115 protein-coding genes and 1 pseudogene (1 of these 116 cut by a window edge) are annotated in these 108,862 nt (G+C 68.2%); 52 read left to right on the forward strand and 64 right to left on the reverse strand.

Annotated features, from left to right (window positions below):
• From EJI01_RS08020 to EJI01_RS08045, 6 genes are all read right to left on the reverse strand, one after another.
• The coding region (locus tag EJI01_RS08020; RefSeq protein WP_126836595.1) for a TolC family outer membrane protein at window positions 1–1,508 on the reverse strand (1,508 nt) is incomplete at its 3' end.
• A gap of 21 nt (window positions 1,509–1,529) precedes the next feature.
• The gene (locus EJI01_RS08025; RefSeq protein ID WP_126836596.1) at window positions 1,530–1,868 is read right to left on the reverse strand and encodes a rhodanese-like domain-containing protein; all 339 of its coding nucleotides are present in this window, start codon (window positions 1,866–1,868) and stop codon (window positions 1,530–1,532) included.
• A gap of 11 nt (window positions 1,869–1,879) precedes the next feature.
• A complete protein-coding gene (locus tag EJI01_RS08030; RefSeq protein WP_126836597.1) occupies window positions 1,880–2,563 on the reverse strand; it encodes a protein-L-isoaspartate O-methyltransferase family protein in 684 nt (227 codons plus the stop codon).
• A gap of 29 nt (window positions 2,564–2,592) precedes the next feature.
• Window positions 2,593–5,856 carry an efflux RND transporter permease subunit gene (locus tag EJI01_RS08035; RefSeq protein ID WP_126836598.1) on the reverse strand — a complete coding sequence of 1,088 codons (3,264 nt, stop codon included), beginning with the start codon at window positions 5,854–5,856 and terminating at the stop codon, window positions 2,593–2,595.
• Between the two features lie 13 nt (window positions 5,857–5,869).
• The gene (locus EJI01_RS08040) at window positions 5,870–7,030 is read right to left on the reverse strand and encodes an efflux RND transporter periplasmic adaptor subunit (protein WP_126836599.1); all 1,161 of its coding nucleotides are present in this window, start codon (window positions 7,028–7,030) and stop codon (window positions 5,870–5,872) included.
• Window positions 7,027–7,707 (reverse strand): TetR/AcrR family transcriptional regulator, encoded by a 681-nt coding sequence (locus tag EJI01_RS08045; protein WP_126836600.1) that lies wholly within the window; start codon window positions 7,705–7,707, stop codon window positions 7,027–7,029. Before EJI01_RS08045 ends, EJI01_RS08040 begins: the two co-directional genes overlap by 4 nt.
• Before the next feature lie 105 nt (window positions 7,708–7,812).
• Between EJI01_RS08045 and msrA the strand changes: the two genes are divergently transcribed.
• The 3 genes from msrA to EJI01_RS08060 all read left to right on the forward strand — a co-directional run bounded on the left by msrA (window position 7,813) and on the right by EJI01_RS08060 (window position 10,927).
• Complete coding sequence (msrA, locus tag EJI01_RS08050) at window positions 7,813–8,367, forward strand: peptide-methionine (S)-S-oxide reductase MsrA (RefSeq protein WP_126836601.1); 555 nt, start codon at window positions 7,813–7,815, stop codon at window positions 8,365–8,367.
• Window positions 8,368–8,381: 14 nt separating this feature from the next.
• Window positions 8,382–8,765: a hypothetical protein gene (locus tag EJI01_RS08055; protein ID WP_126836934.1), complete on the forward strand. Its 384-nt coding sequence runs from the start codon at window positions 8,382–8,384 to the stop codon at window positions 8,763–8,765.
• Window positions 8,766–8,845: 80 nt separating this feature from the next.
• Window positions 8,846–10,927, forward strand: coding sequence for a TonB-dependent receptor (locus tag EJI01_RS08060; protein WP_126836602.1), 2,082 nt, complete (start codon window positions 8,846–8,848; stop codon window positions 10,925–10,927).
• A gap of 90 nt (window positions 10,928–11,017) precedes the next feature.
• Here the strand turns inward: EJI01_RS08060 and EJI01_RS08065 are convergent, their stop codons facing one another.
• A complete protein-coding gene (locus EJI01_RS08065; protein WP_126836603.1) occupies window positions 11,018–11,476 on the reverse strand; it encodes a VOC family protein in 459 nt (152 codons plus the stop codon).
• A 72-nt stretch (window positions 11,477–11,548) separates the two neighbouring features.
• Here EJI01_RS08065 and EJI01_RS08070 point away from each other — a divergent pair, with 72 nt between their 5' ends.
• The gene (locus tag EJI01_RS08070) at window positions 11,549–12,496 is read left to right on the forward strand and encodes an AEC family transporter (protein ID WP_126836604.1); all 948 of its coding nucleotides are present in this window, start codon (window positions 11,549–11,551) and stop codon (window positions 12,494–12,496) included.
• 12 nt (window positions 12,497–12,508) lie between these two features.
• On the opposite strand, the gene pdxH is transcribed toward EJI01_RS08070, so the two are convergent.
• Window positions 12,509–13,216, reverse strand: a complete 708-nt coding sequence (gene pdxH / locus EJI01_RS08075; RefSeq protein WP_409513939.1) for a pyridoxamine 5'-phosphate oxidase — start codon at window positions 13,214–13,216, stop codon at window positions 12,509–12,511.
• Between pdxH and EJI01_RS08080 the strand changes: the two genes are divergently transcribed.
• Complete coding sequence (locus EJI01_RS08080) at window positions 13,197–13,760, forward strand: NTP transferase domain-containing protein (RefSeq protein WP_126836606.1); 564 nt, start codon at window positions 13,197–13,199, stop codon at window positions 13,758–13,760. The two genes, pdxH and EJI01_RS08080, sit on opposite strands and share 20 nt — an antisense overlap.
• Here EJI01_RS08080 and EJI01_RS08085 read toward each other — a convergent pair.
• Together EJI01_RS08085 and EJI01_RS08090 are read right to left on the reverse strand one after the other, a co-directional pair.
• Complete coding sequence (locus EJI01_RS08085; RefSeq protein WP_126836607.1) at window positions 13,747–14,286, reverse strand: superoxide dismutase family protein; 540 nt, start codon at window positions 14,284–14,286, stop codon at window positions 13,747–13,749. The genes EJI01_RS08080 and EJI01_RS08085 overlap by 14 nt on opposite strands.
• A gap of 3 nt (window positions 14,287–14,289) precedes the next feature.
• A complete protein-coding gene (locus EJI01_RS08090; RefSeq protein WP_185878864.1) occupies window positions 14,290–14,964 on the reverse strand; it encodes a gamma-glutamylcyclotransferase in 675 nt (224 codons plus the stop codon).
• A 108-nt stretch (window positions 14,965–15,072) separates the two neighbouring features.
• Here EJI01_RS08090 and EJI01_RS08095 point away from each other — a divergent pair, with 108 nt between their 5' ends.
• Window positions 15,073–15,582, forward strand: a complete 510-nt coding sequence (locus tag EJI01_RS08095) for an OmpA family protein (protein ID WP_126836935.1) — start codon at window positions 15,073–15,075, stop codon at window positions 15,580–15,582.
• Between the two features lie 3 nt (window positions 15,583–15,585).
• Here EJI01_RS08095 and EJI01_RS08100 read toward each other — a convergent pair whose 3' ends face one another.
• The gene (locus tag EJI01_RS08100) at window positions 15,586–15,972 is read right to left on the reverse strand and encodes a cupin domain-containing protein (protein ID WP_126836609.1); all 387 of its coding nucleotides are present in this window, start codon (window positions 15,970–15,972) and stop codon (window positions 15,586–15,588) included.
• Window positions 15,973–16,088: 116 nt separating this feature from the next.
• Between EJI01_RS08100 and EJI01_RS08105 the strand changes: the two genes are divergently transcribed.
• From EJI01_RS08105 to EJI01_RS08120, 4 genes are all read left to right on the forward strand, one after another.
• Window positions 16,089–16,970, forward strand: coding sequence for a LysR family transcriptional regulator (locus EJI01_RS08105; RefSeq protein WP_126836610.1), 882 nt, complete (start codon window positions 16,089–16,091; stop codon window positions 16,968–16,970).
• Window positions 16,971–17,056: 86 nt separating this feature from the next.
• The gene (gene edd, locus EJI01_RS08110; RefSeq protein ID WP_126836611.1) at window positions 17,057–18,895 is read left to right on the forward strand and encodes a phosphogluconate dehydratase; all 1,839 of its coding nucleotides are present in this window, start codon (window positions 17,057–17,059) and stop codon (window positions 18,893–18,895) included.
• Entirely contained in the window at window positions 18,886–19,527 is a 642-nt protein-coding gene (gene eda / locus EJI01_RS08115; RefSeq protein ID WP_126836612.1) for a bifunctional 4-hydroxy-2-oxoglutarate aldolase/2-dehydro-3-deoxy-phosphogluconate aldolase, read from the forward strand. Before edd ends, eda begins: the two co-directional genes overlap by 10 nt.
• Window positions 19,524–20,252: a haloacid dehalogenase type II gene (locus tag EJI01_RS08120; RefSeq protein WP_126836613.1), complete on the forward strand. Its 729-nt coding sequence runs from the start codon at window positions 19,524–19,526 to the stop codon at window positions 20,250–20,252. The genes eda and EJI01_RS08120 overlap by 4 nt, the downstream gene beginning before the upstream one ends.
• Window positions 20,253–20,627: 375 nt before the next feature.
• Here the strand turns inward: EJI01_RS08120 and EJI01_RS08125 are convergent, their stop codons facing one another.
• From EJI01_RS08125 to EJI01_RS08160, 8 genes are all read right to left on the reverse strand, one after another.
• Window positions 20,628–21,437 carry a GSU2403 family nucleotidyltransferase fold protein gene (locus tag EJI01_RS08125; protein ID WP_126836614.1) on the reverse strand — a complete coding sequence of 270 codons (810 nt, stop codon included), beginning with the start codon at window positions 21,435–21,437 and terminating at the stop codon, window positions 20,628–20,630.
• Between the two features lie 5 nt (window positions 21,438–21,442).
• Window positions 21,443–22,582: an RpiR family transcriptional regulator gene (locus EJI01_RS08130; RefSeq protein WP_126836615.1), complete on the reverse strand. Its 1,140-nt coding sequence runs from the start codon at window positions 22,580–22,582 to the stop codon at window positions 21,443–21,445.
• A gap of 266 nt (window positions 22,583–22,848) precedes the next feature.
• A complete protein-coding gene (gloA, locus tag EJI01_RS08135; protein WP_126836616.1) occupies window positions 22,849–23,295 on the reverse strand; it encodes a lactoylglutathione lyase in 447 nt (148 codons plus the stop codon).
• A 43-nt stretch (window positions 23,296–23,338) separates the two neighbouring features.
• Window positions 23,339–24,034, reverse strand: a complete 696-nt coding sequence (locus tag EJI01_RS08140) for a glutathione S-transferase family protein (RefSeq protein WP_126836617.1) — start codon at window positions 24,032–24,034, stop codon at window positions 23,339–23,341.
• 82 nt (window positions 24,035–24,116) lie between these two features.
• The gene (locus EJI01_RS08145) at window positions 24,117–24,803 is read right to left on the reverse strand and encodes an ABC transporter ATP-binding protein (RefSeq protein WP_126836618.1); all 687 of its coding nucleotides are present in this window, start codon (window positions 24,801–24,803) and stop codon (window positions 24,117–24,119) included.
• A 58-nt stretch (window positions 24,804–24,861) separates the two neighbouring features.
• Window positions 24,862–26,502, reverse strand: a complete 1,641-nt coding sequence (locus EJI01_RS08150; protein WP_126836619.1) for an ABC transporter permease — start codon at window positions 26,500–26,502, stop codon at window positions 24,862–24,864.
• Window positions 26,503–26,653: 151 nt separating this feature from the next.
• Entirely contained in the window at window positions 26,654–27,688 is a 1,035-nt protein-coding gene (locus EJI01_RS08155) for a Fe(3+) ABC transporter substrate-binding protein (RefSeq protein WP_126836620.1), read from the reverse strand.
• Between the two features lie 119 nt (window positions 27,689–27,807).
• The gene (locus EJI01_RS08160) at window positions 27,808–28,356 is read right to left on the reverse strand and encodes a PaaI family thioesterase (protein WP_185878865.1); all 549 of its coding nucleotides are present in this window, start codon (window positions 28,354–28,356) and stop codon (window positions 27,808–27,810) included.
• Between the two features lie 52 nt (window positions 28,357–28,408).
• Here EJI01_RS08160 and EJI01_RS08165 point away from each other — a divergent pair, with 52 nt between their 5' ends.
• The 4 genes from EJI01_RS08165 to EJI01_RS08180 are packed head-to-tail and all read left to right on the forward strand — an operon-like array spanning window position 28,409 to window position 32,265.
• The gene (locus tag EJI01_RS08165) at window positions 28,409–28,873 is read left to right on the forward strand and encodes a MarR family winged helix-turn-helix transcriptional regulator (RefSeq protein WP_126836622.1); all 465 of its coding nucleotides are present in this window, start codon (window positions 28,409–28,411) and stop codon (window positions 28,871–28,873) included.
• Window positions 28,866–30,134 (forward strand): MFS transporter, encoded by a 1,269-nt coding sequence (locus EJI01_RS08170; protein WP_126836623.1) that lies wholly within the window; start codon window positions 28,866–28,868, stop codon window positions 30,132–30,134. Before EJI01_RS08165 ends, EJI01_RS08170 begins: the two co-directional genes overlap by 8 nt.
• A complete protein-coding gene (locus EJI01_RS08175; protein WP_126836624.1) occupies window positions 30,131–31,534 on the forward strand; it encodes an MATE family efflux transporter in 1,404 nt (467 codons plus the stop codon). Before EJI01_RS08170 ends, EJI01_RS08175 begins: the two co-directional genes overlap by 4 nt.
• A gap of 29 nt (window positions 31,535–31,563) precedes the next feature.
• Entirely contained in the window at window positions 31,564–32,265 is a 702-nt protein-coding gene (locus EJI01_RS08180) for an SDR family oxidoreductase (RefSeq protein ID WP_126836625.1), read from the forward strand.
• On the opposite strand, the gene EJI01_RS08185 is transcribed toward EJI01_RS08180, so the two are convergent.
• The 3 genes from EJI01_RS08185 to EJI01_RS08195 are packed head-to-tail and all read right to left on the reverse strand — an operon-like array spanning window position 32,247 to window position 34,557.
• The gene (locus EJI01_RS08185) at window positions 32,247–33,011 is read right to left on the reverse strand and encodes an aldolase (protein ID WP_126836626.1); all 765 of its coding nucleotides are present in this window, start codon (window positions 33,009–33,011) and stop codon (window positions 32,247–32,249) included. The genes EJI01_RS08180 and EJI01_RS08185 overlap by 19 nt on opposite strands.
• Window positions 33,012–33,022: 11 nt before the next feature.
• Window positions 33,023–33,664 carry a 2-dehydro-3-deoxy-6-phosphogalactonate aldolase gene (locus EJI01_RS08190; protein ID WP_126836627.1) on the reverse strand — a complete coding sequence of 214 codons (642 nt, stop codon included), beginning with the start codon at window positions 33,662–33,664 and terminating at the stop codon, window positions 33,023–33,025.
• Entirely contained in the window at window positions 33,661–34,557 is an 897-nt protein-coding gene (locus tag EJI01_RS08195) for a 2-dehydro-3-deoxygalactonokinase (RefSeq protein ID WP_126836628.1), read from the reverse strand. Before EJI01_RS08195 ends, EJI01_RS08190 begins: the two co-directional genes overlap by 4 nt.
• Before the next feature lie 216 nt (window positions 34,558–34,773).
• Between EJI01_RS08195 and EJI01_RS08200 the strand changes: the two genes are divergently transcribed.
• From EJI01_RS08200 to EJI01_RS08240, 9 genes are all read left to right on the forward strand, one after another.
• The gene (locus EJI01_RS08200) at window positions 34,774–35,721 is read left to right on the forward strand and encodes a 2-hydroxyacid dehydrogenase (RefSeq protein WP_126836629.1); all 948 of its coding nucleotides are present in this window, start codon (window positions 34,774–34,776) and stop codon (window positions 35,719–35,721) included.
• Between the two features lie 20 nt (window positions 35,722–35,741).
• Window positions 35,742–36,485 (forward strand): FadR/GntR family transcriptional regulator, encoded by a 744-nt coding sequence (locus EJI01_RS08205; RefSeq protein WP_126836630.1) that lies wholly within the window; start codon window positions 35,742–35,744, stop codon window positions 36,483–36,485.
• 71 nt (window positions 36,486–36,556) lie between these two features.
• Window positions 36,557–37,933 carry an extracellular solute-binding protein gene (locus EJI01_RS08210; RefSeq protein ID WP_126836631.1) on the forward strand — a complete coding sequence of 459 codons (1,377 nt, stop codon included), beginning with the start codon at window positions 36,557–36,559 and terminating at the stop codon, window positions 37,931–37,933.
• Between the two features lie 91 nt (window positions 37,934–38,024).
• Window positions 38,025–38,894, forward strand: a complete 870-nt coding sequence (locus tag EJI01_RS08215; RefSeq protein WP_126836632.1) for a carbohydrate ABC transporter permease — start codon at window positions 38,025–38,027, stop codon at window positions 38,892–38,894.
• Complete coding sequence (locus tag EJI01_RS08220; RefSeq protein ID WP_126836633.1) at window positions 38,891–39,742, forward strand: carbohydrate ABC transporter permease; 852 nt, start codon at window positions 38,891–38,893, stop codon at window positions 39,740–39,742. The genes EJI01_RS08215 and EJI01_RS08220 overlap by 4 nt, the downstream gene beginning before the upstream one ends.
• Window positions 39,743–39,757: 15 nt before the next feature.
• Complete coding sequence (locus tag EJI01_RS08225; RefSeq protein ID WP_126836634.1) at window positions 39,758–40,828, forward strand: ABC transporter ATP-binding protein; 1,071 nt, start codon at window positions 39,758–39,760, stop codon at window positions 40,826–40,828.
• Between the two features lie 157 nt (window positions 40,829–40,985).
• Window positions 40,986–41,408 (forward strand): rubrerythrin family protein, encoded by a 423-nt coding sequence (locus tag EJI01_RS08230; protein ID WP_126836635.1) that lies wholly within the window; start codon window positions 40,986–40,988, stop codon window positions 41,406–41,408.
• Between the two features lie 27 nt (window positions 41,409–41,435).
• Window positions 41,436–42,788, forward strand: coding sequence for a (Fe-S)-binding protein (locus EJI01_RS08235; RefSeq protein WP_126836636.1), 1,353 nt, complete (start codon window positions 41,436–41,438; stop codon window positions 42,786–42,788).
• A 2-nt stretch (window positions 42,789–42,790) separates the two neighbouring features.
• Complete coding sequence (locus EJI01_RS08240) at window positions 42,791–43,369, forward strand: DUF3501 family protein (RefSeq protein ID WP_126836637.1); 579 nt, start codon at window positions 42,791–42,793, stop codon at window positions 43,367–43,369.
• On the opposite strand, the gene EJI01_RS08245 is transcribed toward EJI01_RS08240, so the two are convergent.
• The 3 genes from EJI01_RS08245 to EJI01_RS08255 form a co-directional block, all read right to left on the reverse strand.
• Window positions 43,366–45,186 carry a bifunctional metallophosphatase/5'-nucleotidase gene (locus tag EJI01_RS08245; RefSeq protein WP_126836638.1) on the reverse strand — a complete coding sequence of 607 codons (1,821 nt, stop codon included), beginning with the start codon at window positions 45,184–45,186 and terminating at the stop codon, window positions 43,366–43,368. The genes EJI01_RS08240 and EJI01_RS08245 overlap by 4 nt on opposite strands.
• Window positions 45,187–45,336: 150 nt before the next feature.
• Window positions 45,337–47,136: a DEAD/DEAH box helicase gene (locus EJI01_RS08250; RefSeq protein ID WP_126836639.1), complete on the reverse strand. Its 1,800-nt coding sequence runs from the start codon at window positions 47,134–47,136 to the stop codon at window positions 45,337–45,339.
• Between the two features lie 178 nt (window positions 47,137–47,314).
• Complete coding sequence (locus EJI01_RS08255; protein WP_185878866.1) at window positions 47,315–48,565, reverse strand: methyltransferase domain-containing protein; 1,251 nt, start codon at window positions 48,563–48,565, stop codon at window positions 47,315–47,317.
• A gap of 210 nt (window positions 48,566–48,775) precedes the next feature.
• Between EJI01_RS08255 and ettA the strand changes: the two genes are divergently transcribed.
• Both ettA and EJI01_RS08265 read left to right on the forward strand, forming a co-directional pair.
• Window positions 48,776–50,437 (forward strand): energy-dependent translational throttle protein EttA, encoded by a 1,662-nt coding sequence (ettA, locus tag EJI01_RS08260; RefSeq protein ID WP_126836641.1) that lies wholly within the window; start codon window positions 48,776–48,778, stop codon window positions 50,435–50,437.
• Between the two features lie 75 nt (window positions 50,438–50,512).
• Window positions 50,513–51,793, forward strand: coding sequence for a PQQ-dependent sugar dehydrogenase (locus tag EJI01_RS08265; protein WP_126836642.1), 1,281 nt, complete (start codon window positions 50,513–50,515; stop codon window positions 51,791–51,793).
• Here the strand turns inward: EJI01_RS08265 and EJI01_RS08270 are convergent.
• The 3 genes from EJI01_RS08270 to EJI01_RS08280 form a co-directional block, all read right to left on the reverse strand.
• Window positions 51,790–53,148 carry a TAXI family TRAP transporter solute-binding subunit gene (locus EJI01_RS08270; RefSeq protein ID WP_126836643.1) on the reverse strand — a complete coding sequence of 453 codons (1,359 nt, stop codon included), beginning with the start codon at window positions 53,146–53,148 and terminating at the stop codon, window positions 51,790–51,792. The two genes, EJI01_RS08265 and EJI01_RS08270, sit on opposite strands and share 4 nt — an antisense overlap.
• Before the next feature lie 104 nt (window positions 53,149–53,252).
• The gene (locus EJI01_RS08275) at window positions 53,253–54,272 is read right to left on the reverse strand and encodes a P1 family peptidase (RefSeq protein ID WP_126836644.1); all 1,020 of its coding nucleotides are present in this window, start codon (window positions 54,270–54,272) and stop codon (window positions 53,253–53,255) included.
• On the reverse strand, window positions 54,265–54,912 hold the full coding sequence (locus EJI01_RS08280; RefSeq protein WP_126836645.1) for a cation transporter: 648 nt from the start codon (window positions 54,910–54,912) through the stop codon (window positions 54,265–54,267). The genes EJI01_RS08275 and EJI01_RS08280 overlap by 8 nt, the downstream gene beginning before the upstream one ends.
• Window positions 54,913–54,967: 55 nt before the next feature.
• Between EJI01_RS08280 and EJI01_RS08285 the strand changes: the two genes are divergently transcribed.
• Window positions 54,968–55,441 (forward strand): Cd(II)/Pb(II)-responsive transcriptional regulator, encoded by a 474-nt coding sequence (locus EJI01_RS08285; RefSeq protein ID WP_126836646.1) that lies wholly within the window; start codon window positions 54,968–54,970, stop codon window positions 55,439–55,441.
• A 28-nt stretch (window positions 55,442–55,469) separates the two neighbouring features.
• Here EJI01_RS08285 and EJI01_RS08290 read toward each other — a convergent pair whose 3' ends face one another.
• The 8 genes from EJI01_RS08290 to EJI01_RS08325 all read right to left on the reverse strand — a co-directional run bounded on the left by EJI01_RS08290 (window position 55,470) and on the right by EJI01_RS08325 (window position 61,333).
• On the reverse strand, window positions 55,470–56,462 hold the full coding sequence (locus tag EJI01_RS08290; protein ID WP_126836647.1) for a glycerophosphodiester phosphodiesterase: 993 nt from the start codon (window positions 56,460–56,462) through the stop codon (window positions 55,470–55,472).
• Entirely contained in the window at window positions 56,459–57,037 is a 579-nt protein-coding gene (locus EJI01_RS08295) for a DUF1439 domain-containing protein (RefSeq protein WP_126836648.1), read from the reverse strand. The genes EJI01_RS08290 and EJI01_RS08295 overlap by 4 nt, the downstream gene beginning before the upstream one ends.
• Before the next feature lie 48 nt (window positions 57,038–57,085).
• Window positions 57,086–57,853 carry an amino acid ABC transporter ATP-binding protein gene (locus EJI01_RS08300; protein WP_126836649.1) on the reverse strand — a complete coding sequence of 256 codons (768 nt, stop codon included), beginning with the start codon at window positions 57,851–57,853 and terminating at the stop codon, window positions 57,086–57,088.
• Window positions 57,837–58,490, reverse strand: a complete 654-nt coding sequence (locus EJI01_RS08305) for an amino acid ABC transporter permease (protein WP_126836650.1) — start codon at window positions 58,488–58,490, stop codon at window positions 57,837–57,839. Before EJI01_RS08305 ends, EJI01_RS08300 begins: the two co-directional genes overlap by 17 nt.
• 10 nt (window positions 58,491–58,500) lie before the next feature.
• Window positions 58,501–59,157, reverse strand: a complete 657-nt coding sequence (locus EJI01_RS08310; RefSeq protein ID WP_126836651.1) for an amino acid ABC transporter permease — start codon at window positions 59,155–59,157, stop codon at window positions 58,501–58,503.
• Window positions 59,158–59,288: 131 nt separating this feature from the next.
• Window positions 59,289–60,080 carry a transporter substrate-binding domain-containing protein gene (locus tag EJI01_RS08315; RefSeq protein ID WP_126836652.1) on the reverse strand — a complete coding sequence of 264 codons (792 nt, stop codon included), beginning with the start codon at window positions 60,078–60,080 and terminating at the stop codon, window positions 59,289–59,291.
• Window positions 60,077–60,826: a GntR family transcriptional regulator gene (locus EJI01_RS08320; protein WP_126836653.1), complete on the reverse strand. Its 750-nt coding sequence runs from the start codon at window positions 60,824–60,826 to the stop codon at window positions 60,077–60,079. Before EJI01_RS08320 ends, EJI01_RS08315 begins: the two co-directional genes overlap by 4 nt.
• 66 nt (window positions 60,827–60,892) lie before the next feature.
• Window positions 60,893–61,333, reverse strand: coding sequence for an OsmC family protein (locus tag EJI01_RS08325; RefSeq protein WP_126836654.1), 441 nt, complete (start codon window positions 61,331–61,333; stop codon window positions 60,893–60,895).
• Between the two features lie 148 nt (window positions 61,334–61,481).
• Here EJI01_RS08325 and EJI01_RS08330 point away from each other — a divergent pair, with 148 nt between their 5' ends.
• Window positions 61,482–63,182 (forward strand): long-chain fatty acid--CoA ligase, encoded by a 1,701-nt coding sequence (locus EJI01_RS08330; RefSeq protein ID WP_126836655.1) that lies wholly within the window; start codon window positions 61,482–61,484, stop codon window positions 63,180–63,182.
• Here the strand turns inward: EJI01_RS08330 and EJI01_RS08335 are convergent.
• From EJI01_RS08335 to EJI01_RS08360, 6 genes are read right to left on the reverse strand one after another with little or no spacing between them, the layout of a single operon-like run.
• Window positions 63,179–63,664 (reverse strand): RidA family protein, encoded by a 486-nt coding sequence (locus EJI01_RS08335; protein ID WP_126836656.1) that lies wholly within the window; start codon window positions 63,662–63,664, stop codon window positions 63,179–63,181. The genes EJI01_RS08330 and EJI01_RS08335 overlap by 4 nt on opposite strands.
• Window positions 63,661–64,083, reverse strand: coding sequence for a GNAT family acetyltransferase (locus EJI01_RS08340; RefSeq protein ID WP_126836657.1), 423 nt, complete (start codon window positions 64,081–64,083; stop codon window positions 63,661–63,663). Before EJI01_RS08340 ends, EJI01_RS08335 begins: the two co-directional genes overlap by 4 nt.
• A gap of 34 nt (window positions 64,084–64,117) precedes the next feature.
• Window positions 64,118–64,534 carry a VOC family protein gene (locus EJI01_RS08345; protein ID WP_126836658.1) on the reverse strand — a complete coding sequence of 139 codons (417 nt, stop codon included), beginning with the start codon at window positions 64,532–64,534 and terminating at the stop codon, window positions 64,118–64,120.
• Window positions 64,531–65,085: a GNAT family N-acetyltransferase gene (locus tag EJI01_RS08350; protein WP_126836659.1), complete on the reverse strand. Its 555-nt coding sequence runs from the start codon at window positions 65,083–65,085 to the stop codon at window positions 64,531–64,533. The genes EJI01_RS08345 and EJI01_RS08350 overlap by 4 nt, the downstream gene beginning before the upstream one ends.
• A complete protein-coding gene (locus EJI01_RS08355; RefSeq protein WP_126836660.1) occupies window positions 65,066–65,548 on the reverse strand; it encodes an NUDIX hydrolase in 483 nt (160 codons plus the stop codon). Before EJI01_RS08355 ends, EJI01_RS08350 begins: the two co-directional genes overlap by 20 nt.
• Before the next feature lie 23 nt (window positions 65,549–65,571).
• A complete protein-coding gene (locus EJI01_RS08360; RefSeq protein ID WP_126836661.1) occupies window positions 65,572–66,918 on the reverse strand; it encodes an NAD(P)/FAD-dependent oxidoreductase in 1,347 nt (448 codons plus the stop codon).
• Between the two features lie 137 nt (window positions 66,919–67,055).
• Here EJI01_RS08360 and egtB point away from each other — a divergent pair, with 137 nt between their 5' ends.
• The 5 genes from egtB to EJI01_RS08385 all read left to right on the forward strand — a co-directional run bounded on the left by egtB (window position 67,056) and on the right by EJI01_RS08385 (window position 70,892).
• Complete coding sequence (egtB, locus tag EJI01_RS08365) at window positions 67,056–68,306, forward strand: ergothioneine biosynthesis protein EgtB (protein WP_126836662.1); 1,251 nt, start codon at window positions 67,056–67,058, stop codon at window positions 68,304–68,306.
• The gene (gene egtD, locus EJI01_RS08370) at window positions 68,306–69,292 is read left to right on the forward strand and encodes an L-histidine N(alpha)-methyltransferase (RefSeq protein ID WP_126836663.1); all 987 of its coding nucleotides are present in this window, start codon (window positions 68,306–68,308) and stop codon (window positions 69,290–69,292) included. Before egtB ends, egtD begins: the two co-directional genes overlap by 1 nt.
• 37 nt (window positions 69,293–69,329) lie before the next feature.
• Window positions 69,330–69,611, forward strand: a complete 282-nt coding sequence (locus EJI01_RS08375) for a DUF427 domain-containing protein (protein WP_126836664.1) — start codon at window positions 69,330–69,332, stop codon at window positions 69,609–69,611.
• Entirely contained in the window at window positions 69,608–70,351 is a 744-nt protein-coding gene (locus EJI01_RS08380) for a 2OG-Fe dioxygenase family protein (RefSeq protein ID WP_126836665.1), read from the forward strand. Before EJI01_RS08375 ends, EJI01_RS08380 begins: the two co-directional genes overlap by 4 nt.
• 103 nt (window positions 70,352–70,454) lie before the next feature.
• Window positions 70,455–70,892 carry a universal stress protein gene (locus EJI01_RS08385; RefSeq protein WP_126836666.1) on the forward strand — a complete coding sequence of 146 codons (438 nt, stop codon included), beginning with the start codon at window positions 70,455–70,457 and terminating at the stop codon, window positions 70,890–70,892.
• A 177-nt stretch (window positions 70,893–71,069) separates the two neighbouring features.
• Here EJI01_RS08385 and EJI01_RS08390 read toward each other — a convergent pair whose 3' ends face one another.
• Complete coding sequence (locus EJI01_RS08390) at window positions 71,070–71,714, reverse strand: RluA family pseudouridine synthase (RefSeq protein ID WP_126836667.1); 645 nt, start codon at window positions 71,712–71,714, stop codon at window positions 71,070–71,072.
• Window positions 71,715–71,815: 101 nt separating this feature from the next.
• Here EJI01_RS08390 and EJI01_RS08395 point away from each other — a divergent pair, with 101 nt between their 5' ends.
• Window positions 71,816–72,997 carry an MFS transporter gene (locus EJI01_RS08395; RefSeq protein ID WP_126836936.1) on the forward strand — a complete coding sequence of 394 codons (1,182 nt, stop codon included), beginning with the start codon at window positions 71,816–71,818 and terminating at the stop codon, window positions 72,995–72,997.
• Here the strand turns inward: EJI01_RS08395 and EJI01_RS08400 are convergent.
• From EJI01_RS08400 to EJI01_RS28715, 3 genes are read right to left on the reverse strand one after another with little or no spacing between them, the layout of a single operon-like run.
• Window positions 72,986–73,267 (reverse strand): 2Fe-2S iron-sulfur cluster-binding protein, encoded by a 282-nt coding sequence (locus EJI01_RS08400; RefSeq protein WP_126836668.1) that lies wholly within the window; start codon window positions 73,265–73,267, stop codon window positions 72,986–72,988. The two genes, EJI01_RS08395 and EJI01_RS08400, sit on opposite strands and share 12 nt — an antisense overlap.
• Entirely contained in the window at window positions 73,264–73,524 is a 261-nt protein-coding gene (locus tag EJI01_RS08405; RefSeq protein WP_093102286.1) for a VF530 family DNA-binding protein, read from the reverse strand. The genes EJI01_RS08400 and EJI01_RS08405 overlap by 4 nt, the downstream gene beginning before the upstream one ends.
• Window positions 73,521–73,667 carry a hypothetical protein gene (locus tag EJI01_RS28715; protein ID WP_170855465.1) on the reverse strand — a complete coding sequence of 49 codons (147 nt, stop codon included), beginning with the start codon at window positions 73,665–73,667 and terminating at the stop codon, window positions 73,521–73,523. Before EJI01_RS28715 ends, EJI01_RS08405 begins: the two co-directional genes overlap by 4 nt.
• A gap of 94 nt (window positions 73,668–73,761) precedes the next feature.
• On the opposite strand from EJI01_RS28715, the gene EJI01_RS08410 reads away from it, so the two are divergent.
• Both EJI01_RS08410 and EJI01_RS08415 read left to right on the forward strand, forming a co-directional pair.
• A complete protein-coding gene (locus EJI01_RS08410; protein ID WP_126836669.1) occupies window positions 73,762–74,277 on the forward strand; it encodes a GNAT family N-acetyltransferase in 516 nt (171 codons plus the stop codon).
• A gap of 12 nt (window positions 74,278–74,289) precedes the next feature.
• Complete coding sequence (locus EJI01_RS08415) at window positions 74,290–75,195, forward strand: DUF808 domain-containing protein (RefSeq protein WP_126836670.1); 906 nt, start codon at window positions 74,290–74,292, stop codon at window positions 75,193–75,195.
• Here EJI01_RS08415 and mnmH read toward each other — a convergent pair.
• Window positions 75,182–76,243 carry a tRNA 2-selenouridine(34) synthase MnmH gene (mnmH, locus tag EJI01_RS08420; RefSeq protein WP_126836671.1) on the reverse strand — a complete coding sequence of 354 codons (1,062 nt, stop codon included), beginning with the start codon at window positions 76,241–76,243 and terminating at the stop codon, window positions 75,182–75,184. The genes EJI01_RS08415 and mnmH overlap by 14 nt on opposite strands.
• The gene (locus tag EJI01_RS08425; protein WP_260602374.1) at window positions 76,243–76,416 is read right to left on the reverse strand and encodes a hypothetical protein; all 174 of its coding nucleotides are present in this window, start codon (window positions 76,414–76,416) and stop codon (window positions 76,243–76,245) included. The genes mnmH and EJI01_RS08425 overlap by 1 nt, the downstream gene beginning before the upstream one ends.
• Window positions 76,417–76,595: 179 nt before the next feature.
• Between EJI01_RS08425 and EJI01_RS08430 the strand changes: the two genes are divergently transcribed.
• The 3 genes from EJI01_RS08430 (at window position 76,596) to EJI01_RS08440 (ending at window position 81,088) form a co-directional block, all read left to right on the forward strand.
• A complete protein-coding gene (locus tag EJI01_RS08430) occupies window positions 76,596–79,760 on the forward strand; it encodes an autotransporter outer membrane beta-barrel domain-containing protein (protein WP_126836673.1) in 3,165 nt (1,054 codons plus the stop codon).
• A gap of 99 nt (window positions 79,761–79,859) precedes the next feature.
• Window positions 79,860–80,279, forward strand: coding sequence for a hypothetical protein (locus EJI01_RS08435; RefSeq protein ID WP_126836674.1), 420 nt, complete (start codon window positions 79,860–79,862; stop codon window positions 80,277–80,279).
• An 11-nt stretch (window positions 80,280–80,290) separates the two neighbouring features.
• Window positions 80,291–81,088 (forward strand): enoyl-CoA hydratase/isomerase family protein, encoded by a 798-nt coding sequence (locus tag EJI01_RS08440; protein WP_126836675.1) that lies wholly within the window; start codon window positions 80,291–80,293, stop codon window positions 81,086–81,088.
• Here EJI01_RS08440 and EJI01_RS08445 read toward each other — a convergent pair.
• Both EJI01_RS08445 and EJI01_RS08450 read right to left on the reverse strand, forming a co-directional pair.
• Entirely contained in the window at window positions 81,085–82,176 is a 1,092-nt protein-coding gene (locus EJI01_RS08445) for a M14 family metallopeptidase (protein ID WP_126836676.1), read from the reverse strand. The genes EJI01_RS08440 and EJI01_RS08445 overlap by 4 nt on opposite strands.
• Window positions 82,169–83,506, reverse strand: a complete 1,338-nt coding sequence (locus EJI01_RS08450) for an MFS transporter (protein WP_260602375.1) — start codon at window positions 83,504–83,506, stop codon at window positions 82,169–82,171. Before EJI01_RS08450 ends, EJI01_RS08445 begins: the two co-directional genes overlap by 8 nt.
• A gap of 109 nt (window positions 83,507–83,615) precedes the next feature.
• On the opposite strand from EJI01_RS08450, the gene EJI01_RS08455 reads away from it, so the two are divergent.
• Together EJI01_RS08455 and gshA are read left to right on the forward strand one after the other, a co-directional pair.
• Window positions 83,616–84,278, forward strand: a complete 663-nt coding sequence (locus EJI01_RS08455; RefSeq protein ID WP_126836678.1) for an alpha/beta hydrolase — start codon at window positions 83,616–83,618, stop codon at window positions 84,276–84,278.
• A gap of 125 nt (window positions 84,279–84,403) precedes the next feature.
• A complete protein-coding gene (gene gshA, locus EJI01_RS08460) occupies window positions 84,404–85,984 on the forward strand; it encodes a glutamate--cysteine ligase (protein WP_126836679.1) in 1,581 nt (526 codons plus the stop codon).
• Here the strand turns inward: gshA and EJI01_RS08465 are convergent.
• A complete protein-coding gene (locus EJI01_RS08465) occupies window positions 85,959–86,996 on the reverse strand; it encodes an ornithine cyclodeaminase (RefSeq protein ID WP_126836680.1) in 1,038 nt (345 codons plus the stop codon). The two genes, gshA and EJI01_RS08465, sit on opposite strands and share 26 nt — an antisense overlap.
• Before the next feature lie 148 nt (window positions 86,997–87,144).
• Between EJI01_RS08465 and EJI01_RS08470 the strand changes: the two genes are divergently transcribed.
• The 3 genes from EJI01_RS08470 to EJI01_RS08480 all read left to right on the forward strand — a co-directional run bounded on the left by EJI01_RS08470 (window position 87,145) and on the right by EJI01_RS08480 (window position 88,488).
• The gene (locus tag EJI01_RS08470) at window positions 87,145–87,525 is read left to right on the forward strand and encodes a response regulator transcription factor (protein ID WP_126836681.1); all 381 of its coding nucleotides are present in this window, start codon (window positions 87,145–87,147) and stop codon (window positions 87,523–87,525) included.
• Window positions 87,526–87,629: 104 nt separating this feature from the next.
• Complete coding sequence (locus EJI01_RS08475; protein WP_126836682.1) at window positions 87,630–88,043, forward strand: nuclear transport factor 2 family protein; 414 nt, start codon at window positions 87,630–87,632, stop codon at window positions 88,041–88,043.
• Entirely contained in the window at window positions 88,033–88,488 is a 456-nt protein-coding gene (locus EJI01_RS08480; protein ID WP_126836683.1) for a MerR family transcriptional regulator, read from the forward strand. The genes EJI01_RS08475 and EJI01_RS08480 overlap by 11 nt, the downstream gene beginning before the upstream one ends.
• Before the next feature lie 9 nt (window positions 88,489–88,497).
• Here EJI01_RS08480 and EJI01_RS08485 read toward each other — a convergent pair whose 3' ends face one another.
• Window positions 88,498–88,854: an HPF/RaiA family ribosome-associated protein gene (locus EJI01_RS08485; protein WP_126836684.1), complete on the reverse strand. Its 357-nt coding sequence runs from the start codon at window positions 88,852–88,854 to the stop codon at window positions 88,498–88,500.
• A gap of 108 nt (window positions 88,855–88,962) precedes the next feature.
• Here EJI01_RS08485 and EJI01_RS08490 point away from each other — a divergent pair, with 108 nt between their 5' ends.
• On the forward strand, window positions 88,963–89,871 hold the full coding sequence (locus EJI01_RS08490) for an aminotransferase class IV (protein WP_126836685.1): 909 nt from the start codon (window positions 88,963–88,965) through the stop codon (window positions 89,869–89,871).
• A gap of 1 nt (window position 89,872) precedes the next feature.
• On the opposite strand, the gene bamE is transcribed toward EJI01_RS08490, so the two are convergent.
• Window positions 89,873–90,463 carry an outer membrane protein assembly factor BamE gene (gene bamE, locus EJI01_RS08495; RefSeq protein WP_126836686.1) on the reverse strand — a complete coding sequence of 197 codons (591 nt, stop codon included), beginning with the start codon at window positions 90,461–90,463 and terminating at the stop codon, window positions 89,873–89,875.
• 33 nt (window positions 90,464–90,496) lie between these two features.
• On the reverse strand, window positions 90,497–91,669 hold the full coding sequence (locus EJI01_RS08500) for an acyltransferase family protein (RefSeq protein ID WP_126836687.1): 1,173 nt from the start codon (window positions 91,667–91,669) through the stop codon (window positions 90,497–90,499).
• 152 nt (window positions 91,670–91,821) lie between these two features.
• Here EJI01_RS08500 and EJI01_RS08505 point away from each other — a divergent pair, with 152 nt between their 5' ends.
• Window positions 91,822–92,691 carry a LytTR family DNA-binding domain-containing protein gene (locus EJI01_RS08505; RefSeq protein WP_126836688.1) on the forward strand — a complete coding sequence of 290 codons (870 nt, stop codon included), beginning with the start codon at window positions 91,822–91,824 and terminating at the stop codon, window positions 92,689–92,691.
• 47 nt (window positions 92,692–92,738) lie between these two features.
• The gene (gene ylqF, locus EJI01_RS08510) at window positions 92,739–93,686 is read left to right on the forward strand and encodes a ribosome biogenesis GTPase YlqF (RefSeq protein ID WP_126836689.1); all 948 of its coding nucleotides are present in this window, start codon (window positions 92,739–92,741) and stop codon (window positions 93,684–93,686) included.
• Window position 93,687: 1 nt separating this feature from the next.
• Here the strand turns inward: ylqF and EJI01_RS28720 are convergent, their stop codons facing one another.
• Window positions 93,688–93,825, reverse strand: a complete 138-nt coding sequence (locus tag EJI01_RS28720; RefSeq protein WP_185878867.1) for a hypothetical protein — start codon at window positions 93,823–93,825, stop codon at window positions 93,688–93,690.
• A 259-nt stretch (window positions 93,826–94,084) separates the two neighbouring features.
• Here EJI01_RS28720 and EJI01_RS08515 point away from each other — a divergent pair, with 259 nt between their 5' ends.
• Window positions 94,085–94,372 carry a putative quinol monooxygenase gene (locus tag EJI01_RS08515; protein WP_126836690.1) on the forward strand — a complete coding sequence of 96 codons (288 nt, stop codon included), beginning with the start codon at window positions 94,085–94,087 and terminating at the stop codon, window positions 94,370–94,372.
• Window positions 94,373–94,460: 88 nt separating this feature from the next.
• Complete coding sequence (locus EJI01_RS08520; RefSeq protein WP_185878868.1) at window positions 94,461–94,775, forward strand: hypothetical protein; 315 nt, start codon at window positions 94,461–94,463, stop codon at window positions 94,773–94,775.
• Window positions 94,776–94,802: 27 nt separating this feature from the next.
• Here EJI01_RS08520 and EJI01_RS08525 read toward each other — a convergent pair whose 3' ends face one another.
• The 4 genes and pseudogenes from EJI01_RS08525 to EJI01_RS08540 form a co-directional block, all read right to left on the reverse strand.
• Window positions 94,803–95,537 carry an SGNH/GDSL hydrolase family protein gene (locus EJI01_RS08525; RefSeq protein ID WP_260602376.1) on the reverse strand — a complete coding sequence of 245 codons (735 nt, stop codon included), beginning with the start codon at window positions 95,535–95,537 and terminating at the stop codon, window positions 94,803–94,805.
• Window positions 95,538–95,899: 362 nt separating this feature from the next.
• A pseudogene (locus EJI01_RS08530) lies at window positions 95,900–96,334 on the reverse strand (hypothetical protein); the annotation flags it as partial.
• A gap of 187 nt (window positions 96,335–96,521) precedes the next feature.
• Window positions 96,522–97,733, reverse strand: coding sequence for a restriction endonuclease subunit S (locus EJI01_RS08535; RefSeq protein ID WP_126836691.1), 1,212 nt, complete (start codon window positions 97,731–97,733; stop codon window positions 96,522–96,524).
• Entirely contained in the window at window positions 97,730–99,379 is a 1,650-nt protein-coding gene (locus EJI01_RS08540; RefSeq protein ID WP_221885655.1) for a class I SAM-dependent DNA methyltransferase, read from the reverse strand. Before EJI01_RS08540 ends, EJI01_RS08535 begins: the two co-directional genes overlap by 4 nt.
• A 147-nt stretch (window positions 99,380–99,526) precedes the next feature.
• On the opposite strand from EJI01_RS08540, the gene EJI01_RS08545 reads away from it, so the two are divergent.
• A complete protein-coding gene (locus tag EJI01_RS08545; protein ID WP_126836693.1) occupies window positions 99,527–100,465 on the forward strand; it encodes a succinylglutamate desuccinylase/aspartoacylase family protein in 939 nt (312 codons plus the stop codon).
• Between the two features lie 13 nt (window positions 100,466–100,478).
• Here EJI01_RS08545 and EJI01_RS08550 read toward each other — a convergent pair whose 3' ends face one another.
• Window positions 100,479–102,272, reverse strand: coding sequence for a glutamine--tRNA ligase/YqeY domain fusion protein (locus EJI01_RS08550; protein WP_126836694.1), 1,794 nt, complete (start codon window positions 102,270–102,272; stop codon window positions 100,479–100,481).
• A 136-nt stretch (window positions 102,273–102,408) separates the two neighbouring features.
• Between EJI01_RS08550 and EJI01_RS08555 the strand changes: the two genes are divergently transcribed.
• On the forward strand, window positions 102,409–102,759 hold the full coding sequence (locus EJI01_RS08555; protein WP_126836695.1) for a hypothetical protein: 351 nt from the start codon (window positions 102,409–102,411) through the stop codon (window positions 102,757–102,759).
• A gap of 79 nt (window positions 102,760–102,838) precedes the next feature.
• Here the strand turns inward: EJI01_RS08555 and EJI01_RS08560 are convergent, their stop codons facing one another.
• From EJI01_RS08560 to EJI01_RS08575, 4 genes are read right to left on the reverse strand one after another with little or no spacing between them, the layout of a single operon-like run.
• Entirely contained in the window at window positions 102,839–103,669 is an 831-nt protein-coding gene (locus EJI01_RS08560) for a LytR/AlgR family response regulator transcription factor (protein ID WP_126836696.1), read from the reverse strand.
• Entirely contained in the window at window positions 103,666–104,730 is a 1,065-nt protein-coding gene (locus EJI01_RS08565; RefSeq protein ID WP_260602377.1) for a sensor histidine kinase, read from the reverse strand. The genes EJI01_RS08560 and EJI01_RS08565 overlap by 4 nt, the downstream gene beginning before the upstream one ends.
• Entirely contained in the window at window positions 104,727–105,017 is a 291-nt protein-coding gene (locus EJI01_RS08570; RefSeq protein WP_126836697.1) for a 2TM domain-containing protein, read from the reverse strand. The genes EJI01_RS08565 and EJI01_RS08570 overlap by 4 nt, the downstream gene beginning before the upstream one ends.
• 54 nt (window positions 105,018–105,071) lie before the next feature.
• Window positions 105,072–105,599, reverse strand: a complete 528-nt coding sequence (locus EJI01_RS08575; RefSeq protein WP_126836939.1) for a DUF6622 family protein — start codon at window positions 105,597–105,599, stop codon at window positions 105,072–105,074.
• 242 nt (window positions 105,600–105,841) lie between these two features.
• Here EJI01_RS08575 and EJI01_RS08580 point away from each other — a divergent pair, with 242 nt between their 5' ends.
• Entirely contained in the window at window positions 105,842–107,125 is a 1,284-nt protein-coding gene (locus tag EJI01_RS08580) for an efflux RND transporter periplasmic adaptor subunit (protein ID WP_126836698.1), read from the forward strand.
• Between the two features lie 14 nt (window positions 107,126–107,139).
• On the forward strand, window positions 107,140–108,862 hold the 5' portion of the coding sequence (locus tag EJI01_RS08585) for an efflux RND transporter permease subunit (RefSeq protein WP_126836699.1). The gene runs 1,400 nt beyond the window's last position; 1,723 of the gene's 3,123 nt are visible here — the first part of the coding sequence; its start codon is at window positions 107,140–107,142; its stop codon lies beyond the right edge, outside the window.

The following is a 108,862-nucleotide window of genomic DNA, read 5'->3' on the forward strand; positions in this document are numbered from 1 at the left end:
CGCGTCGGCGGCAGGATCACCGGTGGCGGTGGCGGCGAAGGCATGACCGGCGGCGGTGGGCTGAAAGGCGGCACCGGCACCGGCGGCACGACCGGAATCGGCGTGGCCGGCCGTGTCGGCACCGGCTGCGAGGCCGGCGGCTGGGCCGGCGTGGCGGTGCTGTCGACGGCGGGGCGGCCGTCGGTGGCCAGCGTGCCGTTGATCGCACGCAGGTCGTCGGCCGTCAAGGTGCCGTTGGCTTGCCGCAGCTTGAGATTGCCCAGGAGTACGTTGTAGCGCGCAACCGCGAGGTCGCGCTTGGTCTGGAACAGCTGGCTCTGCGAATTGAGCACGTCGATGTTGATGCGCACGCCCACCTGGTAGCCGAGCCGGTTGGCATCGAGCGCGACCTGGCTGGAGGACTCGGCGGCTTCGAGCGCCTTCACCTGCCCGGCCCCCGAGACCAGCCCGAGGTAGGCCGCGCGGGTGGCCTGCGTCACGCTGCGGCGCGTCGATTCGAGCACCGAGCGCGACTGCTCTTCGAGTGCCAGCGTTTCCTTGACGCGGTTCTCGGTCGCGTAGCCGGCGAACAAGGGCAGGCTGAACACCACGCCCACGGTCGCCGCGTTGATGCGCGAGCGGCCCGTGGTGGTGCTGGTGCCCTGCGGATTGTTGGTGACGTTGTAGCCCAGGTTCGCGTCGAGGGTGGGCTTGTGGCCGGCCTCGGCCTTCTGCACTTCGAGCGTGGCCACGTCGAGGCCGAGCCGCGCTTGCCGGATCGAGGGATGCACGTCCTCGGCCTGCGCGACCCAGGCATTGATGTCGGCCGGCATCACCTCGGGCAGCACCACCGGTGCGGCCAGCGGCACCGGCGCGCTGCCGGGGCGGCCGACCAGCTGGTCGAGTGCGATCTTCTTGACCTGCAGGTCGTTCTCGGCCGCTATCTCCTGCGATATCACGAGGTCGTAGCGTGCCTGGGCTTCGCGCGTGTCGGTGATGGTCGAGGTGCCGACCTCGAAATTGCGCTTGGCCGATGCCAGCTGCTCGGCCACCGCGATCTTCTGCGCCCGCACCAGCGCCAGGCTGTCCTGGGCCGAGAGCACATCGAAGTAGGCCTGGCTCACGCGCACCACCAGGTCCTGGTCGGCGATCGTCAGCACCGCCTGCGCGATGTCGACCTGGCGCTTGCCCTGCTCGTAGGTGGCCCAGTTCGCCGGCCGGTAGAGGGGCTGGGTGGCGTTGACGCCGACGTTCTGCGTGTTGAAGCCGCGCGAGGTGCTGCCGACGGGCGTGTCGACGTCGAGCTCGGTGTGCGAGGCACCGGCCGACAGCCCGACCGCGGGCAGGATGCCGGCCTTGGCCTGGGCCGCGCGCGCGAGGCTGGCGTCGTACTGCGAACGCGCGGCCTGGTAGGTCGCGTCGTAGCTGCGCGCCGATTCGTAGAGATCGATCAGGCTCTGGCCGTGGGCCGGCAGTGCGAACGCGGCGGCGAGCGCCACCGAGAGGGGAAGAAGCCGGGGCACGGGCATTGAGCGTCCTTGGGTAAAAAATCAGTAGCGCGGAACGGAGGGGTCGTGCTGGGACGACCAGGCATCGATGCCGCCGGCGACGTTCGCCACCTCGGCAAAGCCGTTCTGGGCGAGGAAGGCGGCCACGCGCTGGCTGCGCGCGCCGTGATGGCAGAGGCAGGCGATGCGCTGCGCCGGGTCGAGCTCCGAGATGCGGGCCGGAATCTCGTTCATCGGGATGGCGACCAGCGTGAAGCCCTGCGGCACCACGCTCGCGGTTTGCACTTCCCACGGCTCGCGCACATCCAGCAGCACCGGCTGCGCACTCGCGTCGTGGGCGAACCAGTCGGCGAGTTCGCTCGGGCGGACCTGGTCGATCATGCGAGCTCCGTTCAGAAGTTGAAGCGCGAAGGCGCCGGGAAGTTCAAGAGGCGCGGCGCCACCGTGTCCCACGGCTGCACGATGTCCCACTTGCCTTCGCCGACGCGCGTGACGAAGTGGGCGCGCATCATCGGCTCGTCGCCCACGATCGCCGCCAGCCGGCCGCCCATCTTGAGCGAACCCATGAGGCCCTGCGGCAGGCGTGCGACCGAGCCGCTGAGCACGATCACGTCGAAGGTCGGGCCGCTCGGCAGCGGCACGGCGCCGTCGGCATTGCGCACTTCCACGTTGCTCACGCCGTTGCGGCGCAGGTTCTCGGCGGCGACGGCGGCGAGGCCGGGATCGATCTCGAGCGTCAGCACCTGCGCCGCGCGATGGGCCAGCAGGGCGGCCATGAAGCCCGAGCCGCTGCCGATCTCGAGCACCGATTCGTGCTTCTGCACACGAAGGTCCTGCAGCATGCGGGCCTCGACCTTGGGCGAGAGCATGCATTGGCCGGGCTCCTTCGTCTTGGCGCCCTCCAGCGGAATCTCCATGTCGAAGAAGGCCAGGCCGCGGTGGGCCCTGGGCACGTAGTCTTCGCGCCGGACGTGGGCCAGCAGGTCCAGGATCTCGAGATCGAGCACGTCCCAGGGACGGATCTGCTGCTCGATCATGTTGAAGCGCAGGCGCTCCAGGTCGGCTTGGGGGTTCATGTGTTTTTTCCTCGTACGGGTCGGGACAATCAGGACAAACCTTCAATTTTAGGCGCCGGCTCCACAGCGTCGGCCGTGTGCGTGCCCCGCCCGCTGCGGTGCCAGCGGCGCCGGGCCCAGTTCGCCAGGTCGTCCATGTAGCAATAGACCACCGGCACCACCACCAGCGTCAGCAGCGAGGAGGTGATGACGCCGCCGATCACGGCCTGGCCCATGGGCGCGCGCTGCTCCGATCCCTCGCTGATCGCGAAGGCGAGCGGCACCATGCCGAAGATCATCGCCAGCGTGGTCATCAGGATCGGGCGCAGCCGCACGCGCGCGGCCATCAGCAGGGCCTCGGCGCGCGGCAGGCCCGGCACCGGCGTGCCGTCGGCCGCGACGCCGGGCTCGCGCGCGCGGATCGCGAAGTCCACCAGCAGGATGGCGTTCTTGGTCACCAGGCCCATCAGCATCACGATGCCGATGATCGAGAACATCGACAGCGTGGAACCGAACATCATCAACGCCAGCACCACCCCGATCAGCGTGAGCGGCAGCGCTGTCATCAGCGCCAGCGGCTGCAGGAAGCTCTTGAACTGGCTGGCCAGGATCATGTAGATGAAGATGACCGCGAGCGCCAGCGCCGAGACCGCATAGCCGAAGGACTCCTGCATGTTCTTGGTCGAGCCGCTGAACTGCCAGCCGTAGCCCGGCGGGAAGGCGATGCCGGCCAGCGCCGTGCGGATGTCGGCCGACACCTCGCCGGCGGAGCGATTGGCCACGTTGGCATTGATGCTGACTTCGCGCGCCAAGGCGCGGCGGTTGATCTGGTTGGGCCCGGTGGCTTCGCGCACATCGGCTACCTGGTGCAGGCGAACGATGCGGCTGGAGCCGTCGGCATTGGCGCCCATCGCGGTACTGACGAAGGGCAGGCGCGCGAGGTCGGCCGGCGAGTCGCGCACTTCGGGCGCGAGCCGCACGTTGACGTCGTAGGTCTGGTCGTCGGGCGCGCGCCAGTTGCCTACCGTGGTGCCGGCCACCAGCGTGCGCAGCGCGTTCGCGACCGGCGCCACGCCGAGGCCGAGATCGGAGGCGGCGTCGCGGCGCATCACTACGCTCACGGTCGGCTTGTTGGGCTTCTGGCTCGAATCGAGATCGACCAGGCCGGGGATCGGACGGATCGCCTCCATCACGCGCTGCGTGAGGCGTTCCAACTCCTGCAGGTCGGGGCCTTGCAGCGAGAACTCGATGACCTTGTTGCCGCCTACCGAATCGCGCAAGCCCACATGCGTGACCGTGATGCCCGGGATCGCGCGCAGCTTTTCGCGCAGCACGCCCGACATCTGGTCGACGCTTCGCTCGCGCAGCTTGCGCTCGACCAGCCGCACATAGATGCTCGCGTAGATCTTGCCCTGCGCATCGCCGGTGTTGATGGTCGTGAGCGTGTAGCGCACCTCGGGCATCTCGCGCAGGATGCCTTCGACCTGGCGCGCCTTGGCCTCGGTCACTTCGAGCGAGGAGCCGACCGGCGTGTAGAAGTTGATCGCGGTTTCCGAATAGTCGGCCTTGGGCACGAACTCGGTGCCCAAGAGCGGCACCATCACCACGCTGGCGGCGAAGATGCCGAGCGCCGCGGCCAGCGTGGCGAGCTTGTGCGCCAGCGACCAGCGCAGGATGGCCTGGTAGCCGTCGGCCAGCCTGTCGGTCGCGCGGTCGAACCAGCCGGTGACGCGGCCGATGGTCTTGTCGTAGATGCCGACCGGCGGGCCGCGGCTGCCGCGCGTGTCGATCGCCGGGTCTCCAGACGATGCCCCGGCCTTGATGGCCGGGTCGTGCCAGATGCTCGACAGCATCGGGTCCAGCGTGAAGCTCACGAACATCGAGATCAGCACCGCGGCCACGATGGTGATGCCGAACTCGTGGAAGAACTTGCCGATGATGCCTTCCATGAAGCCGATCGGCAGGAACACCGCGACGATCGACAGCGTGGTCGCCAGCACCGCGAGTCCGATCTCCTGCGTGCCGTCGAGCGCCGCCTGGTACGGCGCCTTGCCCATCTGCACGTGGCGCACGATGTTCTCGCGCACCACGATCGCGTCGTCGATCAGGAGGCCCACGCACAGCGACAGCGCCATCAGCGTCACCATGTTGATGGTGAAGCCGAACATGGCCATGAACCAGAAGGTGCCGATCAGCGCGATCGGCAGCGTAAGCCCGGTGATCACGGTGGAACGCCAGGAGTTCAGGAACAGGAACACGATCAGCACCGTGAGCAGCGCGCCCTCGATCAGCGTCGTCCGAACGTTGTTGACCGCGACGCGGATCGGCCGCGCCGCATCGCCGATGGGTTCGAGCCTGACGCCGGGCGGCAGCTGGGGCCGGATGTCGGCGATGGCCTTCACCAGCCCGTCGACCACGGCTATGGTGTTTTCGTCCTGCGCCTTCTGCACCGACAGGAGCAGCGTGCGCTGGCCGTTGTAGAGCGCGAGGCTCTCGATCTCCTGCGCGCCGTCGCGCACCGTGGCCACCTGGTCGATGCGGATCGGCGCGCCGCCTCTTCGCATCAGGATGATCTTGCCGAAGTCCTCGGGCCGCTCCATGCGTGCGTCGACCTGCACCACGCGTTCCTGCTCGAGCGAGCGCACGGCCCCCACCGGCAGCGCCTGGTTCTCGTTGCGCACCGCCTCCACCACCTGCTGGGCGCTGACGCCGAAGGCTTCCATCGCCTCTGGGTTCAGGTAGATGTTGATCTCGCGCTTGGTGCCGCCCACCAGCGTGACCGAGCCGACGCCGCGCACGTTCTCCAGCCGCTTCTTCAGCACCTGGTCGGCCCAGTTCGTGAGCTCGACCGCGCTAGGCTCCTTGTCCTTTTCTTCATCGGGCAACACGGCCACCGACCACACCGGCCGCGAAGCCGGGTCGAAGCGCAGCACGCGCGGATCCTTCACCTCGTCGCGGAACAGCGGGCGCACCGCCGCGACCTTCTCGCGCACATCGTCGGCCGCCTTGCGTCCATCGACATAGAGCTGGAACTCGATGATGACGACCGACTGGCCCTCGTAGCTGCGCGAGGTGAGGGCGTTGATGCCGGCGATCGAGTTGACGCCTTCCTCGACCTTCTTGGTCACCTCGCTTTCGACGATCTCGGGCGAGGCGCCGGGGTACTCGGTGATCACCACCACCACCGGGAAGTCGATGTTCGGGAACTGGTCGACCTGCAGTCGCTGGTAGGAGAAGATGCCGAGCACCACCAGCGCGAGCATCAGCATGGTCGCGAAGACCGGATTCTTCAGGCTGACGCGCGTGAACCACATGGACGTAGCGCGCTCAGGGCGCGGCGACCGGCGCCATGCGCACCGCCGTGCCTTCGCGCAGCGGGCCGACGCTGCCGGCCACCACCACTGCGCCGTCCTCGACGCCGCGCACCGCGACCAGGGCCTGGCCATTGACCTGGCCGCGCTGGCCGGTCTGGACTGCGCGGTGCGCGATGCGGCCTTCGATCACCATCTGCACATAGGGCGCGGGCTTGTCGATGCGCACCGCGGACAAGGGCAGGGCGAGCCCTTCGACACGCCCCACGTCGATGCTGCCCTGCGCGAACAAGCCCTGGCGAAAGCCGGCGCTGCGGTCCAGCCGCAGGTACACCAGCACGCTGCGGCTGCCGGCCTGCGCGCTCGGGTTGATGCGCACCACGCTGGCGCCCACCCTGCGGTCGGCGCTTGCCGGCTCTGCAGCGCTGCTGCCCTCGATCTGCAGCGTCGCGCGCTGGCCCACGCGCACCGCGACCGAATCGGCCGCCGCGAGCGTGGCCTCGAGCTCGATGCGGCTCAGGTCGACCACCTCGATCACGCGTGCATCGACGGCGACGCGCTCTCCCGGCTGTGCGAGCCGCTGCGCGACCTGGCCGGTGAGCGGGCTCTTGAGCACGGTGTCGTTGAGCAGCTTGTGCGCCATCTCCACCGCTGCGAGCGCGGCCCGGTGGGTCGAGAGCGCGGCATTGAGGTTCGACTGCGAAGTGTCGAGCGCGGTGCGCGAGATGAAGCCCTGGTCGACCAGCGCCTTGTTGTTGTCGTAGGTGCGTTGCGCGACTTCGGCCTGGGCGCGGGCCGAGTCCGCCTGCTCCTGGGCCTGGCGCACGCGCGACTGGTATTCGACCGGGTCGATGCGCGCCACCACCTGGCCGGCCGTGACCGCATCGCCCTCGCGCACCGTGAGGCCGATCAGCTCGCCGGCCACGCGGGCCTTGACCAGCGCCGAATCGACCGCCTTCAGCGTGCCCGAGATCGCGAGCGTCTGCGCGAGCTCGCGCCGCGTGGCGCGCACCACGTCGGCCGGCGAGAGCTGGACCACCGCTTCGGCCGGCTTCGCGGCGGCGGCGACCGCGGCCTGCTGGGCGCGGCGCGCCTCGATGGCGCGCAGCACGCCGGCGGCCAGCAGCACGATGACCAGTGCCGCGACGGCCCACTTGATGACGAGCGACCGCTTCATACGCCTGCCTTCGGAGGCATGCTAAGCCCGTGGAGCACGGTCTCGGCCTGGGTCGCAAGGTATTTTTCGGGATCGAGATCCGAATCGGCGTCGACGCAGATGACGGCCGAATGCTTCCACAGCATCAGGAAGAGCATCGGCGCGATGATGGCGTAGATCGCGTGGTTCACATCGACCGGCGCGAACTCGCCGCTTGCGATGCCGCGCTGCACGATGCGCCGCATCAGCGCGTGCCCGGGCCGCACCACTTCCTGGCGATAGAACTCCGCCAGCTCCGGGAAATTCCGGCCCTCGCTCAGCATCAGCTTGGTGAGGCCAGAGGCCTTGGTCGAGCCCACGCGCTCCCACCAGATGCGCATGCAATAGCGCAGCATGTCTGCGGTGCTGCCCTCGAACTCCTCGAACTCCTTGTTCCATTCGGTGAAGCGGCCGGACAGGTTCTCGACCACCACCGCCTTGAACAGCTCTTCCTTGCTCGGAAAGTAGAGGAACAAGGTACCCTTCGACACCCCGGCGCGCGCCGCGACTTCCTCGGCGCGGGTCGCTGCGAATCCTTTGTCGACGAAGAGGTCCAGCGCCGCTTCGAGCAATTCCCCCGGACGCGCCTCTTTGCGGCGCTCGCGCTTGGCCCGCGCGGTGCTGCAGAACTTGTCGCCGAGGAAACGGGGAGCGGGCATCGCTTGCTTAATGACTGACGGGTTAGTAATGTAGTGAGCGAGACTGGACGCGTCAAGCCGCGACACAATGCGGGGTTCGCCAATTTCGATCCATCCGGAGCCTTCATGTCCACGCCATCACCGCAAACCGAAACCATCGTGCTGGGCGGCGGCTGCTTCTGGTGCACCGAGGCGGTGTTCGACCGCGTCCAGGGCGTGACGGATGTCGAGTCGGGCTACAGCAACGGCGAGACCGTCAATCCGAACTACGAACAGGTCTGCACCGGGCGCACCGGCCATGCCGAAGTGGTCAGGCTGGAATTCGATCCGCAGCAGATCACGCTGCGCGAGGTCCTCGAGATCTTCTTCGTCGTCCACGATCCGACGACGCTCAACCGGCAGGGCAACGACGTCGGCACGCAGTACCGCAGCGGCATCTACTACGAGAGCGAGGCCCAGAAGCAGGTGGCCGAAGAGGTGATCCGCGAAATCGAGGCCAGCAAAACCTACCGCTCGCCCATCGTGACCGAGGTGAAGCCGCTGGCCAACTACTCGACCGCCGAGGCCTACCACCAGGACTACTTCCTGAACAACCCGAACCAGGGCTATTGCGCTTTCGTGGTCGGCCCCAAGGTCGAGAAGTTCCAGAAGACTTTCGCCGCGCGGGTCAAGAAGGCTTGAGCTTCTTGTCCTTCATGCGCCTCGCACGCCATCCGATCCGGGCGCGCACCGTGCTGTGCGTGCTGGCGCTCGCCTTGTGGTTCGCGACGACGCTGGGGCTCGTGCACCGCACGATCCATAGCCCGATTGCGGCGCCTGCGCATATGCATTCGGTCGAGTCTGTCCATGCGGGCGAGGCGGATCATGGGTCTCATGGGCTGGCCGCGCTTTTCGACGATCACAGCGACGCCGACTGCCGGCTCTACGACCAGTTGTCGCACGGCCCGGCCGCGCTCTGCGTGCCGGCGCTCCTGCTGCCGGTCATGCTGCCGGCGGCCACCTTTGCCTTTCTCGAGGGCGAGGTACTCGCCCGCTGGGTCGCGCTGTTCGACGCGCGCGGCCCGCCTTCCGCTCGCTGAATCCGCCTTGCCGACCGACAGCTGCGCCCGCTCTTCGCGGGCTGCGGCCGGTCTTTCATCGATTCAACGAGTGTTCCAACATGTCCTCTCATTTCCGGCGCAACGCCATCGGCGTTGCCGTTCTTTCCCTTTCGTCCGTCGCCGTCTGGGCGCAAGCGTCATTGCCTGAAGTCACCGTCACCGGCAACCCGCTCGGCGCCACCGACCTGATCGCGCCCACCACGACGCTGTCCGGCGACAGGCTGCTCTTGCGTTCCCAGTCCACACTCGGCGAAACCCTCAACGGCCTGCCGGGCGTCAGCAGCAGCTACTTCGGACCTAACGCAAGCCGGCCTTCGATCCGCGGCCAGGACGGGGATCGCATCCGCATCCTGCAGAACGGCGGCGCGGCGCCCGACGCCTCGGCACTGAGCTACGACCACGCGGTGCCGGTCGATGCGCTCGTCACCGAACGCGTCGAGGTGCTGCGCGGCCCTTCGGCGCTGCAGTACGGCGGCAGCGCGGTCGGCGGCGTGGTCAACGTGATCGACAACCGCATCCCGAGCGAGCCGATCGATGGCTTCGGCGGCCGCGCCGACCTCGGCTACGCGACGGGCAACCGCGAGAAGAGCGGCGGCGTGGTGCTGGAGGGCGGCAACAACCGCTATGCGCTGCACGTGGATGCCTTCAACCGCGATGCCGAGGACACCTCGGTGCCGATCGAGCTCGGCTGCGAGAGCCCGCGCCGGCCCGGCCTGGCGCGCAAGATCTGCAACTCGGCCAACCAGGCGCACGGCGGTGCGATCGGTGGCAGCCTGTTCTTCGACAAGGGCTGGATCGGCGCTTCGGCCAGCACCTACCGCAGCGACTACGGCACGGTGGCGGAGGACGACGTCACCATCAAGATGAAATCCGACCGCTATGCGCTGGAGGGCGAATGGCGGCCGGGCGGCTTCTTCACCAGCATCCACGGCAAGCTCAGCCGCACCGACTATCGCCACACCGAGTTCGAGGGCTCGGAGACCGGCACGGTGTTCTCCAACAAGAGCGACGATCTGCGCATCGAGGCGCGCCACCAGAAGATCGGCGGCGTGGAGGGCTTGATCGGCTTCACCAACGAAAGCAGCGACTTCGCCGCCGTCGGCGAAGAGGCCTTCGCGCCGCACAGCCGCACGCGCTCGCGCGCCTTGTTCCTGCATGAAGAGCTCGGCACCTCGTGGGGCCGCCTGAGCTTCGGCGCGCGCACCGAGCAGGTGAGGGTGCGTTCGTTTGGCTATCCGGAAGATCCGGCGATCACGCGCTTCGCGGTCGGCGAGCGCAAGTTCAACCCGGGCAGCGCGGCCTTCGGCGCGCTGGTCAACCTGGCGCCGCAGTGGCAGCTGACCTCGAATCTCGCCTACACCGAGCGCGCGCCCAAGGACTACGAACTCTTCGCCAACGGCCCCCACGTCGCGACCGCGGCCTGGGAGGTCGGCGATCCGAATCTGCAGAAGGAGAAGTCGGTCGGCTTCGACCTCGGCGCCCAATGGAAGTCCGGCGCCAACAGCGCACGCGTGAATGCCTACGTCACGCGCTTCCGCAACTACATCGGGCTCACGGCCTCGGGCAACGTGCGCGGCGAGGAAGGCGAGATCAATCCGGCTCCGGTGGAGACCGACGAAGGCCTGGTGTTCCCCGACGTGATGGACGAGTTCGTCTACCGCGGCGTGCGCGCCCGCTTCACCGGCATCGAGGCCAACGGCAACCTGCGCCTCCTGGGCACCGACGGCTTCTCGCGTGCGGCCGACGGCTCCACGCTGGACCTCGAATGGCGTGCCGACCTGGTACGTGCGAAGAACACCGATACGGGCGAGCCGCTGCCGCGCATCTCGCCGGCGCGCGTGGGCACGACGCTGGCCTACGGCAACGGGCCGTGGACCGCGCGCCTGGGCTTCGACCACTACGCGGCCCAGCGCAGGGTGCCGAGCGTCGGCGCGCGCGAGACCGACGCCTTCACGCTGTGGAATGCGGCGCTCACCTACCGCATGAAGGTGCAGCGCACCAACCTCACCTGGTATGCGCGCGTCGACAACCTCACGAACAAGCTGGCGTACAGCGCCACCTCGATCCTGACCACGACGGCGTTCCCGGATGCGCCACTGCCCGGACGCACGTTGAAGGTGGGACTGCGGGCGACCTTCTAGGGGTCTGTCGGCGCTGGGGTGGATGGCTTGTCTTGGCCTGACCACTCCAGCGCGTGCAAGCGGTGCTTTGACACTGCGGCTCTGGTGCGATCAGCCGCCAGTGCGGGTCGATGGATCAGCGAAAGCGGATTGGTTCGTCCAACTCGCGTTCTGCAACACGATGCGGTATCCATCGCCATCTTCGAACGTTCGGCCGCAGATGTTCCAGTACGGGTTGAACGCGCTCACAGCAAGGAAACCGGCGCCGACCATCTTGTCGCAGGCGTCAAGCCAGGCTCGACTTTCTGGCAAGTACAAGACCAGCAAGTCTTCCTGAGTGGACGCCGGCAAAACAGGATGTGCTCGACAGTAGGTGAACTCAAGGTGATAACCCATGCCCGCTTTACCGAGCATGACGCCGTCGAATCCATCGTGGTCCTCAAAGCCCCCGATAACCTCCAGCCCGAGCCCCGCACAGTACATCGAGCGCGAACGAGCAAGGTCGCGTACGGGACGCGCGATGCGAAGCTGATACGAAGGCAGTCCGGGTGACAGGTGGCTCGGCGGCATTGTGGCCGCATCATAGGACTGCCATCCACAGCCATCGAGGCAGTGACGTGCCGCCCTGTATGCTCGCCGCCGATGAATTCATCGGTCCTCTCGTCGCTTCTGCCCGTGGTTCTGCTCATTGCCGCGGGATTCCTGGCAGGGCGGCGGGGCTGGGTCGGCGGCGGCGCGGTGCGGGACCTGTCGAACCTGATCTTCCTGTTGCTTGCGCCGGCGCTCCTGTTCCGCGCCATGAGCACGGTGCACGTGCAGCAGCTGAGCCTCAAACCGGTCGCGGCCTACTTTCTCGCGGCCGGCCTGATCTTCGCGGCCACCTTGCTGTGGCGCGGCTTCAACCGCACCGCGGCCGTGCTCGCGCTCGCCAACACCTTCAGCAACACCGTGATGATCGGCATCGCGCTGATCGGCCTGGCCTTCGGCCCCGAGGGCATGGTGGTGCTGCTGACGCTGATCTCGCTGCATTCGCTGGTGCTCTTGACCAGCGCCACGCTGGTGCTCGAACTCGCAGTCGTCCATGAGAACGCGAGCGCGAGCGGCGCCGAACGCCCGCCGATCCTGCACACGCTGGGCCGCGCGTTCTACAACGCCATCGTCCATCCCGTGCCGCTGCCGATCATCGCCGGCTTGCTGTTCGCGCAGACCGGCTGGGCGATGCCCGAGGTGATCGACAAGCCGATCGCGCTGCTCGGCCAGGCCTTTGGGCCGATCGCGCTGGTCATGGTCGGCATCACGCTCGCGTTCACGCCCATCGGCACCCACTGGCGCGGCGCGCTGGCGCAGGCGCTGGTCAAGAACGCGGCGCACCCGCTGCTGGTGGCGGCGCTCGGCTGGCTGCTGGGCCTGCGCGGGTTGCCGCTGCAGGTGATGGTGGTGGCTGCGGCGCTGCCGATCGGCGCCAACGTCTTTTTGTTTTCGCAGCGCTACAAGACGGCGGAAGACCTTGTGACTGCCAGCGTGGCGGTGTCCACCGCGCTGGCGCTGGTCACGCTGTCGATCGTGATGCCTCTCGCCGGCAGGCTCTGAGGGAGGATTGGCTCAGGGGGCCAAGCGCTCGCGCACCCAGGCGCCATCTTCTCGCCGGTAACGCAGCCGATCGTGCAACCGGCTCTTGCGGCCCTGCCAGAACTCCCAGCGGTCGGGCGCCAGCCGGTAGCCGCCCCAGTGCGGCGGGCGCGGCGGCGAGAGCAGGTGCCGGGCGGCCTCGATGGCGGCGTTCTTCACCAGCACCTCGCGGCCGCTGATCACCTCGCTCTGCGGGCTGGCCCAGGCGCCGATGCGCGAATCGAGCGGGCGGCTCGCGAAGTAGGCGTCGCTCTCGGCTGCGTCGACCTTTTCGACCCGGCCCTCGATGCGCACCACGCGCTCGAGCTCGACCCAGTGGAACTGCAGCGCGGCCCAGGGATTGCCGGCGAGCTCCTGGCCCTTGCGGCTCTTGTAGTTGGTGAACCAGACGATGCCGCGCGCGTCGTAGCCCTTGATCAGCACGATGCGCGTCGACGGCCGCAGGTCGCCGCCGACGGTGGCCAGCGTCATCGCGTTGGGCTCGGGCAGCTGCGCGTCGATCGCCTCGGCGAGCCAGCGCTCGAACTGGAGCAAGGGATCGGATGCGCTGCTGGCCTCGTCGAGTTCGGCGCGCTCGTAGCTCTTGCGCAGCGCGGCCAGCGCTTCTTTGGGGGAATTCATGGCCGCATTGTTGCCCATGCGAAGAGGAGATACTGGACGCATGAATCCTCGACCGCCCATCGTCATCGTGCTCGCCTCGGGCCGCGGCGAGCGCTTTCGCGCCGCCGGCGGCAGCGGCGCCAAGCTGCAGGCGCCGCTCGCGGGCCGGACGGTGCTGGAGCACACGCTGGCCGCCGTGCGCGGCAGCGGCCTGCCGTGGCACCTGGAGGATGCGGGCCATCCCGGCATGGGCGATTCGATCGCGGCCGCGGTGCGGGCCACGGCCGATGCCGGGGGCTGGCTGATCCTGCCCGGCGATCTGCCGCTGGTGCTGCCATCGACCTTGCAAGCGGTGGCGCGGGCGCTCGTCGATCCCGTGCAGGCGGCTCAGCCGCAGCGCCGCGGCGAGCGGGGGCATCCGGTTGGCTTTGCCGCCGCCTGCAAGCCGCAGCTCGCGGCGCTGACGGGCAACCTGGGCGCGGCGCCGGTGCTGCGCGCGCTGCGGGAAGCCCATGCGGTGGCGGAGATCGAAGTCGACGACATCGGCATCCTGACCGACATCGACACGCCCGCCGAACTCGCGCGCGCCGAGGCGCTGCTGATGGCGCGGCTCAGCGCCTCGTGATCAGCCCGCAGGCGATGCGCGGGCCGGAGTTGCCGGCGGGCTGCGAGGTGAAGTCGTCGCGGTCGCGGTGAACGACCAGCGCGCGGCCGACCACGTTGTTGGCCGCGCCCTCGGTGAGGGAGATGGAATGCACGTCGACACTGAAGCGCGCCACCCCGCTCGCGTCGGCCACCAGGCTCGGCAGCTCGCCTGCATGGCTGCCGGGCGCGCCGAACTTGCCGTGCGTGCCGCCGGCCGGATTGAAGTGGCCGCCCGAGGCGTTGCCGTTGTCGCCGCAGTCGCCCTTCTCGTGGATGTGGAAGCCGTGTTCCGTGCCCGGCACGAAGCCGCGCACCTGGCCGGCCACGCGCACGCCATGGTCGAGTGCGGTGAAGGTCACGTTGCCAGTGGTCGGATTCGGCGTGATCGCCGCGGTCGGCGCCAGCGCGGCGCTGGCGCTCGCCTTGGACCCCATCATGGTGCCGCAGCCGGCGAGCAGGCTCACCGCGGCGACGGCAAGGGTGGGGACGATCAGACGAGAGGACATTGGCTACTCCTTGGATGAAGAACGGGAAGAAGAATCGAGAGAAGAGGCCGCAGGGTATACCGGAGCGGGCGCTTCGCCGCAATCGGCCTGCGCCGACAGCTTGGCCTCGGCCAACCTGATCAAGCGCGTCAGCGCTGCATCGTGAATTGCATGGCGCTGCAGTTCGAGCAAAGTCTGCTGCGCATAGTCCAGCGAACTGCCATAGCGGCCGACCGCGCTGGCGAAGATGCTGCGGTAGCGCTCATCGTCGAGGTTGCCGGTGAAGTTGGGACTGCGCCGCGACAGGGTGAAGGCCAGCGCCCGCACCGATCCGTGCGGCGTCGTGCAATCGAGCCATCGGGGGTCGTAGACGCCGGTCGGCATCTCGCGCAGCCAGAGCCGGCCCAGCGTTTCGAGCCCATCGGCTGCGGCCACGCGGAACACCATGCCTCGGCAGCTGCCGCCCGAGAGCAGGCCGAACACCAGGCCAGGATTCTCGACCGTGCCGCGATTGATGCGGCTCCACATCTTCAGCGCCCGATGCCAGCCGTGCACCCGCGCGGGGTGCCGCTCGATGAAGCCGAACTCGGGACGCCAGATCAGCGAGCCGTAGCCGAACACCCAGAGATCCTGGTGGCCGCCCCATTCGGCGATCACGCGGTCGAGCATCGGTTTCGGGTCGCGCAGCGGTTTGAGCATGGGGTCCAAACCGGGCGGGCCGGGGTCGCCACCTACAATTTCACGGTCATGGTTCACCGCACCATTATTTACCGACCGCTTTCCTACGGAGATCGACCCATGGCAGGCATAGCCGACGACGACAGCCAGCAGAACTTCATCCTGGCCTTCGTGCTCGCGCTGATCGCGCTGGTGATCTTCTTCGTGATCGGGATCGTGCTCTACACACAGGGCCACAAGGCCGCTGCGATCGCCACCCCGGACCGCGTGGCGATCATCACCGAAACCGTGGCGGTGGTGATTCCCGACGGCGCGAGCATCCGCGTGCAGGGCGGGGTCGTGAACTTCTATTTCGCCACCGGCAGCGCCGATCTAGCCCCCGGCGCGGCAGGCGCCCTGGCCACGGTGATCAAGGGCGTCGAAGACGGGCGTAAGGCGGTGGTCTCGGGCTTCCATGACGCGACCGGTGACGGGGGCCGCAACGCGCAGCTGGCGCAGAAGCGCGCGGAGATGGTGCGCAACGTGCTGACCGGGCTGGGCGTGCCGGCCGACAAGGTCGAGCTCAAGACGCCCGCCGTCACCACCGGTTCGGGGAACAACGCCGAGGCGCGCCGCGTCGAGGTCCGGCTGGTCGACTAAGGCTCACCAAGGCAGCTGCATCGGCTTCGCTTCGAGGTCGAACACCCCGACCGGGGCCGCCGGAAACACGCCGGTGATCTCCATCGGCTCGTCGCCCACATTGAAGATCTGATGCGGCACGTCGCGCGGCAGCAGCACGCTGCTCGCGGCGGCGAAGCGGTGCACCTGTCCGTCGAGGTGCACCTCGCCACGGCCCGAGTGGCACAACACGACCTCCTCGGTGTCATGGCTGTGCGGCGGCGTGGCCGCGCCGGGCGCCAGCGTCTGCCGCCAGATCGACAACTGGGTCAATCCATGCTCGTGGCCCGCCAGGGTGCGGTGGGTGATTCCGGGCAGCTCTGCCACGGGCAGGGTGGCGTGGGAAAGGACGTTGCGGGCAATGGCGATCATGGGGCGGCTCCGTGCGATCGAGTGAAGGTGAAGGCAGTGTGCTGGGCCGCGAAGCGTGAGTGAAGACAGCGCAATGGCCTAACATTGAGGACATTCGTTCCTTAATCGGAGGCGCCATGCAGGGCCTGCAGCAGTTCCTCGCCTTCACCGAGACCGTCAAGCACGGCAGTTTCGCCGCCGCCGCGCGCGAAGCGGGCACCGTGCCTTCGACGCTGGCCAAGGCAGTGCTGAGGCTGGAGCATTCGCTCGGCGTCAAGCTGTTCCATCGCACCACGCGCCAGGTCACCCTGACGCCGGACGGCGAGCGCCTGTACCACCGCTGCCAGCGCGTCCTCGCCGAGATCGAGGACCTGCATGCCGACGCTGCCGGCACGCGGGCCACGGCAACGGGTCTGCTGCGCATCGACATGCCGATCGTCTTCGGCCGGCGCGTGATCCTGCCACTGCTCGCGCGGCTCCAGCAGCAGCACCCGCGGCTTGAAATGGACGTGCGCCTGCAGGACGGCTACGTCGATCTGGTCAAGGACGGCATCGACCTCGCCATCCGGGTCGGCGCACTTCAGGATTCGTCGCTGGTCGCACGCCGCTTCGCGAGCCAGACCTTGCTGCTGGTCGCCAGCCCCGCCTACCTCGAACAGCATGGTCATCCGGCCTCGCTGCGGGCGCTGGCACAGCATCGTGCGATCGTGTTCCGCATGCCGACGAGCGGCCGCGACCGCCCCTGGCAGTTCGTCCAGCGCGGCCACGCCGTCACCCTGCATCCGCAGAGCCAGATGCGACTGAACGACGGCGAAGCCATGGTGCAGGCAGCGATGCTCGGCCAGGGCCTGGCGCAGCTGCCCCACTACATGGTCGAAGACGAGCTCGGCGATGGGCGCCTGGTCGAGATCCTGCCTTCGCTGCGGCCGCCGGCCATGCCGATCAGCGCCGTGTACCCTTCCCAGCGCCTGTTGCCGCCGCGAGTGCGGGTCGTGCTCGATGCCTTGACGACACCCTAGGGTCTTGCGGGCTTGGTAGGATGCAGGGCCACGCAACCTGCGCGTGGCAGGGGCCGCGCGCAGCCCCACTGCACAGTGAAGCACTCATGACTACACATCCCACCGTACGCGATGTCACCGAGCGCATTCGTGCGCGCAGCCGGGACCTTCGAAGCGCCTATCTCCAGCGTCTGACCGAGACCCGCAACCGCGACCGCGGCTCCGACCGCATGGGCTGCGCCAACGTGGCGCATGCGGTAGCCGGCATCCCGGCCAGCGACAAGTTCAAGGTGGTGACGGAGCGCGCACCCAACATCGGCATCGTCAGCGCGTACAACGACATGCTCTCGGCCCATGCGCCGTACCAGGGCTATCCCGACATCGTCAAGCACGAGGCGCGCCGCCTCGGCGCCACCGCGCAGGTGGCGGGCGGCGTGCCGGCGATGTGCGACGGCGTCACGCAGGGCACGCCCGGCATGGAGCTGAGCCTGTTCAGCCGCGACGTGATCGCGATGGGCACGGCGGTGGCGCTCACGCACGACATGTTCGATGCCGCGCTGCTCCTGGGCGTGTGCGACAAGATCGTGCCGGGCCTCTTGATCGGCGCGCTGCACTTCGGCCACCTGCCCACCGTCTTCGTGCCCGCGGGGCCGATGCCCTCGGGCCTGTCGAACAACGCCAAGTCCAAGGTGCGCGAACAGGCGGCCCAGGGGCTGGTCGGCCGCCAGGGCCTGCTCGATGCCGAGATGGCCGCCTACCACGCGCCGGGCACCTGCACCTTCTACGGCACCGCCAACAGCAACCAGATGCTGCTGGAGGCGATGGGCCTGCACGTGCCGGGCACCGCCTTCATCCAACCCGGCGATGCAATGCGCGAGGCGCTCACGCGCGAGGCGGTGCGCACGGTGCTCGGGCTGGCCGCCGAGAAGCCTTACGCCACGCCCCCGATCGGCGAGATGGTCGACGAGCGAGCGATCGTCAACGCCATGGCCGCGCTGCTCGCCACCGGCGGCTCGACCAACCACCTGATCCACTGGGTCGCGGTCGCGCGCGCCGCCGGCATCCTGATCGACTGGAACGATTTCTCCGAGCTCTCGGAGGTGGTGCCGCTGCTCACGCGGGTCTATCCCAACGGCAGCGCCGACGTCAACGAATTCCAGGCTGCGGGCGGTCCCGGCTTCGTGATCGGCGAGCTGCTCGACGCCGGCCTGATGCATGCCGACGTGCTGACCGTGCGCGCCGGCGGCCTGCGCGAATACGCCGGCATCCCCACCCTGGCCGGCGCGCCCTCGGACGAGCACGTGCTGAACTGGCATGCTGCCGCACCCTCGAAGAACGAAGCCGTCGCGCGGCCGGTCTCGGCGCCGTTCAGCGCCACCGGCGGCCTGAAGTTGCTGAACGGCAATCTCGGCCGCAGCGTGATCAAGGTGTCCTCGGTGCCGGACGACCGGCACGTGATCGAGGCGCCGGCCCGCGTCTTCGATTCGCAATCCGCGCTGCAGCAGGCCTTCACTGCGGGCGAGCTCGAACGCGACGTGGTCTGCGTGGTGCGCTGGCAGGGCCCGCAGGCCAACGGCATGCCCGAGCTGCACAAACTCACGCCGCCGCTGTCGGTGCTGCAGGGCAAGGGCTTCCGCGTGGCGCTGGTGACCGACGGCCGCATGAGCGGCGCCTCGGGCAAGGTGCCGGCTGCGATCCATGTCTCGCCGGAGGCCGCGGCCGGCGGCCCGCTGGCCAAGGTGCGTGACGGCGACCTGATCCGGCTCGATGCGGTGGCCGGCACGCTGGCCGTGCTGCTGCCGGCCGACGAATGGGCCGAGAGAGAAACCGCGACCCTGCCCGACGAACTGCGCACCGCCAACGGCCACGGCCTCGGCCGCGACCTGTTTGCCGGCATGCGCCGCAATGCATTGACTGCCGAAGAAGGAGCCTGCACATGGCTGTGAACCCGATGCTGTCCGCCATCGACGTGATGCGCGACGCCCCCGTGATCCCGGTGATCGTGCTGCACGACGTCAAGGACGCGGTCCCGCTCGCGCGCGCGCTGGTCGCCGGCGGCATCCGCATGCTCGAAGTGACCCTGCGCACGCGCGAGGCGCTCGAATGCATCGAGATCATCGCCAAGGAAGTGCCCGAGGCCGTGCCCGGCGCCGGCACCATCCGCAGTGCGGCCGACGCGCAGGCTTCGGCGCTGGCCGGCGCCAGGTTCGGCGTCAGCCCGGGCTATACGCGTTCGGTCGGCAAGGCCTGCCACGACCTCGGCCTGCCGCTTTTGCCCGGCGTGGCGACCGGCAGCGAAATCATGCTGGCCCAGGAAGACGGTTTCACCGAGCTCAAGTTCTTCCCGGCGGTGCAGGCCGGCGGCCTCGCGATGCTCAAGGCCTGGCAAGGGCCCTTCGGCGAAGTGAAGTTCTGTCCCACGGGCGGGATCACCGCGGCCAACGCGCACGAGTTCCTCTCGCTGGCCAACGTGGCCTGCGTCGGCGGCTCGTGGATCGTGCCGACGGAAGCGATCGCGGCCGGCGACTGGGGGCGCATCGAGGCGCTGGCGCGCGAAGCCAGCCAGCTCCTCCGATGAGCGCGGAGAAATTCGATGCCGGCGAGCTGAAGGTCATCGCCTTCGATGTCTTCGGCACGGTCGTCGACTGGTACAGCGGCATTGCCGCCGAGGCCGAGCGCATCGTGCCGGGCGTGGACGGCGGCGCCTTCGCGCTGGCCTGGCGCGCCGGCTACCAGCCCGCAATGAAGAGCGTGATGGAGCGCCTCGCGGCCGGCGAGGGCGGCTTCACGCTGCTCGACGAGCTGCACATGGGCATTCTCGAAGTCGTGCTGCGCGACTTCGGCCTCGGCGGTCTGGAGCCGGAGCGCAAGCGCGAGCTGAACAAGGCCTGGCACCGTCTGCCGGCCTGGCCGGATGCGGTGGAAGGTCTCGCACGGCTCAAGCGCAAGTACATCGTCTGCACGCTGTCCAACGGCAACATCGGCCTGCTGACCGAGATGGCCAAGAACGCCGGGCTGCCCTGGGACTGCGTGCTGTCGGCCGAGGTCTTCAAGGCCTACAAGCCCGATCCGCGCACCTATCTCGGCGTCGCTGCGGTGTTCGACGTCACGCCCAGCCAGGTCATGCTCGCGGCCGCGCATCACGACGACCTGGCCGCCGCGCGCACCTGCGGCCTGCGTACCGGCTACATCGAGCGGCCGGAGGAGTTCGGGCCGGGCAGGCCCAAGGACGTGTCGCCGCGCGCGGACAACACGCTGCATGCGCGCGACATCGGCGCGCTGGCGGACTTGCTGGGCTGTTAGTGCAGCCCAGCGCCGGCCGCGTCTTCGGAACGCTGGATCAGCTCGATCTTGCAGGAGGTGGATGGACGGTGTGCTTCAAGCACCCATGTATGTTTGTAGCGCTCATCCCGCACATGTTGGCGGCGTTCATCTGGCGTGGTCGAGCGTGTAGACAGTCACGGTGACGCCAACCATCCGCGCAGGTTCTCGCCCTCTGCTTCGGACACGATGGAAAACCGCACCGCGTGCTCCTCGGGCGAGCAGAGCCATGCGACGCCGATCCCAGCGAAGAGGCGGCCCGGCGATACTTGAGGGACTTGGTCATATATTGCGTGCCTGCATCAGTGACGCACAACGACGCGATCTTGTGGGTTTGGGCAAACATAAGGTCTATGGTTAGCGCAGGACCTGCTCAAAGGCGTACCGGCACGTTGCCTGGATCTGTTCCGGGGAGAGGTTGCGATCCGCTGGGATGCGCGCGGCGTCGCGAACCATGTCGTTGACTTCAGCGAATGTCTGCGCACTGAGCTTTCGCACTTCGTCGGCCAAGTCTCCAAGCGCGGGCGCGACACGCGCACGCCAGTGCTCATTGAATTCATCCAGCAGGGCGCCGAAGAGTTCGATCGTGTCGTAGATGTACAGCACGTCCTGGGCTCTTTTGTTGGCGGGTCGATATTGCTGGATCAGGAACTTCTGGACCATAAAGCACAGCGGGTTGGCCACCTGCACATCCATGCGCGCCGGCAGGGGAATGCCTTCTTGTGGTCCCAGGCTGGTCACCCAGGGATCGACGAGTAGGACGTCCAAGTGTCGGATCTTCTGCGCTGAAATGCCTGCCTTCGCCATGGTCGCGTCGGCTTCGCCACTTCGTTTGCGGCCGCTTCCCGCCAGGGGTGTGAGGAACTCGGCATAGAAGCCGCCGGCGTCGTCGCCAAGCGTGTAGTGCGCCGCCGGTGGTCGATGGTCGCCGCTCAACTCCTCCTGGAAGCCATGCTGCATCAGCGCCCGCTTGATGTCGCCTTCTATGGGCTCCTTGCTGGCAAAGGCGAGGTCTGTGTCGCGGGTGAACACCGGCTGATAGTCCGGGCGATTTGCCCTCGGGTCCAGCCGGTGCAGGCGATGGCCCCACCCGCCGATGAATATCAGTTGTTGGCGCCAAGGAGCCAGTGCCTGCACAAGTTTCGCAAAGGCCTCTAGGTCGTTCATATGTGTCAGCTTTCGACAATCGGCGAAAGAACTTTCTCGTAGATTAGGTGGGCTTGCTCAGCGCCCCGCGTCGGATGGTGCATGGTGTCCAGCCATGTCTGGATGACGTCGGTCACCTTGAGCCCGTTTCGATCGACGGCCCCTCTGAACGTCGATTGCGGAAAAGGCGCTTGCCGCAGGATCAGGTCCGGCCGTTCGACCGGATGGGCCATCAGCCCAGACCAGTCCGACGCACCCACCTGAGGCAGCTTGCGGACGTAGACGTACGGGGGCACGCCGCTCACGTGCCCGAAATGCAGTTCATCGGCAGCGGCAAAAAGCCCTAGACAGGCGTCTTCCGGATGCTTTCCCAGCAACCCTCGGATTTGCGGGGGGACCGGGGCTCTGAGAAGAAAGCGGCATGGCATCTCCGGACAGGAACGCATCGCGGCGGCGCCCCAGCGGCGAAACAGTTCTTTGCGGCGGACGAGCTTCAGATAGGGGGATGAATCGCTCAGGTATCCCTCGCTGCGCAATTGCTGCAGGAATCGGGATGCGCTCATGGCGGAGACCTGCGCAGCTTCGGCCAGATCGGAGCCGCTCCGAAACTTCTTTCCCGGGGCGTTCAGCAGGTCCTCGGGCAGCTCCCGTGCCAGGAGGAGCTTCAGCATCCACTGGTTGAGATCCGAGAACAGATTGATGGCCTGCGGCGGGTGAATAGCGGCAGAGCGTCTGTGTGCTTCCGGTAAACGATTCAGTTCTTGGAGCGCCGCGCCACTGAAATATTGTTCGCCGCGTCCGGAAATGAGGCCGACAGGCACATCCTTCGCGAATCTCTGGGCAAACGAATCCACGTGCTTTGCCAAAGACGGGGATGCCTCTGGCACATGGACGATCGCGAGGGGGAGGGCGTTGTTGAAGTATTTGGCCGCGGCCTGGGCTTGAAGAATCGCCATCGAGAGCACCGGTAGCACGCGGTCTGGGCGGCTTTCGGAGACCGCCTTGATCTCGACAATGAACCGTTGCTTCCCGCGCCGGATGATCAAGTCTGCGCCGTCTGGGACGTGAGGCGGCACTTCCACGGACCAGTCGTGGGACCGGAAGAAGTCGGCAACGTACTTCTCGGCAGGCGCTATGCGCCTGTTTGGCGACAGAGGGGCTGGCATGTGAGGGGCTCATCTAACACGGCCATTTTATTTAACATGGCCGTGTTGTCAACCATGGCCATGTTATCGGCTCAGCCGCGAGTCGTCAAAGCCCAGTATGCACAGGACAGCGCGCGAGCAGACGCGTTCGGTAGAAGTCAGAAAGCGCGAGCGGCAAGTGTGGGTTGTCCTCTGCCATGTAGCGCAACCATGCCATGCCATGCGATTCGTGACGCCACCGAGCAACAAAAAAGCACTGCTTGCGCGGCCCCTTTCATTCTAAAGTGCTATGCGCTGCGCAGCGGATCGGCGTTCTTGGCGGCTGAATGGCGGCTGTCGTCGTAAGTTGTTGATTCTCTTTGTATAAGTTCGATCTTGTAGCCGTCCGGATCGGTCACGAAGGCGATCACGGTGGTGCCGCCCTTGACCGGGCCGGCCTCGCGCGTGACGTTGCCGCCCGCGGCCTTGATCTTTTCGCAGGCCGCGTAGGCATCGGGCACGCCGAGCGCAATGTGGCCGTAGGCCGTGCCGAGCTCGTAGCTTTCGGTGCCCCAGTTGTAGGTCAGCTCGATCTCGGCCTGCGCCGGATTGCCCTCGTAGCCGACGAAGGCCAGGCTGTACTTGTATTCGGGATTCTCCGAAGTGCGCAGCAGTTGCATGCCGAGCACCTGGGTGTAGAAGTCGATCGAGCGCTGGAGATTGCCAACGCGCAGCATGGTGTGGAGAAGTCGCATCTCGTGGGGTGGTGCAGAGTGGTTGTCGCCGGCGATTGTCGGTTCAGGCGCGGCCGGCGAGTGTCAGCAAATGCGCTTCGTGCTTCTGCAGGAAGGCACGCAGGTGCTGCGGATACTCGGGCACCACGGCATGGCGCACGCTGGGGCGCTCCGACAGCGCCCGGCGCCAGGCGCGCACCTTCGGGGTCTTGTCGAAGATGTGCGAATCGCTGATCTGGTCGAACACATCGAAGTAGCGAAAGATCGGCGCGAAGACCGCATCGACCAGGCTGAAGCGCGCGCCGGCGAAGTAGGGCCCATTGGGCAGTGCAGTCAGCGCGGTCTCGACGCGTTGGAACTTGGCGACGAGCGCCTGCCGCTTCTGCTCGAACACATCGGCATCCCGCGTGGTCTCGTAGCCCCACAGGTCCGCGAGGATCGCGGAGCCGAATTCCATCCACGCCCGGTGCTCGGCGCGCGCGAGCGGGTCTTCCGGGTGCAGCCGCGGGCCGGGCTGGGTTTCCTCGAGGTACTCGCAGATCACGTTGCTCTCGAAGAGCACGGCATCCTTGCCGTTCGGCTGCGGCACGCGCAGCAGCGGCACCTTGCCGAGCGGCGAGATCTCGAGGAACCAGTCCGGCTTCTGCGCGAGATCGATCACCACGCGTTCAAAGGGCACGTCCTTCTCAAGCAGCGCGATCGCGGCGCGCTGGACGTAGGGGCACAGCAGGTGGCTGACGAGGGTGAGTTGGGCGGTCATTCGTGCTTTCGTGTTGTTCAAGTGAATCGAAAGCGCGATTCTTGCGGGGCTCAAAAACCTTTTCTGAAAAAGCCCATGCGCGTCATTCCGCAGCGCTGCCGGTCCAACGCGTCAGCCGTCCGTTGTGCATGACGCCGACGTGGTCGGCCATCGCCTGCGCCTCGGCCTCGTTGTGCGTGACCAGCATGGCGGTCTGGCCAGCGGCCTTGAGGATCTCGCGCACCTCGGCCGTCAAGCGCTCGCGCGTGCCGGCGTCGAGGTTGGAAAAGGGCTCGTCGAGCAGCAGCAGGGCTGGCGCCGGCGCAAGCGCGCGCGCCAGTGCGATGCGCTGCTGCTGGCCGCCGGAGAGCTCGTGCGGATAGCGTTCGCCGGCCTCGGCCAGGCCGACCAGCGCGAGCATTGCCGCCACGCGTGCTTCGCGCTCCGCGCGCGCCAGCCGCCGCAGGCCGAAGCCCACGTTCTGCGCCGCCGTCAGATGCGGGAACAGCGCGTACTCCTGGAACATCATGCCGACGCGGCGCTGTTCGGGCGGCAGGTGGATGGTGGGCGACGACAACAGCTTGTCGCCGAGCCGGATCTGCCCCGCGCGCACCGGTTCGAAGCCCGCGATCGCGCGCAGCACCGTGGTCTTGCCGCAGCCCGAGGGACCGAGCAGGCAGCCGATGCGGCCGGCCTCGAGCGCGAGCGAGAAGCCGTCGACCACCGTGTGCAGCCCGCGCGCGCCTTCGTAGGCGATGCGTACGCTGTCGAGTTGCAAGCTTGCGCTCATTGATTAACCTCCGCGCTTTGCGCTGCGGTGCTATTCGACTTGGGAGCGGCCCGGCGTCTCATGCGTAGACCCCTTCGGGCGCAGCGCCGAGGCGGTTGCGAGCCAGCAGGATCACCGGCAGGAGCCCGGCGAGCACGATCGCCAGCGCGGCGATGGCGCCTTCCTCGTAGGTGCCGCGCGCGGCCTCCGCGTAGAGCCAAGTCGCCAGCGTGTCGAAGTTGGCGGGCCGCAGCAGCAGGGTGGCCGGCAGCTCCTTCATGGCATCGACGAACACCAGCAGCGCGCCGGCGGCGATGGCCGGCTGCAGGAGCGGCAGGTGCACGCGGCGCAGCGTGCCGCCGGCCGTCTCGCCGAGCAGGCGCGAGGCCTGTTCGAGCGCCGGCGGGATGCGCGCCAGCCCGGCTTCGATGCCGCCGACCGGCATCGCGAGAAAGCGGATTGCGCAGGCCATGACGAGCACGATGCCCGCGCCCATCAGCGGCAGTCCCTCACTGCCCAGCAGCGCCCCGAGCGCGGCATCGAAAGCCAGCGCCGGCGTGAGCAGGCCGATGGCCAGCACCGTCCCCGGCAGCGCGTAGCCGAGCGTGGCGACCCGTGCCTGCCACCGGGCGCGGTTGACCGTCGAGCCTTGGCTGCGCACCGCCCAGGCCACCACGAGCCCGGCGGCGACGGCGGCCAGCGTCACGCCGGCGGCCAGTGCGAGGGTGTTGCCCAGGCTCGCGAGCAGCCCGTCGGAGATGCCGCCGCCCTGGCGCAGCCGCTTGGCCGTTTCCCAGACCAGGTAGAGCGCCGGCGCGACGAAGCCGATCGCGACCGGCAGCGCCGCCGCGATGCTGGCCGCCCAGGCCGCTGCGCCGTGCAGGCGGCGCGGCTGGATCGCGCGCATGCGCTGCGCCGAGCCGAAGCGCTGGTGGCGCCGCCCGTTGCGTTCGAGCAGCACCAGCGCCACGACAACGATCAGCATGGCGCAGGCGATCTGCGCCGCTCCTGCCAGGTCGGAGCGCGTGATCCAGGTCGTGTAGACCGCGACCGTGAGCGTCTGGATGCCGAGGAATTCCGAAGCGCCGATGTCGTTGAGCGCCTCCAGCAGCGCCAGGCTCAGGCCCACGGCGAGCGCGGGCCGGGCGAGCGGCAGCGCGACGCGGAAGAAGGCGCCGCCGCGGCTTTCGCCCAGCGTGCGGGCCGCTTCCATCAGGTGGGCAGGCTGGGTCATGAACATGGCGCGCGCGGTCATGTAGACATAGGGGTAGAGCACGAAGCCGAGCACGAAGATCGCACCGGGCATCGAGCGCAGGTCGGGCAGGCGGAACTGGCGCGGGCTGTCGAAGCCCAGCGCCCAGCGGATCGCCCCTTGCACCGGGCCGATCGGGTGCAGCAGGTCGAGGTAGGCGAAGGCGACGATGTAGGTCGGCATGGCCAGCGGCAGCAGCAGGGCCCAGTGCAGCACGCGTCGCCCCGGAAAGTCGCAGGCCGTCACCAGCCAGGCGCAGCCAGTGCCGATCACCAGCACCAGCACGCCCACGCCGGCCAGCAGCACCGCGGTGTTGATCGCGGCCTGCGGCAGCACGTGTTCCGCGAGGTGTGCCCAATGCTGCAGACCCGAACCCAGCGCGAGCCAGGCCAGGCTCAGCACCGGCGCGAGCACGCCGAGGGCGATAAGAATCGACGCGGCCCGCCAGACGGGCCCAACCGCTTTCATACCCCCACGCTCGGCACTTCGTGTCCTCGCTGGACGGGGCGCCGCGAGACGCGTCGCCTCTTCGGTCCGTCCAAGCCTGCGCAGGCAGGCTTGGAGCCGCGGGCCTCAGCCCCGCAGGGCCTGACGCGCCTTGGGGCGGCCCGGCGACGCGTCACTGGTCGAAACCGACCCTGTCCACCAGCGCGCTGGCCTGCTTGCGGTACTTGGCGATTTCGGTGATGGGAAGCGGGTCGACCTTCAGCTCGCCGATGCTGGAGGCGATGATCGAATCGAGCGCCACGCCCTTGCGCACCGGGTACTCGTAGTTGGTTTCGGCATAGAAGGCCTGGGCCGGCTCCGACACCAGGAACTCGAGCAGCTTGACCGCGTTCGCGCGGTTCGGCGCGTTCTTCGCGACCGCCGCGCCGCTGATGTTGACGTGCGTGCCGCCGCTCTTGGCATTGGCGAAGGTCGGGCGGATCACCTTGATGGCGTCGCCCCACTTGCGCGCATCGCTGCCTTCCTTCGAAGCCTTCATCTGGCCCACGTAGTAGGAATTGGCCAGCCCGATGTCGCAGATGCCGCCGAGAATGTCGCGCGCCACGTCGCGGTCGCCGCCGGTGGCCTTGCGCGCCAGGTTGGCCTTGACGCCGCGCAGCCACTGCTCGGCCTTGGCTTCGCCGTCGTGCGCGATCATCGAGGCCACGAGCGCCGTGTTGTACGGATGCTGGCCGGAGCGGATGCAGACCTTGCCCTTGTACTTGGGATTCGCGAGATCCTCGTAGCGGAAGGAAGTGAGCGGCAGGCTCTTGTCGGCGTACAGCACGCGCGCGCGCATCGACAGCGAGAACCACTGGCCGTCGGCGCCGCGCAGGTTGGCCGGGACGGCCGATTCCAGCGCCGCCGATTTCACCGGCTGGGTGACGCCGCCGTCGACCAGGTCCATCAGGTTGCCGATGTCCACCGTCATGAGCACGTCGGCCGGCGAACGGGTGCCTTCGGCCTTGACGCGCTCGAGCAGGCCGTCCTTCACGAACACCATATTGACCTTGACGCCGCTTTGCGTGCTGAAGGCGGTGATCAGGGGCTGGACAAGGCCGGGCTCGCGCGTGGTGTAGAGCGTGAGTTCCTCGGCCGCGTGGGCGGGCAGGGCGCCGGCCAGGCAGGCGGCGGCGATGCAGGTCAGCGCGCAAAGGCGAGCGGTCATGGGCTTCTCCAGAGTCGTTTGTAAAAAGCACCGGCGCTCATTCGTTTGCGAACGCCGATACGAATCATTATCACTCTTGGAGGACCGGATTTCGGCCTTTGTGCTTACCGGCGCAGGGCCTACTCGCGTTGCGGCGGGACTTCGAACACCAGGCAGGTGGTGGTGGCGTGCGCATAGAGCGTGCCGTCGGGGCCGACCAGCCGCGCCTCGGCGGTGGCGAGCTGCCGCCCGCAGTGGATCACCTTGCCCTCGGCGCGCACGCGCGGGACCTTGGGCGTCAGGGCCTTGACGAGGTTCACGCCCAGCTCGGCCGTGGTGTAGGCGCGGCCGGCCGGCATCATGGTGTGGACCGCGCAGCCCAGGGCCGAGTCGAGCAGGGTGGCGAACCAGCCGCCATGGATGGTGCCCAGCGGATTCAGGTGCCGCGCGAGCGGCGTGCCCTGGAACACGGCCTGGCCTGGGGCGACGGAAATGAGCGAGAAATCCAGCGTCTTGGCGATGGCGGCGTAGGGGATTTCGGCGCGCAGCATGGCTTCCATCATCTCCAGCCCGGTCTTGCCTGCGAGCTGTTCGGGCCGCGCCAGGCCGGGGCCGGGGCCCGCATTCAACCGCTCCGCAATCGTTTCTTCCTCGGCGATCCAGGCCGCCAGTTGCTCCGTCGCGTTCATTCGAATTCCTTTAAAGATTGCATATGCAATCATTGTAGCTACAATAAATCACATGGATGCTATCGCAAAGCCGCAAGGCTGTACCAATTCCCGGCTCCGGCGTCTCCTGCGCCAGGTGGCCCGCCACTACGACACCGAGGTCACCAAAAGCGGCCTCAAGACCACGCAGTACTCGCTGCTGTCGCACGTGGTGCACCTCGGTCCGCTGCGCCCGAGCGATCTCGCGCATGCGATGAACATCGACGCCTCGACGCTGACGCGCAACCTCAAGCCGCTGATCGCGGCAGGCTGGCTGACCCAGGGCGAGGGCCCCGATGCACGCAGCCGGCTGATCGCGGTCACGGAGGCCGGCCGCAAGAAGCGAACCGAAGCGCAGCGCCACTGGCGCGCGGCACAGGAAAAACTCAACGCCCTGCTCGGCATCGAGCGGGTCATCGCGCTGCACGCGCTGATCGACGAGAGCATCGCGCTGCTGCAACCCGCGGACGCTGCCGAAGAGGGAGATGCGGATGAATGACAAGACGACCGCCGCGCCTGCCATGCCCGTGGCGCGCTACGCCCTCTGGCTGGTGCTGCTGGCCGCCGCCGGCACCTTCGCGCTCACCATGGGCGTGCGGCAGACGATGGGACTCTTCCTCTCTTCCCTCAACACCGCAACCGGCCTGGGCATCGGCAGCATCAGCCTGGCCTTCGCCTTCGGCCAGCTCTGGTGGGGACTCACGCAGCCCTTCGCGGGCGCTGTCGCCGACCGCATCGGCACCGGCCGCGTGATCTTCATCGGCGTGCTGCTGGTGGCGCTGGGCACCATCATCACGCCGCTGATGACGACGACAGCCGGGCTGATCTTCGCGATCGGCGTGCTGGCCGCGGGCGGCGCCGGCATGGCGGGGCCTTCGGTGCTGATGGCCGCCGTCACGCGCATGGTGCCGCCGGCCAAGCGCGGCGTCGCCACCGGCGTGGTGAACGCCGGCGGTTCCTTCGGCCAGTTCGCGATGGCGCCGATCGCGATCGCGCTGATGGCCGGCGTCGGCTGGGCCAGCGCGATGCAATGGCTCGGCGTGCTGATCCTGCTGGCCTTGCCTGCGGTGCTCGTGCTGAAGGGCAATTCGAATCTGCTCGCGGCCCAGTCGGCCGCGGCGAGCGGCACCAAGCCGCTGACGGCGCGCCAGGCGATCGGCCAGGCGCTCGCCACGCCGAGCTACCGCTACCTGAGCCTCGGCTTTCTGGTCTGCGGCTTCCACGTCGCCTTCCTGGCCACCCACCTGCCGGGCGTGGTGGCGGCCTGCGGCCTGCCGCCGGAGATCGGCGGCTGGGCGCTGGGCGTGATCGGCCTCTTCAACATCGTCGGCAGCCTGGCCATGGGCTGGGCCGTCGGGCGCTGGCGCATGAAGTCGCTGCTGGCGCTGCTCTACGCGACGCGCGGCATCGCGGTGCTGATCTTCCTGCTGGCGCCCAAGACGCCGGCCGTGATGATGGTGTTCGCCGCCGTCATGGGCATCACCTTCCTCTCGACCGTGCCGCCGACCGCGGGCCTGGTCGCCAAGATGTTCGGCCCGGCCAACATGGCGATGCTGTTCGGCGTCGTGATGCTGGCGCACCAGGTCGGCGGCTTCATGGGCGCCTTCCTCGGCGGCTACGTGTTCCAGGTGACGGGCAGCTACGACATCGTCTGGTACATCGACATCGCGCTGGCCGCCGGCGCAGCGCTCGTCAACCTGCCGATCCGCGAGTCGCGGCCGGTGCTGGTGGCGAAGGCCGCGGTGAAGGCCGCGGTATGAGCGCCGTCGACCCGCGCACGCGCCTTCTGCTCGAGGCGCCGATCGTGCCGACGCTGTTGCGCCTGGCCGCGCCCAACGTCTTGGTGATGGTCGCCCAAGCCGCTGTCGGCCTGATCGAGACCTACTTCGTCGGCAAGCTCGGCACCGATGCGCTGGCCGGCATGGCGCTGGTGTTCCCGATCGTGATGCTGATGCAGATGACCTCGGCCGGCGCGATGGGCGGCGGCATCGCCTCGGCGATCGCACGCGCGCTCGGCGCCCGGCGCCGCGACGATGCCGATTCGCTGGTGCTGCATGCGATCCTGATCGCGCTCGGCTTCGGCCTGGTGTTCACGCTGGCGCTCCTCTTCGGCGGGCGCTGGCTCTATGCGCTCATGGGCGGCACCGGCGCTTCGCTCGATGCGGCCCTGACTTATTCGAACTGGGTGTTCGCGGGCGCGGTGCTGGTCTGGCTCTTCAATTCGCTGGCGGCGGTGATCCGCGGCACCGGCAACATGTCGGTGCCGGCCAACGTGACAGTCGCCGGCGTGGTGGTGCTGGTGCCGCTGTCGCCCTTGCTGATCTTCGGCTGGGGTCCGATCCCCGGCATGGGCATCGCCGGCGGTGCGATCGCACTCTTGCTCTACTACCTGGCCGGAACGCTCGCGCTGTGGGCCTACCTGCGCGGGAGCCGCAGCCTGCTCAAGCCTTCGTGGGCGAAGGCGCGCTTCCAGTGGCCGCTGTTCGCCGACATCCTGCGCGTCGGCCTCGTGGGCGCGGTCTCGACCGTGGCCACCAACCTGTCGATCGGCATCGCGACGGCGCTGGCAGGCCAGTTCGGGCCCGGCGCGATCGCCGGCTACGGTACCGCCTCGCGGCTCGAGTACCTGCTCGTGCCGCTGGTATTCGGCCTCGGCGCGCCGCTGGTCGCGATGGTCGGCACCGCCATCGGCGCGGGACAGCGCGAACGCGCCCTGCGCGCCACCTGGGCCGGCGCGGCGATGGCCTTCGTGCTCACCGAAGCCATCGGCCTCGCGGCCGCGCTGTTCCCGCGGCCCTGGCTGATGCTCTTCGGCAGCGATCCGGCGATGCTCGAAGCGGGCTCGCAGTACCTGCGCGCGGTCGGGCCCTTCTACGGCTTCTTCGGCGTCGGGCTGGTCCTGTACTTCGCTTCGCAGGGCGCGGGCCGGCTGCTCTGGCCGGTGCTCGGCAACATCGCGCGCCTGGCGGTTGCCGGAATCGGCGGCTGGCTCGCATTGCGCTGGGGCGGCCAGCTGAGTCACGTATTCGTCGCCCAGGGCGTGGCGCTCGTGGTGTATGGCACCGTCATCGCCTCGTCGATCGCCGGCGGCGCCTGGTTCGGCCGTGTCGGCTGGCCGCGCACCACGGCCGGGCTGCTGCGGCGCGTTCAGCAAACCTGATTCCTCCCCCTCACTACCGAAAGCTCTCCATGAAGATCAAGGACTCCGTCGTTTTCATCACCGGCGCCAATCGCGGCCTCGGGCTCGCGTATGCACGTGCCGCGCTCGCGGCCGGTGCGAAGAAGGTCTATGCAGCCGCGCGCGACCCGAAATCGATCACGCTCGAAGGCGTGCACGCCGTTGCGCTCGACGTGACGAAGCCCGAGCAGATCGAAGCTGCCGCCCGTGCCTGCGGCGACGTGACGCTGCTCGTCAACAACGCCGGCATCTCGCGCGGCTCGGGCCTGCTGTCGCCGGCGGCCATGGACGTGGCGCGCGACGAGTTCGAGACCAACTTCTTCGGCCCCTGGGCCTTGAGCCGCGCCTTCGCGCCGGTGCTGGCGAAGAACGGCGGCGGCGCCATCGTCAACGTGCTGTCGGCGCTGAGCTGGGTCAGCCTGCCGGGTGCGGCCACCTACAGCACCTCGAAGTCGGCCACCTGGTCGCTCAGCAACGGCCTGCGCAACGAATTGCGCGAGCAGGGCACGCAGGTCGTCAGCGTGCACGTGGCTTTCATGGATACGGACATGGCGAGCCATGTGCCGGGCGACAAGACATCGCCCGACGACGTCGCGAAGCAGACCTTCGCTGCCGTCGAATCCGGCCTGCCCGAAGTGCTGGCCGACGCGGTGACGCGCCAGGTCAAGCAGGGCTTCGTCGCGGACCCGCCGGCCTACGCGGCCGCGCGCTGAAGCGGGCGTTCGGGACGCGGCGCGGGCAGCAGCCGGCGCAGCGCCTCGAAGAACAGGTCGGACTGCTCGCGCTCGCCCTGGATCTGCGCCGCCACCTGCGCGGCCAGCGCCGCGTCGACCGGCATCAGCGGCCGGCCGGTGGATTGCGCAATCACCTGGTGCAGGCAGGCGCGTTCGAGATAGTAGAGGTCGTCGTAGGCATGGGCGATGTTCGCGCCGGCCACGATCACGCCGTGGTTGGCCAGGAATGCGATCTCCTTGCCGGCCATCGCATGGGCGATGCGCTCGCCCTCGCGGTCGTCGAGCGCCAGCCCGTTGTACTGCGCATCGACGGCGATGCGGTTCATGAAGCGCATCGCGTTTTGGCTCAGCGTCGGGTCGAGTGCGCGATCGGCCGTGAGCGTGAGGGCGGTCGCATAAGGCATATGGCAATGCAGCACCACCGCGTGGCCGGTGATGCGGTGCACCGCGCCGTGGATGAAGAGGGCAGTGGGCTCGACGCGATGGCGGCCGGCCAGCACCTCGCCGCGCACGTCGATCAGCACGATGTCGTCGGGGCCGATCTCGCTCCAGTGCAGGCCGCGCGGATTGATCAGGTAGCGGTCTTGCGCGCCGGGCAGGGCGACGCTGAAATGGTTGCACACGCCTTCGGAGAGGCCGTGATGCGCGGCGGCGCGCAATGCGAGCGCGAGGTTGTCGCGCAGGGCGCGGACGGCGGGGCTGGCGTAGTCGGATTCGGCGGACATGGCGATGGCTTTCAGGCGCGTACGACCGCGTTGAACGCGGCGACGAAATCCAGGGCGGCTTCGCGCACGGCGGCCGCGCTCTTGCCGGGTTTGTAGAGCGCCGATCCGATGCCGAATCCGGTGGCGCCGGCGTCGCGCCAGGCGCCCATGTTGGCGGGCGTGATGCCGCCCACGGGCATCAGCGGCGTGCCCTTCGGCAGCACCGCGAGCAGGGCCTTCACCACCGCGGGCGAGGCCAGTTCGGCGGGGAACAGCTTGAGCCCGCTCGCGCCGGCCGCAAGCGCGCCGAAGGCCTCGGTCGGCGTCATCACGCCGGGCAGACTGACGAGGCCCAGGCGGCGCGCTTCCGCCAGTACCTCGGCGTTGAAGTTGGGCGCCACGATCAGCTCGCCGCCAGCCGCATGCACCTCGCGCACCTGCTGCGCATCGAGCACCGTGCCGGCGCCGACCAGCGCATCCGGAAAGCGCCGGCGCAGCAGCGCGATGCTCTCGAGCGGCTGCGGCGAGTTGAGCGGCACTTCGAGCAGCCAGAAGCCCGACTCGACGATGGCATCGCCGACCTGCAGCGCCTCGGCCGGTGTCAGGCCGCGCAGGATCGCCACCAGCGGCAACTGCTGCATGGCGGCGGAGAATTTGTCCAGAAGCGAAGTCATGGTCTTGTTCTGTTTGCGTTGAGGAATGCCGACAGCGTGTGCAGGCCGGCCCAGGTCGCCTCGGCTCCCAGCGTCCGCACCGTATTGCCCGAGGCCTGCAGCGCCAGCAGGTAGCGCTGCGTCAGCGCCGGCGTGCCGATCAGCACCAGGTCGCCGGCGGCGTGGATCGATTGCGTGCGCAGTTCTTCTCCGATCAGAAGCCCCGAGAGATAGCTGGAGAGGTCGCCGGCCGACATGCGCTCGAACAGCGCGAGGGTGCGCGCGCCGAAGGCGTTGTGCAGCAGGCCCTGGCCGTTGTCGGCCTGCGTCACGCCTTCGAGAAAGGAGACTTCGTCCAGCGGCGCCTTTGCATCGAGCGTGCGTGCCAGGATCGAATGCCGGCTCAGGAGCGCATAGAACTCGCCGGTCATGAAGGTGCGGAAGCTCGTCACGCGGCCGCGCTTCACGGTGGCCCACTTGTTGTGCGTGCCGGGCAGTACGAAAACGCCGTCGGCGAGGCCCGTGAGCGCCATGGCGCCGAAGATCTGCACTTCTTCGCCGCGCATCACGTCGGGCACGCCGTCGTGCACGTCACTGAGGCCGGGCACGATCGCGATGCGGCCGGGCTCGATCTCGACGATCGCGCTGCCCACTTCGACCCGGCCCGATGGGCAGGGGCAGTAGGGCGCCTCGACCCAGCCCTGCTTGCTGCCGGCCATGCCCGAGATCAGGCAGAAGCTGCCGGCCGGGCGCATCCAGTCGCCGAACAGTTCTTCGAACACGGCCGGGAAGCCGCCCGGCGGGACCGTGAGGATGCCGCGCGGATACTCGCGCTCCTCGAGCACGCGGCCCTTGCCGTCGAGTCGCGCACCGCGCAATGAACTCGTGCCCCAGTCGATGGCGATCAGATGCATTCGGCGATTGTCTCTTGGAACGAAGGAGCCACGCTTTCCGTGCACGAATCCGAGGGGCGTCAGGGTTTGTCCTGCCGGGGCCTGGATTTCAATCATCATATGATAAGACTCGACAGTGCATGGGGGCCGAAGACCCCGATGCCGCAGGAGACAACAAATGCCCCATTCATTGAACGCAACGCGCAGCCGGCCGGTGCAGAAGACAGGCGTCGAGGCATGAGCCTCGACAGGCCCGAGGTGCTGGTTGTCGCACCCTTGATGCCCTTTCTGATGGACGCGCTGCAGCGCGAATACACGGTGCACGACCGGACGCACGTCAGCGACCCCGAAGCCTTCTCGGCCGCCGCTCCGCGCATCCGCGCCGTCGTTGCGAACGGCGAGGCCAAGGTGCCGCGCGAGCTGATGGCCCGCCTTCCCGCCCTGGAAGTGATCTCGGTATTCGGCGTCGGCTACGACGGCGTCGACGTGGCCGCGGCGCACGAGCGCGGCGTGCCGGTCACCAACACGCCGCAGGTGCTGAACGACGACGTGGCCGATCTGGCGATCGGCCTCCTGCTCTCGATCGCGCGCCGTATTCCCCAGGCCGACCGCTTCGTGCGCGACGGCGAGTGGCCGAAGGGCCCTTTCCCGCTGAACCGCAAGGTCACGGGCGCCCGCCTGGGCGTGGTCGGCATGGGCCGCATCGGACAGGCCATCGCGCACCGCGCGCGCGCCTTCGACATGCAGATCGCGTACACCGCGCGCTCGCCGCGCGCGGAGGTCGACCATGCCTACCATCCGGATGCGGTTTCGCTCGCCGCGGCCGTCGACTTCCTGGTCGTCATCACGCCGGGCGGCGCGGCGACGCGCGGCCTGATCGATGCGCGCGTGCTCGAGGCGCTCGGGCCGCAGGGCTACCTGATCAACGTGGCGCGCGGCAGCGTGGTCGACGAAGCGGCGCTGATCGCCGCGCTCTCGAACGGCGTCATCGCGGGCGCCGCCCTCGACGTCTACGCCAACGAACCGAATGTGCCGGCCGAGCTGCGCGCCATGCCCAACGTGGTGCTCACGCCGCACATGGCCAGCGGCACGAAGCAGACGCGCGAGGCCATGGCGCAACTGACCTTCGACAACCTGCGTGCCCATTTCGCGGGCGCGCCCCTGTTGACGCCCGTGGATGCCTGAGCGCGCGACGACGCACTGTCATGACCAAGAACACCCACGGCCGCACGCTCGAGCTGCTTGGCGAGGCGATCGTATCGCGCCGCTATGCCATCGGCGCGCCGATGCCCGCGGAGCCGCTCTTGTGCGATGAGTTCGGCGTCAGCCGCACGGTGGTGCGCGAAGCGGTGAAATCGCTGGTCGCCAAGGGCCTGATCGTCACGGGGCCGAAGGTCGGCACCCGCGTGCTGCCGGAGGACCGGTGGAACTGGTTCGATCCCGATGTGATCACCTGGCAGGCCCGCGCCGGCCTCACGCCCGAGTTCCTGCGCGACCTGCTGGACCTGCGGCGCGTGGTCGAGCCGGCAGCCGTGCGGCTGGCGGCCGAGCGCGCCACCGCGGCCGACATCGAGGAGATCGAGCTCGCCTACGCCGGCATGAAGCAGGCGGTCGAATACGGCGGTGACTACGTCACCAGCGACCTGCGCTTTCACCACGGACTGCTGGTCGCTGCAGGCAACCGCATGCTGGCCCAGATGAGCAAGGCGCTGAACGCGCTGCTGCGCACCAGCTTCGAGCTCTCGACCGCCAAGAAGGACGGGCCGGCCTTGTCGCTGCCCTTGCATCGGGCAGTGCTCGATGCAGTCATCGCGCACAACCCGGCACGCGCCGAGCGCGCCATCATCAAGCTCATCGACGGCGCGCGCGAAGACATCGAGGAGGTGCTCGGCTCGCGCCGTCGCCTGCCGCGCCTCGGCCGATCTCCGCCCCGGCTCAAGGCCGCTTGAGGCGCAGGCCGCATCCCTTTCCCAGCACCGCTCGTGGATCGAGCACCCACCGTCAAAAAAGGAGACACAGCATGAAATTCAAGGCACTCATGATTCCCACGCTGGTCGCGCTGGGGCTCGCTGCCGCCGGCCAGGCCGCGGCACAGGAGAAACTCACCGTCTGGTGGGGCAAGGGCTTCTATAAGGCGGAAGACGACGCGCTGCTCTCCGCCATCAAGAAGTTCGAGGCCAAGAACCCGAAGATCAAGGTCGACCTGTCGCTCTATGCGCCGCAGGAAATGATTCCGAAGTCGGTGGCTGCGCTCGACGCCGGCAATCCGCCCGACGTGGCCTACGGCGACGTCTACGACTTCCAGGTCACGGCCAAGTGGGCCTACGACGGCAAGCTCGAAGACGTGACCAGCATCCTCGACCCGATGCGTGCCAAGTTCGAGCCCGCGGCGCTGGCAACCACCTTCCTCTACAACGACGCCACCAAGAGCCGGGCCTACTACGCCTATCCGATCAAGCAGCAGACCATGCACATCCAGTACTGGAAGGACATGCTGGCGGAGGCGGGCTTCAAGGAGAGCGACATCCCGACCGACTGGAAGGGCTACTGGAGCTTCTGGTGCGACAAGGTGCAGGCCGGCTACCGCCAGAAGACCGGTACCCGCGTTTTCGGCACGGGCTTCCCGATGGGCGTGGATTCGAGCGACTCGTTCTACTCGTTCCTGACTTTCATGGATGCCTACAACGTGAAGCTGGTCAACGACGCGGGCAAGCTGACGGTCGACGACCCGGCGGTGCGCCAGGGCCTGATCAACGCGCTGACCGACTACACATCGGTCTATGCAAAGAACTGCACTCCGCCCTCGGCCACCAACTGGAAGGACCCGGACAACAACGTCGCCTTCCACAACAAGACCACGGTGCTCACCCACAACGCGACGATCTCGATCGCTGCCAAGTGGCTCGATGACTCCAACAATGCCAGCCTGACGGAAGAGCAGCGCGCCAATGCGAAGAAGAACTACACCGAGCGCATCGCTACCGCCGGCTTCCCCAACAAGCCCGACGGCTCCAAGATGGTGTACCGCGCAGCCGTGAAGACCGGCGTGATATTCAAGGATTCCAAGAACAAGGAGGCCGCGAAGAAATTCGTTGCCTTCATGCTCGACGACGCCAATCTCACGCCCTACGTCGAAGGCTCGCTCGGTCGCTGGTTCCCTGTGACCAAGGCGGCGCAGCAAAGCCCGTTCTGGAAGCAGGACCCGCATCGCACGGCGGTCTACAACCAGTTCATGGCCGGCACCACGCCCTTCGAATTCACCAAGAACTACAAGTTCACGGTGCTCAACAATGAGAACGTGTGGGCCAAGGCGATGAACCGCATCCTCAGCGAGAAAGTGCCGGTGGAAAAGGCCGCGGACGAGATGATCGCGCGCATCAAGGCGGTTGCGGGCTGAGCGTTTCAAGGGTTCGGCCGCGGCTCGGCGCCGTGGCCGTCCACCCCTCCATCATCTTCTCCGCTTGAACCACATCGGGGTGAACTGAACCATGACTCAAGCTGTCAGCACATTGCCGCACGTTGCGGCGCCGGCGTCCCGCGGCCTTTCCCGCTGGGAATTCTGGGGGCGCCTGTTCGTCGTGCCCTACCTGCTGGTGTTCGTCGTGTTCGTGCTGTACCCGGTGGGCTACGGCCTGTGGCTGGCCCGGCACCCGGCCAGCTACTCCAAGCTGTTCGACGACCCGATCTTTTTCCGCAGTGCCGTCAACACCATCGTTTTCCTGGTGGTGGCGATCAATCTCAAGATGGTCGCCGCGCTGGTGCTGTCGGGCTTCTTCATCAAGACGCGCTGGTGGATCAAGGCGCTCTCGGTGCTCTTCATCCTGCCCTGGGCGGTGCCCTCGATTCCGACCATCCTGTCGGTGCGCTTCATGCTCAATCCGGAGTGGGGCGTCATCAACTCGGTGATCTTCCGCCTCACGGGGCTCGACGGACCGAACTGGCTCAACGACCCGACGCTCGCGCTGTCGTTCTCGATGCTCATGCACATCTGGAAATCGCTGCCGTTCTGGACGCTGATCCTGGTGGCCGGGCGCCTGTCCATCCCGTCCGAGCAGTACGAAGCGGCCTCGGTCGATGGCGCGAGCAACTGGCAGAAATTCCGCTTCATCACCTGGCCGGCGATGCGCACGCTCTATGTCACGTCGACCATTTTGTCGGCCATCTGGACGCTGGGCGACTTCAACAGCGTCTACCTGCTCACGGGCGGCGGGCCGGCCGACCTCACGCACGTGCTGGCGACGCTGGGCATCCGCTACCTCCGGCTCGACCAGATGGACGTGGCCATGGCCTCGATCGTGGTCGCGTTGCCCCTCGTTCTGCCGCTGGTCTATTTCATGATGAAGAGGCTGTCCAAATGAAGCGATGGACCCTGCGCTCCGTCACCGCCGAAGCCAAGCTGCTGCTGATCGGCATCCCGGTGTTCCTGTGGACCATCATCCCGGTCTATCACATGTTCCTGTTCGCGATCTCGGAGCGCGATTCGGCCACCTCCGGCCGGCTGTGGCCCAAGAACCCGACGCTGCAGAACTTCGAGACCGTGTTCCAGCAGAAGCATTTCTATCTGTCGCACTTCTGGCAGCAGCTTGGCAACTCGCTTGTCATTGCGGTTGCGGTCGGACTGATCACGCTGATCGTGGCCACCACCGCCGCCTTCGCTATCAGCCGACTGCGGGTGCGGGGCGGGCGCACGGTGCTCAACATGGCCCTGTTCACCTACTTCATCCCGGCCGCCTTCCTGGCGGTGCCGATGTACAAGACGATGGCCAACTACGGGCTGCTCAACAACCAGTGGTCGCTGATTCTGGCGATGGTCACCATCGCCTCGCCCTACTGCATCTGGGTGCTCAAGCAGGCCTCGGACAAGCTGCCCTACGAGCTCGACGAGGCGGCGCGCATGGACGGCGCTACCCCAGTGCAGCTGTTTCGCCTGGTGTATTTGCCGCTGATGGTGCCCTCGATGGTGGCGGTGGGCACCTACGCGCTGCTGCTGGCCTGGAACGAATACCTCTACGCCTTCCTGCTGCTGTCGAACGAAACCGACATCACGCTCGGGGTGGCGCTGGGCAACTTCCTGGCGGCCGACGATTCGCCATGGGAATTGCTGATGGCTACCGGTTTCATCTATGCGCTGCCGCCGGCAGCGATTTACTACGCTTTCAAGCGCTACATGGTCGGCGGCCTGACGGCCGGCGCGGTCAAGAGCTAAGGGGAAACGAACAACATGGCATCCGTATCCTTCAACAACGTCAAGAAGTCCTATGGCAAGGTCGACGTCCTGCACGGGCTGGGCTTCGACATCGCCGATGGTGAATTCGTCGTGCTGGTCGGCCCCTCGGGGTGTGGCAAGTCGACGCTGCTGCGCATGCTGGCCGGTCTGGAAGACATCACCGGCGGCGAGATCCTGATCGACGGCCGGGTCGTGAACGAGCTCGAGTCCAAGGACCGCGACATCGCGATGGTTTTCCAGAGCTACGCGCTCTATCCGCACATGACGGTGGGCGAGAACATGGGCTTCAGCCTGCGCCTGCGCAATGCCGACAAGGCGGTCACCGGGCAGCGCGTGGCCGACGCCGCGAAGATCCTCAACCTCGATGCTTTGCTCGGACGCTATCCGCGCGAGCTTTCGGGCGGGCAGCGCCAGCGCGTGGCGATGGGGCGCGCCATCGTGCGCGATCCCAAGGTCTTCCTGTTCGACGAGCCGCTGTCCAACCTCGACGCCAAGCTGCGGGTGGCGATGCGGGCCGAGATCAAGGCCTTGCACCAGCGGCTCAAGACCACCACGGTGTACGTCACGCACGACCAGATCGAGGCCATGACCATGGCCGACCGCATCGTGGTCATGCACGACGGCATCGTCGAACAGATCGGCACGCCGCTGGAGCTCTACGACCGCCCCGACAACCTGTTTGTCGCGCAGTTCATCGGCTCTCCGGCGATGAACGTGATCGAGGGCGTGGTCCGGCGCAACGGCGAGGGCTGCAGCGTCGAGGCGCATGGCACGCGCTGGCCCGCGCCGGCCGCGACCGCGGCGGCCGACGGCCAGGCGGTGCACTACGGCATCCGCCCCGGCGACATCGCTCTCGCGAGCGCGGGCAGCGGCGTGCCGGCCAGGGTGATCGTGGTCGAGCCGACCGGCAACGAGACCGAGCTGTTGGTGCAGGTGGGCGAGGCGAAGATCATCGTGGTGGTGCACGGTCGCGTCGACGCAGCGCCGGACGACACCATCGGCCTCGTGATCGGCGCCGACAGCGCGCACCTGTTCGACAAGCAGAACAGCCGCCGGCTGAACTGAGCGCGGCGACCTGCCCATTGCTTGCTTCAATGGCCCCTATTGAGTCTTTGTATTTGGATATCGGCAGCATGTGGCGTAGATTGGCGAGGCGCCGCTGCACCAGCAGCGACGGTTCCACTTGCCTGCTGCCTAGCCAAATCCAACCAAGGAGATAGCCATGGAGTTGAAAGGATCGAGGACCGAGCAGAACCTGAAGGACGCCTTTGCAGGCGAATCGCAGGCCAACCGGCGCTACCTTTACTTCGCGAACAAGGCCGACATCGAAGGCCAGAACGATGTGGCGGCGCTGTTCCGCTCCACCGCCGAAGGCGAAACCGGCCATGCGCACGGCCACCTGGAATTCCTGGAGCACGGTTCGGGCGACCCGGCCACGGGACTGCCGATCGGCGACAGCCGCCTGAACCTGCAGGCCGCCGTGGCGGGTGAAACTCACGAGTACACCGACATGTACCCCGGCATGGCCAGGCAGGCGCGCGAAGAAGGCTTCGACGAGATCGCCAACTGGTTCGAGACGCTGGCCAAGGCCGAGCGCTCGCACGCCAACCGCTATACCAAGGCGCTGGACGCGCTGGCCGACTGATTCGGCGTAGGCGCCTGGCGCCGCCTCATGACGAATCGAGAAGGCAATCTCGAGGCTCCGACACGCCATCCGGTGGATTGGAAGAGCCCAGAGTTCTACGACTCCGTCTCCTGCGAGAAGGAGATGGAGCGGATCTTCGACATCTGCCACGGCTGCCGGCGCTGCGTGAGCCTGTGCCAGGCTTTCCCGACGCTCTTCGACCTGGTCGATGCCACCGAAGAGGGCGAGGTCCATGCCGTGTCCAAGAAGGACTTCGCGAGCGTCGTCGACCAGTGCTACCTGTGCGACCTCTGCTACATGACCAAGTGCCCCTACGTGCCGCCGCATCCGTGGAACGTGGATTTTCCGCACACCATGCTGCGCGCCAAGGCCATCAAGTTCAAGAGCGGCGGAGTCGCCGCCGGCGAGAAGCTGCTGGCCTCGACCGACGTGCACGGCCAGTTTGCCGGCATTCCTGTCGTGGTGCAGGCCGTCAATGCGCTGAACAAGACCAAGCCGGTGCGCAGGCTGCTCGACGGCGCGCTGCACGTGCACCCCAATGCCTGGCTGCCCGACCTGGCGACGAAGCGCTTCCGATGGAGCGCGCCCAAGGATGGAACGGCCAAGCCGGTGGTGGACGGCGAGCGCGCGCCCGGCAAGGTCGCGATCTTCTCGACCTGCTACGTCAACTACAACGAGCCCGGCATCGGGCTGGACCTGATCAAGCTGCTCGAGCACAACGCCATCCCCTACACCGTGGTCGAGAAGGAGAGCTGCTGCGGCATGCCCAAGCTGGAGCTCGGCGATCTCGACGGCGTGGCAAAGCACAAGGAGGCCAACATCCCGGTGCTCGCGAGATACGCGCGGGACGGCTATGCGATCCTGTCGGCGATTCCGTCGTGCACGCTGATGTTCAAGCAGGAGCTGCCCTTGCTCTTTCCCGACGACGCCGAGGTCAAGCTCGTGCAGCAGGCGATGTTCGACCCCTTCGAATACCTGATCGCGCGCCACAAGGACGGCTTGCTGAAAACCGACTTCAAGGCCGCGCTGGGCAAGGTGAGCTACCACATCCCCTGCCACGGCCGCGTGCAGAAGATCGGCCGCAAGACCGAGGAGATGTTCAAGCTGATTGGCCAGACGGTGGCGGTGCAGCTCAACACGGTCGAGCGCTGCTCGGGCCATGCCGGTACCTACGGCGTGAAGACGGCCACCCATCCGGTCGCGATGAAGATCGGCAAGCCGGTGTTCAAGGCGATGGCGAAGGACGCGCCCGACTACATCAGTTCCGACTGCGCGCTGGCCGGCCACCACATCGCGCAGGGCATGGCGCAAGACGCATTGCCGGCCGCCCCGCTGCAGCATCCGCTCAGCCTGGTGCGCAAGGCCTACGGTTTGGAGTGAACATGGGCATCACCCGCGACAGTCTGATGACGCTCGAGGCCTACGCGAAGATTCGCAAGAGCAGCACGCCGGAGTTCATCGCGCACCGCCGGCTGCGCACGGTGCCCCTGGGCGAGCATGTCAGCATCCAGTTCGAGGACGAAACGACCATCCGGCGCCAGATCCAGGAGATGCTGCACATCGAGAAGATCTTCGACGAAGAGGGCATCCAGAGCGAGATCGATGCCTATTCGGCGCTGGTGCCCGACGGCAGCAACTGGAAGGCGACCATGCTGATCGAATACCCCGACGTGCACGAGCGAAAGCGCGAACTCGCCAGGCTCATCGGCATGGAGGACCGCGTGTTCGTCGAGGTCGAAGGCCACGGGCGCATCTACGCGATCGCCGACGAAGACATGGAGCGCGAGAACGCCGAGAAGACCTCGGCTGTCCACTTCGTGCGCTTCGAGTTCGGCGATGCCGCGCGCGCGGCGGTGCGTGCGGGCGCGAGCGTCAAGCTGGGCTGCGACCACACCAACTACCCGGCGCTCGCGAGCATCGCGCCGGAGACGCTGGCGAGCCTGGCGGGCGACTTGGCTTAGGGCGTCAGATTGGTGATCCGGTTGGTCGCCGGCGGCGCGAGCGGGCTGTTGGCCGCGATGTAGGCCTCGAGTGCATCCACGTCCTGGTCGCCGCCCAGCGAATCGGTGCCCTGGTTGAAGATGGTGAAATTGTCGCCGCCGGTGGCCAGGAAGCTGTTCATCGTCACGCGGTAGTTCGCCGCATCGGTCATCGCGGTGCCGTTGAGCGCCATGGCCGTGATGCGCGAGCCGGCCGGCTGCGCGAGGTTGTAGCTGTAGGTCAAGGATTTCGACGGCAGCAGCACGCGCGGCGAGGCCACCGTGTTGGTGCCGCTGTTGAACTGCTGCTCGAGCAGCGCCTTGATCTGCGCGCCTGTCATCGTCTTCACGACCAGGCTGTTGCCGAAGGGTTGCACGCTGAAGATCTGGCCGTAGCTCACGTCGCCGCTGGCGGCCGGCACCAGGTCGGCGCGCACGCCGCCCGGATTCATGAAGGCGATCTGCGCGCCGCCCTTGGCCGGCGCGGTGGTGGCGGCGAGCTGCGCATCGGCGATCAGGTTGCCGAGCGCGTTCTCGCGCGAGGGTATGACCTGCGTGCGAGTCACCGGCCCCGAAAGCTGGCCCACCACGCGCTGCACGAGCGGGGCGGCCACGGCGGCGTACTGCGAGATCAGCGCGGCGACCTCCTGGTTCTTGCCGAAAACGGGGTACTGGTCGGTGAGCGCCACGGTCGTGGCGCCGCTGGTGAAGGCCTCGCCCTGGACGATCACGTTGTCGGCCTTCTTGGCGGTGACCTTGCGCGTGCGCGTGTCGATGGTGATGTCGATGTCGGTCAGCAAGGTGCCGTACTGGCCCGCGCTGGTCAGCAGGAAAGGCTTGGCCGGGTTGGTCTTGCCGTAGTCGCAGATGTAGGGACGGTGCGTGTGGCCCGAGATCACCACGTCGACCTGCGCATCGAGCTTGTCGAGGATCGGCAGGATGTCGCCCGACAGCCCTGCGCAGCTCTTGTCGTTGTAGCCCACGGTGGTGGTGCCGCCTTCGTGGACGACGACGACGATGGCATCTGCACCCTGCGACTTGAGCTGCGGGATCAGCGCGTTGGCCGTCTCCGCTTCGTCCGTGAAGTTCAGGCCTGCGACGCCCGAGGGCGTGACGATGGTCGGCGTGCCCTTGAGCGTCATGCCGATGAAGCCCACCTTCACCGTCGCGCCGTCCTTGGTGAAGCTCTTGATGCCGGTCGCGGGGAACAGCGTGCTGCCGTCGCTCTTCACGGTATTGGCGGCCAGGAAGCCGAAGTTGGCGCCGGGGAAGGCCTTGTTCACGCGGCAGGGCTCGAGCGGCGTGTTCTTGGCGCAGCCGCCGTTCTTCATGCGCAGCAGTTCGGTCTGGCCCTTGTCGAATTCATGGTTGCCGACGGCGTTGAAGTCGATCTTCATCTGGTTCACCGCCTCGATGGTCGGCTCGTCGAGGAAGAGCGCCGACACCAGTGGCGATGCGCCGATCATGTCGCCGGCCGAGACCACGGCGTTGTTCGGGTTCTTGGCCTTGAGCGACGCGATGGCCGAGGCCATGTAGGCTGCGCCGCCGGCCGGCACCGCGACCGTGCCGCCGGCGGCAGCCGGCGCGGTGATCGACAGCCTGGGCGGCTCCAGGTTGCCGTGCAGGTCGTTGAAGCTGATGAGCTTCACGTCGATGCTGGCCGGCGTGCTCGGCGTGTCGGGACTGGCAGGTGGCGGAACAAAAGGAATGCCGCCCGAGCCGCCGCTGCCGCCGCAGGCGGAGAGCAGGGCGGCAGCGATCGCGCCGGCGAGCGCGGCGTGCTTCAACGAGATGTGCATGAAGGTCCTCTTCCCGGTGCGTGTGGTGATGACGCGCATGCTAGGAAGCGCCTGTGACGCAAGCGTGACCCGCACCGGCTCGACTCAGAGGGCCGATGACAGGCCCATGAAAAAGGGCGCCGAAGCGCCCCTTGTGCAGTGGTCGTGTGCTTAGCGACCGAAGGAGCGGCCACCGCCGCCGCCACCGCCGTAGCCGCCGCCCGAGCGACCGCCACCGCCGCCCGAACGGCCACCGCCGCCGGAACGGTTGCCGCCGTACCCGCCACCACCGCCGCCGCTGCGGCCACCGCGACCGCGGCCGGCGCTCATGATGTCGACGCTGGTGCGCAACGGATCGGGCTGGCCTTCGCCGCCGCCGACCGCTTCGGCGCGCAGATGCGCCACCGCGTTGGCCTGCGTCGGGCTGTGGCTGTTGCCGTGGTGGCGCGGCTGGCGCTCGTCGTGCGGCAGATGGCCTTGCACCACGTGGTGCGGCGCATGGTGCGGCGTGCGCGCCGGAGCTTGCGGTCCGCGTGCCGGGCCGGGTCCACGCCCGCCGCCCTGGGCGCGCTGGCCCTGGCCGCCGCCGTTGCGGCCGCCCGGTGCGCCCTGGCCGGCAGCGCCGCCGCGCCGCTGGCCGCCGCCATTGCCGCCGCCAGCGCCGCTGCGCTGTTCGCCCTGACCCGCCTTGTTGTCACGGATGCGCTGCATCATTTCCTGCCGCGCGGCCTTGGCCGCTGCCTGCATCACTTCGCGGCTCGGCGGGCGGCCGGCGCCGCCCCAGATGGTCTGGCGCCCCATCGCGATGGGCTCGGCGCGCTCGCCTTCCTCGGGGCCGAAGCCGTCGATCAGCTTGACCGGGATCTGCTGCTTGGTGAAGCGCTCGATTTCCTGCATGAAGCCTTCTTCGTCGAGACAGACCAGGCTCACCGCCTCGCCGCTCGCGCCCGCGCGGCCGGTGCGGCCGATGCGGTGCACGTAGTCTTCGCTGACGTTGGGAATCTCGTAGTTCACGACGTGCGGCAGTTCGTCGATGTCGATGCCGCGGGCCGCGATGTCGGTCGCCACCAGCGCTCGGATGTCGCCGCTCTTGAAGCCGGCCAGCGCCTGGGTGCGCGCGCTCTGGCTCTTGTTGCCGTGCAGCGCCATCGCTTCGATGCCGTTCTTGGTCAGGAACTCGGCCACGTTGTTGGCGCCGAACTTGGTGCGGGTGAACACCAGCACCTGGCTCCAGTTGTGCTCGTTGATGATGTGCGCGAGCAGCGCCTTCTTCTTGCCGCGGCCCACCGGATGGATCACCTGCGTGATGCGCTGCACCGTGGTGTTGCGCGGCGTGACCTGGATGCTCTGCGGGTTCTTGAGCAGCGTGGCGGCCAGGTCGCGGATCTCGTCGCTGAAGGTGGCGGAGAAGAGCAGGCTCTGCTTTTCCTTCGGCACCAGCGCGAGGATCTTCTTCACGTCGTGGATGAAGCCCATGTCGAGCATGCGGTCGGCCTCGTCGAGCACCAGGATCTGGACCTGCGACAGGTCGAGCATGCCTTGCTGCTGCAGGTCGAGCAGGCGGCCGGGCGTGGCGACCAGGATGTCGACGCCGCTCTTCAACTTGCTGATCTGCGGGTTCATGCCGACGCCGCCGAAGATCACGGTCGAGCTCAGCTGCAGGTATTTGCCATAGGTGCGCACCGACTCTTCGACCTGGGCCGCGAGTTCGCGCGTGGGGGTCAGCACCAGGGCACGGATGCCGGTGCCGCCGAACTTGTTGGTGGCGCTGCGGCTCATCGTGAGCTTGTGCAGCATCGGCAGCGTGAAGGCGGCCGTCTTGCCGGTGCCGGTCTGGGCGCCGCCGAGAAGGTCGTGGCCGTCGAGCACCGCCGGAATGGCCTGGGCCTGGATCGGGGTGGGGGTGTCGTAGCCGTGCTCATGCACAGCCTTCAAGATGGCCGGGGCCAGCTTCAGTTCATCAAAGTTCATTGAGTTCAACAAGCGCCTTACACGGCGCAGTGGTATTCGCCCGCTACGGCGTCTTGGCGACGTCGAGCCAGTAAAGGCGAATGAGGGTCAGGAGTGGGAGCCTGAAAGCCTTGAGATGGGCCTTCGTCGTCCCCGGCGGAGGGCCGGTGCTGCGGGCAACTGGACCCGGCAACAGGCGTTATTGTCGCATGAGTCGGGTTTGCCCGCCTTCAGCCCGGCCGAGATAGACGAACATGCCGTGGATGGGCTCGCGCTGGTCCTCGCGTATCGGCGCGCGAACCAGCTGGACCAGTTCGAAGCCGTGCTGCATGGCCATCTCGCGCAGGTAGCGCTCGGAATGCGCATAGCGCAGGCTCGGCAGCAGTTCGAAATCGGTGCTTTCGTCGGCAGCGCGTTCGGCCGAAAAGCAGAAGAGCCCCTTCGCTTCCATCGCGCGGTCCAGCGCGGCGAAAACCGGCGCCAGGTCGCCCACATAGATGAAGACATCGGCAGCCGTGACCAGGTCGTAGCGTTCGTCCGTGCCTCGCAGGTAGTCCACGATGTCCGCGTGAACGAGGCGGTCGTAGAGGCCGAGGGCCCGTGCCTTGTCCATCATCTGGCTGGACAGGTCGACGCCTGCGAGCCGTTGCGTCATCGGCTTCAGCAACGGCGCGCAGAGCCCTGTTCCGCAGCCGAGGTCGAGGGCCGAGCGAAAAGGGCCGCGGTCCAATGCGGCCAGATGCCTGGCCAGCGTGCTGTGCGCGCGGTAGCCGAGCAGGCCCACCAGATGTGCATCGAATTGATCGGCGTAGTCGTCGAAAAGGGTCTCGACGTAGTGCGCCGGCGCCGTCGCCGGAACAGCCTGCGCAGAGACGGACGCCAGGTAGTAGCGGTGAAGTTCGGGATCGGCGCCGTGCGCCAGGGCTTGCCTGAAGGCGTCGGCAGCTTCCTCGTTGCGCTTCATTTCCCGCAGGATGCCGCCGCGATTGCTCCAGGCCTGCGCCAGGGTGGGGTCCGCGGCCAGCGCGCGGTCATAGGAGGCGAGCGCCTGTTCGGGCCGATCCAGCGCCTGCAGCGTCTGGCCGTGGCGAAACCATGGTTCGGCGGGAGGCAGGGTGCCGAGCTGCAGCACCTTCTCATAGCCGGCCAATGCTTCGCGGTGGCGATTCAACAGGCCGAGCGCGGTGGCCTTGTGAAACCACGCGTCGACGTTGTCGGCCTCGAGCGCCAGCACTTGATCGGCCACCGCCAGGGCCTCTTGCGGGCGCGACAGCTCCAGCTGCGTGGCGGCGAGATTGATCAGGGTCGAGATGCGGCCCGGAAAGAGCGCGAGCGAAGCCATGAAGAGCTGCTCGGCGGCATCGAAGCGGGCTGTTTCGAAGGCCTTCAGCCCGTCGAAGAAGAGCTCTTTGGCCTGGTCGAAGGCATCGTGGGCGGGTGCGGCACACATAGGCGGGTGCGGCCGAGAATAGCAGCGCTTCGGGCCCCCGTTCAAGGAATCGAGCCCCTGCGTTAGACTTGGCGGCAAACCCCCGGTCGGAAACGCGCTGCAGCAGCAAGCGCCTGCCATGCAAGGCAGATTCGCATCGATCCTCGCACAAGATCGTTGCCGGGTTTCCCGACCACCCCGAGCAGTCCCCATCACCGAACAGAGATAGACATGGCCCAGTACGTCTACACCATGAACAAGGTCAGCAAGACCGTGCCGCCCAAGCGGCAGATCTTGAAGGACATTTCGCTTTCCTTTTTTCCCGGCGCCAAGATCGGCGTGCTGGGCCTGAACGGCTCCGGCAAATCGTCGCTGCTCAGGATCATGGCCGGCATCGACAAGGAGATCGAGGGCGAGGCGCTGCCGATGCCGGGCCTCACGATCGGCTACCTCGAACAGGAGCCCAAGCTCAACCCTGCCCATACCGTGCGCGAATCGGTCGAGGAAGCGATGGGTGCGGTCTACGCGGCCAAGGCGCGCCTCGAAGAGGTGTACGTGGCCTATGGCGCCGAAGACGCCGACTTCGACGCGCTCGCGGCCGAGCAGGCCCAACTCGAAGCCATCATCGCGACCGCCGGCACCGATTCCGAGCACCAGCTCGAGATCGCGGCCGATGCGCTGCGACTGCCGCCGTGGGACGCCAACATCGGCGTGCTCTCGGGCGGCGAGAAGCGCCGCGTGGCGCTGTGCCGCCTGCTGCTGTCCAAGCCCGACATGCTGCTGCTCGACGAACCCACCAACCACCTGGATGCCGAATCGGTCGAGTGGCTCGAAGTGTTCCTGCAGCGCTTTCCGGGCACCGTGGTGGCCATCACCCACGACCGCTACTTCCTCGACAACGCCGCCGAATGGATTCTCGAACTCGACCGCGGCCGCGGCATCCCGTGGAAGGGCAACTACAGCACCTGGCTCGAGCAGAAGGGCGAACGCCTTGCGCAGGAGCAGAAGAGCGAGGAAGCCCACGCCAAGGCCCTGAAGAAGGAACTCGAGTGGTCGCGCCAGAACCCGAAGGCGCGCCAGGCCAAGAGCAAGTCGCGCCTGGCCCGCTTCGAGGAGCTGAGCGATTTCGAATACCAGAAGCGCAACGAAACGCAGGAAATCTTCATTCCCGTGGCGGAGCGGCTGGGCAACCAGGTGTTCGAGTTCAAGAACGTCAGCAAGTCCTTCGGCGATCGCCTCCTGATCGACAACCTGAGCTTCGAGGTTCCCGCCGGTGCGATCGTCGGCATCATCGGCCCGAATGGCGCCGGCAAGTCCACGCTGTTCAAGCTGATCGCGGGCAAGGAGAAGCCGGACAGCGGCGAGGTGATCGTCGGCCAGACGGTCAAGATGGCTTTCGTCGACCAGACCCGCGACGCGCTCGCCAACGAGAAGACGGTGTGGCAAGACATCTCCAACGGCCTCGACATCATCAACGTCGGCAAGTTCCAGATGGCGAGCCGCGCCTATGCCGGGCGCTTCAACTTCAACGGCGCCGACCAGCAGAAGAAGGTCGGCACCCTGTCCGGCGGCGAACGCGGGCGGCTGCACCTGGCCAAGACCCTGATCGCGGGCGGCAACGTGCTGATGCTGGACGAACCCTCGAACGACCTGGACGTCGAAACGCTGCGCGCGCTGGAAGACGCCCTGCTCGAGTTCGCGGGCTCGGTGCTGGTGATCAGCCACGACCGCTGGTTCCTCGACCGCATCGCGACCCACATCCTCGCGGCCGAAGGCGACAGCCAGTGGACCTTCTTCAACGGCAACTACCAGGAGTACGAGGTCGACAAGAAGAAGCGCCTGGGCGAGGAAGGCGCCAAGCCGCATCGGATGCGCTTCAAGGCGCTGAAGTAACAATGCGCTGAAACGCCGCAACCGAGGCACACTTCCGCTTCCAGGTGGGCGCCCGGGGCGCCGGTAGGAGCGGACATGGCTGCAGCGATTCGGTATGTGGCGGCGTCTCTGATGCTTGTCGCGGGATGCGGTGGCGGGGGCGGCGGTGGCAGCGTTGCCATCAGCGCCTTCGGGGTGGACGGGACGGCGGCGCCCGCACCGCCGCCGGCCGCCAACCCGCCGCCGCCGCCTCCAGCACCACCGGCCTCGCCGATGGTGGTCAAGGTGACCGAGCTGGCCTCCGGCCTCAACAGTCCCTGGGCCCTGGCCTTCCTGCCCGACGGCAAGCTGCTCGTGACGCAGCGCGGCGGGCAGATCCGGCTGCGCAATGCCGACGGCACGCCGGTCAACGGCGGGGCCGACCAGGTCAGCGGCGTTCCGCCGGTGGAGGCGGTCGGGCAGGGCGGCTTGCTCGACGTGGCCGTCGATCCGGCTTTCGCGAGCAATCGCCGCATCTACTTCAGCTATGCGGAGCGCGATACGGGCAACGCCAGCCTCAACAGCACCGCGGTGGCGCGCGCCGAGCTCGACGTCGCCAATCGCAGCCTGAGCAATCTTGTCGTCATCTATCGGCAACAGCCCAAGGTGCAGAGCAGCATGCATTTCGGCTCGCGGCTGGTGTTCGATCGCAACGGCCATCTCTTCGTGACCCTGGGCGAGCGCATGAGCATCGACCAGCGCGGCTTCGCCCAGGACCTGACGCGCGGCCACGGCAAGGTGGTGCGCATCACCACCGATGGCGTTCCGGCGCCGGGCAATCCCGACTTCGGCGTGGCCGGCGCGCAGCCGCATATCTGGAGCTACGGCCATCGCAATGTGCAGGGTGCCGCGCTGCATCCGGCGACCGGCGATCTGTGGATCAGCGAGCACGGGCCGCAGGGCGGCGATGAAGTCAACCTCAGCCTGCCCGGCAGGAACTACGGCTGGCCCATCATCAGCTACGGGCAGGAGTACGGCACGCTCACTCAGGTCGGCGAGGGCACGGCCAAGGCCGGCATGGAGCAGCCGCAGAGCTACTGGGAAAAGATCGATGGCTCGGCCTGGACGCCGGGCACGACGAAGTCCTCGATCGCGCCCAGCGGCATAGTCTTCTACACCGGCGATGCGTTGCCCGACTGGAAGGGCAACCTCTTCGTCGGCGCATTGGCGGGCACCGCGCTGTGGCGGCTCACGCTCAACGGCAACTCCGTGACGGGGCGCGAACGTCTTCTGGCCGATCGCGGCGAGCGCATCCGCGACGTCCGCCAGGGGCCGGACGGCTGGCTCTACCTGCTGACCGACAGCACCAACGGCAAGCTGCTGCGGCTGCAGCGCTAGGCCTTTGCGGCGGCGGGCACAACCGCCGGCATGCGCGCCAGCACCCGCTTGCGCACCGCATAGATGTTGTTGCGCAGCGCGTAGAGTTCTTCCGCATACGAGAGCGGTACCGCCACCTTGTTGACCACGCGGTCGAGGTTGTCCAGCTCCTCGATGAGCGCCTCGCGCTCGCCGGTTCCGGCCTCCAGCTTGTTCTCGACCTCGCGCAGGCGCGCATACCAGCGGAACACGCGCCGGCGCACGCGGAATTGGTAGAGCGGCGGCACCACGCGGCTCAGCGGCAGCATCAGCACCAGCAGGCCGCCGAGCACCAGCCACATGCGCTCCACCAAGTTGCTGGCCCAGAAGGGCAGATAGCGCTGCCAGAAAGGCGGCGTGCCGTTGATGGCGCGGTCGCCCTCGGGGCTGACCGGCAGCTCGCTGGTGCGGGTGTTCGGGAAGTCGCGTGCGCGGTTGAACCAGCCGGCGCCGCTATGCAGCGTTTGCGCGCTCTGTGCGAACAGTTGGCGCAGCGCGGGATGGGTTTCCTCGCGCGCCAGCAGCGAGGTGGTGGCAGCCAGCATCGACAAGTCCTGCGGCGGCAGGTCGGCCGCGAAGTCGACCACGCCGCGCGGCAGGGTCACCGCCTGCAGAAAGGCGAAGCGCCGCGAATAGGCATCGCTCTGGCCGAATTCCATCAGCTGGATGTCCGGCGCGCGCAGCAGCCGCTGCACCAGCGGCGACTGCGGCGCCGAGGCCAGCACGATCACGTCGAGCAGCCCGGCCTGCAGCGCCTCGATGGCGGGCGACTGCTCGAGGTTCGACAGTTGCAGCGTCTGCGGATCCATGTGGTTGGCGCGGAACATCCGCTCCATGATCTCGGGCACGCCGCTGCCGGGCTTGTCGACATTGACGCGCAAATTCTTGAACTGCGCGAGCGACGTCAGCCGGCCGGTCTTGCGGTCGACCGCGCGCGCCGCGTCGGTGCGATAGAAGAACCACAGAGGTTCGTAGAACAGGCTGCCGAGCGAGCTGAGCCCCGCTTCTTCATCCGCCACCGGATCGGCGCTGCCGCCGCGCACGAAGCCCACGTCGGCGCCGCCGCTGCGCAGCAGTTGCAGGTTGTCCTGGGAGCCGTCGGTCGGCTTCAGCTCGACCTCGATGCCATTGGCCTTGAGCGCCGTGGCGTAGCGCTTGCCGAACTCGGCGTACGCGCTGCCGGCCGGTCCCGTCGCGAGGCTCACGTGCTTGGGCGGCTGCGGCTCCAGCCACCAGTAGGCGGCGATCAGCAGCCCGATGACGAGGAAGACCACGGGGCCGGCCGAAGCGATGAGATCGCGGATGGAGAGGAGGACGAGGCGGATGGTGCGGGGCATGCGATGGGATGGAACGGTGCTCGAGGTCGCCGCGGGCGCGGCAGCGCGCATTTTGAGTGGCTTTGGGCCGCGCCTCGGTTACAAAGCGCGTGCGGCCGGCCCCTTTACCCCAGGTCCGCAGCGCAGGGAAAGCAGCTCTCTCCGATCCGCACCGTGCGCGCCGCCCGCACCGCGCGCAGCGTCGCGCGTGCCACCACTTCTGCCGCCATGGTGCCCAGCACCGTCATGCCCGGCGCATCGCCTTCGAGCGGGACGCGGCCGGTGGCGAGCGCGAACAGGGTGTCGCCGTCGCTCATGGTGTGAACCGGGTTGATCGCGCGCGCCAGGCCGTCGTGAGCAACGGCCGCGAGCCGGTTGGCCTGCACCTTGGTCAGCACGGCATCGGTCGCGATCACGCCCAGCGTGGTGTTGGTTCCGGCCAGGAGCGGCCGGGGCACATCGCCGCACAGCAGGGCGCGGCGCGTGTCGAGCAGCGCGCGGCCGTCCTCGGTGCGCGCGCCGGCCACCACCTGGGCGCTGTCCGGGTCGAGCACGTCGCCGAGCGCGTTGCAGGCGATCAGCGCGCCTACCGTCACGCCGTTGACGGTGATCGAGGCGGTGCCGATGCCGCCTTTCATCGCGCGGTGTACGCCGAAGAGCTTGCCCACCAGCGCGCCGCTGCCGGCGCCCACATTGCCTTCGGCCGGCGCGGCCGTCGAGGCCGCGTCGCAGGCCGCATAGCCGGCGGCGGCATCGGGCCGGATGCGCGCATCGCCGACCGGCAGGTCGAAGAGCACCGCGGCCGGGACGATCGGCAGCGTGCCGAAGCGCACGTCGAAGCCGATGCCACGCTCTTCCAGCCATTGCATCGCGCCGTCGGCGGCCGCCAGGCCCCAGGCGCTGCCGCCGGCGAGCATCACGGCATGCACCTGCTGGACGAAGTTGCCGGGCGCAAGCAGGTCGGTCTCGCGCGTGCCGGGCGCGGCGCCGCGCACATCCACGCCGGCCACCGCGCCTTCGCGCGCGAGGATCACGGTGCAGCCGGTCGGGCGGCGCGGGTCGCTGAAGTGACCGACTTCGATGCCGGAGACATCGGTGATGGCGCCCGCATCCGGGGCCGGGGAGGAGGCTTGTGCATCAGACATCGCCGGCGATTATGGGACCGCGGCGCAATTCGCCGCGCGCCTGCCGCAGCACCGACCAGCCGCCGCTGATCGCGAGCGCAGCCATCGCCGCGGCCACCGCGAGGTCGGGCCAGGCGGTGCCGGTGCCGAAGACGCCCAGCGCCGCGAGCATCACCGCCACGTTGCCGATGGCGTCGTTGCGCGAGCACAGCCATACGCTGCGCATGTTGGCGTCGCCCTCGCGGAAGGCGTAGAGCAGTACGGCCACCAGCACGTTGACGCCCAGCGCCAGCGCGCCGACCAGGCCCATGGTCAGAGCCTCGGGCGGCACGCCCTGCGTGGCCGACCAGAGCGTCTTGGAGGCCACGAAGACGCCGAAGCCCAGCATGCTGAGCCCCTTGAGCACGGCCGCGCGCGCACGCCACGCGAGGCCCATCGAGAGCACGGCCAGGCTCACGCCGTAGTTGGCGGCATCGCCGAAGAAGTCGATCGCATCGGCCAGGAGAGAGACCGAGCCCGAGCGAAAGCCGGCGCCGATCTCGATCGCGAACATGGCCATGTTGAGGGCCAGCGCCACCCACAGCACGCGCCTGTAGCGCGGCGTGTCGGAGGCCGAAAGATGTTCGTGGTCGTGATCGTGTTCGCAGCAGTTCGCAGACATGGTTTCTCCAGGGATGGCACCATTGGAAAGGTTGAAGTCACTGGAAGGTCAAGCCATGGCAGTCGAGAGTCCGCCCATCGAGCAGGGTTACCGCATCGGCGATGCCGCTGCACGCAGCGGCGTGAGCGCCACCAACATCCGCTACTACGAAAAGGAAGGGCTGATCGCGCCGCAGGCCCGAGGCGACAACAGCTACCGGCTCTACACCGATGCCGACGTGCACCGGCTGCGCTTCATCCGCCTGTGCCGCGCGATGGACATGTCGCTCGACGAGGTGCGCACCCTGCTCGGGCTCGACCTGCGCAGCAAGGCCGACTGCGCCGCGGCCTGCGTCGCGCTCGATGCGCATCTTGGGCATGTGCGCGAACGACTGCGCGAGCTGCGCTCGCTCGAAAAAGAGCTGATCGCGCTGCGCGACTGCTGCGACGGCACCGATGCGCAATGCCACATCATCGAAGCCCTGCATGCGCGGGCCGACCGCCAGCCGCTGGCGGGTGCGCAGCGCACGCGGGCCGCGCGCCACGTGTGAGCCGCCAAGGCCTGTCGACAGGCCCAGCTCAGCGGCCGAGCCCGGCAGGCAGCGCCATCCCGCGCTCGCGCATCACGTCGCGCAATATCGCCGGGTCGTCGGTGATGATGCCGTCCACCTTCCAGTCCATCAGCTTCGCCATGTCGGCGCGCTGGTTCACGGTCCAGGGCACGACCTGGAAGCCGAACGATTGCGCTTCCTTCACCTGCGCGGCCGTGAGATCGTTGAAGGCCGGCGACCAGATCACTGCGCTCTTGCTCTCGCCCGCGGCGGCCTTCACGAGACGCGGTACCGAGCCGAAGTCCTCGAGGCGCAGGCCCGAGGTCCAGCGGCTGTCCTTCAAGGTGCGGCCGCTCGTGAGATAGGCACGCCGCATCTGCGGCGCCCATTGGCCGACCAGCGCGAGCGCGCGCCAGTCGAAGCTCTGGATGGTCACGCGCGGGGCCATGCCGTATTTGTCGATCTCGGCCAGCAGGGCGCGCACCATCTCATCGGGCGGCGCGGTTTCGTCAGGCCGTGTCGGGTCCAGCTTGGTCTCGATGTTGAAGCGGATCTGCGTGGCGCCGCGCTCGCGCACGCGCTCGAACAGCGCAGCCAGCGTCGGGATGCGTTCGCCGTCGCTCACCAGCTGCTTCGCGAACTGCTTGCCATAGCTGGTGGCGGGATCGATGCGGCCCACGTCGTAGGCCTGCAGCTGCGACAGCCTCAGCGAACGGAGCGCCGGGCCCTTGGCGGCGAGGAAAGCACCGCTCGCGTCGCGCGTGTGGTCCGGGTTGAGCACGGTGTCGTGCGAGATCACCACCACACCGTCGGCCGTGAGTCCGATGTCGAGCTCGAGCGTATCGACGCCCATCTCCATCGCGTTCGTGAAAGCGGCCAGCGTGTTTTCGGGCGCCAGCGCACGGCCGCCGCGGTGGGCTTGCAGGTCGAAGGCGCGCTGCGCGCCAGGATCGAGCGCTGCGCAACCCGCTAGCATCGATGCCGCGATCAGCCAAGTCGCAAGGCGAGGGGTGAACTTCATTTGAGTTCTACCTTGATGCCGTCCTGTTGCACGGTGATGTCACCGATCTCGTAGGTCTTGCGGCCCACGGTCAGCTCTTCGGCAGTGAAGGTGCGTAGCGCCTGGCCATGCAGCATCTCCTGCGCGACCAGCGCGCCGATCTGCTGCAGGCGCTCGGCATCGCGGCCGGTCACGCCCTGCAGTTCCAGACGCTCGGCCTTGGGCTGGTCGAGCCGCAGCGCACGCGCCGGCGCGTCGTACTTGAGCGCGCTGCTGACCGAGACCACGCCTTCGACGGCGGACGGCCGCAGCAGCGGGCTCGCGATCGAGAGCACGGCCGTGATCGCCGCGCGATTGGCCTTCGCATCGAGGCCCAGCTGCGGATCGCGCAGGCCGACGGTGAAGATCTCGGCATAGCGCTGCTGCACCGGAAAGCGCTTCGCGATCTGCGCCTGCAGCTCTTCGCGGCTCGCGGTGTACTCGCTGGTGAAGAAGTTGAAGCCGGCGAGCGCCGCGAAAGGCGCCGGCGCTGCGGCGGCAGCCAGCAGTGCGCGCAGGAGAACGCGGCGGGAAATGAGGGAAGAGCGGTTGCGCATACCGCTCGGAGCTTGCCACAGGCGGGAGGTTCCTCCTCCCGGAGGCCTTCAGTCGTGAAGCGACGAAAGGAACTGTTTCAATTCCGCCGTCTGCGGATTCCCGAACAGCTCCGCCGGCGGCCCCATCTCGTGCACGCGCCCCTGGTGCATGAAGATCACGCGGTCGCTGACCTTGCGCGCGAAGCTCATCTCGTGCGTCACCATCAAGAGGGTCATGCCCTCGTCGGCCAGCGATTCGACCACGCGCAGCACCTCGCCCACCAGTTCGGGATCGAGCGCCGACGTGATCTCGTCGCACAGCAGCACGGCCGGCTCCATCGCGAGCGCGCGCGCGATCGCCACGCGCTGCTGCTGGCCGCCGGAGAGCTGGTCGGGCATGGCGTCGAACTTCTCGGCCAGGCCGACGCGCTCGAGCAGCTTGCGCGCCTGCGAGGCGGCTTCCGTGCCGTTGCGTTTCTTGACCAGCGTCGGCGCGAGCATCACGTTCTTGCCGACCGTGAGATGCGGGAAGAGGTTGAAGCTCTGGAAGATCATGCCCACGTGCTGGCGCAGCTCGCGCATGGCCATCGCGCTTTCGTGCAGCAGCGGCTTGCCGTCGACCGTGAGCGATCCGTCCTGGAAAACTTCGAGCCCGTTGATGCAGCGCAGGAGCGTGCTCTTGCCCGAGCCGCTCTTGCCGATGATGGCGATCACCTCGCCCCGCCTGACGTCGAGGTCGATGCCTTTCAGCACCTCGTTGCTGCCGTAGGACTTGCGCAGCGCGGTGATGCGCACGATGGGCGTTGCGAGGGCAGGAGCTTCAGCGACGAGCGCCATGGATCTTCCTTTCGAGGTTCTTGGCGTACAGGCTCACCGGAAAGCACAGCACGAAGTAGAGCAGGGCGACGCAGCTGAAGACCACGAAGGGCTTGAAGGTCGCGTTCGAGATCATGCTGCCGGCCTTGGTGAGCTCGACGAAGCCGATCACCGAGGCCAGCGCGGTGCCCTTGATCACCTGCACCAGGAAACCCACGGTGGGCGCGACCGCGATGCGCGTGGCCTGCGGCAGGATCACGTGGCGCATCTGCTCGCCGAAGCTCAAGGCGAGGCTGCCCGACGCTTCCCACTGGCCCTTGGGAATGGAGGCCACGCAGCCGCGCCAGATCTCGGTGAGGAAGGCGCTGGTGTAGAGCGTGAGCGCCACCGAGGCGGCGGTCCAGGCGGAGACCTCGATGCCGAGGAGCGCGATGCCGAAGTAGGCCAGGAACAATTGCATCAGCAGCGGCGTGCCCTGGAACAGCTGCACGTAGAGGCCGATCAGCCGCTCGGCGACCGGCCCGCCCGACAGGCGCACGAAGAGCAGCACCGCGCCCACGAAGCCGCCGCCGACGAAGGCGATCAGCGACAGCGCCACCGTCCAGCGCAAGGCGAGCAGCAGGTTGCGCAGGATGTCCCAGAGGGAGAACTCGACCATCTCGACGCTCCTATCGGCCGAAGAAGAACTTCGGCCCTGCCCAGTTGAGCAGCTTGCGTGTTCCGACCGAGAGCGCCAAGTAGATCAGCGTCGCGATGATGAAGGCCTCGAAGGCGCGGAAGTTGCGGCTCTGGATCAGGTTGGCCGCATAGCTCAGCTCCTCGGTCGAGATCTGGCTGCACACGGCCGAGCCCAGCATCACGATGATGATCTGGCTCACCATCGCGGGCCATACCTTCTTCAACGCCGGCGGCAGCACCACGCGCGTGAACACCTGCACCTTGTTGAGCGCGAGGCTCACTGCGGCCTCGATCTGCCCGCGCGGCGTGGCCTCGATGCCGGCGCGGATGATCTCGGTCGCATAGGCGCCGAGGTTCATCACCATCGCGATGATCGAGGCCAGTTCGGGGGAAAGCTTGAATCCCGCCGCCGGCAGGCCGAAGAAGATGAAGAACAGCTGCACGATGAAGGGCGTGTTGCGGATCAGCTCCACATAGCTGCCCACGATCCAGCGCAGCCAGGCCGGCCCGCTCGCGCGGGCCCAGGCGCAGGCGATGCCGACCACCATGCCGATCAGCGTGGCGACGAACGTGAGGCCCAGCGTCCACACGATGCCCTTGGCCAGGAGCGGCCAGTCGACGAGCACCGCGCCGAAATCGAAGTTCATGTGCTGACCTTATGGAGCGGCGTCGCCGCGACTGTTCGGGAAACACCGCGGAACCGGCTTTGCCGGGCCGCTGGTGTTGCCCCCTTGAGGAGGGATTCGGCTACACGAAGCGAGCAAGAAACGGGGGTGGGTCATGACGGCAAGTCGCCGGCTTCCTTGCCGAGGTACTTCTTCGACATCGCGTCGAGCGTGCCGTCCTTCTTGGCGGCCGCAATGATCTCGTTGACCTTGGCCTTCAGCGCGTCCTCGCCCTTGGCAATGCCGACGAAGCAGGGGCTGTCCTTCAGGAGCAGCTTGTATTCGGCGCCGAGCTGCGGGTTTTTCTGCATCATGTTGCCGGCCACCGCGGCGCTGGTGGCGATGGTCTGGGTCTGGCCCGCGACGAAGGCCGCGATGGTCGCGTTGTTGTCCTCGAAGCGCTTGTAGTCGACGTTGGCCGGCGCCACCTTGGCGAGCTCCTGGTCTTCCATGGCGCCGCGCGTCACGGCCACCGACTTGCCGCCCATGTCGGCGAAGCTCTTGATGCTCAGGCTTTTCGATGCATACACGGCCTGGAAGAAGGGCGCATAGGCGGCGCTGAAGTCGATCACCTTCTCGCGCTCGGCGTTCTTGCCCAGCGTGGAGATCACGAGGTCGGCCTTCTTGGTCTGCAGGTAGGGAATGCGATTGGCGCTGGTGACCGGCACCAGCTCGACCTTGACGCCCATCTTGGCGGCGATCAGCTTGGCCATCTCGACATCGAGGCCCTGCGGCGCCATGTCGGGACCGACGAAGCCGTAGGGCGGGTAGTCGGTCGGGATCGCGACCTTGAGGGTCTTGGACTTGAGCACGTTGTCGAGCGCGCTCTGGGCTTGCGCGGCGCCGGCGGCGAGCAGCGCAGCCGATGCGATGGCCAGCGCGAAGTGGCGTTTGGAAACTTTCATAACAGGGCTCCTAGGTAGGTCGATGAATCGGGATCACGCAAAAGCTGTGCCTTCGTCTTGTCGTCGGCAGGCGCGTGGCGCAGCGGTGCGAGCGCGTCGCGCAGCTGGGCCAGCGGGTCGGTGGGGTTTTGCACGCGCAGCGCCGACTGCACCGTGCCGATGTGCTCGGTCATCAGCGCCTCGGCGCCGGCGGTGTCGCCGCGCTCCAGCGCCGCGACGATGCGCACGTGGTCTTCGCAGGACTGCGCCGCGTCGTGCGAGGACTGGTAGAGCATCGCGATCAAGGTGGTGCGCGCGGTGAAGTCGCGTAGCGTGTCGGCCAGAAGCGAATTGCCCAGGCACTCGGCCAGGCAGACGTGGAAGTCGCCCAGCAGGTAGCTGCGGTTGCCGATGTCGCTGTCCTTGAGCGCCGCCTTCTCGCGCTTCAGATGTACCTTGAGCGCGCGCAGGGCTTCCTTGTCGATCGGCCCGGCGCTGCGGATCAGGCCCGACTCGATCACGCGGCGCGCCTCGAAGGCTTCGCGCGCCTCCGCCTGCGAGGGCTCGATCACGAACCAGCCGCGGCGTGCGCTCACGGTCACGATGCCGCGCGCCGCCAGCCGCGTGAGCGCCTCCCGCACGATGGTGCGGCTGCAGTCGAACAGCATCGCGAGCTGCTGCTCGCCCAGGCGCGAGCCCGGGGCGAGCTTCTGCGCCATCACCGCTTCAACGATGCGTGCACTGATTTCGGATGCGGAAATGGCCATGGTCCTGCATACCAGCAGCTTTCATGCCAACTGGTATGCAAGATCTGTGCACCAAACAGGTGTGATTCAGCTGCGCAGACGCGCCAACAAGGTGATTTCGGGCACGCTGGCGAGCGCCTTGGACAGCGGGCAGCCGGCCTTGGCACCGGCCGCCAGTTCCTGGAACTTGGCTTCGTCGATGCCCGGAATGGTGGCCTCGAGCTCCAGCTGGATGCGGTCGATCTTGAAACCCGCGCCGTCGCGGGCCAGGCGCACCGCAGCCTTGGTGTCGATCGAGTCGGCCGTGAAGCCAGCGCCCTCGAGCGCGAAGGCCAGCGCCATCGTGAGGCAGCCGGCGTGCGCCGCACCCAGGATCTCTTCCGGATTGGTGCCGCGCTTGTCGTCCTCGAAGCGGCTCGTGTAGCCGTAGGGGTAGTCCTTGAGGGCGCCGGTCTCGGTGCTGATCTGGCCCTTGCCGGCCTTGCCGGCGCCTTCCCAGTGAACGCTTGCGTGCTTTTCTGCTGCCATGTGAGCTCCTCGGTAGGTGGGTGAAGGACTGCCGTTGTACGGCAGAACGCGCCACGAGTCACCCATGCGACGCGCTCGGGGGCTTCCCCGATGCAGGGCGCGCGCGCCGCATCGTAGGCTCGGGCGCTGATTGGAGACTGATCACCGTATGGACCGCCCGCACTACAAGTTCTGGCCCGAGCGCCTGCCCCGTTCGATCACCGTTCCCGCCACCTCGCTGTGGCACAACCTCGCGACTTCCGCGGCGCGCTTTCCCGACAAGTCGGCCATGGTCTTCTTCGGCCGCGAGACCACTTACCGCGAGCTCGCCGCGCAGGTCGAGCGCCTGGCCGGCGCGCTGCATGCGCTGGGCGTGAAGCGCGGCGACCGCGTGGTCCTCGACATGCAGAACTGCCCGCAGCTGGTGATCGCGCATTTCGCGATCCTGCGTGCCAATGCGGTGGTGGTGCCGGTCAATCCGATGAACCGCGCCGAGGAGCTGAAGCACTACATCACCGATCCGGATGCCAAGGTCGCCATCACCACCGGCGACCTAGCGCCCGAGCTCGCCAAGGCCAGCGACGCGCTCGCGCCCAAGGACCGCCTGGCGCACATGATCGTCACTCAGTTCACCGACGCCTTCGATGCCGAGGCGAGCGGCGACGAGGCGCCGCCGCCGGCCTGGCGCGACTGGCTGTTGGCCCGCCACGCGTTGCCCGCGCTGGCCGACGGCACGGTCATGGCCTGGACCGATGCGCTGGATGCGGGACACGCGCCGCCCGAGCACGTGGTCGGCGCCGACGACATGGCCCTGCTGCCCTACACCAGCGGCACCACCGGCCTGCCCAAGGGCTGCGTCCACCACCATTCGAGCCTGATGCACAACGCCTTCGCAGGCCAGCTCTGGGGCCTGGGCTCGTCCGAGGCGGTGGTGCTGGCCGTGGTGCCGATGTTCCACATCACCGGCGTGGTGAGCATGATGCACACCACGATCCTGGTCGGGGGCACGCTGGTCATCATGCCGCGCTGGGACCGCGAGGTGGCGGGCCGCCTGATCTCGCGCCGCAAGGTCACGAGCTGGACCAACATCCCGACCATGGTCATCGACCTGATGGCCAGCCCCAACTTCGCAAGCTTCGACTTGAGCAGCCTGACCTACATCGGCGGCGGTGGGGCCGCGATGCCGCAGGCGGTGGCGCAGCGGCTGCTCGAGCAGTACGGGCTGAAGTACCAGGAGGGCTACGGCCTCACCGAGACCGCGGCCCCTTCGCACACCAACCCGTTCGAGAACCCCAAGCAGCAGTGCCTGGGCATTCCCTACCTGAGCACCGACGCGCGCGTGGTCGATCCCGACACCTTGAAGGAGATGCCGATCGGCGAATCGGGCGAGATCATCATCCACGGCCCCGAGGTGTTCCAGGGCTACTGGAAGCGGCCCGACGCCACGGCCGCGGCCTTCGTCGAGTTCGAGGGCAAGCGCTTCTTCCGCTCCGGCGACATGGGCCGCATGGATGAGGACGGCTACTTCTTCATGACCGATCGCCTCAAGCGGATGATCAACGCCAGCGGCTTCAAGGTCTGGCCGGCCGAAGTCGAGCTGCTGATGTTCCGCCACCCGGCGATCCAGGAAGCCTGCGTGATCTCGATGAAGGACAGCTACCGCGGCGAATCGGTCAAGGCCGTGGTGGTGCTGCGCGCCACGCACAAGAACACCAGCGAAAAGGACATCATCGACTGGTGCCGCGAGAACATGGCGGTCTACAAGATTCCGCGCGCGGTGCAGTTCGTCGATGCGCTGCCCAAAAGCGGCAGCGGCAAGGTGATGTGGCGGCTGCTGCAGGAGGCGGAGAGCAAGCCAAGGGCGGCCTAGTCGCGGATTTCGACTTCGGCTTCGATCTCCACAGGAATATCGAAGGGCAGCTCGGCCAGCCCGACCGCGCTGCGCGCATGCGCGCCGACCTCGGGCCCGTAGAGCGTGAGGATCAGGTCGGAGAAGCCGTTGATCACGGCCGGCATGCGGTCGAAGCCGGGTGCCGCGTTGACCATGCCGAACACGCGCACCCAGGCCGTGATGCGGTCCAGGTCGCCGAGCGCACGCTTCAGGCTGCCGAGCATGCCCAGCGCGGTCAGGCGCGCCGCCTCGTAGCCCTCCTCGAGCGTGAGCTCGCGCCCGACCTTGCCGAGCGGCTCGGCCAGCGAGCCGTCGGCATGCTGCGGCCCGTGGCCAGAGATCAGCGCCCGCTGTCCGACGATGCGCACCCAGGGGAAGGGCAGCACCACGCCGGAGGGCATCGCAACGGGCGGCGGGAGAACCAGGCCCAGGGATTCGAGCTTGTTTTCAATCTGCGTCATGGGGTGTCATGAATGAGTCGTCGACCGAGGCTGACCACGTCGTCCTGCGTGTACCCGAGCTTGCGGTAGAACGCGATGACCTCGGTATTCGACGATCGGACCAGCAGATTGATCTTGGGGCAGCCGCGCTCGACAAGCAACTGCTCCGCTTCCTGCATGAGCGCGCGGCCGATGGACAGCCTGCGGTGCTGCGGCGACACCGCGAGGTAGTAGACCCAGCCTCGGTGGCCGTCGAAGCCGACCATCGCGGAGCCGACCAGCGCGTCCTTCTCGGTGGCGACCAGAAAGAGCTCGGGCTGCTCGCTCAGCTTGCGCTCGATGTCGCGGTGCGGATCGTTCCACGGCCGGGTGAGGCCGCAGGCGTGCCAGAGTTCGATGACGCTGGCTTCGTCGGCGGGGCGGAAGGGGCGAATTTTCATTCTCTCGAACAGCGTGGTGAAAGTCTGAGTCGCATCACGTGACGGCGCGTGCGGGCGGTCCCTTGAGCTCGATCACGTTGCCTTCCGGATCGCTGAGGTAGATGGAAGGCCCTTCGCCCTCGGCGCCGTTTCGGGTCGCCAGCGGGCCGGCTTCGACCTCGTGGGCTTCGAGGTGGCGGCGAATGGCGGCTTCGTCGAAGGGCTCGACGCGAAAGCAGAAGTGATCGAGGTTGCGCCCCTCCTTGCCCGGCGCAGCACCGCCGGCGCGGCCGAGTTCGCCGTCCACGGGAACGAGGTCGACGAGCGAGCGCCCGGCGCGGAGCTGAACGAGGCCGATGGCATCGAGCCGCCGCTCGATGGTGCAGCCGAGCACCTCGCAGTAGAAGCGAAGCATCCGGTCCAGATCGATGACGCGCAGGACGAGGTGGTCGATGTCGCGGATGTGGATCATCGTGTGCTCCAGGTGGATGGATCGCCGGTCGATCGCGTGCGCAGCATGAGCAGGGCAGGGCCGTCGGGCGTCATGACTTCTTCGCGCGCAACGAAGCCGGCCTTCGCGTAGCTGCGGATGGCGCGCCCGTTGTCCGGCGAAGGATCGGTTTGCACTTTGCTGACCTCGGGGTCCAGCAACAGGCGGTCGACGAATGCGCGCACCATCGCGCTGCCGAGGCCCGCTCCGAGCTCTTCCGCGTTGGCAAGGAACTGGTCGATGCCGCGCGCACCGGGGTCGGTTTCCTCCGCCCACCAGCCGTCGCCGGAACCCATGACCACGTAGCACTGGATGAAGCCGATGGGGCGAGCTCCGAGCAGGGCGATATAGCCGCGCGTCGTGTCGCGGCCGGCGACGGTCAACGGCGCGAACTCCTCTTCGACCTCGGCTCGCGTGGGGGTGGGTTGCCACCATTCGCTGACGTGCGGACGGCACAGCCATTCGTGAAGCATCGGAAGGTCCGCCATCTCGAGCGGCCGGAACGACAGGGATTCAGACGGTTTCTGGCTCATGGTGGATCACATGTTCGAACGGAAGCGCGGGCGACGCCAGCGCCCGCGCCAGGAACGACGGCCGGATATCGAGTTCGCGAAGTCTTGCGCAGGCGAACCACGCGAAGGTCAGCGCGAGTTCGCCCTCGCTGCCCACGAAGGGCCCAGGTCCTGCGAGCAGGCGCGAACCCGGGGAGAGCTCTGCCAGGAAGTACAACCCGACTTCGTGGTGCTCCCGCCCGCGGTAGTTGAAGAAGTTCTCCACCACCCACAGCATGCGTTCGCAATGCACGGTCTCCGCCAGTTCTTCCTGCAGCTCGCGCACGACTGCAGCGGCAGCGGTCTCGCCGGGCTCGACCCGTCCGCCGGGCACCGACCAGAACGGATCGCCCTCGATGCGGTGCAGCAGCACAGCGCCCTCGTGCAGCACGACCGCTGCGGCGCGCAGGTTGAAGCGATGCGTGTCGGCGTCGAAAGAGATCATGGCCGCCGGCGGAACGCGTCCGCTCAGGACTCCCCCCTGCCCCTGACCTCCGCCACCACTCGCGCATGCCGCTGAAAGCTCCAGTACGCGCTGGCCCAGTCCATCAGCACCACGATGCGGTTGCGGAACCCGATCAGGAAATAGGCGTGCGCGAACAACCAGAACAACCAGGCCAGCCGGCCCGAGAAACGCAGCGGCCCGAAGGGCGTGCCGAGGTCGACCACCGCCGAGTTGCGGCCGATGGTCGCGAGGTTGCCGTAGTCGCGGTAGCGGAAGGGCACGGTCTCCTTGCCCGCGATCCGGCGCAGGATGTTCGCCGCCGCGGCGCGGCCCATCTGCTTGGCGCCGGGCGAGACGCCGGGCACCGGCTTCGGCTCCTTGCCCGGCCGGTGGCTCATGGCGGCCGCGAGATCGCCGACCACGCTGATGTCCGGATGGCCAGGCACGCTGAGGTCGGGCAGCACCTTGACGCGGCCGGCGCGGTCGGTCTCGGTGCCGGTCGCCTCACCCAGCAGCCGGCCCAGCGGCGAGGCGGCCACGCCGGCGGCCCAGATCACGCAGTGGCAGTCGATGCGGTGGCTGCCGGCGCCGGCACCGCCGTCGCTGAAGGGCGATTCGACCGTGAGCCCGGTCTCGTCGATGGCCGTGACCTTGGCATTGAGGCGCACCTGCACGCCGAGCTTCTGCAACTGCTCCAGCGCGCGCTGGCTCAAGCTTTCGGGCATGGCCTGCAGCACGCGCGGGCCACCCTCGATCAGCAGCACCTCGGCGCTGCCCGGATCGATGCGGCGGAACTCGCCTTCCAGCGTGTGGCGCGCGATCTCCGCCAGCGTGCCGGCCATCTCGACGCCGGTGGGGCCGGCGCCGATCACCGCGAAGGTCAGCAATGCACGGCGCCGCACCGGGTCGGCTTCGATCTCGGCGGCCTCGAAGCTCATCAGCACGCGGCGGCGGATCTCGAAGGCATCGGCCAGCGTCTTGAGGCCCGGCGCCATCCGGGCCCAGCCGTCGTTGCCGAAGTAGCTGTGGGTGGCGCCGGCCGCCACGATCAGGTGATCCCACCCGAGGCGCGTGCCGTCGGCCAGCTGCACCTCGTGCGCAAGCGGATCGATGTGCGCGACTTCGCCGAGCAGGGTGGTGATGTTGGGCTGGCGGCGGAACAGGAGGCGCACCGGCGCCGCGATCGAGGGCGCCGCCAGCCCGGCGGTCGCCACCTGGTAGAGCAGCGGCTGGAACAGGTGGTGGTTGGTCTTGTCGACGATGGTGACGTCGACATCGGCGCCCTGCAGCTTTCGCGCCGCCTCCAGGCCCCCGAAGCCGCAGCCGACGATGACGATACGGGGGCGGCTGGAAGGGGTTGTCGTACTCATCCGGCGGATGATACGCAGGGCTCTGGCACGCGCCAGCGTCTTGTGCCAAAGTGTCGCGTTCGACTGCGCGGGCTTGTCCTACGGCGCCTGCCTGCCTCCATGGGCTAAAACCTTTCGATCCAAAAATTGGAGACCCGATGAACCTCATCCGGCCGGCCGCGCCCGCTGCAGACGCGCTGCGCGATCAGTTCCAGGCGGTGCGTGCGCAAAGCCTCGCGCTCGCGGCGCCTCTCTCGGCCGAAGACCAGTGCATCCAGTCGATGCCCGATGCCAGTCCGACCAAATGGCACCTGGCCCACACCACCTGGTTCTTCGAGACCGTGCTGCTGCAGCCGCATGCGACGGGCTACCGCATCTTCGATCCGCGTTTTCACTATCTCTTCAACTCCTACTACGAGGCGCTGGGGCCGCGCCATCCGCGCCCGCAGCGCGGGCTCCTGACGCGGCCTTCGCAGGGCGAGGTGCACGCGTACCGGCGCCACGTCGACGAGGCGGTGCAGGCGCTGCTCGAGACGGCGGGCGAGGGCGGGAATTGGGATGCGATCGCGGCGATCGTCACGCTCGGCCTGCATCACGAGCAGCAGCACCAGGAGCTCATCGTCACCGACATCCTGCATGCGCTGTCGTGCAACCCGCTGCTGCCCGCGTACCGGGCCGCGGCAGGGCCGGCGCTGCGGCTCGCCTCGGTGCCGCCACCGATGCAATGGCTGCCGCAGCCAGGCGGGCTGCTCGAGGTCGGCCACCGTGGCGACGGCTTCGCCTTCGACAACGAGACGCCGCGCCATCAGGCGCTGCTGCGGCCCTATGCCATCGCCGACCGGCTGGTGAACTGCGGCGACTACGCGCAGTTCATCGCCGACGGCGGCTACCAGCGGCCCGAGCTCTGGCTGTCCGATGGCTGGGCCGCAGTGCAGGCGCAGGGCTGGCGCTGTCCGGCCTACTGGCTCTCGCCCGACGATCCGCGGCTCGCCCACCAGGGCACGACCGCTGGCTGGCAGGTCTTCGGCCTGCACGGCGTGCGGCCGCTGGAACCCGAGGCGCCGGTGGCTCAGCTGAGCTTCTACGAAGCCGCGGCCTTCGCCGAATGGGCCGGTGCGCGGCTGCCGACCGAATTCGAATGGGAGGCCGCCCATGACGCGCCCGGCATCACGCAGATGAGCGGCCACGTGTGGCAGTGGACGCGTTCTTCCTACGACCCGTATCCGGGCTTTCGCCCGCTCGCGGGCATCGCGGCGGAGTACAACGGCAAGTTCATGGTCGGCCAGCTGGTGCTGCGCGGCGGCAGCGTCGCCACGGCCGAAGGGCACACGCGCCCCAGCTACCGCAACTTCTTCCCGCCGGCCGCGCGCTGGCAGTTCTCCGGGCTGCGGCTCGCGAAGGAGCTCTGATGGGCAATCCTGCATTCAACCTCCACGCGTTCCGCACCGCGCAGCGGGCCGCGCCGCTTTCCAATTTCGGCCGCGAGCTGTTCGCGGGCCTGAGCCGTCCGGCGCGCAGCATCCCGCCGAAGTTCTTCTACGACGTCGCGGGGTCGGCGCTGTTCGACCGCATCTGCGAGCTGCCCGAGTACTACCCGACGCGCACCGAGCTTCGAATCCTCACCGAGTGCGCCTCCGAGATCGCGGCCCAGATCGGTCCGAAGGCAGAGATCATCGAATTCGGCGCCGGCTCGCTCACCAAGGTGCGGCTCCTGCTCGACGCGCTCGATGCGCCGAAGCGCTATGTGCCGATCGATATTTCCGGCGCGCATCTCGAAGCGGCGGCCGAGCGCCTGCGCGACGACTATCCGCGGCTCGCGGTGCAGCCGCTCGTGGCCGACTACACCATGCCGCTGGTGCTGCCCGCGCGCGGCGAAGGCATGGGCCAGCGCGTCGGCTTCTTTCCCGGCTCGACCTTGGGCAACTTCAGTCCCGATGAAGCGCTCGCCTTCCTGCAGCTGGCCCAGCGCCTGCTGCGCGGCGGCGGCCTGCTGCTCGGTGTCGACCTGGTCAAGGACCCGGCACTGCTGCATGCGGCCTACAACGATGCGCAGGGCGTGACCGCGGCCTTCAATCTCAACCTGCTGCGGCGCGCCAACGCCGAGCTCGACACCGACTTCGACCTCGACGGCTTCACGCACGCGGCCTTCTACAACGCGCCGCTGCGGCGCATCGAGATGCATCTGGTGAGCCGCCGCGCGCAGACCGTCACGCTCGACGGCCAACGCTTCTCTTTCGACGAAGGCGAAACCATCCACACCGAGAACTCGCACAAGTTCACCGTCGATGGCTTGCGTGCGCTCGCGGTGAAGGCCGGCTTCAGGCCGGCCGCGGTATGGACCGATCCCGAGCGCCTGTTCAGCGTCCACTGGCTGCAATCGCCCGCGGCACAATGAGGCCCTGTCCGCGCTCCGCGGGCATGGAGACCTTGTCATGAAAGCAACCTGGAACGGCGTCACCATCGCCGAGAGCGACGACACCGTGCTCGTCGAGGGCAACCACTATTTCCCCATGAGCTCGCTCAACCGCGACCACGTGACCTTCAGCAACCACAAGACCACCTGCCCCTGGAAGGGCAGCGCGAGCTACTACTCGCTGCTGGTCGACGGCGAGCTCCACACCGATGCCGCCTGGTACTACGCCGACCCCAAGCCCGAAGCCGAGATGGTGCGGGACCGCGTCGCCTTCTGGAAGGACGTGAAGGTGACGGAGTGAGCGGCGGCCTCTTCAATCCGCCCTTCACGCCGCCCGATCGACTCGTCGCCGCCTTGCGTCAGGACGGCTACGCCATTCTGAGTCCGCAGGGCGTGGCCGAGTGGCAGGGGTTCTCGCTCGCCGAATTCGATGTGCTGTGCGGCGACTGGGATCAGCTGCCGCCCGACGACTACCTGAAGGACGGCGGCCGCTATCGCACGCGGCGCCATGCCTGCTTCACGGTCGACGACGCAACGCTCGAACAGGTGCCGCACCGCGCGCACTGGCAGCCGGTGGAATACAACGCGCTGCACGGCGGCATGCAGCGCTGGTTCGCGCCGATGGAAGCGGGGACGCTGGCGCAGCCCGCGTGGCAGCGCCTGATACGGGGTCTGGGCAGCGTGGCGAGCGGCCTGCGCGGCACGCAGCGCTGGTACGTGGAGGCGCACCAGTTCCGCATCGACACCGCCGACGGCATCGGCCGGCCGACGCCGGAAGGCGCGCACCGCGACGGCGTCGACCTGGTGGCGGTCGCGCTGGTCCGGCGCCACAACATCAAGGGCGGCGAAACGCGCGTGTTCGAGGCTGCGGGCCGCCGCGGCGAACGCTTCACGATGACCGAGCCCTGGACACTGCTCCTGCTCGACGACGCGCGCGTGATCCACGAATCGACGCCGATCCAGCCGCTGGTGGAGGGTCAGCCGGGCTGGCGCGACACCCTGGTCGTGACCTGCCGCGCCGGCGCATTTCAAGGCGATTGACGCCACCTGCCGGGCCGTAGCCGTCCTACAGTCCGGCCCTCTCCCTGGATGTAAATTCGGGGTCCGGCTTGCCTGCGAGCCTTGCGAACGAAAGAGGTCTGCCATGTTCAATCACATCCTGGTCCCGATCGATGGATCCGAAACGTCGATGCTTGCGGTCAGCAAGGCCAGTGGACTGGCGCTGGCCTTCGGCAGCCGCATCACCCTGATCCACGTGGTGGACAACTATCCCTTCATCGGCGTGGGCGCCGACTATGCGCTCGGCCAGAACGAATACCTTGCAGCCGCCACCAGCAGCGCCAATGCGGCGCTGGCGCGCGGCGTCGCTGCGCTGGCGGCCGAGGGGCTGCACAGCGACCAGCGCGTGATCGACGGCCACGTGGTGCACGAAGGCATCGTCGACACCGCGGAGGCAATCGCGGCCGACCTGATCGTGATGGGCTCGCACGGGCGCTCCGGTATCGAGAAGCTGCTGCTCGGCAGCGTGACGCAGCGCGTGCTGCAGGATGCCAAGATCCCCGTGCTGGTGGTCAAGGGCTGAAATGCTGCTCACCCCCAGGCTCCCCCACTTCGTGTGGTCCGCCAACCCCCTCACCGGGGGCAACACCAGCGGCCCGGCAGAGCCGGTTCCGCGGTGTTTCCCGACTGACATACGCAGCTTGATGCGCTGCGGGTCGCGCATCGTGCGGCGGAGCACCTGAGGAGGAGAGCAGGGCTTTCAGCAAAACGGCGGCGGACTTTCGAAGCGGCGCATCCGCCCGTCGGCAGGGTGCTCGAATTCGAGCGCACTCGCGTGCAGCAGCAGCCTGGCCGCGCGCTGCCGCACTTCCTCGCCGCCGTAGAGCGCGTCGCCGAGGATCGGATGGCCGATCGACAGCAAATGAACCCGCAACTGATGGCTGCGGCCGGTCAGCGGCTCCAGCCACAGGTGGCTGGCATGGCGCTCCGCCAGCTGGCGCTTCACGCGCCATCGCGTCTGGCTGGGCTTGCCTGATTCGAGGTCGATCTTCTGCAGCGGCCGGCGTGGCCAATCGGCGGCCAGGGGCGCGTCGATCAGCGCCCATTCATCGGACAGCGGCAGCAGCCCGTCGACGATGGCTTCGTACACCTTGTGCATGCGCCGCTGGGCGAATGCATCGCCCAGCGCGCGCTGCATCGCCGGGCTGCGCGCCATCAGCACCAGGCCGCTGGTGGCCATGTCGAGCCGGTGCACCACCCGCGCATCGGGCCAATGCGCGACGGCGCGCGCGCTGAGGCAGTCCTGCTTGTCCTCGCCGCGGCCGGGCACGCACAGCAGGCCGGCCGGCTTGTCGAGCACCAGCAGATGGGGGTCTTCGTGAATCACGTTGAGTGAAGTCGTCACCGAGCGAGTCTAGGAGCCTTTGGCGCTCGGCTATCCTCGACGCGATGTCCGCCCGCGCCGCCTCGCCGAATTTTTCCGATCTCACGCGCGAGCGGCCCTTCATGCGGTTGTGGACTGCGCGGCTGTTCGGCAGCGCGGCCGCCCAGATGCAGCTGGTCGCGATCGGCTGGCACATGTACGAGCTGACCGGGAGCGCCTGGGACCTCGGCCTGGTCGGGCTCTACCAGTTCGTGCCGGCGCTGCTCTTGGCCCTGCTCGCGGGCCACGTCGTCGATCGCCACCATCGCGGCCGCATCGTCTCTGCCTGCCTGGCGGTGCAAGGCGTGGTCGCGCTGGTGCTGCTCGGCGCCGTCTACACGCAGCAGGACTCGCGCGGACTGCTGCTCGGACTGTCGCTGGTGCTGGGCGCGGTGCGCGCCTTCCAGATGCCGGCGCAGCAGGCGCTGACGCCGCTGCTCGTGCCGCCGCTGATGCTGCCGCGCGCAATGGCCTTCAGCTCGGCTGGCATGCAGGGCGCGATCATCGGCGGGCCGGCGCTGGGCGGCCTGCTGTTCGTCGCGGGCACGGGCGTGGTGTACGGCGCGAGCCTGCTGTTCTTTGCCGTCGGCAGCGTGCTGCTGGCGCGCCTGCGCTACGACCATGCGCCGGCGCCGCGCGAGCCGGTCACGCTCGCCACGGTGCTGGCGGGCGTGAACTTCATCTGGAATCGCAAGCCCGTGCTCGGCGCTGTCTCGCTCGACCTCTTCGCGGTGCTGCTCGGCGGCGCAGTCGCGCTGCTGCCGATCTTCGCCAAGGACATCCTGCACACCGGCCCCTGGGGACTGGGCCTGCTGCGCAGCGCGCCGGCAGTCGGCGCGCTGGCCATGTCGATCATGCTGACGCGCCGGCCCATCGAGCGCCACGTGGGGCGCACGCTGCTGATGGCGGTGGCGGCGTTCGGGCTCTGCATGATCGTGTTCGGCTTCTCACGGAGCTTCCTCGTCTCGCTCATCGCGCTCGCGGTCTCGGGCGGGGCCGACATGGTCAACGTCGTGATCCGGCAGACGCTGGTGCAGCTCGAAACGCCGGATGCGATGCGCGGGCGCGTGAGCGCCGTCAACTCGATCTTCATCGGCGCCAGCAACCAGCTCGGTGAATTCGAGTCGGGGGCCACGGCGGCGCTGCTGGGGCCGGTCGGCTCGGTGGTGACGGGCGGCGTCGGCACCGTGCTGGTGGCGCTCGCATGGTTCCGGCTCTTCCCCTCGCTTGCGCAGCGCGACCGGATCACCAGGTCAGAAGTTTGAGAATGCGTATGGGACATCGAGCGTGACATCGCCGATCGGCTCGGCCACGCAGGGCAGGATCCAGCCCTCGGCCTTCTCGTCGGCGCTCACGCCCGGCCACTCGATGCGGTAGCGGATCTCGCCGGCGCTCAGCTTGCAGATGCAGGTGCGGCAGGTGCCGTTGCGGCAGGAGCTCGGCAGCTCGATGCCGGCCGCATCGGCGGACTGCAGCAGCGTGAGCCCGGACTCGGTGTCGAAGTCGAAACCGCCGGGCTCGATGCGCGCCTTCATGGCGGCGTGCCGCGCGAGGCTTGGCGGCGTTCTTCGCGCAGCATGAAGAGGTAGAGGCTTTCCACCTTCTCGCGCGCCCACGGCGTCTTGCGCAGGAACTTGAGGCTGGAGGCCACGCTCGGGTCGCTGGTGAAGCAGCGCAGAGGGATCCGCTCGCCCAGGCCCTGCCAGCCATAGTGCGCCGCCAGCGCCGTCACGATGGCCTCGAGCGTGAGCCCGTGCAGGGGATTTCGGGGCTGCTGCGGCGCCGTCGTCACTTGTTCTTGAGTTTGCCGCGCGGGATCACTGCGGTGGTGATGGTGCGCACCGGCTCGATGCCTGCGCCCGGCGGCTTCGGCGGGGAGCTGTCCTTCTTGGGTTTCTTGGCTTCCTTGTTGCTGCGCTGCTGACTCTTTGCCATGGTGATTCTCCGGATGATTCGAAATGCAGGCGGGAAGTTTAGGGCCTGTGGACGCAGCGACAATACGGCCCTTTACCGCTCGTTCCCTGCATCCATGTCCGACTACGAAGTTCGCCCCGCCACGATGCGCGATGCCAAAGCCATCGCCGAAGTCCACGCCGCCGCCGCCCGAGCCGCCTACTCGGGCATCCTGCCCGAAGACCAGTTGCGCGCGCTGGCACCGTCCACGCGCGAGGCGAAGTGGCGCGAGGCGATCGAGTTCAGCGAGCCGCAGGTGCATGTGGCGGTGCTGGGCGAGGAGGTGGTCGGCTTCGTCGGCTTCGACCGATCGCGCGATGCCAAGACGCCTTCGACCACCGGCGAGATCTGGGCCATCTACGTCAAGCCCGAACACTGGGGCAAGGGCGTCGGTGTCGCGCTGTGGGACGCCGCGCGCGATGGCCTCGAGGATGAGGGCTGCACGCTGGTCACCATCTGGGTGCCGCTGCGCAACGACCGCGCGATGCGCTTCCACGAATTGGCCGGCTTCAAGCGCGAGATGAAGACCGCCAAGACGACCTCGATCGGCGGCATCAAGATCGAAGAGATCCGCCTCAAGAGAAACGTCTAAAAGAACAACCCGATGGCCACCAGTCTGCTGCTCCTGCTCGACGACATCGCGACCGTTCTCGACGACGTTTCCATCCTCACCAAGCTTGCCGCCAAGAAGACCGCCGGCGTGCTGGGCGACGACCTGGCGCTGAACGCGCAGCAGGTCTCGGGGGTCAAGGCCGAGCGCGAGCTGCCGGTGGTGTGGGCGGTGTGCAAGGGCTCCTTGATCAACAAGGCGATCCTGGTGCCCGCGGCGCTGGCCATCGGCACCTGGCTGCCCTGGCTGGTGACGCCGCTCCTGATGATCGGCGGCGCCTTCCTGTGTTTCGAAGGCTGCGAGAAGCTCGCGCACAAGTTCCTGCACAAGGAGGAGCACGCGGCCGAGGTCTCGAAGCACGAGCGCGCAGTCGCCGATCCGGCGATCGACGTGGTCGCGGTCGAAAAGGACAAGATCAAGGGCGCGGTCCGCACAGATTTCATCCTCTCGGCGGAAATCATCGCGATCACGCTGGGCACGGTGCAGGGCCAGCCTTTCGTGACGCAGCTGAGCGTGCTGATCGGCATCGCGCTGCTCATGACCGTCGGCGTCTACGGCCTGGTCGCGGGCATCGTGAAGCTCGACGATGCCGGGCTCCACCTGAGCCAGCGCGGCGACGCGGGCTCGCGCGCGCTCGGCCGCGCCATCCTCGCGGCGGCGCCCTGGCTCATGAAGGGCCTGTCCGTCGCCGGTACCGCCGCCATGTTCCTGGTCGGCGGCGGCATCCTGGTGCATGGCGTGCCGGCCCTGGGCCATGCGGTCGAGGCCTGGGCCGTGGACGCGGGCAGCCTGGTCGGCGGGCTCGGTTCGATGGGCCTCAATGCCGGCGTCGGCATCGTGGCCGGCGCGATCGTGCTGGGCGTGGTCGAGCTCGTGAAGAAGGCGTTCAAGAAGCGCTGAGTTCCCCGGCCGCCGCGGCCACGCGGCGCGCGATCGCCTCGACGCCTTCGTCCGAGAGATCGTCGGCGCGCAAGACCTGCCGTTCGTCCCAGCGCGCGAAATGGCTGGCCTGCGATCGCTTGTAGGCCGGGTCGTAGTGAAGCGCGGTCAGCTCCGCGAACAGCGAAGGCAGGTCGCGCTCGGCTGCCCACTGCTGCCAGCGTGCGATCACGGCCTTGCCGTGCAGCTCCTTCAGCATCGCGAGCTGGCGCGAAAGCGCTTCCGGATCGTCGCCGAGGTAGGCGTAGTCGCGCAGCAGGTAGGCCAGGCGCGCCTCGGGTGTGGCGTCGATCTCGATGACGCGGCTCGCGCGCATGCGCTCCACCAGCGCCGTCGGCACGTTGAGGCGGCCGATGCGGCGGCTCTCGCCCTCGACGTAGAGCGGCTTTTGCGGATCGATGCGGTCCAGCAGCTCGGCGATGCGCGTCTCGAAGGCGGTCTGCGACGGCTGCGGCACGCCGGGCAGGGCGCCGAGCAGCGAACCCTTGTGGGCGGCGAAATTTTCGAGGTCGAGCACCTGCTCGCCCTGCGCCGCCATGGCCTGCAGCACGCGCGTCTTGGCACTGCCGGTGGCGCCGCACAGCACATGCAGCTCGAGCCGCGGGCACAGGGTCTCGATCTGCGTGATCACGTGGCGGCGCCAGCTCTTGTAGCCGCCCGCGAGCTGCTGCGCGTCCCAGCCCACGAGGCGCAGCCAGGTCGTCATCGAGCCGCTGCGCAGGCCGCCGCGCCAGCAATAGATGAGCGGCTTCCAGTCGGCCGGCCGGTCGGAGAACCGCTCCTTCAGGTGCCGCGCGATGTTCGCGGCCACCATCGCACCGCCGACCCGGCGCGCCTCGAAGGCCCCCTGCTGCTTGTAGAGCGTGCCGACGATGCGGCGCTCCTCGTCGTCCAGCACCGGGCAGTTGATCGCGCCGGGGATGTGATCGAGCGCGAACTCGGCCGGCGAGCGCGCATCGATGAGCGTGTCGAAGCGGTCGCGGTCGCCGACGCGCACCGGGTCGCGCATCAACGGCCTCCGGACTTTTTCACGCGCTGGAACAGGTCGACCGCGACCAGCGCCACGCCGAGCACCAGCGCGAACCAGCCGACCACGTAGGCCCCGCCGATGGTTTCGCGCCAGGCGGGCGACTGCAGGAAGTGCGGTGCGAGCAGCACCGCCGCGCCGATGAGGATGCACATGAGACCGCGCTCCAGCATGCGCGGCGCTCTGGGAGATCTGGAAACCATGCCCCGAGTTTACGGGGCGGCCTTGCGCACCGACTGCAGGCGATCCGGGCCGATTCCGTGAATTACTTCCTTAAGAAATGTAAACCTAAGAACTACAGTCTTAAGTATTCATTTTCATAAGGAAGAAGCGCATGAACCGCGTTTTCCGCGTGGTCTGGAATCCTTCCCAAGGGATCTGGGCCGTGGCCTCCGAGCTGGCGCGCGGCGTCGGCAAATCGGGCACCAAAGCACCCCTCGTGGCCATGGTTCTGCTGGGCATGGCCGGTACAGCCGCCGCCGATTGCGCCAGCAGCGGCAGCAACGCCATCACCTGCAGCGCCGGCGCGCCGGAGACCTTCGTCGTCATCGGCGGCTACGACGCCACGCCCGGCGGCTCGGTGGACGTGCAGCCCAACGCGGTGATCAGCACCATCGACCTGCCCGCCATCAGCATGGGCGACAACGGCACGATCCTGATCCAGCGCGATGCCACGGTGCAGAACAATGCGGCGGGCAGCGCCAACGGCCACTACGGCACCGGCGCCAACACCATCGAATTCCGCTCGGGCACCACTCTCACTGTCGAGGAGGGCGCCAAGGTCCTGTCGAACGGCACGGCCCACAACGCCGAGGCCGTCAACGCGCACGGCAGCGCCAACCTGATCGTCAACCACGGCGAAATCCGTTCGCAAGCCGGCGGCGCGGCCATCTGGTTCGAATCGTCGGACGGCGCGAACACGGTGGTCAATGGCGCAAGCGGCGTCATCGAATACAAGGGCGGCGCTGGCAACATCATGGGCGTCGCCGGCACCATGGCGATCGCTTTCACCAACCAGGGGCAGCTCATTGGCTCGCTGAACTTCGCCAATGCGAACGACACGTTCAACGTCCACACCGGCTCGTCGATCACCGGCAGCATCGACGGCGGCGGCGGCAGCAACCTGCTGACCCTGAACGGCAGCGGCAGCGACACCTTCGCGCAGACGCTGTCGAACTTCCAGACGCTGGTGAAGAACGACAGCGGCACCTGGACCTTCGCCAACGCGCTGCCCGGCTCGGGCATCACCAGCACGCGGGTGGCCGGCGGGACGCTGATCCTCGGCGCCGACGCCAGCGGCTACACGGGCAGCATGACAGTGGACGCGGCCGGCATCCTGCAGACCAGCGCGCAGTTCGCGCCGCTGGCCATCGCCGACAACGGCCTGGTGCGCTTCGCGCAGCCCGACGACGCGACTTACACCGGGCTGCTGTCCGGCACCGGCGGCATCGAGAAGACCGGTGCCGGCCGGCTGACCTTGACGAGCGACCAGGCGATCAGCGGCACCACCACCATCAGCGCCGGCACGCTGCAGCTCGGCGACGGCGGCACCACCGGCATGGTGAGCGGCCCCATCGTCGACAACGCGGCACTGGTCGTGAACCGGTCGAATGCCGTCGGCTTCGGCGCGCCGATCAGCGGCACGGGCAGCGTCACGCAGCTCGGCACCGGCACGACCACCTTCACGGCCGACAACAGCTATACCGGCGGCACCATCATCACGGGCGGCACGCTGCAGCTGGGCAACGGCGGCACGAGCGGCAGCGTGGTGGGCGACATCGTCAACAACGCGACGCTGATCGCGAACCGCTCGAACACCTTGAACCTGACGGGCGCCATCAGCGGCAGCGGCTCGCTGCGCCAGGTGGGCAGCGGCACCACGGTGCTCTCGGGCGCCAACAGCTACAGCGGCGCGACCATGGTCGCGGCGGGCGCCTTGAAGGCCGGCGCCGACCACACCTTCAGCGCCGCCTCCGCGCACACCGTGGCCTCCGGCGCGACGCTCGATGCCGCGGGCTTCCACCAGCGCGTCGCCTCGCTCGACAACGCGGGCACCGTCAACCTGCTGAGCGCGGCGGCGGGCAGCACGCTCACCGTCACCGGCGCCTACGTCGGCAACCGCGGCGTGCTGCAGCTCGGCACGGTGCTCGGCGGCAGCAGCAGCCTGAGCGACCGCCTGGTGCTGAGCGGCCCCGCTGCCAGCGCGAGCGGCAACACCACGGTTCGCATCACCAATCTCGGCGGCCTCGGCGCCCAGACCACCGGCAACGGCATCGAGGTGGTGAGCGCGCGAAACGGCGCCACCACCACCGCCCAGAGCACGCGCGACGCCTTCGCGCTGGCCGACGGCCACGTCGATGCGGGCGCCTACGAGTACCGCCTGTACGCGGCGGATGCGCAGGGCGCCGGCGAGAACTGGTACCTGCGTTCCGAGACCACCATCGCGCCACCGGTGGCGCCCGTGGATGCGGATGCGCCGACCACCACGACCGCGGACAGCACCGTCAAGCTGGCCCTGCCGCTGGTGACCGTGCCGACCTATCGCGCCGAGGTCCCGCTGTTCGCCGCACTGCCGGCGCAACTGCGCCAGGCCGACCTCGGCATGCTCGGCAACCTGCACCGCCGCATCGGCGATGAGGCGGCCGCGGCGCCCGGCGACGCCGGCCAAGCCGCGCCGCGCCGCGCCTGGGCCCGTGCCGTCTACAGCGACCTCGACATCGGCCAGGTGGGCGTCGCCAGCGCACACAGTCGCGGCCATGTGAGCGGCCTGCAGGCCGGCACCGACCTGCTGGCCATCGGCAACTGGCGCGCCGGCCTCTACGTCGGCTTCCTGGACGGCGGCGCCGGCGTGAGCGGCAATGCGCGCGGCACCCTTGGGCGCGTCGGCAGCACCGACTTGCAGTCACGCTACCTCGGCGGCTACGCCACCTGGATGGCGGCGAGCGGCCTGTACGCCGACGCGGTGCTGCAAGCCGGCCGCCATCGCAGCACCGTGCGCCCCGACGGCAACCCGAACGCCTCGGGCAAGGCCGAGAGCCTCACGGCCTCGATCGAAGCCGGCAAGTCTTTCCCCCTGGCCGCGAACTGGACCCTCGAGCCGCAGGCGCAGCTCATCTACCAGCGCACGCGCTTCGACGACGTGCTGATCGGCGGCGCGGCCGTGCGCCAGCATGCCGACGGCGGCTGGATCGGCCGCCTGGGCGCACGCATCAAGGGCGACATCGCCACCGGTGCCGGGCGGTTGCAGCCCTACGTGCGCGCGAACCTGTACCGCGCGAGCGGCGGCACGGACGTGGCCGAGTTCATCGGCCCGGCGGCCACCACCCGCATCGCCAGTGCGAGCGGCTACAGCTCGGGCGAAGTGGCGGGCGGCTTCACGCTGGCCGTGACGCCCGCGACCAGCATCTACGGCGAAGTGGGGCGCGTCTTCGCGCTTGGCGGCGATGCACGGGTGAAGTCCTCGGTGCAAGGCTCGGTGGGCGTCAAGCTGCGCTGGTAGATCTGGTAGGTCTGGTGGATGGGTTTTCGCGGGCCCGAGGCGCGCGGCGGTGTTTGGGTTCAAATATCGCTTCCGCGTCCACCCGCCATATCGCCGACCATGGGATCCATCCGCCACCGCCTCCTCGCCGCTTTCGCACGAACGCTCGCCCCCTTTCTGCTGACCGTCGGCGCGGCCGGCGCAGCCGCTCAGCAGCAGGATGCCGACCGCTTCCCGGCCGCCGCCATGAACTTCCTCGGCACCGAGCTGCCCGCGATGGATGCGGCCGTCGCCAACAAGGACCGCGACTACTTCGAGGAAGCGATGGGCCGCATGCTCGACTTCTCCGACAGCTGGGGCTTCAAGACCCGCGCCAACCCGGCGCTGGCGCGCTATTCGATGTGCACCGAGGCGGTGACCGAGTTCCTCGTGGTGGGCCTGTGCCGCTTCAAGCTCTCGGCCGAGACCTGCCAGCCGACCCTCAACACGAACTTCAACAACAACCTGCAGCGCTGCCGCGAGCTGGCCGCGCGCAACTGAGAAGAGACGCCATGGACTACGCCCGCTACCAGACCCTCGCGATCACGCGCCGCGGCGACGGCGGCGCGGTGCTCGACATCCAGATGCGCGCGCTGAACGGCAAGCTGCCCACCGCGGGCCATGACGGCCACCGCGAGCTGGCCGAGATCTGGCGCGACGTGTCGGCCGACGACACGGTGCGCTGTGCCGTGCTGCGCGGCGAGGGCATGGGCTTCTCGGGCGGCGGCGACCTGGCGATGGTCGAGCAGATGAGCACCGACGACGCCACGCGCGTGCGCGTGTGGAAGGAAGCGCGCGACCTGGTCTACAACCTGGTCAACTGCGACAAGCCGATCGTCAGCGCGATGCACGGGCCGGCCGTGGGCGCCGGCCTGGTGGCGGGCCTGCTGGCCGACATCTCGATCGCGAGCAAGGGCGCGAAGATCGTCGACGGCCACACGCGGCTGGGCGTCGCGGCCGGCGACCATGCGGCAATCGTCTGGCCCCTGCTGTGCGGCATGGCGAAGGCCAAGTACTACCTGCTGCTGTGCGAAGCGGTAAGCGGCGAGGAGGCCGAGCGCATCGGCTTGGTCTCGCTCGCGGTCGAAGAGGCCGAGCTGCTGCCGCGCGCCTACGAAGTCGCCGACAAGCTGGCCGCCGGCAGCCAGAGCGCGATCCGCTTCACCAAGTACGCGCTCAACAACTGGCTGCGCCTGGCCGGCCCGAGCTTCGACGCCTCGCTGGCGCTCGAGTTCATGGGCTTCGCGGGGCCCGACGTGCGCGAAGGCGTGGCTTCCTTGCGCGAGCGCAGGGCGCCGCGCTTTTCCTAGGCGTTCTTCAGGCCCTGCACGGTCTGCAGCAAGGCGGTGCGCGCCTGGCCCAGCACCATGCCTTTCCACTCCTCGTTGTCGCAGTAGAAGGCGTCGCGCAGCTGCTGGCGAATGCTGCGCTGCTGTTCGGCCGGCGCTTGCGCGTGGCTGCGCAGCCAGGTGTCGGCGCGCAGGCGGTTCAGCACCTCGAGGTCGGGCAGAGTGCCGAACTCCAGGCCCATCAGCGCCACGCTGGCCTGCGGGCATTCGTCGTAGACCGCCGAAACCACCGGTCCCGACACGTCGGCCGATGCCGACTGGCCGTCGAAGGGCGCGAACACGTCGGCGCCCCACCAGGCCCGCGCCTGGGCCAGGCCGTCCGGGCGCCCCGGGTAGATCTTCTCGCCGTGGCCGTAGGGCCCGAGGCCGGTGTGGATGTCGATCCAGCCGATGTGCGTGGCGGCGCCGCCGAACTTGCGCAGGATGCCGCGCACGGTGCGGTTGCTCCACGACGGCGCCTGGCCGCCGTAGAACAGCCCGTCGGGCGCGACGTATTGGCCGGTCGTGACCGCGGCGCGGTAAGCGCGCAGGCCATGCTTGTCGATGTAGGCGGCCATCGCAGCCTCGTCGGCGGCGCTGGGCGGCCAGGTGGCCGGCAGCACGAAGGGCTCGACCTCCGCATAGGCCGCATTGCCAGGCAGCGGCGCATCGAAGTCGATGTGGTTGCGGTTCAGGTCGATGTTGTCTTCGTTGGTGCGGTGCAGGTGCGAGAAGCCGTGCGGATTGATCGCATGCACAAGCAGCAGCCCGACGCCCGCCTGTTCGATGCGCGAGAGCAGGTCGTCATCGTGCAGCGTCGCGATCTGGCAGGCCGAGCCGCAAAAGCCCTCGGGCCCGTGCGTGCCGGAACTGACGATCAAGAGCCGGGCCGCGCCCGGCGTGCCGAGGTAGGCCGTGTCGGTCGCCAGCGTTTCGCCCAGGGCGCCGCGATGGGCTTCGAGCACGAAGGATTCGACGGCCGCGCCGCGCGCCGCGGCGGCGTCGAGGAACTTGCGGCGGGCTTCGGCATAGCTGCCGGAGAAACAGCGGGCGGCCGCGCTGCTATGCACGGGCGGTCCTCGAAGAAGGTTCGACGTCCGGCCGGTGGGCCGCGGCGTCGTCGATGTCCTTGCCGGTGAAGTCCTTGAGCCACAGCAGGCCGATGAAGGACACCAGCGTCATCGCGAACAGGTACCAGGCCGGCGCCAGCTTGCTGCCGGTGGCGTTGACCAGCCAGGTGCTGACGAAAGGCGAGAAGCCGCCGAACACCGAGACGCCCACGCTGTAGACCAGCGACATGCCGCTCGCGCGCACGTGCTTGGGGAACATCTCCGGCAGCATCGTGATGGCGGGCACGGTCTGCACCACCAGCGCGATGCTCAGCAGGCCGACCACGGTGAACAGCACGGCCGGCGTCGGCGACATGTTGAGCCACAGGAAGCCCGGATAGATCAGCAGCATCAGCGCGACGCGGCCCCAGACGATCAGCGGCTTGCGGCCGACGCGGTCGGACAACAGACCAACCAGCGGCGAGAGCGCGAAGGACAGGAGCCCGGTAAGCGCGGCGCCGAACAGCGCCACCGTCGGCGGCAGCCCCAGTTGGCGCACCGCATAGGTGGGCATGTAGAAGGTCACGACATAGGCGGCGGCGGTGCCGCCGGTGATGGCGAGGATCGCAGACAGCACCGTCTTCCCATGCTCGCCACACACCTCGGAGAGGCTGCTGCGGCGCGGCGCCGCACAGGCCGGCTCGACCTCGACGTCGAGCGATTCCTCGAGGTGGCGGCGGATGTACATGCCCACCGGCGCGATCAGCATGCCGAGCACGAATGGCACGCGCCAGCCCCAGCTCTCCATGCCCTGTGGCCCGAGCGCGAAGGAGAGCCCGCCCACCACAGCGGCGCCGAGCAGGATGCCCAGGCCCTGGCTCGCGAACTGCCAGCTCGCCAGGTAGCCGCGGTTGGCCGGCGTGGCGTGCTCGACCAGCAGGGTGGTGGATGCGCCCACTTCACCGCCGGCCGAGAAGCCCTGCAGCAGCCGCGCCAGCACGATGAGCACCGGTGCCGCGACGCCGATCTGCGCATAGGTGGGCGCGACGGCGATCATGGCGCAGCCCAGCGCCATCAGGAAGATCGTCAGCGTCATCGCCTTCTTGCGGCCGGCGCGGTCGGCATAGGCGCCGATCACGATGCCGCCCAGCGGCCGCATGATGAAGCCGACGCCGAAGGTCGCCACCGTCAGCAGCAGCTGGCCGTAGCTGTCGAAGGTCGGGAAGAAGAGTTTGCCGATTACCAGGGCCAGAAAGCCGTAGACGGTGAAGTCGAAGAACTCGAGCGCGTTGCCGATGGTGGTGGCCACGATGGTCCTGCGCCGGCTGATCGGCGTGATGGAAGGGGTCACATGAACTCCTGTTGTTGTTGGCGCATCGCGCCGGATGCTAGCAGCCGGTGGCGACAAGTGCCGCAGGCGAGGCACACTCGCGGCATCCAGGCAACCAAGACTTTTGATCATGTCCCTCGCTCCCATCGAAATCGAAACCGGACCCCAACCCACCGCCACCGTGCTCCTCATGCACGGCCTCGGCGCCGACGGCAATGACTTCGTGCCGATCGCCAATGAGCTCGACCTGTCGGCCGTCGGGCCGGTGCGCTTCGTGTTCCCCAACGCGCCGGTGATTCCGGTCACCATCAACGGCGGCTACCGCATGCCGGCCTGGTACGACATCGCTGGCGCCGACCTCGTGAAGCGCGAGGACGAAGCCGGCCTGCGCCGTTCGCAGGCCGCGATCGAGGCGCTGATCGCGAACGAGAAGGCCCGCGGCATCGCGGCGAGCCGGATCGTGGTCGCCGGCTTCTCGCAGGGCTGCGCGATGGCGCTCCTGACCGGACTGCGCCATGCCGAGCGGCTGGGCGGCATCGTCGGCCTGTCGGGCTACCTGCCGCTGGCTGCGACGACGGCCGCCGAGCGCCATGCGGCCAATCACGACACGCCGGTCTTCCTGGGCCACGGCACGCGCGACGGCGTGGTGCAGATCGAGCGCGCCCGGGCCTCGCGCGACGCGCTGGCCGCGCTCGGCTACGCGGTCGAATGGCACGAGTACCCGATGGAGCACTCGGTGTGCATGGAAGAGATCGCCGATCTCAACCGCTTCCTGCTGCGCGTGCTGGCCTGAGGTTCGTATGCCGGAAGGCGCTTTTGCCTAGCAGAACGGGCATTTCGGCTCTAAATACCGCCGCCAGCAAGCCGCACGCGACCGTGCTACCTTCCGCCCCACAACGATTCACGGGTCATAACGACATGAGCAAACTGCACGAGCGCCTGGGAGCGCTCACACCCGCGCGACTGAAGGGAGTCCGCAGAGGCATCGAGAAGGAGAGCCTGCGCGCCGAACCCGACGGCATGCTGGCGCTGACGCCGCATCCGGCCGCGCTCGGCTCGGCGCTTACCCACCCGCACATCACCACCGACTTCAGCGAGTCGCAGCTGGAGCTCATCACCGGCGTGCACAGCGACGTGGAGGCCTGCCTGGCCGAGCTCACGCAGGTGCACCAGTTCACCTACCGCGTGCTTCATGAAGCCGGCGACGAACGGCTGTGGGTGTCGAGCATGCCCTGCGGCCTGCCGGCCGACGAGACCATCCCGATCGGGCGCTACGGCGCCTCCAACGTGGGGCGCGCCAAGAGCGTCTACCGCATGGGCCTGAGCCATCGCTACGGCCGGCGCATGCAGACCATCTCGGGCATCCACTACAACTGGTCGATGCCCGAGGTGTCGAGCGAGCAGTACTTCGCGCTGATCCGCAACTTCCGCCGCCACGCCTTTCTGCTGCTCTACCTGTTCGGCGCTTCGCCGGCGCTGTGCTCGAGCTTCGTGGCCGGCCGGCCGCACGAGCTGCAGCCGCTGGGCGAGGGCAGCATGCACATGCCGCACGGCACCTCGCTGCGCATGGGCCGGCTGGGCTACCAGAGCGAGGCGCAGGCCTCGCTGGCGGTGAGCTACAACAGCCTCGACGGCTACGGCGCCTCGCTGCAGGACGCGCTCACGCGGCCCTGGCCGGCCTACGAGGCCATCGGCATCCGCAATCCCGGCGGCGACTACAACCAGCTCGCCACCAGCCTGCTGCAAATCGAGAACGAGTTCTACGGCACCATCCGCCCGAAGCGCGTGATCTACCCCGGCGAGCGGCCGCTGCATGCGCTGCGCGAGCGCGGCGTCGAATACGTGGAGGTCCGCCTGATGGACCTCGATCCCTTCGAGCCGATCGGCATCGCCGCGCCGACCATGCGCTTTCTCGACGTCTTCCTGCTGCACTGCCTGCTGGCCGACAGCCCCTCCGACACGCGCGAGGAGATCGCCGAGCTGGCCCACAACCAGCACCTCACGGCGGCGCGCGGCCGCGAGCCCGGTCTCGCGCTGCAGCGCGGCGGGCGCGACGTGCCGCTCACCGAATGGGGTGCCGAGCTGCTGGAGCAGTTCGGCCCGATCGCTGCCGCGCTCGACGCCGCGCACGGCGGCACCCGGCATGCCGAAGCGGTGCGCGCTGCAGGGAAGGCCCTGGCCGACCCGGCCATCCTGCCTTCCGCGCGCGTGCTCGAGGCGATGGCGCGCGCGCACGACAACTCCTTCATCAGCTTCGTGCGGGCGCAGTCCGAACGCACCCGCACCGAGCTGCTGGCCTTGCCCTTTTCCGCCGAGGAGCGCGCGAACTTCGAGCGCATGACGCAGAGTTCGATCGATGCCCAGAAGGAGATCGAGGCCAACGACAGCATGCCCTTCGAGATCTACCGCGAGCAGTACGTCTCGCCCTTGCGCCTGGGCTTCAAGAATCACTGGGCGGAGATGCCGTCGCTCGCTATGACCCAGCCTGCGGCCTGGTGAAGCGGAACAGGTCCTTGGGGTCGCCTGCGGACGGCACGAGCTCGATGTCCCGGCCCGCGCCATGCTGCAGCGCGAGCGCGTGGATCAGGCGCAGCGCGGAATAGTCCTCCAGCGCGAACCCCACCGAGTCGAACACCGTCACCTGGTCCTCGCTCTGCCGGCCGGCCTCGGCGCCGGCGAGCACGCGCCACAGCTCGACCACCGGGAAGCCGGCGGCCATCTGCTGGATCTCACCCTCGATCCGCGTCTGCGGCTCGTACTCGACGAACACGCGTGCAGCGCGCAGCACGTCCGCATGCAGCTCGGTCTTGCCCGGGCAGTCGCCGCCCACCGCGTTGATGTGCATGCCGGGTTCCAGCATCTCGGGCGTGACGATGGTGGCGCGCGCCTTGCGCGCCGTCAGCGTGCTGACGATGTCGGCGCCGCGCACCGCTTCGGCGATGCTCGCGGCACGCTGCACCCGCAGGCCCGGAAAGGCCGCCAAGTTGCGCTCCAGCTTGTCCATCGCCTGGGCATCGATGTCGTGGATCCGAAGTTCGTCGATGCCCAGCAGCGCGTGGAAGGCCAGCGCCTGGAACTCGCTCTGGGCGCCGTTGCCGATCAGCGCCATGCGGCGCGATTGCGGGCGCGCCACGGCCTGCGCGGCCAGGGCCGACATGGCGGCGGTGCGCAGCGCGGTGGTCAGCGTGAGCTCCGACAGCAGCACCGGCTGGCCGGTCTCTACCTCGGCCAGCACGCCGAAGGCCATCACGGTCGGCAGGCCATGCGCCGTGTTGCCGGGGTGGCCGTTGACGTACTTGAAGGCGTAGCGCTGTCCGTTCGACACCGGCATCAGCTCGATCACGCCGAGCGCCGAATGGCTGGCCAGCCGGGCCGATTTGTCGAACTCGGGCCAGCGTAGGAAATCTTCCCGCATGGTGTCGGCCAACGCCTCCAGGAAGCGGGATGTTCCGAGGGCCCGAACCAGGCCTGCAAGCGCCTGGACATCTACGAAGCGTGTTGTTGTTGCCATGTCTTGTTGCAGAACTTCCGTGCTAGTCGGGTAGGCCTGCGCCTACCCGCATTGGCCGAGAAGACTCACCGAGGCGGTCAAGTCTCGCAGCTCATCATGACATCAACTTTCTCTTACTCATCTACTCATCTGCATCCATGCGCCCCCCATGACAACGAAGACCTATCTGGTCGAAGACAACGCCGTGATTCGCGAGAACCTCGTTGGATTCCTCGAAGATATTGCCGATGCGACCGTGGTCGCCCATGCGAGCGGCGAGGCCGAGGCGGTGGACTGGCTGCGCAATCATCGCGACAGCTGGGACGTGGCCATCGTCGACCTGTTCCTGAACCAGGGCAACGGCCTTGGCGTCCTCAATGCCTGCCGTGAGAGGTCGAGGCATCAGAAGGTGGTAGTCCTGAGCAACTACGCGACGCCCGACATGCGCGCGCGCACCAAGGCGCTGGGCGCCGATGCCTTCTTCGACAAGTCGGCAGAAATCGAATTGCTGCTCGACTACTGCGAGAAGCTGAGTCGCTGCAACGACTGAGGGCCGCGCTTCCGCGCTGGCGGAGAAATCGCTCTTGACCTAGAGTGCGCGCTAGCATTTCCAATGGTTTCGCCGGGTCGTCCGGTGAACACGGGAAATACGCCATGACCGCCATTGAGAACAAGAGATTCATCCAGGGCATCCACGCCGAGCTCGCCAAGGGCAACGGCAAGCCTTTCGTCGACAGCCTCGCCGATGATTTCAGCTGGATCATGAAGGGACGCACGCCCTGGTCGCGCGCGTACAACGGCAAGCAGGCCGTGCAGAACGAACTGCTCAAGCCCCTGTACGCGCAATTCGAAGGCCGCTACGTCAACACGGCCGAGCGCTTCATCGCCGAAGACGACTTCGTCGTCGTGCAGTGCAGCGGCGACGTCGTCACCAAGCGCGGCAAGCGCTACGACAACCAGTACTGCTTCATCTACCGGCTGGCCGGCGGCAGGGTGGTCGAGCTCACGGAGTATCTCGATACCGCGCTCGTCGACGAGGCGCTGGAGGCGCCCGCGCGTGCCGGGTAGCGCTTTCCGCATCGGCGAACTGGCCGCGCGCACCGGCCGCAGCGTGCACGCCATCCGCTGGTACGAGGCCCAGGGCCTGGTGCCCGGCGTGGCGCGCGACGAAGGTGGGCGGCGCGTCTACGGCGAGCTGCACGTGAGCTGGCTCGACCTGATGGAGCGCTTGCGCGCGACCGGCATGTCGATCGCGGAGATGCGCGAATACACGGCCCTGGTGATGCAGGGCAGCCGCACGCTGCGCCAGCGCCGCGACATGCTGTCCGACCATCGCGAGCGTGTGAACGCCACCATCGCCGAATGGCGGCGCGCGCTGATGCTGGTCGACAAGAAGATCGATTTCTACGACGCCTGGATGCAGACCGGCCAGCGCCCGCCGCTGATTCCAGCCGACACGCCGCGCGCCGTGCGCAAGAAGGCGCTGCCCGCGCCCGCGATCAGGAAGCGATGAAGTTGGCGCTTATTCGACGACCGTGCCCCCGTCCTTGCGGATCGATTCGCGCCCGTGCTTGCCGAGGCGGCCCAGCGCGTTGTCGAGTGCGCGCTTGAGCTTGTCGGCGGCACCGCGGAAGGCTTCGTCCAGATTCGATGCGTGCTGCGTCACGGCCACCGGATGATGGCGCGCGAGGCGCGCCTCCATCGCGCAGCGCTTGTCGCCGCCGCCGCTCTTGTCATGGTTCTCGTCGCTCAGGTGCACCTCGACGCGCGTCACGTCGGCCGCGAAACGGCTCAGTGCCTGCCTGATCTCCTCGTTGGCCCAGCGTTCTAGTGCATCCTTGTTCTCGATGCCGTTGCTGGTGTTCACTTGTATTTGCATGTCACGTACCTTTCGTGCTCATCTGCCTATGAGCAAGCCCGACTTTGCGCCCAACCCTGGCTCCCTGCGTAAGCATTTGGAGCATGCAGCCGAAGGAGATTCCAAACCATGCCCTCCGTGTCCGACCTTTCCGCCGGTGTTGCCTTCGTCGGCGGCAGCTACGTGCCCATCGCCGAGGCCGCCATTCCCATCACCGACTGGGGTTTCCTGCGCTCCGACGCCACCTACGACGTGGTCACGGTGTGGGACGGCGCCTTCTTCCGGCTCGATGCGCATCTGGAGCGCTTCATGCGCAGCTGCGAGCGCTTCCGGCTCGACCCCGGCCTCACGACAGCACAGATCACCGAGGTGCTGACCGAATGCGTGCGCAAGAGCGGCCTGCGGAACTCCTATGTCGAGATGATCGTCACGCGCGGCCAGCCGCCCTGGGGCTCGCGCGATCCGCGCCAGGCGGTCAACCGCTTCTACGCCTTCGCCGTGCCCTTCGTGTGGATCGCCAACGACGCGCAGCGCGAGCGCGGCCTGCATCTGAAGGTGAGCGAGGTGCAGCGCATCCCGGCGAGCTCGGTCGATCCGAAGGCCAAGAACTACCACTGGAACGACCTCACCATGGGCCTGCTGGGCGCGCTCGATGCGGGCGCCGACACCGTGGTGCTCGGCGATGCGGCCGGCAACGTGGTCGAAGGCCCGGGCTTCAACGTCTTCTGCGTGCAGGGCGGCACGATCGTGACGCCGAGGGACGGCGTGCTCGAAGGCATCTCGCGCCGCACGGTGATCGAGATCGCAGAGACGCTCGGCATGCCGGTCGAGCTGCGCGCGCTGCCGGCCGAGGAACTGCGCAGCGCCGACGAAGCTTTTCTAAGTACCTCGGGCGGCGGCGTGCTGCCGGTGACGCGGGTGGACGGCCGGGTGCTGGGCGACGGCGCGCCCGGCCCCGTCACGCAGCGCCTGCTCCAGGCCTACTGGGACTGGCATCGCGATCCGGCCTACAGCCGGCCCATCGACTACGGCCGCTGAATCAGGGCAGCGAGACGCGGTTCAGCGTCGCCGGATCGGCGACGATGTTCTTGACCGTGCCCCCCGGCTCGAACACCACCTGGTACTCGGCCCAGGTGTCGAGCCAGTAGCGCCACACGGGCGCGTCGAGCTTCGGCGTTTCGCTGCTGACGGGGTAGCCCAGCGCCATCAGCACCTGCTCTCGCGTCATGCCTGGCGTCACCTTCATGGCGGCGATGGCTGCGCGCGTCTTCTCCGGGTAGCCGGCCAGCTTGATCTTCGGGTCCTCGGTCACGACATAGCGCGGCCCGAACGCGGTGGTCGGGAGGTCGCGGCTGTAGTCGTTCTTGAGCCGTTGCGGGCGGCCGCCGATGTCCATGTCGACCCAGCGGAAGTCGTAGCCGGTGATGCGCGCGGGCGTGCCCGCGGCCACGATGCTCATGCCTTGCTCGTCGTAGTTGATGTCGCTGATCTGCTTGCCGTAGCTGCGCATGTTGCAGCACAGGTAGCCCTGGATCATCGGGCCCTGGGGCGGCGCCGGACGCTGGGCATGGGCGGCGGACATGGGAAGGGTGGCCGCCAGGACGGCGGCCAGGGCGAAGCGCTGGAACATGGGAACTCCCTTGTTTTTGAGTTGAAGTGTTCGCTACCCGCGGCGGGCGCCGGCAGCGCGGGGCATTCTAGATGCGCGCGCGTGGCCCTTGAGCCCGAACAGCGGGCGGAGCCAGCCGATGCGGCGGATCAGCCCGTCGCAGAGCGCCCAGCAGCCGAGCACCGTCAGTGCCGCCAGCAGCGCGGGCTCCAGCACCGGGCCGAGCCGCCACGGCGCGAGCGCGACGGCGCCGGCGACGATCAGCGTCTGGTGCAGCATGTACCAGGGGTAGACCGATTCGTTGGCCCAGCCCAGCCAGGGCCAGGGGCGGTCGAGGTGACGGTGCGCAAAGCCCAGGATCACCGCGAGCGCGCTCCACAGGTAGAGCGCGCGCAGCACCCGCAGCAGCCATGCGTCGGCGCCGCTCAGCTTGAGCGCGAAGTAGGCCGCGAGCAGCCCCGCCGCCAGCGCCAGCGCCCAGCCGCGCAGCCGCGCCAGCTCGCGCCAGAGTCCGGCATCGATGCCCATCCAGTAGCCGTAGAGAAAGACCGTGAAGTAGAGCGCGTGCAGGTACCAGTCGTGGATCAGGTCGTGGGTGGCCGGGAAGCGCGGGCCGAGCACCAGCGTGAAGAGCACGAGCGGCAGCGCCGGCAGCACCAGCAGCCGCCAGCGACGCAGGCCGGTGAAGGCGGTGCGCAGGCGCTGCCCCGCGGCCGAGCGCAGCACCGGCAGCAGCAGCGCCACCAGCACGGTGTAGGCGAAGAGGTAGGGCAGGTACCACAGGTGGTTCCAGGTCATGCCGAAATCGGAACCGGCGAAGGCGCCCTTCGGCCAGGGGCCCATCGCGAGGTAGCGCGCCATGAAGGCGCCGAACCCCGGCGCCACCAGCCCCTTGGCCACGGCTTCGGCGTAGGCCTGGTAGGGCACCACCACCGTCATCCCCACCGCCAGCGGCAGCAGCAGCCGCAGCGCGCGCTGCCCCACCAGCCGCAGCGGGTCCTGGCCGCGCAACAGGAATCCGAGCGCCACGCCAGACACCAGGAACACCAGGTCCATGCGCCAGATGTTGACGGCCTGCATCGGCCATTGCAGCCAGCGCGCGGCATGCGGGCTCTTGAGGTGCCAGGGCCAGTCGGCCACGTAGTACATCGCCACGTGGTAGAGGATCAGCAGCAGGAAGGCGAGCGCGCGCAGCGCGTCGATGTCGTGTCGTCGGTCGGGGCTCATGGTCCGGCTCCTTGGATGGCGAGGCGGCGATGGTGGCGTGCGCCGCTGCGCGCAGGCGCGGCCCGGGGACGATTCGCCGTCGCTTTGTGACGAGCGGCGGCTCCGAGGGATGAAATTCGGCCGTCCCGATCCGGATTCACGAGAATCCCGCCATGCCGAAGAACCTGTTCGAGCGCTACCAGCCTTACCGGCGGCGGGCCGAGATCGCCTTCTGGGTGATCGTGATGGCGCTGCAGGCGGCGTCCAACAGCGTGGTCGCGGTGATCGATGCGGCCAAGGCCGGCCGGTCGCTGCCGGTCTGGCAGCCGGTCACCTGGGAGCTTTCGAGCCACCTTGTGCTGCTGGCACTGGTGCCGGTGGTGTTCGCCTTCGAGCGCCGCTTTCCGCTCGACTTCGCCCACCTCAGGCGCAACTGGCCCTGGCACGTGGCAGGCAGCGTGGTGTTCAGCGCCGTTCACGTCGCCGGGATGATCGCCTTGCGCCACCTCGTCTATGCCTTGGCCGGAAGCCGGTACGACCCCGGGCCCTGGGCCGAGACCTGGTTCTACGAATACCTCAAGGACGTGCGCACCTACGCGCTGTTCCTCGTGGCCTTGCTGAGCTACCGGCTTTTCATGCTGCGGCTGCAGGGCGAGGCGCGCGTGCTCGATGCGCCGGAAGGCGCGGCCGAACCCGCGCCGCCCGCGCCCGAGGCGGCGCCGCAGCGGCCCGAGCGCTTCCTCGTGCGCAAGCTCCGGCGCGAGTTCCTGATCGCGGCCAGCGACATCGACTGGCTGCAGGCCCAGGGCAACTACGTCGGCCTGCGCGTCAATGGCCACGACTACTTGCTGCGCGCCACGCTGACCGACTTCCTGGCTCAGCTCGATCCGGCGCGCTATGCGCGCGTGCACCGCAGCTACGCGGCCAACCTGGACCGGGTGGCCGAGATCGAGCCGCTGGATGGCGGCGACGCCCGGCTGCACATGCGCGACGGCACGCAGATCCCCTGCAGCCGGCGCTACCGCGACGCGCTGCGGGCCTGAGGCGACAATCGCCAGCCTTCCCCGCAGCAAGAGAAAGAACATTCCCGATGGCCATCCAGTGGTTCCCCGGTCACATGCACCTGACCCAGAAGGCCATCGCCGAGCGGATCAAGGACATCGACGTCGTCATCGAGCTGCTCGATGCGCGCCTGCCGGGCTCCAGCGCCAATCCGATGCTGGCCGAGCTCACCGGCCACAAGCCGGGGCTCAAGGTGCTCAACAAACAGGACCTGGCCGACCCCGAGCGCACGGCGCTCTGGCTCGCGCATTACAACGCGCAGCCGGCGACGCGCGCGATCGGCCTCGATGCCAGCCAGACCACGCCGGCGCGCCAGCTGATCGAGGCCTGCCACCAACTCGCGCCGAACCGCGGCGGCATGGCCAAGCCGATGCGCGTGCTGATCTGCGGCATTCCCAACGTCGGCAAGTCCACGCTGATCAACACGCTGACCGGCAGCCGCAAGGCCAAGACCGGCGACGAGGCCGGCATCACCAAGCTCGAGCAGCGCATCGTGCTGGCCGACGACTTCTACCTGTGGGACACGCCCGGCATGCTGTGGCCGCGCATCATCGTGGCCAAGAGCGGCTACAACCTGGCTGCCAGCGGCGCCATCGGCCGCAACGCCTTCGACGAGGAAGAGGTGGCGCTGGAACTGCTCGGCTACCTGAAGCGGGACTACGCGGGCCTGGTCGAGGCGCGCTTCAAGCTCGAATCGATCGAGGGCTTCAGCGACGAGCAGGTGCTCGAAGCCATCGGCCGCAAGCGCGGCGCGCTGCTTGGCCGCGGCCGCGTGAACCTGCAGAAGGCGGCCGAGGTCGTGATGCACGAGTTCCGCAGCGGCAACATGGGCCGCATCACGCTGGAGACGCCAGAGGAGTTCGCAGATTGGCTCGTGGCGGGGCAGTTGCTCGATGCGGAGCGCCGGGCGAAGAAGGAGGCGCGCTCGCGCAAGAAGCGGCCGGCCGAGCGGGAAGACAGCCCGCCCGACCCCTGAATCATTGAAATCGGTCGGTGCCGTCCACCCGATACGGGCGCACCGTCGCCGTCCAGGGCAAGAGCCGCAGCCCGGCGTCGAGCGACGCGCCGGTCATGAGCAGCACGGCGAAGCTCAGGTTCAGGCATTGACGGTCCATTCCCGCGCCTCGATGGAGGCACCGAAACCGCGGCCGATGGCGCTCAGCGCGGTCGTGACGAACGTGGCAGGGGAAACGATGCGGTGCGGCTCATCATTCGGGCCGAAAGCGCGCAATTTCGCCTCAAACTCATCCGTATGGAGGATGGAGGCTGCGGGCCCGCCGACGGGAAAATGCAGGACCCACCCACCCTCGCCTGGTGGAGATGGCGATATTCCCGAATCAACTCGAATCAAACCCAACAAGCTGGAGCCGCCCCATGCACTATGTCCTGGCACGCATCAAGGTCAAGCCCGAGGTCGCCGAGCTCGCCAGGGGGATCCTTGTCGACCTGGCGGCCAAGTCGCGACAGGAGCCGGGCTGCGTGGCCTACGAGCTCTACCAGCAGGCCGAGGCGCCGCATGTGTTCCAGACCATGGAGCAGTGGAAGGACAAGGCGGACGCCGACGCCCACATGGCGTCCCTGCACGTGGGCGCGGCGCTCGCGGCCGCGGGCCCGCTGCTGGCCGAGGCGCCGGAGATCGTCGCCTGTCGCAGGCTGCTCTAGCGGGACGACGACGCCACGGGGTGCCGCTCTCCGACACGACGCCCGCCGCACCCGCGCGTAGCGTCGGTGTTTTGAAGGAGCGATCCACATGGCCAGCCACAACCAGGTGAGCACCAGCGGCGAGGGCACCCGTCCGACCACCAGCGGCGGGGTCGACAACATCGGCGCCGGCGAGAAGCTCGGCACCAAGCGCAATGCGGCCGGCGAGGAAGTCGGCGGCGGCCCGGCGCCCGCCGAGCGCATGAGCGCCAAGCGGCGGGACGTCGAGAACAACAGCCGCAACGACCTCGACGCCTTCGGCATGCGCGAAGACCTTTCGAGCGAACCCAATACCGAGCCGGAGCCGGCGCCCGAGGGAATGCCGGCGAATCAGCCGAAAGGCCCGGCCAAAGACCCGGAATGAACCTGCCGCGCTCGACGGGTCGACCGGTCAAGGGCGGCAAGTGGCGCAGACCTGATGGAGGAAGGCGCGCCGCACCTCCGACGCGCCTAGCAGGCTGGGCTCGATCGTGCGCGTGAACCAGGCCGGATTGCCGAGCAGGAAGTGCGCATGCAGGTCCACCAGCCGCCCGTGGCGTTGCGCGAGGCGCGCGATGACCTCGTTCACGCGGCGATGATTGGCGCGCGCGATGCTCGCCGGCACGGGGAGGAAGTTGCGGCTGTCGTCGCCGAAGGTCGGGTCGTACACCGTGCCGACGTAGACCGGCCGCACCGGCAGGGACACCAGGAAGGCGTCGAGCTTTCTTTCGAAGGCACGCACGCCCGGGCCCGTGTCCGAGACCAGGCCGCGCAGCAGGTCGTTGCCGCCGACGGTGAGGAGCGCGATGCCCCGGTTCGTCGGCGGGCGCCGCGGCAGCTGCGCCGGCAGGCTGTCGACCGTCGCGCCGTCCAGCGCGCAATGCAAGAGCCTCGTCGGGCCGAGCGTCTGCAGGTCGCGTCCCTTGAACTCGGGGAAGAGCGCATCGTCGTTGCGCACCAGCAGCTCGCCCGGCGTGATGCCGCGGTCGTTGTAGTGCCCACAGTCCAGCACCGAATCGCCGAAGGTGAACACCGTCAGCGGCTCGGCGCGGCCTTCTTCGACACCGCGGGCGCGGTCGTGCATCGCCATGGCGCCCAGCGAGGCCGCGGCTGCGAGCATCCAGTGCCTGCGGGCCGGCGAGCTCACGGCATCTGCGCGGAGGCGGCCTGGGCGTCGATCGCGTCGGCCGAGCCGGTGAGGCTCGCATCCTGCAGCGTCAGGCGCCGCACCAGTTCCCTGACATGCTCGAGGTGCTGCGCCTCCTGCTCGGCAGCCAGCGTGCAGCGCTGCGCAATGTCGGTGTGTCCGCCTTCGTTCGCGAGCTCGACCAGCAGTTCCCAGCCGGCGTTGTCGAAGAGCTCGGCGTCGAGCATCACGTTGAGCGACTGCACCAGCGAGGTCCGGGGATCGTTCATGGCCTGAACCAGGCCCATGCTCTGCACGCCGACCAGATCGGCGCAGGGCGTCTGCGCGGTCGGATCGGCACCGAGCGTCTCCAGTGCCTCCACCAGGATGTCGAGCAATGCCGAGTAGCGGTACATGTGGTCGAAGTCCTCCAGCAGCCCGAAGCGATAGACCTGCGCCAGGTAAGGATCCGGCTCCCGCATCGCGACGCCGGCCGTGATGTCGATCGCCACCTGTTCGTAGGCGATGGTCGTCTCCAGCGGCGAATGGTCGGCGCCGATCAGCCAGTTGATGGTGGTCGCCTGGTGCTGCTCCACGCGCCGCAGCATGCCGAGCACCGGCTGCAGCTCGCGGCTCATGCGCGCGCACGCATGCTTGAAGTGGAGCGCCTCGAGCTCGATGCCGTTCATGAGGATGATACGCACGCGCGTGTAGGCATCGTCGTCCAGCTTGCTGATCGGCTTCTGGACCATATCGCGCCAGGTGAAGCGTTGCCGTTCGAGCGCAACGCCTCGGTTGTCCATGATGTTCAGTGTCATCGGATGACTCCAGGATGGGGGTGGATGAAAAGGCCGTCGGTCCGGCGAACAAGAAGCGGGCAAGGGGTGTGCCCGGCGGCAAGCCGCGCCGGGCCGTGCGCAGCTGCGCGCCGGCGCTGCCTCTGGCGCCGGCTGCGGCAACTTTTGCCGCAGGAAGCGCGGCGGTGCGCTCGGCCTGCTTCAGGTACTAGCTTGGGACGAAGGTCCGCGCGAGCAGGGCCTCGAAGGTCGCCTCGGCATTGGCCAGCGCGGCCTGCTGCTGGAGCGAGATTGCGTGCAGGGCCGTCGCATGTCCAGCAAACGCCTGCTGCTGCGCGAGCGGCGCAACCATGATGGGGAGCGTGCGCAGACGCGCCTTCGAGATATTGGGCATCGATGCCGCCGTTCCGCTGGCCATCAGCCGAAGCCGTCTTCGCATGGCCGGCGCCATCAGCAGTGCCCAGAGGTAGAGCGGATGCACGCCAGCCTCCGCCCGCGGGCAGAGGCGGAAGATCAGGTCGGGCAGCAGGATGCGGCCCTGCGTTTCCCAGACGTAGGCCGGCGTGCCCACCAGCTCCGGCGTGTTCTTGCGGCTGAGCAGCAGATCGCCGCGCCGGATCTCGCTGCGCACATCGGGCACTTCCTTCTCCGGCAAGGTCTTGTGCTCCGACTCGTCGTAGGCGCCATTCTTCAGCGCGCTCAGGCGCAGCACGCCCCATTCATCGGGGGCCCTGGGCCGGTCGTGGCAGCGCGGGCTCTTGCCGCTGTCGATGCTCGCGAGCACATCGCCCAGCATCGCCACCGGCCAGCCCTTCGAATTGGCGGCGGCGTCGCCGAACATGTCGGCGTGGATGGCGAGAAGCAACTGCCCGGTCTTCTTGCGCGCCTCGCGCCGCAGCCGGACGATGCCTTCCGCGCAGGACAGCAGGTCGACCATGCGGCGCTGCTCGGCCAGCGCCGGCACCGGAATGGCCGTGCGCGCCATGAAGGCGGCGGGCACGCGCTGCTGGCCGGCGGTGCCGGTGAAGCTCCTGCGCGCCTCGCGCCTGAAGCGCTGCTGGCGCACGAAGTAGTAGAGCCACTCGGGGAGCACCGATTCCTTCGCGCGCAGCACGTGGAACTCGGTGGAGCCGAAGCCTCTGCCTCCGGCCAAGCCGCGCGCGATGGCTGCCTTGCCGTTTTCCATGCACGGCGTGATCTTGGCGAACAGCACGTCGTCTTCGGCGAAAGAGGTGTAGCCCTTCTTCACCTCGGCGAAGCGGCGCGTCAGGCGCTGCTCGATGGTGCCGGAGACCTCGTTCACCGCCGCCATCGGAACGAAGCCGACCTCGCAGTCGTCCTGCAGGCCATGCGACTTCGGCAGGCGCGGGTTGATGTCGCAGACTTCGCCGAGCAGCGCGATGCGCGGCGCCGGCGTCACGGAATGCGCTCCGCCAGGGCGGCGCGCAGCGCCTCGATCTCTTCCACGATCTCGGCCTCGATCGCCGCCAGCTCGCCGAGCAGCTCGCGCGGGTCCTGGTGCTCGACCTGTGCCTGGCTCATCGGACGGTAGCGGCTGGCCGACAGGTTGAAATCGCTGGCGCGCAGCGCGGCCGCATCGGCGAACCACCATTTCTCGGTCCACTCGGCCTCCGCATCCCGCGCCTGCCAGCGCGCCCACGCCGCATCGCGGCACGCGTAGGCCTGCGCCAGTGCGGGCAAGTCGTCGGCTTCGATCGGCGTGTCGTGGTTGGCGTCGAGCCGGTAGCCGTCGTCGTCGGCATGCAGGAACTGGACCCGCTGGGTGCAACCGCCGCGGCAAAAGAACAGCACCGAGGTCTTGACGCCCGAGTAGGGCTGGAACACGCCGCTGGGCAGGCTCAGCACGGCCTCGACGCGATGCTGCTCGATCAGCTGGCGGCGCAGCTCGCGGTGCGCCAGCGTGGAGCCGAAGAGCACGCCCTCCGGCACCACCACCGCGGCGCGGCCGTCGTGGCGCAGGCTGTCGAGCATGTACTTGAGGAACAGCAGCTCGGTGGCGCTGGTGCTGCCGATCTTCACCTCCTCGACGATGCGGTCCCTGTCGACCCGGCCCGAGAAGGGCGGATTCGCCAGCACCACGTGGAAGCCTTCGGCCGGCAGGCCCAGCGCCGCCTTGCAGCCGGCGTCGAGCGAGGTGGTCAGCACGTTGCGCTGCAGGATGCGCACGGTGGCCAGGCCGCGCAGCGTGAGGTTCATGGTCGCCAGCCGCACCATCTTCGGATCGACGTCGTTGCCGAAGAAGGTGGCGGTCTGCAGCGTGGCCAGCTGGTCGGCCGAAAGCTGGTCGCCCAGGCCGCGCCGGTGCGTCTTGCCGTCGAGCTCGGCCTCCACGATGCCGCCGGGCGAGGAGTTCGCGAGCCGGATCTGGTTGTAGGCTGCTACCAGAAAGCCCGCGGTGCCGGCTGCCGGGTCGTAGACGGTCTCGCCGACCTGCGGATCGACCATCTCGACGATGGTGCGGATGATGTGGCGCGGCGTGCGGAACTGGCCCAGTTCGCCGGCCTGCTTCATCTGGCGCAGCACGTGCTCGAACAGGTCGCCCTTGGTGTCGGCATCGGCCTGGTCGAGCCTGAGGCCATCGACCAGGCGGATGACCTGCGTCAGCACTGTGGGGTCGTCGATGCCCAGGCGCGCGCCGCGCATGAAGTCGTAGGCCGAGGCTTCGCCGATCTCGGCGAAGAAGGGAAACACCTCGTCGCGCACGAAGCGCACCAGCGCCTCGCCCGCGAGCTCCCGCGACCAGTGCGACCAGCGAAAGCGGCTGCGCGCGATGGTCGGCGCGCCGGTCTGCAGCACGGTGGCGGCCAGGTTGCCTTCGCGGACGGACGGGACGAAGGCATTCAACGGATTCCTCAATTCCCATTCGCCGTCGAACAGGCTGATGGAGCGCGTCTTCAGCATGCGGGCGCGCGCCTTGGCCTCGGCGTCGATGCCCTCGACGAGATAGAAGAAGAACAGGAAGGACAGCTGCTCGGCGTTGTTGACCGGGTCCGGGTAGCCGCCGCCAAAAAGGTAATCGCGAATCTGGTCAATGGACCGTCGCATGTCGGCAGTCAGGGGCATGAGGGCAGGGCGCTCGAAGAATTTGTGTTTGTGGGTCGCGAGTCTACGAGGCAATTGGAGGGGGTTGACGGCCTCCCCAGCGGCGCCGCCGCTGTAGCAAACTCGGGAACCTCTCAAGAACACCCCGCCATGCCGCCCACACCGCCCCTGCTAGAAGTCACCCAGCCCGACCTTTCCGCCTACCGCCAGGGCAACACCGGCGTCGACTATGTCCATCGCTTCGAATCGGGCCAATCCGGGCCGCATGTGCTGATCAATGCGCTGACCCACGGCAACGAGATCTGCGGCATGGTGGCCGCCACCCATCTGCTCGACAGCGGCGTGCGCCCGAAGATCGGCACGCTCACCGTGAGCTTCGCCCACGTGGAGGCCTACAACGCCTTCGACCCCGCTCAGCCTTTCGAGAACCGCCAGCTCGTCCACAACCTCAACCGCGTCTGGTCCGACGAATGGCTGGACGGCCCCGAGGACAGCCCCGAGCTGCGCCGCGCCCGCGAACTGCGGCCGGTGGTGGCCGCGGCCGATCACATCCTGGACATCCACTCGACCAGCCAGCCGGTGGCGCCTTTCTGGGTCTACCCGGCCTTCGCACGCAACACCGCTGTGGCGCTGGCGATCGGGCGCCCCCCGATCCACCTGCTCATGCCCAAGGGCCTGGGCTCGGGCACGCCGCTGATCCAGCATGGCCGCCACGGCGAGGACGAGAGCCCGGCCGGCGCCGCCATGGTGGTCGAGTGCGGCCAGCACTTCCTGCAGGCCACGGCCGATCTCGCCACCGTCGTGAGCCTGGATTTCCTGGCCCATTTCGGCCTGATCGAGCGCGACCCGGCCACGCCGGCGCCCGGCCCGCAGCAGCGCTTCGAGCTGCTGGAAACGCGCATGGTCAAGACCGAGGAATTCCGCTTCGCGCGGCCGCTGCTCGGCTTCGAAGTGTTCGCCAAGGGCGAGCTGATCGCGACCGATGGGACGGAGGAGATTCGCGCGCCCTGCGACGACTGCACGGTGCTGATGCCGGCGCGGGTGCCGATCGTGGGGCGGGAAGCGGTGTACCTGACCCGGCCGCTGTAGAGCCGGGGCTGGGCTACTTGCCCCAGCTGTCCTTCATGCCGGCCGCGCGATTGAACACCAGCCCGTTGCCTTGGCGCGTGTCCGGCACGAAGTAGCCGTGCCGTTCGAACTGGAAGCCAGCGCCGCCGGCGGGGCTTGCCAGTGCGGGCTCGACATAAGCGCTGGCCGTGGTCAGGCTCGTGGCATTGAGTTCTTCCTCCAAACCGCCGCCCCCCGGCTGCGGCGCCGCGAACAGCCGCTCGTACAGCCGCACCTCGGCCGGCACCGCATCCGCCGCCGCCACCCAGGTGATGTTGCCCTTGACCTTGATCGCGTCCGCGCCCGGCGTTCCGCTCTTGGTGTCCGGCACCAGCTTGGCCTGTACTTCGACCAGCTTGCCGTCCGCGTCCCGGGTGCCGCCGGCGCATTCGATGACGTGGCCGTACTTCAGGCGCACCTTGTTGCCTGGGAACAGGCGGAAGAAGCCCTTGGGCTGCACGTCCTCGTAGTCGGTGCGCTCGATCCAGACCTCGCGGCCCAGCTTGAAGCTGCGCTTGCCCATCTCCGGATGGTGCGGATGCACGGGTGCCGTGCATTCGTCGAGGAAGCCGGCGCCCATCAGCTCGTCCCAGTTGGTGATGACGAGCTTTACCGGGTCGAGCACGGCCATGGCCCGCGGGGCGATCGGGTCCAGGGTGTCGCGCAGCGCGGCTTCGAGGCTCGCGTAGTCGATCCAGCCGCCGGACTTGGTGACGCCCGAGCGTTCGCAGAAAAGCTTCAGCGCCTCGGGCGTGTAGCCGCGGCGGCGCAGGCCGGCCAAGGTCGGCATGCGGGGGTCGTCCCAGCCGTCGACATGGCCTTCCTCGACCAGCTGGCGCAGGCGGCGCTTGCTGGTGATCACGTGGGTCACGTTGAGGCGCGCGAATTCGTACTGGCGCGGGTGCGGCGTGGCGATCAGGCCGCCTTCGGCCAGGCGGTCGAGCAGCCAGTCGTAGAAGGGGCGCTGGTCCTCGAATTCCAGCGTGCAGATGCTGTGCGTGATCTGCTCCAGCGCGTCCTCGATCGGGTGCGCAAAGGTGTACATCGGGTAGATGCACCAGGTGTCGCCGGTGTTGTGGTGCGTGGCGCGGCGGATGCGGTAGAGCGCCGGATCGCGCATGTTGATGTTGGGGCTTCCCATGTCGATCTTGGCGCGCAGCACGGCGGCGCCGTCGGCGAGCTGGCCGTCGCGCATGGCGCGGAAGCGCTCGAGGTTCTGCTCGGGCGTGCGGCCGCGGAAGGGGCTGTCGGTGCCCGGCGTGTTGAAGTCGCCGCGGGTGGCGCGGATCTCCTCGGCGCTCTGCTCGTCGACATAGGCCAGGCCGGCGCCGATCAGGTACTCGGCGGCGCGGTACATGAAGTCGAAATAGTTGCTCGCGAAGTAGACGTGCTCGTTGGGCGCGCCGAGCCGGGCCGGATCGTCGGCCAGCACGGTGTCGTATCCCAGCCACTTCACGGCGTCGCGGATCGCGTCGACGTATTCCTGCTCTTCCTTCTCGGGGTTGGTGTCGTCGAAGCGCAAATGGCACACGCCGCCGTATTCCCGGGCGAGCTCGAAGTTGAGCCAGATGCTCTTGGCGTGGCCGATGTGCAGATAGCCATTGGGTTCGGGCGGGAAGCGCAGGCGCACCCGGGCCGGGTCCTGCATGCCCTGGGCATGGTGCGCCGCGTCGCCGGGAGAGCCGCCCCACTGGCGGCCCGCGTAGTGGCCCTGTTCGAGGTCGTTTTCGATGACGTGGCGCAGAAAATTGCTCGGTTTGGCGGTGTCGTGGTCGGCAGGGGAAGTCATCCTTTCATTCTAGGTGGCGCCCTCGTGGAGTTACCTTTTGCAACTTTCTTCACCTGGCAATGTGAACGGCGTTGACACTTGGCGCGTTCAATAACGGCATGGGCGGTTTGCGCCCTCCCCACAAGGAGTCCACAAAATGAGCCTCACTCGTTCCACTTTCTTCAAATGGGCTGCCGCCGGTGCGGTCGCAGCGGGCGCATTGTTCACCGCGGCTTCGGCCAGCGCCGGCAATGTGAACTGGTCGGTCGGCATCCACACCCCTGGCGTGGTCGTGGGCGTGGGAGGTCCTCCGGTGTATTACGCGCCGCCTCCGGTCTACTACGCGCCGCCGCCGCCGGTCTACTACCGTCCGGCACCGGTGTACTACGGTCCGCCGGCACCGGTTTACTACCGTCAGCCGCATGGCTACTACCGCCATCATTACTACCGCGGTCACGGCCACCGCCATGGTCATCGCCACGGCCATCGCCACGGCCACTGGCGCTAAGCGCGAGCAGTCACGATTTCCTGCTGTCACATGAAAAACCGGCCCTCGAAGGGCCGGTTTTTTCATGGGCGCCTCGTTCTTACATGGCGCGGAACAGATGAGCGTAGAGGCGGCTGACCGGGATTTTTTCCTGGCGGCCGCGCAGCACCAGGTGCAGCTTGCCGGCCTCGTCGCGATGCACCGACTCGACCGCATCGCTGCGCACCACGATCGCGCGGTGCACCTGCCAGAAGACGCCGGCGTCGAGCTGCGGCAGCAGCTGCCTGAGCGGCGTGCGGATCAGGTATTCGTGGCTGGCGGTCAGCACGCGCACGTACTTGTCGGCCGCCTCGAAATACTGCACCTCGTCGATCGGGATCATGCGCACCATGTTGCCGGATGAGCCGGCCTCGCTGGCGGCGATCAGCTTGAGCGGCGCGGTGGCGCTTTCGGCGCCCTGCGGGGCCGCCGCCGCCAGCAGCTTGCGCCACTGCGAAAGGGTGCTGGCCAGTGCGTCGTCAGCCGGTACCGCAGGTGAATTGCGAAGTTCCAGCGCATCCTTCAGGCGCGCGACGGTGCGCTGCAGGCGTTCGGGCTGCACCGGCTTCAGCACGTAGTCGATGGCCTGGGCGTCGAAGGCGCGGGCCGCGTATTCGTCGTAGGCGGTCACGAACACCAGTTGCGGCATCGGCGTCTCGTCGGCGGGCCAGGCATCGGCCAGTTCGGCGGCGGCGGCCAGGCCGTCTTGGCCCGGCATGCGGATGTCGAAGAACAGCACATGCGGCAACAGGCGCAGCGCCTCTCGCACCGCGCTCCGGCCGTCGCCTGCAATGGCAAGCACCTCCAGTTCGGGCCAGGCGGCGGCGAGTTCGGCGTGCAGGGCCTGGGCCAGCAGCGGCTCGTCTTCGGCGATGAGGGCGGTGGGCTTCATGCGGACAAGGGCAGGGTGATGGTGGCGCAGGTGCCGCCGGCCGGAAGCGCGCTCAGGCTCAGCGTACTCAGCGGGCCGTACACGGTGGCCAGCCGCTCGCGCACCTGCGCGAGGCCGAAGCCGCCATCTTCGGACGGTGCCCCTGCTTTGTCGATGCCCGCGCCGGTGTCGCGCACGTCGATCAGGAGGCGCTGGCCGTCGCGCCGTGCGCCGACCGTGATCTCGCCGCCTTGCACCTGGGGCTCGAGGCCGTGCCGGATGGCGTTTTCGACCAGCGGCTGCAGCAAGAGCGGCGGCACCGGCAGCTCGCGCAGGTCGTCGGGCAGGTCGAGCCGGTAGGCCAGCCGCGCGCCCATGCGCACCGACATCAGCTCGAGATAGTCGCCCAGGCGCTGGAACTCGGCCGCCAGCGGATGGGCGAGCGCGCGCGAGCCGCTGAGCGTCACGCGCAGGTAGCTGTTGAGGCGGTCGAGCATGGCCACGGCGCGCTGCGGATCGGTGGTGATCAGCGCGCGCAGGTTGGCCAGCGTGTTGAAGAGCATGTGCGGCTCGAGCTGCGTTTCGATCAGCTTGAGCCGCGCATCGGTGGCATCGCGTTCGGCGAGCGCGATCTGGCCTTCGAGGTACTTGGCCTTGCCGTGGCTGTAATAGAAGTAGCAGATCGCGATGGTCGCGACCAGCGTGATCACCAGCGTCGAGGCGAGTCGGTCCGGCGAGAGGCTCCAGAACTCCAGCATCGGCTTGCCGGTCCAGACGTCGCCGATCGCGTTGCCGCCGAGAAAGCCGATCGCTGCGCCCCCGAGGACCAGCAGGATGCCCGGCAGGCCCGTCGGCCAGCGCGGGTCGCTGCGCCCAGCGAGCAGCAGGCGGCCGATGTCGACCACGAGCCAGCTGATCAGCCCGATCGAGAGCGAGTAGACGAGCTGCGTCGCCCAACTGCTGCCGCGCGACATGGCCAGCGCCACCGCGATCACGCAGCAGAACACGGCCGTGGTGAGGCCGTGCCGCAGCAGGTCCTTGAGATTCTCCGGCGTGAAGGTGCGCGCCAGCGCGTCGATCACCGGCGGTCTCCGCCTCGCATCGCCTTCCGTTCGCGTTCCAGCAGGCGGTCGTAGAGGCTGCCGCCGGGCGCGACGAAGAACACCACCGCGCCGTGGATCAGCAGGCCCAGGCCCCAGCCGAGCAGCGGGTACATGGCCCAGTCCTGCCCGCGCGAGGTGGCCAGCAGCACGAGGAAGAGATTGACCAGCACATAGACGGTGGCATGGATGTACCAGCCCATCTTGGCGCCGGCGCGGCGGCGGGCGAGCCGCTCGAGCTGATCATGGTTGGAGGAGTTGTCGTTCATGGTGTCGCCTCTTTTCTGGAGGGGGAAGAAGATTCTGGCTGATCCTAGGGCGCCCTAGGCGCGTGCCGCCGGCAGTTCGGCTTGCGTGCGGTCGGTGCGCAGCGCCAGGGTCCACATGCGCAGCGCACGGGCCGTGAAGATGCCACTGAAGCCGCCATAGAGCGCGCTGATGCCGAGCGCGAATGCCCCCTGCTGCTTGAGCTCGGGATGCATCGCGAGCAGCACGCCGACCGCGTACTTGGTGAAGAAGATGCCCATCATGAGTGCCAGCGGGACGGCGCTGCCGGCGACATGGAACAGGCGCGCCGCGGCGTCGTAGCGCGTGCCGGCGGGCAGCGGCCTTTGCAGCACGGTCCAGAGCATCAGCGAAGCCGCCGCGGCCCAGGCCATGAGTGCCGCCGGCGAATCGCCGAAGCCGGACAGAACGCCGTAGACCGACAAAGCGGTCATGGCGATCGGCATGAGGGCGATGCGGGTCAGGCTCACGCTGCCGGCGAGCAGTTGCTTCGCGCCCAGCCACACGAGGAAGGCGAAGAGCGCGAACACCCAGCGCGGGGTATGGGCCAGGATCTGGGTCAGCATCAGCATGTCGTTTCTCCGGGAAATGGGGTTGGAAGTCGTCGATGGAGCGGACTGTGCCGGCCGGCCGCGGCGCCCGCCACGCCCTTGCGACGAAGTGCATCGGGGCGGCGCGAGTTGCAATCCGTCGTCGCCGGACGCATAGGTCAACGCCGGCTTTACCTCGGCTTTACGGTTCGTAAGAACAGGGCGCTACGATTCGGCGCTCCACTCAGGGCTGCCTCCGTACCGCCCTTTTTTGACCGATGTCTTCGCCGATCCACGAGCCTTCTGACGCCATTCCTGCCGGGCAACATGCGCCGCGGCCGCCATCGCGCCGCCGGCGCTGGCTGGGCAGCCTGGCCGCGCTGGCGCTGGTTCTGGCCCTGGGGGGCGGCGCCTGGTACCTGATCAAGCGCTCGAACGAGCCCGCTGCGGGCCGCGGCAGCTTCGGCAGTGCGAGCTCCACCGTCGGCCATGCCGCGGCGCGCCGGGCCGAGCTGCCGGTCACCATCGAGGCGCTGGGCACGGTGACGCCGCTGGCGACCATCACCCTCAAGCCGCAGGTCGGCGGCGTGCTCACCGAAGTGCTCTACACCGAGGGCCAGACGGTCACCAAGGGCCAGTTGCTGGCGCGCATCGATCCGCGCCCCTACGAGCAGGCGCTGATGCAGGCGCAGGGCACGCGCGTGCGCGACGAAGCGCAACTCGAGGCCGCGCGCGTGACGCTGGCGCGCTACCGCACGCTGCTCGGCCAGGACTCTATCGCGCGGCAGGACGTCGACACCCAGGCCGCGCTGGTCAAGCAGCTCGAAGGCACCGTGATCACCGACCGCGCGGCCGAGGCCGCCGCGAAGCTCAACGTCGAGTACACGCGCATCACCGCGCCGGTGGCCGGGCGCATCGGCCTGCGCACGGTCGACCCGGGCAACACCGTCACGGCCAATGCAAGCACCGGCATCGCGGTGATCACGCAGATGAATCCGATCGACGTGCAGTTCGCGGTGCCGCAGGACCGCCTGCCCGACATCCAGGCCCAGCTCGCGAAGGGCGTGCCGCTCGCGGTCAAGGCGCTCGACCGCACGCGCAGCGCGACGCTCGACACCGGCACCTTCTCCACGCTCGACAACGTGGTCGACACCAGTACCGGCACCGTGAAGGGCAAGGCGCGCTTCGGCAACGCCGCGGTCACGCTGTTCCCGAGCCAGTTCGTCAACATCCAGATGACGCTGCGCACGGTGAACGCGATCGTGGTGCCGGTGACCGCGGTGCGCACCGGGCCCAACGGCAACTACGTGTACGTGATCAACGAAGACCGCACGGTCTCCATGCGCGCCGTCAAGCGCGGCGAGTCCACGGTCGACGTGGTGGCGATCATCGAGGGCCTGGAGGCCGGCGAGAACGTGGTGACCGAGGGCGGCGACCGCATCAAGGACGGCGCGCGCGTGCAACTGCAGGGCGACAAGCCGGCGACCGGCCCGCGCTCCGCTGCATCGGGTCCGAGAGGGCCGCGCGGCGAAGGCAGGCGCCAGCGGCCGGCGTCCCCTTGAACGAGGTGCTCTGAATGAGCCCTTCACGTCCTTTCATCGAGCGCCCGGTGGCGACCGCGCTGCTGATGGTCGCGATCGTGCTCGCCGGCCTGGTGGGTTTCCGCTTCCTGCCGCTGGCGGCACTGCCGCAGGTCGACTACCCGACGATCCAGGTGCAGACGCTCTACCCGGGCGCCAGCCCCGAGGTGATGAGCCGCACCGTCACCGCGCCGCTGGAGCGCCAGTTCGGCCAGATGGCAGGGCTCGATCGCATGAGCTCCACCAGCTCGGCCGGCGTGTCCATCGTCACGCTGCAGTTCGCGCTCGACCAGACGCTCGACGTCGCCGAGCAGCAGGTGCAGGCCGCGATCAATGCCGGCGGCTCGCTGCTGCCGGCCGACCTGCCGGCGCCGCCGGTCTATGCCAAGGTCAACCCGGCCGACGCGCCGATCCTCACGCTGGCCGTGAGCTCCGAGACCATGCCGCTGACCGAGGTGCAGAACCTCGTGAACACGCGGCTGGCGCAGAAGATCAGCCAGGTCGGCGGGGTCGGCCTGGTCTCGCTCTCGGGCGGGCAGCGGCCCGCGGTGCGCATCCAGGCCGACACCAACGCGCTGGCCTCGGTCGGCATCGGGCTGGACACGCTGCGCACCGCGATCGCCGCGGCCAATGCCAACAGCGCCAAGGGCAGCTTCGACGGCCCGAAGCGTGCCTACACCATCAATGCCAACGACCAGCTGTTGACGGCGGCCGACTACAAGAACCTGATCGTCGCCTGGAAGAACGGGGCACCGGTGCGCATGACCGATGTCGCGCGCGTGATCGATGGCGCCGAGAACACGCAGCTCGGCGCCTGGGCCGCGCAGCGCGGCGAAGCGAAGGACGACGGCAGTCCTGCACCGCTCTACCGCGCGATCATCCTCAACGTGCAGCGCCAGCCGGGCGCCAACGTGATCGGCACCGTCGACGCGATCAAGAAGCTCTTGCCCGATCTCGAGGCCTCGCTGCCCGGTTCGCTCCAGGTCGAGGTGCTGAGCGACCGCACCGCCGGCATCCGCGCCTCGGTGCATCACGTGCAGCTCGAGCTCGCGCTCGCGGTGGTGCTGGTGGTGCTGGTGATCTTCTTCTTCTTGCACAGCCTGCGCGCGACCGTGATCGCGAGCATCGCGGTGCCGATCTCGCTCATCGGCACGCTGGGGCTCATGTACCTGCTGGGCTACAGCCTCAACAACCTGAGCCTGATGGCGCTGACCATCGCGACCGGCTTCGTGGTCGACGACGCGATCGTCATGATCGAGAACATCGCGCGCTATCTCGAAAAGGGCGATCCACCCTTCAAGGCGGCGCTCAAGGGCGCGACGCAGATCGGCTTCACCATCATTTCGCTGACGGTGTCGCTGGTGGCGGTGCTGATCCCGCTGCTCTTCATGGGCGACGTGGTGGGCCGGCTGTTCCGCGAGTTCGCCGTCACGCTGTCGATCACCATCCTCATCTCGGCCGTGGTCTCGCTGACGCTGGTGCCGATGATGTCGGCACGCTGGCTCAAGCCGCAGGCCGAGGAGGGCGGGCGCTTCGGCGCGCGGGTGCAGCAGTTCATCGATCGCGTGATCGCGCGCTACGACGGCTGGCTCCAGTGGGTGTTGCGCCACCAGCCGCTGACGCTGGTGGTGGCGCTGCTCACGCTGGTGCTCACGGTGCTGCTCTACATCGCCATTCCCAAGGGCCTGTTTCCCACCCAGGACACCGGGCAGCTGCAGG

This window comes from Variovorax sp. MHTC-1, from assembly GCF_003984645.1.
GTDB lineage: Bacteria > Pseudomonadota > Gammaproteobacteria > Burkholderiales > Burkholderiaceae_C > Variovorax.

Coding starts and splice junctions, on each gene's coding strand:
- EJI01_RS08025 (WP_126836596.1), bottom strand. CDS start 1,868: ATGATCGACCAGGTCCGCCCGAGCGAACTCGCCGACTGGTTCGCCCAC.
- EJI01_RS08030 (WP_126836597.1), bottom strand. CDS start 2,563: ATGAACCCCCAAGCCGACCTGGAGCGCCTGCGCTTCAACATGATCGAG.
- EJI01_RS08035 (WP_126836598.1), bottom strand. CDS start 5,856: ATGTGGTTCACGCGCGTCAGCCTGAAGAATCCGGTCTTCGCGACCATG.
- EJI01_RS08040 (WP_126836599.1), bottom strand. CDS start 7,030: ATGAAGCGGTCGCTCGTCATCAAGTGGGCCGTCGCGGCACTGGTCATC.
- EJI01_RS08045 (WP_126836600.1), bottom strand. CDS start 7,707: ATGCCCGCTCCCCGTTTCCTCGGCGACAAGTTCTGCAGCACCGCGCGG.
- msrA (WP_126836601.1), top strand. CDS start 7,813: ATGTCCACGCCATCACCGCAAACCGAAACCATCGTGCTGGGCGGCGGC.
- EJI01_RS08055 (WP_126836934.1), top strand. CDS start 8,382: ATGCGCCTCGCACGCCATCCGATCCGGGCGCGCACCGTGCTGTGCGTG.
- EJI01_RS08060 (WP_126836602.1), top strand. CDS start 8,846: ATGTCCTCTCATTTCCGGCGCAACGCCATCGGCGTTGCCGTTCTTTCC.
- EJI01_RS08065 (WP_126836603.1), bottom strand. CDS start 11,476: ATGCCGCCGAGCCACCTGTCACCCGGACTGCCTTCGTATCAGCTTCGC.
- EJI01_RS08070 (WP_126836604.1), top strand. CDS start 11,549: ATGAATTCATCGGTCCTCTCGTCGCTTCTGCCCGTGGTTCTGCTCATT.
- EJI01_RS08080 (WP_126836606.1), top strand. CDS start 13,197: ATGAATCCTCGACCGCCCATCGTCATCGTGCTCGCCTCGGGCCGCGGC.
- pdxH (WP_409513939.1), bottom strand. CDS start 13,216: ATGGGCGGTCGAGGATTCATGCGTCCAGTATCTCCTCTTCGCATGGGC.
- EJI01_RS08085 (WP_126836607.1), bottom strand. CDS start 14,286: ATGTCCTCTCGTCTGATCGTCCCCACCCTTGCCGTCGCCGCGGTGAGC.
- EJI01_RS08090 (WP_185878864.1), bottom strand. CDS start 14,964: ATGCTCAAACCGCTGCGCGACCCGAAACCGATGCTCGACCGCGTGATC.
- EJI01_RS08100 (WP_126836609.1), bottom strand. CDS start 15,972: ATGATCGCCATTGCCCGCAACGTCCTTTCCCACGCCACCCTGCCCGTG.
- EJI01_RS08105 (WP_126836610.1), top strand. CDS start 16,089: ATGCAGGGCCTGCAGCAGTTCCTCGCCTTCACCGAGACCGTCAAGCAC.
- edd (WP_126836611.1), top strand. CDS start 17,057: ATGACTACACATCCCACCGTACGCGATGTCACCGAGCGCATTCGTGCG.
- eda (WP_126836612.1), top strand. CDS start 18,886: ATGGCTGTGAACCCGATGCTGTCCGCCATCGACGTGATGCGCGACGCC.
- EJI01_RS08120 (WP_126836613.1), top strand. CDS start 19,524: ATGAGCGCGGAGAAATTCGATGCCGGCGAGCTGAAGGTCATCGCCTTC.
- EJI01_RS08125 (WP_126836614.1), bottom strand. CDS start 21,437: ATGAACGACCTAGAGGCCTTTGCGAAACTTGTGCAGGCACTGGCTCCT.
- EJI01_RS08130 (WP_126836615.1), bottom strand. CDS start 22,582: ATGCCAGCCCCTCTGTCGCCAAACAGGCGCATAGCGCCTGCCGAGAAG.
- gloA (WP_126836616.1), bottom strand. CDS start 23,295: ATGCGACTTCTCCACACCATGCTGCGCGTTGGCAATCTCCAGCGCTCG.
- EJI01_RS08140 (WP_126836617.1), bottom strand. CDS start 24,034: ATGACCGCCCAACTCACCCTCGTCAGCCACCTGCTGTGCCCCTACGTC.
- EJI01_RS08145 (WP_126836618.1), bottom strand. CDS start 24,803: ATGAGCGCAAGCTTGCAACTCGACAGCGTACGCATCGCCTACGAAGGC.
- EJI01_RS08150 (WP_126836619.1), bottom strand. CDS start 26,502: ATGAAAGCGGTTGGGCCCGTCTGGCGGGCCGCGTCGATTCTTATCGCC.
- EJI01_RS08155 (WP_126836620.1), bottom strand. CDS start 27,688: ATGACCGCTCGCCTTTGCGCGCTGACCTGCATCGCCGCCGCCTGCCTG.
- EJI01_RS08160 (WP_185878865.1), bottom strand. CDS start 28,356: ATGAACGCGACGGAGCAACTGGCGGCCTGGATCGCCGAGGAAGAAACG.
- EJI01_RS08165 (WP_126836622.1), top strand. CDS start 28,409: ATGGATGCTATCGCAAAGCCGCAAGGCTGTACCAATTCCCGGCTCCGG.
- EJI01_RS08170 (WP_126836623.1), top strand. CDS start 28,866: ATGAATGACAAGACGACCGCCGCGCCTGCCATGCCCGTGGCGCGCTAC.
- EJI01_RS08175 (WP_126836624.1), top strand. CDS start 30,131: ATGAGCGCCGTCGACCCGCGCACGCGCCTTCTGCTCGAGGCGCCGATC.
- EJI01_RS08180 (WP_126836625.1), top strand. CDS start 31,564: ATGAAGATCAAGGACTCCGTCGTTTTCATCACCGGCGCCAATCGCGGC.
- EJI01_RS08185 (WP_126836626.1), bottom strand. CDS start 33,011: ATGTCCGCCGAATCCGACTACGCCAGCCCCGCCGTCCGCGCCCTGCGC.
- EJI01_RS08190 (WP_126836627.1), bottom strand. CDS start 33,664: ATGACTTCGCTTCTGGACAAATTCTCCGCCGCCATGCAGCAGTTGCCG.
- EJI01_RS08195 (WP_126836628.1), bottom strand. CDS start 34,557: ATGCATCTGATCGCCATCGACTGGGGCACGAGTTCATTGCGCGGTGCG.
- EJI01_RS08200 (WP_126836629.1), top strand. CDS start 34,774: ATGAGCCTCGACAGGCCCGAGGTGCTGGTTGTCGCACCCTTGATGCCC.
- EJI01_RS08205 (WP_126836630.1), top strand. CDS start 35,742: ATGACCAAGAACACCCACGGCCGCACGCTCGAGCTGCTTGGCGAGGCG.
- EJI01_RS08210 (WP_126836631.1), top strand. CDS start 36,557: ATGAAATTCAAGGCACTCATGATTCCCACGCTGGTCGCGCTGGGGCTC.
- EJI01_RS08215 (WP_126836632.1), top strand. CDS start 38,025: ATGACTCAAGCTGTCAGCACATTGCCGCACGTTGCGGCGCCGGCGTCC.
- EJI01_RS08220 (WP_126836633.1), top strand. CDS start 38,891: ATGAAGCGATGGACCCTGCGCTCCGTCACCGCCGAAGCCAAGCTGCTG.
- EJI01_RS08225 (WP_126836634.1), top strand. CDS start 39,758: ATGGCATCCGTATCCTTCAACAACGTCAAGAAGTCCTATGGCAAGGTC.
- EJI01_RS08230 (WP_126836635.1), top strand. CDS start 40,986: ATGGAGTTGAAAGGATCGAGGACCGAGCAGAACCTGAAGGACGCCTTT.
- EJI01_RS08235 (WP_126836636.1), top strand. CDS start 41,436: ATGACGAATCGAGAAGGCAATCTCGAGGCTCCGACACGCCATCCGGTG.
- EJI01_RS08240 (WP_126836637.1), top strand. CDS start 42,791: ATGGGCATCACCCGCGACAGTCTGATGACGCTCGAGGCCTACGCGAAG.
- EJI01_RS08245 (WP_126836638.1), bottom strand. CDS start 45,186: ATGCACATCTCGTTGAAGCACGCCGCGCTCGCCGGCGCGATCGCTGCC.
- EJI01_RS08250 (WP_126836639.1), bottom strand. CDS start 47,136: ATGAACTTTGATGAACTGAAGCTGGCCCCGGCCATCTTGAAGGCTGTG.
- EJI01_RS08255 (WP_185878866.1), bottom strand. CDS start 48,565: ATGTGTGCCGCACCCGCCCACGATGCCTTCGACCAGGCCAAAGAGCTC.
- ettA (WP_126836641.1), top strand. CDS start 48,776: ATGGCCCAGTACGTCTACACCATGAACAAGGTCAGCAAGACCGTGCCG.
- EJI01_RS08265 (WP_126836642.1), top strand. CDS start 50,513: ATGGCTGCAGCGATTCGGTATGTGGCGGCGTCTCTGATGCTTGTCGCG.
- EJI01_RS08270 (WP_126836643.1), bottom strand. CDS start 53,148: ATGCCCCGCACCATCCGCCTCGTCCTCCTCTCCATCCGCGATCTCATC.
- EJI01_RS08275 (WP_126836644.1), bottom strand. CDS start 54,272: ATGTCTGATGCACAAGCCTCCTCCCCGGCCCCGGATGCGGGCGCCATC.
- EJI01_RS08280 (WP_126836645.1), bottom strand. CDS start 54,912: ATGTCTGCGAACTGCTGCGAACACGATCACGACCACGAACATCTTTCG.
- EJI01_RS08285 (WP_126836646.1), top strand. CDS start 54,968: ATGGCAGTCGAGAGTCCGCCCATCGAGCAGGGTTACCGCATCGGCGAT.
- EJI01_RS08290 (WP_126836647.1), bottom strand. CDS start 56,462: ATGAAGTTCACCCCTCGCCTTGCGACTTGGCTGATCGCGGCATCGATG.
- EJI01_RS08295 (WP_126836648.1), bottom strand. CDS start 57,037: ATGCGCAACCGCTCTTCCCTCATTTCCCGCCGCGTTCTCCTGCGCGCA.
- EJI01_RS08300 (WP_126836649.1), bottom strand. CDS start 57,853: ATGGCGCTCGTCGCTGAAGCTCCTGCCCTCGCAACGCCCATCGTGCGC.
- EJI01_RS08305 (WP_126836650.1), bottom strand. CDS start 58,490: ATGGTCGAGTTCTCCCTCTGGGACATCCTGCGCAACCTGCTGCTCGCC.
- EJI01_RS08310 (WP_126836651.1), bottom strand. CDS start 59,157: ATGAACTTCGATTTCGGCGCGGTGCTCGTCGACTGGCCGCTCCTGGCC.
- EJI01_RS08315 (WP_126836652.1), bottom strand. CDS start 60,080: ATGAAAGTTTCCAAACGCCACTTCGCGCTGGCCATCGCATCGGCTGCG.
- EJI01_RS08320 (WP_126836653.1), bottom strand. CDS start 60,826: ATGGCCATTTCCGCATCCGAAATCAGTGCACGCATCGTTGAAGCGGTG.
- EJI01_RS08325 (WP_126836654.1), bottom strand. CDS start 61,333: ATGGCAGCAGAAAAGCACGCAAGCGTTCACTGGGAAGGCGCCGGCAAG.
- EJI01_RS08330 (WP_126836655.1), top strand. CDS start 61,482: ATGGACCGCCCGCACTACAAGTTCTGGCCCGAGCGCCTGCCCCGTTCG.
- EJI01_RS08335 (WP_126836656.1), bottom strand. CDS start 63,664: ATGACGCAGATTGAAAACAAGCTCGAATCCCTGGGCCTGGTTCTCCCG.
- EJI01_RS08340 (WP_126836657.1), bottom strand. CDS start 64,083: ATGAAAATTCGCCCCTTCCGCCCCGCCGACGAAGCCAGCGTCATCGAA.
- EJI01_RS08345 (WP_126836658.1), bottom strand. CDS start 64,534: ATGATCCACATCCGCGACATCGACCACCTCGTCCTGCGCGTCATCGAT.
- EJI01_RS08350 (WP_126836659.1), bottom strand. CDS start 65,085: ATGAGCCAGAAACCGTCTGAATCCCTGTCGTTCCGGCCGCTCGAGATG.
- EJI01_RS08355 (WP_126836660.1), bottom strand. CDS start 65,548: ATGATCTCTTTCGACGCCGACACGCATCGCTTCAACCTGCGCGCCGCA.
- EJI01_RS08360 (WP_126836661.1), bottom strand. CDS start 66,918: ATGAGTACGACAACCCCTTCCAGCCGCCCCCGTATCGTCATCGTCGGC.
- egtB (WP_126836662.1), top strand. CDS start 67,056: ATGAACCTCATCCGGCCGGCCGCGCCCGCTGCAGACGCGCTGCGCGAT.
- egtD (WP_126836663.1), top strand. CDS start 68,306: ATGGGCAATCCTGCATTCAACCTCCACGCGTTCCGCACCGCGCAGCGG.
- EJI01_RS08375 (WP_126836664.1), top strand. CDS start 69,330: ATGAAAGCAACCTGGAACGGCGTCACCATCGCCGAGAGCGACGACACC.
- EJI01_RS08385 (WP_126836666.1), top strand. CDS start 70,455: ATGTTCAATCACATCCTGGTCCCGATCGATGGATCCGAAACGTCGATG.
- EJI01_RS08395 (WP_126836936.1), top strand. CDS start 71,816: ATGCGGTTGTGGACTGCGCGGCTGTTCGGCAGCGCGGCCGCCCAGATG.
- EJI01_RS08400 (WP_126836668.1), bottom strand. CDS start 73,267: ATGAAGGCGCGCATCGAGCCCGGCGGTTTCGACTTCGACACCGAGTCC.
- EJI01_RS28715 (WP_170855465.1), bottom strand. CDS start 73,667: ATGGCAAAGAGTCAGCAGCGCAGCAACAAGGAAGCCAAGAAACCCAAG.
- EJI01_RS08410 (WP_126836669.1), top strand. CDS start 73,762: ATGTCCGACTACGAAGTTCGCCCCGCCACGATGCGCGATGCCAAAGCC.
- EJI01_RS08415 (WP_126836670.1), top strand. CDS start 74,290: ATGGCCACCAGTCTGCTGCTCCTGCTCGACGACATCGCGACCGTTCTC.
- mnmH (WP_126836671.1), bottom strand. CDS start 76,243: ATGCGCGACCCGGTGCGCGTCGGCGACCGCGACCGCTTCGACACGCTC.
- EJI01_RS08425 (WP_260602374.1), bottom strand. CDS start 76,416: ATGTGCATCCTCATCGGCGCGGCGGTGCTGCTCGCACCGCACTTCCTG.
- EJI01_RS08430 (WP_126836673.1), top strand. CDS start 76,596: ATGAACCGCGTTTTCCGCGTGGTCTGGAATCCTTCCCAAGGGATCTGG.
- EJI01_RS08435 (WP_126836674.1), top strand. CDS start 79,860: ATGGGATCCATCCGCCACCGCCTCCTCGCCGCTTTCGCACGAACGCTC.
- EJI01_RS08440 (WP_126836675.1), top strand. CDS start 80,291: ATGGACTACGCCCGCTACCAGACCCTCGCGATCACGCGCCGCGGCGAC.
- EJI01_RS08455 (WP_126836678.1), top strand. CDS start 83,616: ATGTCCCTCGCTCCCATCGAAATCGAAACCGGACCCCAACCCACCGCC.
- gshA (WP_126836679.1), top strand. CDS start 84,404: ATGAGCAAACTGCACGAGCGCCTGGGAGCGCTCACACCCGCGCGACTG.
- EJI01_RS08465 (WP_126836680.1), bottom strand. CDS start 86,996: ATGGCAACAACAACACGCTTCGTAGATGTCCAGGCGCTTGCAGGCCTG.
- EJI01_RS08470 (WP_126836681.1), top strand. CDS start 87,145: ATGACAACGAAGACCTATCTGGTCGAAGACAACGCCGTGATTCGCGAG.
- EJI01_RS08475 (WP_126836682.1), top strand. CDS start 87,630: ATGACCGCCATTGAGAACAAGAGATTCATCCAGGGCATCCACGCCGAG.
- EJI01_RS08485 (WP_126836684.1), bottom strand. CDS start 88,854: ATGCAAATACAAGTGAACACCAGCAACGGCATCGAGAACAAGGATGCA.
- EJI01_RS08490 (WP_126836685.1), top strand. CDS start 88,963: ATGCCCTCCGTGTCCGACCTTTCCGCCGGTGTTGCCTTCGTCGGCGGC.
- bamE (WP_126836686.1), bottom strand. CDS start 90,463: ATGTTCCAGCGCTTCGCCCTGGCCGCCGTCCTGGCGGCCACCCTTCCC.
- EJI01_RS08500 (WP_126836687.1), bottom strand. CDS start 91,669: ATGAGCCCCGACCGACGACACGACATCGACGCGCTGCGCGCGCTCGCC.
- EJI01_RS08505 (WP_126836688.1), top strand. CDS start 91,822: ATGCCGAAGAACCTGTTCGAGCGCTACCAGCCTTACCGGCGGCGGGCC.
- ylqF (WP_126836689.1), top strand. CDS start 92,739: ATGGCCATCCAGTGGTTCCCCGGTCACATGCACCTGACCCAGAAGGCC.
- EJI01_RS28720 (WP_185878867.1), bottom strand. CDS start 93,825: ATGGACCGTCAATGCCTGAACCTGAGCTTCGCCGTGCTGCTCATGACC.
- EJI01_RS08515 (WP_126836690.1), top strand. CDS start 94,085: ATGCACTATGTCCTGGCACGCATCAAGGTCAAGCCCGAGGTCGCCGAG.
- EJI01_RS08520 (WP_185878868.1), top strand. CDS start 94,461: ATGGCCAGCCACAACCAGGTGAGCACCAGCGGCGAGGGCACCCGTCCG.
- EJI01_RS08540 (WP_221885655.1), bottom strand. CDS start 99,379: ATGCGACGGTCCATTGACCAGATTCGCGATTACCTTTTTGGCGGCGGC.
- EJI01_RS08545 (WP_126836693.1), top strand. CDS start 99,527: ATGCCGCCCACACCGCCCCTGCTAGAAGTCACCCAGCCCGACCTTTCC.
- EJI01_RS08550 (WP_126836694.1), bottom strand. CDS start 102,272: ATGACTTCCCCTGCCGACCACGACACCGCCAAACCGAGCAATTTTCTG.
- EJI01_RS08555 (WP_126836695.1), top strand. CDS start 102,409: ATGAGCCTCACTCGTTCCACTTTCTTCAAATGGGCTGCCGCCGGTGCG.
- EJI01_RS08560 (WP_126836696.1), bottom strand. CDS start 103,669: ATGAAGCCCACCGCCCTCATCGCCGAAGACGAGCCGCTGCTGGCCCAG.
- EJI01_RS08570 (WP_126836697.1), bottom strand. CDS start 105,017: ATGAACGACAACTCCTCCAACCATGATCAGCTCGAGCGGCTCGCCCGC.
- EJI01_RS08575 (WP_126836939.1), bottom strand. CDS start 105,599: ATGCTGACCCAGATCCTGGCCCATACCCCGCGCTGGGTGTTCGCGCTC.
- EJI01_RS08580 (WP_126836698.1), top strand. CDS start 105,842: ATGTCTTCGCCGATCCACGAGCCTTCTGACGCCATTCCTGCCGGGCAA.